This window comes from Sphingobium sp., assembly GCA_023266575.1.
Classification (GTDB): domain Bacteria; phylum Pseudomonadota; class Alphaproteobacteria; order Sphingomonadales; family Sphingomonadaceae; genus Sphingobium.
Genome location: JAHFPV010000009.1, coordinates 56,382 through 153,505, shown reverse-complemented (window position 1 = coordinate 153,505; position 97,124 = coordinate 56,382). Strand labels below are relative to the sequence as shown.

Genomic DNA, 97,124 nt, shown 5'->3' with positions numbered 1-97,124 from the left:
CTCGACTTCGGCTCTAACCCAGAAACCCACGGTCCCATCCGTCAGACCGTCTGGGGTGGCCACCCCAGACGGTCAACCCGAATGCAACTGCTCTCAGGTCAACCGCAAGATGCAAGAAACCAGCGCACTACGTTTCTCGACTTCGCTCGAAACGAACGGATGTTGGCGTTTCCCTCACCCACCACGGTGATAATCATATTCCATCGCCCGGCCTTGCTGCTTGGTCAGAATCGCGCCGATGATGGTGCCACCCGCGCGGCGCAAGCGGTCGAAGGCGGCGCGCAGGCCGCCATGGTGGTTGCGGCCCCATTCGACCACGAGCAGGCTGGCCTGCACCTTGCCCGCCAGCAATAGCGCGTCGGTTCCGCCCAGGATCGGCGGCGCGTCGATCAGCACCGTGTCATAGCGGTCGCGGACGGCCAGCAGCAGGGCTTCGAGCGCCGGGGTCGCCAGCAGTTCCGCCGGGTTGGGCGGCACCGCGCCGCAGGGGAGCAGGTCGACGCCCGTCGTGCTGGTCTCGAGGATGACCTGATCCGCGTTCGCCTGCCCGGTCAATAATGCGCTGATGCCGCGCCCGGCGGGCAGGCGGAACAGGCTGTGCTGGACCGGGCGACGCATATCGCCGTCGACCACCAGCACGCGCTTGCCCAGCCCCGCCAGCGCCAGTGCGAGGGCATGAAGTGTCAACGACTTGCCCTCCCCCTCCTGCGCGCTGGTGACGAGGATGGAGCGCGGCAGGCCACCCGCCGACGCCAGCAGCAGGGAGGAGGCGAGCGGCGAGAAGATGTCGACCGGCTGGGGCGCATCGCCGGTCACCGGCACCGCACCCAGCAGCGGCAGCCCGACCCGCTCCGCCAGCGTATCGGCGGAGGTGACGGCATCATCAAACATATGCCGGGCCGCGACCAGCAGCAGGCCCAGCGCGATCCCGCCGAGCGACGCCAGCAACAGCGTCACGCCGATGCGGGGCGAGAAGGGCCGGGTCGGCACGGCGGCGCGATCGAGCGGCTGAATGCGCCCTGCCTGAAATCCGGCCTGCGACGCCATGTCGCGATAGCGCTGGAGCAGGCTGTCATGCAGCATCCGGTAGGTATCGACCGAGCGTTCCAAGATGCCGGTCTGCACGTCGCGCCCGCGTTCGGCCTGCACCTGCCGTTCCAGATCGGCGATTTCGGCCGCGATCTGGGTTTCGCCATGCACCGCGACCTCATATTGTTCGCGCAGCGATGCGCGGATGGTGTTGGCCATCACCTCCGCCTGATCGTCCAGCGCAGCCAGGCGCGCGCGGGCTTCGCGCATGTCGGGATGGGCGTCCTTGCGAAACTGGCGTTCCTCGACAATGGCGGCGCGGGCTTCGGCGCGGCTGGCCATCAACGTTTGCATCGCGCCATTGCCCAGCACTTCGGGCAGGGTTTCGGCGCTCGCCCGGCGTGCGCCCTCCCAGCGTTTCTGCGCCGCGATACGATCCGCCAGCGCCTGCGCATGATAGGCGTTCAGCTGGGCGAGGCGGGCGGTGATGGTGCCTTCCGGTGGGGGTTGCGTGTCGCTTTCTTCGCCCGTCGTCGTGCTGGTACGGGCGGCATAGACCGCCAGATCGCGCTCCGCCCGTGCCAGATCGTTGCGCGCGCCGTCCAGTTCGCCGAGCAGAAAGCGGCGGGCCTGCACGCCCGATTCAAAGCCGCGTTTCAGGTCCGCGCGGATCAGGCTGTCGGCATAGCTGTTGGCGACGCGCGCCGACAGGACCGGGTCGGCGCTGACGAAGCTGATGCGCAGGACGCGGGACTTGCCGGGCAGATCGACTTCCAGATTGTCGCGCAGCAAGCGGATGACAGCGTCCTGTTCGACCTGCCGCTGGGTCAGGCTGCCCGCGCCTTCGGTGGGGCGGTGGCGGTCCATACCGGCAAAGAAAGTGGGCGTGCCGACCAGCGCAAGATCGCGTGCGACCTCTTCGGCCAGCGCACGGCTGCGCAGCACTTCCAACTCGGTCTGCATCAGCGATTCGATGTCGCCCGGCGCAACGCGCGGGGTGGCCTGCGCCCCTGCCCCGGCGGCGCCTGCGGGTATGTCCTGCACCTCGACCGAAGCCGTCGCGCGATAGTCGGGGGTGGACATGAGGATGAACAACGCGCCCGCCAGCAGGCATAGCGCCATGGTGACGAACAGGATGACGCGATGACGGCGCAGCACGGCCCAGCCGTGGCGCGTGGCGGCGGCGAAGCGGGCGGCGCGGCCTTCGTCCGATGCGATGGTCTCAGCCGCGCTCATCAATTCTTCCCGTCAAGCGCGATGAACCCAGCAGCCAGCGCGGGCGCGGCCAGCAGGGAGCCGCCGAGAATCGCCTTGGCCCGCGACAGGCCGACGATGATAGTATCACCGGGCAGGATTTCAGGATCGGCGGCCTTGCCCCGGCGGATCGCGGCAAGATCGAACATCGCCGCCTGCCGCTGGCCGTCTATCTGCCGCACGACAATGATCTGCGAGAGGCTGGCGAGGCGGGTTGGTCCCTTGGCCAGCGTCACCGCCTGGCTGAGCGTCAGCCGCCCGTCGAGCGGGAACAGGCCCGGCTCGCGCACTTCGCCGTCCACGGCGATGCGGCGACCGACGGCCTTTTTGACAAAGATCGTGACTTGCGGCGACACCAGATAGCGCTGGCCCAGCCGCGCGGCGATCAGATCGGCTGCATCGCCCGATGACAGGCCAGCGACCGGCACATCCCCGATCAGCGGCATCCGCACCATGCCCGCCGCGCTGACCTGCGCATCCTCCAGCGACAGGCCCGGCTCATGATAGACCTGGATGCGCAGCACATCGTCGGGGGAAAGGCGATAATCGGCACCGGTTGCGGGCGCTGCCGGGATGAGCGCATAGGCGGCGTCGCCGCGCGGTGCCTGCTCGACGCTGGCACAGGCCGACAGCAAGGCGCAGCCTGTCATCGCGGCATATATCTGCCTGATGGTCATCTGCACATCTGCCCCCTTATGGCCCACTTGAGGCCGGGGGGTAGCGGTGCGGCACGGCGATGGCAACCACAGGCGCGACGGGTCGCGCCCGATGGCCGATTGTCAGACGGCGAGGCGTCCCGGTGCCGGTTCGGCAATACGGCGCGGCTGGTCGGGCCAGATGCCGCGCGTGTCATAAACAGCCTTGCCGACACGTTCATCGACGGGGACAGATTTGAACATGTCATGATCGACAAGAATGACGAACACGCCGCATTGTTCCAGAGCCGTATCGAGATCGATCAGTTCCGCGCCGGTCCCGGCAAATTCCATCGGCAATGCGTGGGCATAGGGTTCGACCAGCTTGATCCGGCGACCATAGCGACGGGCGAGGCGCGCCGCGACCTTGACCGCCGGGCTTTCGCGGAAATCGTCGATATTCGCCTTGAAGGCGAGGCCAAGGCAGGCGACATTTTCGTTGGCGAAGGCGTCGATCATGTCGGATGCCTTGGCGACGACATAGTCGGTCTTGCCGTCATTCACTTCGCGCGCGGTGCGGATGATGCGGGCATTTTCCGGGTCGCCATGGACGATGAACCAGGGGTCGACCGCAATGCAATGGCCGCCGACGCCGGGGCCGGGCGACAGGATGTTGACGCGCGGATGGCGGTTCGCCAGCCGGATCACCTCCCACACGTCAATGTCCATATTCTCCGCGATCACCGAGAGTTCGTTGGCGAAGGCGATGTTGACGTCGCGGAAGCTGTTTTCGACCAGCTTGACCATCTCCGCCGCGCGGGCGGTCGTGGTGATGCACGCGCCGCGCACGAACTGGCGATAGAAGCCCAGCGCCTTGCGCGCGCAACGGGGCGTGATGCCGCCGATGCAGCGGTCATTGTCGATCAGCTCGACCAGGATACGACCGGGCAGAACCCGCTCCGGGCAATAGGCGATGGCGATATCGCCCTGCACGCCCTTGCCGGGCATTTTCAGGTCGGGGCGCATGGTGCCGATGACGTCGCGCATCGCTTCGGTCGTGCCGACCGGGGACGTGGATTCCAGGATCACCGTGTCGCCTGCCTTCAGGACCGGGGCGATGGTGCGGGCGGCTTTCAGGACATAGCTGATGTCGGGCGCGCGGTCTTCCGATACCGGGGTCGGCACGGCGATGATGAACACGTCGCTCTCCTCGACCTCCAGACTGGCGCGCAGATTGCCGCGCGCGACGACGCCCTGCACCAGCCCGTCAAGATCGACTTCCTCGATATGCACCCGGCCCGAATTGACGGTTTCCACGACATGGGCGGACACATCCACGCCCACCACCTGCGCACCGCCACGGGCGATCAGGGCTGCGGTCGGCAGGCCGATATAGCCAAGGCCGATGACGGAAACCTTCTGCTTGGTGTCGACGGGCATGGAGGGGCAGTCCTTATGAGGCTAAGATTTGCCCCAGTTTCTGCCCGAAAATGCTGAAGATTTCGGTAACGGTGGCACATATCAGAGTTGTGCGTTTAAGGTGGTGGTGCGACCATCTACCCAATGCCCGCAGCCATAAAGCAAAGGACGCTGCCATAAAAACGAAGTTCCCCCTCCTCGTCCTGCTCATTGGATTAAGCTGCATAGCTATCGCGGCGTTCAGCTTTCTTTCGGAGAGAGCAAGGCCATCAAGCTTCGTGTTAAAAGCCATCGATGGTTGCCCTGGCCTCCCCCCAAATGAAACGCCCACACCTTGGATAGCCAAGGACAAATGTGGCGCGTCTCCCTTGGCGCGACAGATCATGGCCTGCGGCGTCAAACAATATCGACTGGAAATGAACTCGGAAAATACGACGGCGATCATCCCACTGACACCCGACATCGAAAAAATCTCTGCCTGCCTGATGTTCCAAAAGCAAATACGAATATGGATCGCGAATGACGAACAACAGGGTTAGCGTCCTGCGATAACGCCAGCAATCCGCTCCGCCGCATGGCCATCGCCAAAAGGATTATGCGCCCGCGCCATGGCGTCATAGGCGTCCTCATCGTCCAGCAGCGCCAGCACCTCGCGCACGATCAACGCGCGGTCGGTCCCGACCAGTTTCGCCGTTCCAGCCTCCACCCCTTCGGGCCGTTCGGTGGTTTCGCGCATCACCAGCACCGGCTTGCCGAGCGAAGGGGCTTCTTCCTGCACACCGCCGCTGTCGGTCAGGACCAGGGTGCAGAGATCGAGCAGGCGGACGAAATGGGGGTAATCGAGCGGCTCGATCATCGCGACATTGGGCAGGTCGCCCAGCACGGCGTCCATGATCGGGCGGACATTGGGGTTGGGATGGACGGGGAAGATCACCGCAACGTCGGGGCGGGCCGCGACGTCGGCGATGGAACGGGCGATCGCCTCCATGCCGCCGCCGAAATTTTCGCGCCTATGGCTGGTGACGGCAATGATGCGCTTGCCAGCAAAGCGCGCGGCGAGATCGTCCAGGCCACTGGCAAGCGTTGGATCGGCCAGCACCCGGTCGCGGGTCGCGAGCAGCGCGTCGATCACGGTATTCCCGGTGATGTGGATGCCCGCCGCATCGCGGCTTTCGCGCAGCAGCGCGTCGGCAGCGGCTTGCGTGGGGGCGAAGTTCATGTCGGCAATACAGGCGACGACGCGGCGGTTCACCTCCTCGGGCCATGGATGGTGGATGTCACCGCTGCGCAGGCCCGCCTCGACATGGGCGACCGGGATCTTGCGATAATAGGCCGCAAGGCTCGCGACCATGGTGGTCAGCGTGTCGCCATGGACCACGATGCGATCGGGCTTTTCCGCGTCGAACGCCTTGCCCAGCTCGACGATCAGCTTGGCGGTCAGCCCGTCGAGCGTCTGGTTGGGGACCATGACGTCAAGGTCGACGTCAGGCACGATTCCGGCAATCTCCAGCACCTGATCCAGCAGCCCGCGATGCTGGGCCGTCACGATGACGCGGGTTTCCACGCCGGACCGCGCGCGAAGGGCGTGAATCACGGGGAACATCTTGATCGCTTCGGGGCGGGTGCCGAACACTATGGCGACCTTCATCGGGCAACCTTCATCATCAACCTTTCATGCTGCAAAGCGGTATCGCAGCCCGATGTGGCAGAGAAATGTAACCATCGCCTGAACGCGGGCCGCCCGACGATGGTTTTGCAACTGCTCGATGCTATGCTGGCGCATCAACACTTGCGCGGGTAATGCTCACTTTATGAAATGTGCGACGATCGAGGCGGGCTTTGCGCCCACGCGCTTTGGCGGTGTCGGCCGTTGATGTGGCCGTGGGACGAAGAGGCGCACGACAGCGCCCTGCCCCGCTGGCGTCACTGGCTGATGGCGGCGGCGATAGTGATCGTCCTCAGCGCCATCATGCCGATCCTCGCCGCCTTTTCCTGAAGCCTAAGCCTTGATCTTCCAGCCGCGCTTCAACAGCGTGTAGCAGAGCGCGCCAAGCCCGATATTGAGCGCCAGAAGCACGCTGCTGCCCACGATGATATTGGTGTCCGCCGCCGCGACGAAGCCATAGCGGAAGCCTGAAATGATATAGAAGAAGGGGTTGGCGTGGCTGATCGCCTGAAAGAAGGGCGGCAGCCGGTCGATCGAGTAGAAGGTGCCGGACAGCAGCGCGAGCGGGCCGATGAGGAAGTTGGTGACCGCGGCATTATGATCGAACTTGTCGGCCCAGATGGAGGTCAGCACGCCCAGAAAGGCGATGAAGCTGGTGCCGATCAGCGCGAACCACAGCACCGCCCACAGATGCGCCGGAGTGACATGAACGCCCGGCCACAGCGCCATCGCCGCCCATAGCGCCGAACCGACGAACAAGGCGCGCGTGACGGAGGAGGCGACCAGCGCGCCCAATAATTCGCCGACCGAAATCGGCGGCATCAGATAATCGACCAGCGTTCCCTGCACCTTGCCCACCATCAGCGGAAAACTCGCATTGGCGAAGCAGGCGTTGATCATGCCCATGATGATGAGGCCGGGGGCTACGAAATCGGCAAAGGGCACCGCCTGTCCGCGCAGCATCACGGTGCGGCCGCTCCCCCCCAGGGCGACGATGAAGATGACCAGGAACAGCAGGGTGGTGATCGCAGGGCCCCATACTGTCTGAAGCTGCACCTTCATGAAGCGGCGCACTTCCTTGAGGTAAAGCGCCCAGCTACCCGCCCAGTTGATGTTGCGAATCACCGGCACCCCCGGTTCGGGGAATGGCGGCAGGGCTGGGGCGGATGGGGCAATTTTGGGCTGGTCGTTCATGGATGGATCGACTATCGGCTGAGAGGATTTGCTGCAAGGGCGCTGTTCACACATTTGAACCTGCGCACCGGCTTCCCATATAGGGACGCAGCCAGATATTTTGAGGAGTGTTTCATTGTCCTGGACCGACGAGCGTATCGACCAGCTCAAGGGGATGTGGGAGCGCGGCCTGACCGCCAGCCAGATTGCCGAGGAACTGGGCGGCGTCAGCCGCAATGCGGTGATCGGCAAGGCCCATCGCCTTGGCCTGCAATCGCGTCCTTCGCCGGTCAAGGCCAATGACGCGCCCAAGAAAGCAGCCGTGCCACCGCGCAAGCCCGCAAGCACCGCTCCGGCGGTCGAGGCAGAGGCCGCGCCGCGTCCGGCCACGCCCGCGCCAGCGGCTGAAACCCCGGCCCCGGTCCGCGCCTTCACGCCCGCCGCTGCGCCCGCCGCGCCTGCGCCCGTCACTGACGAAGCACCGGTCGTCGCGCCCAAGCCGCAGCCGCGCATCGTGTCGGTCGGGCCGGGTGGTTTCCTGCGTCAGGGTCCGGGCGACCAGCAGGCACCGATCCCGCCTGCGCCGCCCCGCCGTCTGGTTCCGGCCAAGCCGAGCGCCGAGATTGCAGGCAAGACATCGCTGCTCGATCTGACCGAGCGGATCTGCAAATGGCCGATGGGGCATCCGGGTGAGCCGGACTTCCATTTCTGTGGCGAGCAGGTGAACCCCGGCTTCCCCTATTGCGTCGAACATTGCGGTCGCGCCTATCAGGCGCAACTGCCGCGCGGCACCCGCCGCCCGCCCCCGCCGCTGCCCTTTGGTGGCCCACGGGTTCGCTAAGCCTTTAGCACAGACGCAAAAAAGGGGCCGGTTCCTTCGCAGGAACCGTCCCCTTTTTTAATGCCTGAATCAGAAGCGGAAGCTGGTGGTCACCATAACGCTCTGCGTGTCGAACTTGTCGCCGCGATTGATGCTGGCGCCGCCCGACGGCGTGATGCGGAACGGGTTGGTGGCAGGCGCACTGCCCGCGCCGACATCGACGCGATAATCGCCGACATTATAGCGGGTCCACAAATAGCGGGCGCCGATCGAGAAATTGTCGGACACTTTCGCTTCGATACCGCCACCTGCGGTCCAGCCCCATGCATCTTCCTTGGCATCGACCTGCGTAAAGCTGTTCGCGCCATTGCTGGTGCCAAAGCTGTTCTTGACCTTCGCATAGGCCAGACCGCCGGTGATGTAGGGCATGATGCCGCCGGGCGTGGTGTAGCCCAGGCGCGCACGCAGATTGCCGTTCCAGTCGATCCGGCGCGTCATGGTGTAGAAGGCAGGCGTGGTCGAATATTCGCTCACGCTATCGCTGATATAGGCCTTGCCCGCTTCGGCGACGACACCGGCGACAATGCCGCCAAACTGCATGTCATAGCCGACATGGCCCATCCAGCCGATCGCATCCTTGTCGTCGTCGCAACCCTGAACCGGGGTAGAGCCACGCGCTGCGCCGCCGCAGGTGCCTGGCGAGAAAGCGTTGGCGCCGGTCGTCGTGCGAATGGTGTCATTGTACGTGCCGTCTGCGTTGGTGTCGAAGCGCAGATGTTCGCCCTGATCGCTCTTCTGCCAATTATAGCCAAACGACCCGCCGACATAAGGACCGGTCCAGTCGACCGTGCCGCTATCCTGCGCGAGGGCGGGCGCTGCCGCCAGAACGAGCGCCAGGGTGGCGCCAAGCGGCGCGATACGGTTGAAATGCATTGAAAAATCTCCTCGCCTGATCGGGTGTAAAAACCCAACTGCGATCCGCTAACGGCTTGAACGGCGCTTTTGTTTCACATCGCAATGCAACATTTTGTTGCTGTTGCCATTTCAGCACAGCGCTTGCGCGGATCGTCCGCCTGCCTATAGCTTGCAATCATGTCCGATGACCTGTTCGCCGCCCAGCCCACATCCTCCCCTGGCTATGATGCCTCCGCCATTGAAGTGCTCGAAGGACTGGAACCGGTCCGTCGTCGCCCCGGCATGTATATTGGCGGCACCGACGAACGTGCGCTGCACCATCTGGCGTCCGAAGTGCTGGACAATAGCATGGACGAGGCGGTCGCGGGCCATGCCACCCGGATCGAAGTGACGCTGGAGCCGGGCAACCGGCTGACCATCACCGACAATGGCCGCGGCATCCCGGTCGATCCGCACCCGAAATTCCCCGGCAAGTCCGCGCTGGAAGTCATCATGACCACGCTCCATTCCGGCGGCAAGTTCACCGACAAGGCCTATGCCACGTCGGGCGGCCTGCATGGCGTGGGGATCAGCGTGGTGAACGCGCTGTCGACCACCACCATGGTAGAAGTCGCCCGCAACAAGGAATTGTTCCGTCAGAGCTTTTCGCAGGGTCATCCGACCAGCGCGCTCGAAAAGGTCGGCGCGGCCCCCAACCGGCGCGGCACGTCGGTCAGCTTCGTTCCCGATACGGAGATTTTCGGCGAGCAGAAATTCAAGCCCGCGCGCCTCCACCGCCTGGCCCGGTCCAAGGCCTATCTGTTCGCGGGCGTCGAGATACGCTGGAAATGCGCGCCGGAACTGATCAGCGACGATACGCCAGCTGAAGCCGTGTTCCAGTTTCCCGGTGGCCTTGCCGATCATCTGAAGGAACAGGTCGGCGACCGCGAATGTGCGACCAGCGTTTTCTTTGCGGGCAATCAGGATTTTCCCGGCACCGCTGGCCGGGTCGAATGGGCGGTCGCCTGGCCGCTCTGGTCCGATGGCAGCTATAGCTGGTATTGCAACACCATCCCGACCCCCGATGGCGGCACCCATGAAGCGGGGCTGCGTACCGCTCTGGTCAAGGGTATCCGCGCCTTTGGCGACCTGATCGGCCAAAAGAAGGCCAAAGACATCACCGCCGACGACATCATGACGTCATCGGAAATCATGCTGTCCGTGTTCATTCGCGATCCGCAATTTCAGAGCCAGACCAAGGACCGGCTGACCAGTCCCGACGCGGCGCGGCTGGTGGAAAATGCGGTGCGGGACCATTTCGACCATTTCCTGACCGACCATATGGATCGCGGCAAGGCGCTGCTAGCCTATGTCATCGACCGGATGGACGAGCGGCTCAAGCGCAAGCAGGAAAAGGACGTCAAGCGCAAGACCGCGACCAGCGCGCGCAAGCTGCGCCTGCCCGGCAAGCTGACCGACTGTTCGACCGACAATCCCGAAGGCACCGAGATTTTCCTGGTCGAAGGCGATTCGGCGGGCGGCTCCGCCAAGCAGGCGCGCGATCGCAAGACCCAGGCGATCCTGCCCCTGCGCGGCAAGATTTTGAACGTCGCGTCGGCCAATAATGCCAAGATATTGGCCAATCAGGAAATTGCCGACATGATCCTGGCGCTGGGCTGCGGCACGCGCAAGGACTGCAACCCCGACAATCTGCGCTATGACCGCATCGTCATCATGACCGACGCAGACGTGGACGGCGCGCATATCGCGACGCTGCTGATGACCTTCTTCTTTCAGGAAATGCCGGAACTGGTGCGGCGCGGGCATCTCTATCTGGCGCAACCGCCGCTCTATCGCATCGTGGCTGGCGGCAAGAGCCTCTATGCCAAGGATGATGCGCATCGCGAGGAGCTGATGCGCAAGGAGTTCAAGGGCAAGAAGGTCGAGGTCAGCCGCTTCAAGGGGCTAGGCGAAATGAACCCGATGCAGCTGCGCGAAACCACCATGGACCCCAAGACCCGCAGCCTGATCCGCATCACCCTGCCCGCCGATGTCGAGGAACGCGCCAGCGTGCGCGATCTGGTCGACCGGCTGATGGGCACCAACCCGGCGCACCGCTTCGCCTTCATTCAGGAAAATGCCGCAGCGGTGGACGAGGAAGCGATCGACGCATGAGGGGCCGTTTAACCCCGATACGGATATAGCGTGTGCGGCTCTGGTCGATCCTCATCACCCTGTTTGTGATTTTCCTGCCGACCGGCAGCCTTGCCCAACCCACTGTCGCCTATCAGCAACGGGCATCGCAACTGCTCGACATGCTCAGCGCCCCTGTTGGCGAGGACGCCTATTTCTCCACCCTGTTCCTGGACGCCGTGCCGGTCGCGCAGTGGCGCGCGCTGGCGGCCGATCTGCGCAAGCAGCATGGCAAGCCGTTGGCGCGCGGAGCGGTGCAGGTGGAAAGCCCGACCACGGGCGTGGTGGAAATCCGCTATGAGCGGGCAACGATCGGCTTCACCCTCGTCGTAGCGCCGCAAGCGCCCCACCGCGTCATCGGCCTGCAACTGGTGGGCATAAAGCAAAACGATGACAGCATGGACCGGGTATTGGCCGACATCGCGGTCCTACCCGGTCAGGCAGCCCTTTCCATAGCCCGGCTGGACGAGGCAGGGCCGGTCTGGCTACATGGCCATCGGGCCGATGCGCTGATGGCCACCGGGTCATCGTTCAAACTCTATATCGTGGCGGAACTCGCCCGCGCCGTGGCGGCCGGAGAGCGGCGCTGGAGCGATGTGATCCCGCTATCGCACAAGAGCTTTTCGGGACGGCTGCTGACAAGCCCGGATGGTGCGCCGATGACACTGCACAGTCTGGCGCTGGCGATGATCGCGGAGAGCGACAATAGCGCGGCTGACACGCTGTTGCTGGCGCTGGGGCGGGCGCGGGTCGACGCGATGGTCGGGACGAGCGGCCATGCCCGCCCGGACGCGACACTGCCGCTGCTGACCACGGCGGAGGCGTTCGCGCTCAAAATGCCCGCCAATGCCGACCTTGCGCGCCGCTATGTCGCCGCGACGCCGGATGCGCGCCGCGCATTGATCGCAGCCGATGCCAAACGGCTGACGGCAGGTGCGGTGGATATCGGCACGGTTGCGGAAGTGCCGACCGCGATCGACAGCATCGAATGGTTCGCCACGCCGCGCGATATGGTCCATTTGCTCGACTGGCTGCGGCGAAACGGCGGCGATGCGCTGCCGATCCTGGCGGTCAATCCCGGCATCGCGCCTGCCGACGCGAAACGCTGGCGCTATCTGGGCTATAAGGGCGGATCGGAGCCGGGCGTGATCGCCATGAATTTTCTGGCGCAGGGGCGCGATGGCCGCTGGTTCGCGATCGCGGCCAGCTGGAACGACAGCGCCGCCCGCGTCGATGAAGCCCGCTTCGTGACGCTGCTGACCCGCGCGCTGAACCTGATCGCTCAATGAGACAGGGTTCAGCGCAGCGGATCAGTCATCATCATTCAATATGCGCAGGGCAGACCCGTCGGGATCGTCAAATTGCCCGGCGGTCAATGCCCAGAAGAAGGCACCAAGGCCGACAAGTCCCAGCAGCAGCGCAATGGGAATGAGGAGGGCAAGGCCGATCATCGCGCAGCCCGCCGCAACCGCAGGGCATTGGCAATGACGATCAACGACGAACTGGACATGGCCAGAGCAGCGACCAGCGGCGTGACCAGCCCGGCAATCGCCAGCGGCACCGCCAATATATTATAGCCCACGGCCAGCAGGAAATTCTGACGCACGACCGCCAGCGTCCGCCGGGACGCACGTACGGCAACCGCGACGGAGGCCAGGCTGTCGCCCAGAAACACGACATCGGCGGCCAATTGACTGACGTCACTGGCGGAAGATGGCGCCAGGCTGACATGCCCCGCCGCGAGCGCCGGACCATCATTCAGACCATCCCCCACCATCAGCACGCGATGCCCCTGCGCCTTGAGCCGCTCGATCATCGCCAGCTTGGCCTGCGGGCTCATATGGCCGGTCGCCAACATGCCCGTCGCGGCGGCGACATCGTGCAGTGCCTGGGGCCGGTCGCCGCTTGCAATGATCGGATCAAGGCCAAGAGCGCGCAGCTCCGCAGCCGTGGCAGCGGCATCGGGACGCAGCATGTCGGCAAAGGTCAGGAGACTATGGCGCTCACCGTCCCGATATTCCGTGGACAGGCTGGTCCAGTTGCCCGCCTGTTCCGGTCGGGCAAGCGAGACGGCCCTCCCCTGCCACCGCCCGGTTACGCCAACACCGGCTTCCTCTCGCAGGTCGGACAGCGTGGCCGCAACGACGCCCTGCCGTTGCAGCGCCTCGGCCAATGCGACGCTCAGCGGATGGCGGCTGGCGCGGGCCAGCGCCAGCACGACGGGCCGGGCATCGGACGGCAGCACATCCAGGTTCACCGGCATTGGCCGACCAAGCGTCAACGTGCCGGTCTTGTCGAAAATCGCGCGGTCGGCCTCTGCCAGCCGCTCCAGCGCGGAGCCGTCCTTGACCAATATGCCGCGCCGCATCAGCGCGCCGCACGCCACCACCTGCGCGGCAGGCACGGCGAGGCCAAGGGCGCAGGGACAGGTGATGAGCAGCACGGCGGTGGCGATCAGCAGCGCCTGATGCAGGCCAGCGCCCGCGATCATCCACCCCGCGAACGACAGGGCGGCCAGCAGATGCACGGCAGGCGCATATAGCCGCGCCGCCCGGTCGGCAATGCGGACATAGCGGGACTTGCCCTGCCCGGCGGCGTCCATCATCCGCGCTATATCGGCGATCAGCGTATCCGCACCCGCCGCGCGCACGACGACGCTGAGCGGCCCGTCCATATTGAGCGCACCCGCATGAACGCCGTCACCGACCCCGACGGCCATCGGCTGGCTCTCGCCAGTCAGGAAGGCAAGATCGACGCTGCTTTTGCCTTCGCGAATTTCGCCATCGGCGGCAAAGCGTTCGCCCGCAGCCACCTGCATCATCATGCCCGGCACCAGCGCCCGCGCGGCGACCCAGCGACGCTGGCCCGCTTCGATCACATAAGCGCCCGGCGCGGTCTGGCGCAGCAGCGCGGCAACGCCGTCGCGCGCCCGGCCCCGCATCATGGCGTCCAGGCATCGCCCGGCCAACAGGAAGGTCAGCAGCATCACCGCGCCGTCGAACCAGGCATGGGCGCCGCCGGTGATCGTCTCATACAGGCTCATGCCCGTTGCCAGCAGCACCCCGATGCTGATCGGCACGTCCATATTGGTCCGCCCGGCACGCAGCGCGGCGAAGGCGGAACGGAAGAAGGGCTGCCCGGCATAGGCGACGGTCGGCAGCGCGATCAGGGCGGACAACCAGTGGAACAGCTCACGGGTCGCGCCCATCGCCCCGGACCAGATCGATACCGACAGTAGCATGATGTTCATCGACGCAAAGCCCGCGACGGCCAGCGCGCGCAACAGTCGCTTGTCCTGCGCGCTCTCTACCTCGATCGTCGGATCGGCCAGGGGTTCGGCGGCAAAGCCGATGCCCGCTATGGCTGCGCGCAAATCCGGCACGGTCAGCGCCGGATCATGGGTGATGGAGACGCGCCGGGCCGAATAGTTGACGCGCGCGGCGTGGATGCCCGGCAGCATGGCCAGCCCGCGCTCGACCTTGGCGATGCAACCGGCGCAATGCATGTCCGGCACCGCGAATATGCTATGGGCCGTCTCCAGCACGACCGGATCGGGCGACAGGGTGACAGGCTCGCTCTGCATCATCCGTTCCTTTCCACAAAGCGCATGGCATGGCCGTCGGCCTGGACGGTCCAATGGATGATCCATCGCCCGGCGGGCAACGGGGTTGCCGCGCGCCACTGGCCGTCCGCCTGCACCTCAAAGCGCAAGGGGATGTCGGCAGCGCGCCCCAGCGGATGCTCGGCCGTCGCGGCAACCGACGTCGGGGTTGCGCTTGGCCCTTCCAAAGTCAGGACCAAATGGCGTCCGGCATCCAGCCGCGTTTGCTGCCGCCAGCCACGCGCATCCTGCCGCCGCGCCATGGCGAGCCATTCATTGAAACGCTGGCTCGCGACATAGCTATTGTCGACCACCGTCCCGCCAAAGCCCCCGATGGCGTAGCTGGCCATCAGGACATTCACCGCAATGACCACGGCAAAGAAGCCGACGAAAATCCCCGCGACATGACGACCGTTGAGGCGAAAACCGGTCATTATTGCAGCCTTTCAAAATGGGCGGGTTCACGGTCAGCGCCACCTTCGCGATCGGTGGCGCGGACAGTGAAAGCAAAGTCCTGACGCAGCGGGCCATGGGCTGGCGCGGCGAGGAAGAGGCGCAGTTTCGCCACGCTGTCGGGCGGGACGACCGTGTCGATTGCCGCCCGCGCATCGGCCCGGCCATCACGGTCGGTCCAGAGGCTGACCCCGGCCAGCCCCTCCACCGTGACCCGCATCGGCCGGGGTCGCGATTCCATGTTGCGCAGCTTGACCGTGAAGGCATTGCGGATCGTGCCGTCGGACAGGCGCATGGCGACAGGGTTGCGATCCTGCTGCGCGCTGATGTCCATGCGCGTGCGGGTGCCGAGCGCAAACAGCATCGCCGCGCCGACCGCGCTCCACAGCGTCAGATAGACGAGCGTGCGAACGTGGAGCAGCGACCGAAGGACGGGGCGTGGCGCGCGGCCCGCCTTTTCCGCATTGGCGTCATCCTCGGTACAATAGTCGATCAGGCCGCGTGGCCGCCCGACCTGTCCCATCACCTTGTCGCAGGCGTCGATGCAGAGCGCGCAGGTGATGCAGCCGATCTGCGGCCCTTGCCGAATGTCGATGCCGGTGGGACAGACCGCGACGCACTGGTCACAATCGATGCAATCGCCAAAGGCGTCGGGTTGCGCCTGCGCTTTCTTGAGGCTGCCGCGCCGTTCGCCGCGCCAATGCTTGTAGGTGACGACCAGCGATTTTTCATCGAGCATAGCGGTCTGGATGCGCGGCCAGGGGCACATATAGATGCACACCTGTTCGCGCATGAACCCGCCCAGGATGAAGGTCGTCGCAGTCAGGACGGCGACGGTGGCATAGGCGACACTCGCCGCGGTCCCGGTCCAGAACTGATGCTGGAGCGTCGGCGCATCGGCGAAATAGAATATCCACGCGCCGCCAGTGCCAAAGGCGATGACCAACCAGACGCTCCATTTGGCGACCCGCCGGGCGATCTTGCCCGCAGTCCAGGGCGCCCTGTCGAGCCGGATCTGCGCATTGCGGTCGCCATCCATCCACCGTTCGACATGCTGGTACAGGTCCGTCCACACCGTCTGTGGACAGGCATAACCGCACCAGGCCCGCCCGACCGCGGAGGTCACCAGGAACAGGCCGACCCCGGCCATGACCAGCAGCCCCGCGACATAGTAAAATTCATGCGGCCATATCTCGATCGCGAACATATAGAAGCGACGATGGGCGAGATCGATCAGCACAGCCTGATCGGGCGCATAGGGACCGCGATCCCAGCGTAGCCAGGGGGTGATCCAGTAGATGGCGAGCGTGACCGCCATCACCGCCCATTTCAGGCGACGGTAGAAACCATCGACCGCCTTGGGATAAACGCCCTTGCGCTTTTCGTAGAGGGACAGGGAGGCGGTGGTCATGGGAGGTCAGCCTGACGCCCGCCATCCCAAAACGGAGAGGGGTTAAGGACGCGCATCGCTCGCCTCGCCCGCAACATTGTCCACCGCCATCACCGGCGCAGCCTCACCCCCGCCCAGACTGTGAACATAGGCCGCGAGCATCCGCACCGTCGCTGCGTCAAGCCTGTCGCCCCAGCGTGGCATCACGCCCTGACGGCTGTTCCAGACGGTCTGGTGAAGGGAGTCCCCATCGCCACCATAGAGCCAGATGCCGTCGGTCAGGTTGGGCGCACCCAACTGGCGATTGCCCTTGCCCGCCGGGCCATGGCAGACCGCGCAATTGTCCGCAAAAAGCTGCGCGCCGCGCTGGGAGGCCGCGTCACCCCTTTGCTGGCCGCTGATCGTGCGGACATGAGCAACCACATCATCGACCTGCGCAGCCTGCAACAGCTGGTCGCGGCCAAAGGCTGGCATGATCGACAGGCGGGTTGCGGCATGATCGGGATTGCGGATGCCATCGACGATCGTCTTTTCGATGGTCGCCAGATCGCCGCCCCACAGCCAGTCGTCGTCGTTCAGGTTGGGATAGCCCTTCGATCCCGCAGCACCCGACCCATGGCACTGCACGCAATGGACCTTGAACGCGGCGCGGCCGCCATCGACCGCAGCCTGCATCAGGGCGGGCCTGGCCGGAAGCTGATCGATCGGGGTCGCCGCAATGGCGCGATGGATCGGTGCCACCTTCGCCGCCTGCGTCGCCATCTCCTTGGCCAGATCGCCACGGCTCGACCAGCCAAGCGCACCCTTGGTATAGCCCTCGATCAGCGGCCAGGCGGGATAGGCGATGACATAGCCCAGCGAAAACAGGATGCAGGCGTAGAATGTCCACAGCCACCAGCGCGGCAGTGGCGTATCCAGTTCCTCGATCCCGTCCCATTCATGCCCCATGGTGGGGGTGCCGGTCGGTTCGTCGATCTTGCTCTTGGTCGGGTCAGCCATGGTCGCCCCCCTTGGTTTCGCTGTCGGTAAAGATCATCGTGGCAGCATCGCCGCTGCGGCGGCGCGCGCCGGGCCGGAAATGCCAGCCGATGAGGACCAGATAGGTGAGGCCCATGAAAACCAGACCCCAGCTGTCGGCGAAATGGCGCATCGCGTCATAGCTCATCGCACCGTCTCCTGCGCGGCGGCGGCCTTGGTATCGACCAGCGTGCCGATCATCTGGAGATAGGCGACCAGCGCATCCATCTCGGTCAGCCTGTTCGGGTCACCGTCAAAATCGCGGACCTGCGCCTTGGGATAGCGCTTCACCAGCGCCGTGCTGTCCGCGCTGGGATCGGCCTGCGCCTTCAAATCCTCATTGGCGGCAGCGATCGCGGCCTTGTCATAGGGGACGCCGACCCGCGACAGGGCGGTCAGGTCGCCGCTCATGTCGCCTGCCTTCAATTCCCGCTCCGCCAGGAATGGATAGGTCGGCATGATCGATTCCGGCACGACCGCGCGGGGATCGACCAGATGCTGGACATGCCATTCATCCGAATAGCGCCCGCCCACACGGGCCAGGTCCGGCCCGGTGCGCTTGGACCCCCATTGGAAGGGGTGATCATACATGCTTTCGGCGGCCAGGCTGTAATGGCCATAGCGTTCGACTTCATCGCGGAACGGGCGGATCATCTGGCTATGGCAGTTGTAGCAGCCTTCGCGAATATAGATGTTGCGCCCGGCCAGTTCGAGCGGGGTGTAGGGGCGCATCCCCTCCACCTTCTCGATCGTGCTGTCGATCCAGAAGAGCGGCGCGATTTCCACGATGCCGCCAATGGCGACGACGATCAGCGACGCGATGCCCAGCAAAGAGACGTTACGCTCCAGTCGGCCATGATCGAAGAATTTGCGTTTTGTCTTGGTTTCCATGTCGGTTTCTCCGTCACGCGGCGTGCGGCTGGAGGGGACGATCCGCAGCAGGATCGAAGGCGGCGTCGCGCATCGGCTTTTCGTCCCGCCGGCGTCCGGCGATGGTCAGGCCGATATTGACCGCCATGATGATCGCACCGGCCAGATAGAGCAGGCCGCCCGCCGCGCGGATGACGTACATCGGGAACATGGCCTTCACGACTTCGGAGAAGGCGTAGACGAGGTAGCCGTCGCTGCCATATTCGCGCCACATCAGCCCCTGCATGATGCCCGCCGTCCACATCGCGGCGGCGTAAAGAACGATGCCGACGGTCGCCAACCAGAAGTGCCAGTTGACCATGCGCAGCGAATATAGGCGTTCCCGGCCCCACAGACGCGGCGTCATATAATAGAGGCAGGCGAAGGTGATCATGCCGTTCCAGCCCAAAGCCCCGCTATGGACATGGCCGATCGTCCAGTCGGTATAATGGGACAGGCTGTTGACCGCCTTGATCGACATCATCGGGCCTTCAAAGGTCGACATGCCGTAGAAGGCGAGCGCCATCACCATCATGCGGATGATCGGATCGGTGCGGATCTTGTCCCATGCGCCGTTCAGCGTCATCAGGCCGTTGATCATCCCGCCCCAGCTGGGCATCCACAGCATGATCGAAAACACCATGCCCAGCGTCTGCGCCCAGTCGGGCAGCGCGGTGTAATGCAGATGGTGCGGACCGGCCCAGATATAGAGGAAGATCAGCGACCAGAAATGGATGATCGACAGGCGATAGCTATAGACCGGGCGCTCGGCCTGCTTGGGGACGAAATAATACATCATCGCCAGGAAGCCGGCGGTCAGGAAGAAGCCGACCGCATTATGGCCATACCACCATTGGGTCAGCGCATCCTGCACCCCCGCAAAGGCGCTATAGCTTTTGGACCCCAGCAGGCTGACCGGCATCGACAGATTGTTGACGATGTGCAGCATGGCCACGGTGATGATGAAGGCGAGGTAAAACCAGTTGGCGACATAGATATGCGGTTCGGACCGCTTCAGGATCGTCCCGCCGAACACCAGCAGGTAACAGACCCACACCACCGTCAGCCACAGGTCGACATACCATTCCGGCTCGGCATATTCCTTGCCCTCGGTAATCCCCAGCAGATAGCCGGTGGCCGCCAGCACGATGAACATCTGGTATCCCCAGAACACGAACCGGGCCATCGTCGGGAAGGCGAGTCGTGCGCGGCAGGTGCGCTGCACGACATAGAAGCTGGTCGCGATCAGCGCATTGCCGCCAAAGGCGAAGATCACCGCCGACGTATGCAGCGGCCGCAACCGCCCGAAGCTGGTATATTCGATCCCCAGGTTCAGCGCCGGAAAGGCCAGCTGAAGCGCGATGTAGAGCCCGGCGAGAAATCCGGCCAGCCCCCAGAATATCGTCGCGATCACGCCCCAGCGGATCATGTCGTCATCATAGCGCCCCGGATCGGGCATTTTGAGCGCGCCACGCACGATCGCGCCATAATCGGCGCGATTGAGCGTGAGCGCCGCAAGCAGCAGTCCCGTCGCCGCGACGATCGTCATATGGACGGCAAAGCCGGTGTCCGCCGCCATGACGGCAGCAGCGGCTGCAAGCAGGGCCAGCGCGAACCATCCGCCCGCCTTGATGACCAATTGTTCCATGTTATCCCCCAGGAGATATGTTCGTCGCCGCGCCTGCACGGGCGGGCATCGACTGTCCTTGTCCTCTGTCAAAAGGGGGGATCGGGGTCTGTAGGGGAATGTCCCTAGCGAGTGATGGAAGCCGTTTGACCCGTTCGTCCCCCGCCTTCGCGGGGGCAGGCTCTGAGTAGCCATTGAGCGAAGTCGGAGTCGCAGACGACCGTAGGTCAAATGGCGTATCGAAGGATGCGTATGGACGCGATGCTTCGATACGAGCCTTCGACAAGCTCAGTCTCTACTCAGCACGAACGGATATTGTGGAACCCAAAATCATCGCGCTCTAACTGCGCCGATATGCATCGGTCAGGCCCCTTCGGCGCAGCAGGCCAGTTGGTCGCGGTCCAGAATATCGACCGTGCGCCGGTTCGGCAGCGCGATGATCCCGGCGCGCTTCATGTCGGTCATCTGGCGGCTGACCGTCTCGATCGTCAGGCCCAGCACATCGGCGACCTGCTGACGCGACAGGGGCAGGGCGAAGCTGTCGAGCGGCCCTGCGCCCTCCCCCGCCAGCCGGTGCGACATGTCGAGCAGGAAGGTCGCGATCTTTTCCCGCGCATTTTTGCGGCCCAGCAGCAGCATCCAGGCCCGCGCCCGATCGAGATCGTCCAGCGTGCGTTGCAGCAGGCGATGGCCCAATTCGGGATGGGTCCGGGCAAAGCCGTCGAAAGCGCCCCGCGTGAACAGGCACAGGCGCGCGTCGGTCAGCGCGGTGACGCTGTGCGGCGTGCTGCGGCCAAAGGGGCGGCCGATGAAATCGGATGGATAGACCACGCCGACAATCTGTTCGCGTCCGTCGCCGGTGGAGGCCGACAATTTGAGCGTGCCTTCGATGACATTGGCGACGATGGTGGCGTCGTCGCCTTCCCACATCACCGTTTGTCCGGCCTGCACCATGACCCGCCGACCAAGGCGATTGAGCGCGGCGCGCTCGTCATCCTCCAGCGTGCCGCAAATGGCGCGCGCGCGCACGTCGCATTGCTGGCAATAGCTGGCATCCTGGCAAGGAACCGGGGCGGCGGCGGGCGCGGTTTGCGCCAGATCAAAATGCATCATCATGATCGCTGCCTGACGCAGCGACAGGCGTGGGCCTATCCGTAATGTCCCTGATCGGGCGTCATTCCAGCCCGGCCTGAAACGCGATGCGCAGCGCTTCGGACAGGCTGCGCACGTCCAGTTTCTGCATCAGATTGGCGCGGTGAATTTCCACGGTGCGCGGCGAAATGCCCAGATCATAGGCGATCGACTTGTTGGGCAGCCCTTCGACCAGCCCGGCCAGCACCTCACGCTCCCGATCGGTCAGGATATTGAGGCGCGCCTGCGCCTCGTCGCGCCGGGCGCCCGCATCGCGGTGCATGGCGACCTGCGCATTGGCGGCGGCGATGGCGTCGAGCAGCGCCGCCTTCTCGAACGGCTTTTCGATGAAGTCGGTCGCGCCCGCCTTCATCGCGGCCACTGCCATGCCGACATCGCCATGGCCGGTCATGATGATGACGGGCAACAGGATGCCCCGCGCGCGCAATTCGCGCTGCACCTCCAGCCCGTCCATATCCGGCATCCGCACGTCCAGCAGGACGCAGCCCTGCTCCAGCGCGGCGGCATCCTTCAGGAACGGGATGCCGCCCGAAAAACTCTGCACCGCAAAGCCGCTGGTCTTGAGCATGAAGCTGAGCGATCGGCGGATCGCCTCATCATCATCGACGACATAGATGAGGGGTTGGGTCATGGCGTCAGTCCGCAGGGTCAAGGGTGAAGTGAAAGGCGACCCCGCCCCAACGCGACCGGCTCGTCCAGATGCGACCGCCATGCCCTTCGACGATGGTGCGGCTGATCGACAGGCCAACGCCCATGCCGGTGGGCTTGGTCGTGCTGAACGGGGTGAAGAGCGATCGTTCGGCGGCGGGATCAAGGCCGGGGCCGCTGTCGGCGATGATGATTTCCACCCGACCTTCCTCATCGGGGGCGGCTGAGAGATGCAGAATACGCATCGGCCGCCCGTCCATCGCTTCCACCGCATTGCGGACCAGGTTGATGATGACCTGCTGCACCTGCACCCGGTTGGCCATGATCCGGCCGACGCGCGGATCGACGGCGATATCCATGTCGATGCCCCGGCTGTCGATGCCGATAAAGGCCAGCGCGACCCCTTCCGACAACAAAGTGGCGACGGTTTCCGGCTGGCGGTCCGCCTCGCCCCGGCGGATGAATTCGCGCAGCGACCGGATGATTTCCCCCGCACGCAGCGCCTGGGTGGCGGCCTCGTCCATCGCTTCGCCCAGCAAGGCACGGTCGATCGCGCCCTCCTGCGCCAGCAGGTCGCGGCCTGCCTCCATATAATTGGCGATGGCAGTGAGCGGCTGGTTGAGTTCATGCGCCAGCGCGGCGGCCAGCGTCCCCATGGCGGTCACGCGCGACGCATGGCTGAGTTCTGCCTGCAAATCCTGCACCCGCCGCTCGGTCCGCTGCCGCTCGGTCAGGTCGCGGATGAAGCCGGTGAACAACGGTTCCCCCTGATCATGCACCTCGCCCACCGCCAGTTCGATCGGGAAGGTCGACCCGTCCCGCCGCCGCGCCGTGGTCAGGCGACCAATGCCGATGATCTTCTTTTCGCCCGTGTCGCGATAATGGGCCAGATAGCCGTCATGCCGATCCCGATCGGGCGAAGGCATCAGCATCGCCACATTCTCGCCCAGCACATCGGCTTCGCTATAGTGAAACATGCGCTGCGCCGCCGGGCTGAACGATATGATCCGCCCGCGCGCGTCGATGACGATCAAGGCGTCAGGCACCGTCGCCAGGATCGATCCCAGCAGCGCCTGTTCCAGGCTGTGCGCATCATCGCGCGGATCGACATCGTTGATCGCCATCGCCCATCACTGACCGGAAATCAGTGCGCCAGCAAGAGCGGAACCCGCGCTTCGCCGAGCAGATAACGGGTGACGCCGCCAAATATGGTCTCGCGCAGGCGGCTATGGCCAAAGGCTCCCATGGCAATCCAGTCCGCGCGCAACTCGTCCGCGGCGGCAGCCAGCGCCTCCTCGACCGTGCGGCCCTTGCGCGGCCATTCGTGGATTTCCGACGCGATGCCGTGACGGGAGAGATATTCGCTGGCATCGATCGGGGGGAAATCGCGCTTGGTCTTTTCCTCGACCGTGACGACATGCACCTCGCTGGCCAGCGCCAGCAACGGCCGGGCCGCGCACAACGCGACGGCGGCCTCATGCGATCCGTCCCACGCCACCATCGCCCGCCCCTGACAGGCAAAGCGCTGGCACCCCTGCGGCACGGCCAGGATCGGCGCACGGCTGCTGATCGCAAGGTCGGCGACGATCGGCAGCGGATCGCCAATCGCCCGGCGGCCCTGCGCCGGCAGGGTCACGACGATCGCATCGACCAGCCGGGACGCGGACAGCAGGCATTGCACGACATCGCCGTCACTGTGCCGCCAGTCCCACGTCACGCCCTCGCGCTGCATCCGCGCTTCGACCTTTTCCTTTTCTTGCGCCTCGGCGACGCGAATATTGTCGATGTCGCTGGGCAGCACATAGCTGCCGCCATACATATCCGCCGAAACATAATCGATTACCGGCGTGACCTGAAGGCAGCGGATATGCGCGCCGGTCGCGCGGGCAATGTCCAGCGCAACCTCCATCCTGCTCGTCTGGGCGCTATCCTCATGGATGTGCAGCAGGATGGTTTTCATGGGGTGAACTCCGGGCATAAGGGCATCAGGCGATTGCCTTCCTGATTATGCCGGAGCAGCCGCACCCTCCATCCGCAAATATCCCTATGCGCGCCCGGCAGCAGCGGCACGCGCCTTGCCCTGATCCAGCCCGTCAGATCAGATAGCCGATCTCATACAGACCCCAGCGCCGCCCGCCAAAGACCAGCGGCACGAACACGCTGCGCAGCGCGCGATAGCGGCCCTCGCCCAGATCCTGGCGATAGGTGAAGAGGAAGAAATCCCCCTCCCCGTCCAGCGCGCGACGGGTCTGGCTGTCCATGAACATCTGGCGATTGCGCGCATGTTCCATGTTCCAGCGCGGGTCGCCCGGCCGCTGGGGCTGGCTGCGCGTGCTGATATGGGTGGGAAGGTATCCGTTCATGTCGATCAGGCAGCAGCCGACGATTGCACTATCCTCGCTGGTACGCCGGTCCAGCGTCGGGCGCAGCAGCGCGTCGGCAAAGGCGGTGAAACGGGTCTGATATTGCGTAGGGTTGGACCCCTCGATCGCGCGATAGTCCGTGTCGAACAGGTCGGCCAGGCTCAGCTGATTGTCGGCAATCCCCTGCTGGATAAGCGCCATGACTTCATCCGCGCCCTCCTCCGCCAGCGCGATATAGCGGCTGTTGCGGGTGCGCTGCGGCCCGTGCGCGGCGGTATCGAGCATGGCGTTGGCCATCCCCTCCAGCCCTTCCAGCTGCCCGCGCGCTTCCTCGACCCGCGTCGCGCTTTCACTCGCCGACTGGCTGAACAGCGCCAGCCCCTGCCGCAGCGCTGCGACATCGCCATCCGCTTCGTCGGTGCAGGTCACGATCGCGTCGGACCGTTCGGCAAATTGCGTCACCAGCGACGCGATCTCCGCTATGCTCATCCGCAGCCGGTCGATATGCGTGCCAACATCCCGCCCCCGCACGATATTGGCCTCCACCCCGCCGATCAGCCGCCGTGCATCGCGATCCAGCTGGCCCAGCTTGTCGCCGACCGACGCCGCCGATTCGCCCGCCTGCCCCGCCAGCCGCCGGATTTCATCCGCGACCACGGCAAAGCCCTGCGTCGCCTCCCCGCCACGCGCCGCCTCGATGGCGGCATTGATGCCCAGCAGCCGCGTCTGTCGCGCGATCGCGCCCAGCTCGTCGGAAATATCGCCCACCGCCTCGATCACCGACAGGAACTGGCGCAAATGCCCCTCCAGTCCCGTGACATGCTCCACCAGTCCCGCCACTTCGCCCAGCGACAGTGTGATGACCTCATGCCCGTCGGCGATGATCCGCCCGGCCCGGCGCGCGGTCAGGCTCAATTCCTGCGCGGCGGCGACGCTTTCATTCTGGCTGCTGGCCAGCGTATTCATATTCGCCTGCAAATCGGACAGGCGCGCCGAATCCTGCTGGATGCGCCGGTTCAGCTCGCTCAGAAAGCCGGCCGTTTCGCTGCATTGCAACGCGATATCACCTGACCGTTCACCAAGGTCAGCCAGCAAGTCCCTGTTTTCCAAGCGTGCGCCCCAAATTTCTGGAAGAACGAATAGTGACGCATTAACCATGCACTGCAACACTTAATATTCCGACAAGCCATCAATCCGGCCGCTTGCATCGCACGCCGCGCTGCCCGACAAGGGCGGCCATGCTGCTCAATTTTCTCGATGCGCTCCGGGCCGCTGGCATCCCCGCCAGCATCAAGGAGCATCTGCTGCTGCTGGAAGCGCTGGACCGCGACGTCATCGAACGGCGGCCGGAGGATTTCTATTATCTCGCCCGCGCCACCTATGTGAAGGATGAAGGGCTGCTCGACCGTTTCGATCAGGTGTTCGGGCAAGTGTTCAAGGGTGTGCTGGGCAGTTCGGGTGTAGAGGCGGAGATACCGGAGGAATGGCTGCGGCTGGTCGCGGAAAAATATCTCAGTCCCGAAGAGATGGAGAAGATCAAGTCGCTGGGCGACTGGGACGAGATTATGGAGACGCTCAAGAAGCGACTGGAGGAGCAGCAGGGGCGGCATCAGGGCGGCAATAAATGGATCGGCACCGGCGGCACATCCCCCTTCGGCCATGGCGGCTATAATCCCGAAGGCGTCCGCATCGGCGGAGAGAGTAAACATAAGCGCGCGATCAAAGTGTGGGAAAAGCGCGACTTCGCCAATCTCGACAACACGAAGGAATTGGGCACCCGCAATATCAAGGTCGCGCTGCGCCGCCTGCGCCGTTTCGCGCGCGAAGGATCGGCGGAGGAACTGGACCTGGACGAAACCATCCGCGGCACGGCGCGGCAGGGCTGGCTCGACATTCGAATGCGCCCGGAACGGCATAATGCGGTCAAGCTGCTGCTGTTTCTGGATGTCGGCGGATCGATGGACCCGTTCGTCAAGCTGTGTGAGGAACTCTTCTCCGCAGCCACCAGCGAATTTAAGAATATGGAATTTTTCTACTTCCATAACTGCCTCTATGAAGGCGTGTGGAAGGATAATCGCCGCCGCTTTGCCGAACGCACCCCGACCTGGGACATCCTCCACAAATATGGCCATGACTATAAGGTGATCTTCGTCGGGGACGCGGCGATGAGTCCCTATGAGATCAGCCATCCGGGCGGATCGGTCGAACATATGAACGAGGAAGCAGGCGGGGTATGGCTGCAACGGGTGGCCCATACCTATCCCGCAACCGTGTGGCTCAACCCGACGCCGGAGGCGCATTGGGGCTATAGCCAGTCGACCCGCCTGATCCGCGAGGCGATGAATGACCGCATGTATCCGCTAACGATCGAGGGTATCGACGCGGCCATGCGGGAGCTGACCCGCAAGCGCTGATGACGGGCGTGGCGGCAGAGGCGCTGGCGCTGCTCCAGCGCGGCGACAGCGCGTCGGCGCGTGGGCTGATTGATGCCGGTTGCGCGCGGGGTGATGGCGACGCGCTGGCGATGCGGGCGCTCTGGCGCGTCGAAGGACGGCTGGTGCCGCGCGACCTGCCCGCCGCCCGCGCCGATCTGGCGGCTGCCAACACCATCAGCGCAGCACGGATTCTCGCCGGTTTTCTCGCTGCCGGCGTCGGCGGCGCGCGCGACTGGGCCGGGGCGCTGGCGATGCTCGACGACTGGGCAGCCCGCGATCCGATTGCCGCGCAACAGCGCGCCCTGATCGCAGCGATGGCGATCGACGCCAAAGGCGATCCGCTCGACCTGCCTGCGCCTCAGCCATTGTCCGACAGCCCGATGATCGTCGCCCTGCCCGGCCTGCTCACCGCGCCGGAATGTGACCTGCTCGCCACCCTGTCCGACCGGCGGTTGCGTCCGGCGCTGATCTTTCACGAAGGGCAAAAGCGCTTCGTCGCCGATCCTGTGCGCGATTCAGACGCGGCGGGGTTTCCGATCGTATCCGAATGGCCCGCCATCCACGCGATCAACCGCCGCCTGGCCGCCGCCAGCGGCACCGCCGTCGAACAGGGCGAGACGCTCCAGGTGCTGCGCTACCGCCCCGGCCAGCAATATCGCCCCCATCTCGACGCCGTGCCGGGCCTCACCAACCAGCGCAGCCTGACCCTGCTGGTCTATCTCAACGACGACTATAGCGGCGGCGAAACCCACTTCACCCGCCTCCCCCTCACCCATAGGGGCCGCAAGGGCGACGGGCTGCTGTTCGCCAACACCCTGCCCGACGACCGCCCCGACCCGATGAGCGAACATGCCGGACTACCCGTGCAATCCGGCACCAAGCTGATCGCCAGCCGCTGGATCAGACAGCGACCGCCCGAAGGCCCGAACGGCTTTGGCCAGCATGAGGCGACCTTGGCCTGACCCGGCTGTCCTACAGCAAACCAGCTTGCTATGATGCGCCACGCCCTTTGCGATAGGATCACGCCCACGCCATAAAATGTCGTATTTACCGGGAAATATGCGAAGTTAAGCCCGAAACAGCACTCCGCCCGTCATCGGCTCCGGCGCGCCCGTAGTGCCGGGAAAGCTGATCGGCAGCCCTTCCAGATGACGCACCGCCATATAGGCAAAACCCTGCGCCTCCAGCGCGTCGCCATCCCAGCCCAGCGCGTCCACAGCCCGAACCTCCACGCCGCATCGCGCCGCCAGCATCGCCATCAGCGTTTCATTATGCCGCCCGCCACCCGCGACATGCAGGCATAAAGGCCGCTCAGCCAGATGGTCGATGCCCCGCGCCACCGCTGCTGCTGAAAAGGCGGTCAGCGTCGCCGCGCCATCTTCGAGGCTCAACCCCTGCACCGCCTGGATCGTGAACGCTTCCCGGTCGATGCTCTTGGGCGGCGGCACCGCAAACCAGGGGTCGGCCAGCATCGCCGCCAGCCGCGCCTCATCGACGCGCCCTTGCGCGGCGCAAGCCCCGCCCGCGTCATAGGCCGCATCCCCATGCGCCTGCATCCAGTTGTCGATCAGTCCGCTCGCCATGCCGGTATCGAAAGCCGTCAGCGCCCCGTCCGATCCGATCGCGGTGACATTGGCGACCCCGCCCAGATTGAGGATCGCCACCGGCTTGTCCAGCCCGGCGGCCAGCGCGCGGTGATATACCGGCAGCAGCGGCGCGCCCTGCCCACCCGCCGCTACATCCGCGCTGCGCAGGTCGCCGACGACCGCTATGCCGAACGCCCCGGCCAGTGCCGCGCCGTCGCCAATCTGCCAGGTCCAGCGCCGGTCGGGCCTGTGCGCGACGGTATGGCCATGAAAGCCAATGACGCCGACATCCTCCGCCACATAGCCGCTGCGCCCCAGCAGGTCGGCCACCGCCTCGACATGCAATTCGGTGAGTTCCGCCTCGACCGACGCGATTAGCGGCTCGAACCCCGGCGCGTCCATCGCCATGGCGCGGGCGCAGGCTTCGGCCAGCCGCACCCGGAAGCCGTCATGATAGGCCTGCGCATGAAAAGCGACCGGCTTGACCTGCCCCTCACCGTCGGTCTCGATCAACGCCGCGTCGATCCCGTCGCGCGATGTTCCCGACATCAGGCCGATTGCCAGCATTTACAACTCTCCGCCTCTTTTACAGCCGCCCTCCCAATGCTACAGGCGCGCGCCATGAGCAACTATCAGTCCGACCTCCTGCGCCTGCTCGACACGCGCGGTTATATCCATGACGTCACCAATGCGGCGGGTCTCGACGCGCTGGCGCAGAAGGAGATCGTGCCCGGCTATATCGGGTTCGATCCGACCGCGCCGTCGCTCCATGTCGGCAGCCTGGTGCAGATCATGATGCTGCGGCGGATGCAGCAGGCGGGCCACAAGCCTATCGTTCTGATGGGCGGCGGCACCGGCAAGATCGGCGATCCCAGCTTCAAGGATGAAGCGCGCAAACTGCTGACCGACGATCTGATCACGTCCAACGTCGCCAGCATCAAGCGGGTGTTCGAGAAGTTCCTGACCTTTGGCGATGGCCCGACCGACGCGGTGATGGTCAACAATGCCGACTGGCTCGACAAACTGGAATATATCCCGTTCCTGCGTGACATTGGCCAGCATTTCTCGGTCAACCGGATGCTGAGCTTCGACAGCGTCAAGATGCGGCTGGAACGTGAACAGTCGCTCAGCTTCCTCGAATTTAATTACATGATCCTGCAAGCCTATGACTTTCTGGAACTGTCGCGCCGTTCGGCCTGCCGGTTGCAGATGGGCGGATCGGACCAGTGGGGCAATATCGTCAACGGCATCGAACTCTCGCGCCGGGTCGATGGCACGCAGGTTTATGGCCTGACCAGCCCGCTGATCACCACGGCAGACGGCGGCAAGATGGGCAAGACCATGAATGGCGCGGTCTGGCTGAACGCCGACGCGCTGCCGCCCTATGATTATTGGCAATTCTGGCGCAACACCCAGGATGCCGATGTCGGGCGCTTCATGCGGCTGTTCACCGACCTGCCGCTCGACGAGATCGCCCGGCTGGAAGCCTTGCAGGGCGCGGAGATCAACGAGGCGAAAAAGATACTGGCCGACGCCGCCACCGCCATGGCCCATGGCGCAGAGGCAGCCGCCGCCTCGGCGGAAACGGCCCGCAAAACCTTCGAGGAAGGCGCATCCGACGCCAACCTGCCGACCGTCAGCCTCGGCGCGGACGGGCTGACCGTGGTGCAGGCTAATGTCGCGCTCGGCTTCGCCACGTCGAACAAGGAAGCGCGGCGGAAATTGTCGGAAAATGCGATCCGCGTGAACGGCAATGTGGTGAACGATCCTGCCCTGACGCTAAAACCGGGCGACAAGGTGAGTTTCGGCGCGAAAAAGCATGGGATCGTGGTCGCCTGACGCAGAAAGAATGTTAGGGGGAAATTAACGCTTTCCCCTAGCAAAGCGTCCATCTTCGCCGCCCTAGGCTGCGGCTATGTCGTCGCTGTTCGCCAACCTCAATCATGTCATGCGTTCGCGCGATCCGGCAGTGGATCAGCGCCGGGCCACCCGTGATCTGGTCGATATGGTCAGCCATGTCACCGCGCGCGGCCGCACCCATGGCGTGCGGATCATCAACATTTCCGCGCTCGGTGCCATGTGCCGCACCGAAGGCGAATTGCTGATGGGCGAGCGGCTGACCCTCTGGCTGCCGATCCTGAAGGACCATCCCGCCGAAGTGCGCTGGGTCGAGGACGGGCGGCTGGGCATCGAATTTCTGAAACCCATCGCCCCGCGCACTTATGACGCGCTGATGGCCCTGGTCCCGCCGCGCCGTACGGCCTGGTAGCGGGTCGCTACCCGCCGCCCGCTGCCTCAGAAGCGATAACCGACCCCGGCGAGCAACTGATGGCTCGACAGCTTGTTCGGCAGATCACGATAACGATATTCGACGCGCGGCGTGATCCCGCTGGTCAACTCGGATTCAAAGCCCGCACCAACCAGCAGCCCCTCATCCCGCCGTTTGATCGGTATCGACAGGATTGTCGGCCCGGTAAACACAGTGCGGTTCTTCTCAGCCGCATAGCCACCCCGCGCATAGATCATCGAGCGAGGACCGACCAGAAAGCCCGCGCGTGCGGTGAAGGCGTAGCTCACCCCCTTGGGCTCAACGATATATTCCGTGCCAGCCCCGTCATCGGACCACAGGGTGCTGGAGCCATCCATCAACTCCGCCTGAATGCCAAGGCGCAGGCGATCGACGGGAATGTCATAACCGACAAATGCCCCATAGACGAAGTCGTCCCTGGCCTTGCTGAAATCGACGTTCCCGACAAAATATTCCACGGATCGGGATTGATAGCCTGCCTGCGCGCCGACGATCAGGCCGGACAGTGGCGGTTCCTGACTAAACGCCACCCCAGGGATGAGCAACGTGGCAAGCGCTAATGAAATCTTGATCATCTTATCCTCCCATTTTCCCGATGTGACGTCGCGGCGCTCAAGTAACCGTCCATCCATTGTGAAATTAGGTCGCAGGCTTTGGGAGGGCTTTGTTCGGTACACACAGCATCGCCTACCCACCGCGCAGCAAGCCAACCGCCGCATCCCGCTCGAACAGATAGAGGCAGGTTCGCGCTGCCTGTCCGCGCGGGCTGTCGAGGCCACCGTCGCGGTCGATCAGCAGATGGGCGTCATCGCGCGCCGCGTCCAGCAAGGACGCCAAATGCTCTGGCGTCGCGAGCTTCAACTGCTGCTCGCCCGACTGGCGCGTCCCCAGCACTTCGCCCGCGCCGCGCAGTTTCAGATCCTCCTCGGCAATGCGGAAGCCATCGTTCGTCTCGCGCATCAGCGCCAGCCGCGCCCGCGACGTTTCGCCTAGCGCATTGCCGCGCAGCAGCAGGCAGACCGACGGCTTGTCACCGCGACCGACCCGCCCGCGCAACTGGTGTAGCTGCGCCAGGCCGAAGCGGTCCGCCCCTTCGATGATGATCAGGCTGGAGTTTGGCACATCGACGCCGACCTCGATCACAGTGGTTGCGACCAATATCTGCGTCCGGTTGGCAGCGAACGCCTCCATCGCGGCGTCCTTGTCCGGCCCTTTCATCCGGCCATGGACCAGCCCGACCCGATCGCCAAAGCGCAGCTTCAACGATTCGGCGCGGGCCTCCGCCGCTGCCTGATCACTGGTCTCGCTCTCCTCGACCAGCGGACAGACCCAATAGGCTTGTCCGCCGCCCTCGACATGGCGGGCCAGCGCATCGACCACTTCGTCCAGCCGGGTCGCTGCCATCACCACGGTCTGGATCGGCTGGCGGCCGGGCGGCATCTCGTCCAGCTTGGACACCTCCATCTCGCCATAATATGTCAGGGTCAGTGTCCGGGGAATCGGCGTCGCGGTCATCACCAGCAGATGCGGCGCGCGCTCCGCCTTGTTCGCCAGCATCATCCGCTGGGCGACGCCGAAGCGATGCTGCTCGTCGATCACGGCAAGACCCAGATGCTTATACTGCACTGCCTCCTGAAAGATCGCGTGGGTGCCGACCAATATGTCGATGCTGCCATCGGCCAGCCCCATCAGCGTGGCCTCCCGCACCTTGCCCTTGTCGCGCCCGGTCAGGATGGCGATCTCCACCGGCAGGCCCGACGCCATTTTGCGCAGCGTCTCATAATGCTGCCGCGCCAATATTTCGGTCGGGGCCAGCATCGCGCCCTGCATCCCGGCCTCAACGGCGTTAAGCAACGCCATCAACGCCACCAAAGTCTTGCCCGATCCGACATCGCCCTGGAGCAGCCGCAGCATCGGCGTGGCCTGCGCCATGTCGCCTTCAATCTCGCCGAACGCCCGCCGCTGCGCCCCGGTCGGTGCGAAGGGCAGTTTGAGCATCGCCCGCAACCGCCCGTCGCGCGCGATCGGCACGCCGCGCCGCCGCCGCGACGATTGCCGCACCAGCATTAGTGCCAGCTGCCCCGCGAAAATCTCGTCATAGGCCAGCCGTTCGCGGACGATGGAGTCAGAGGGGTCGGCATGAATACGCGCCAGCGCCTCACGCCATGTCGGCCAGTCCTTGCGCGCCAGCAGGCTCGGTTCGATCCATTCGGGCAGGTCCGGCGCACGGGCCAGCGCCTGCCCCACCAGATCGCGCATCCGGTTGTTGGTCAGCCCTTCGGACAGGCCATAGACCGGTTCGCGCGCAGGGATGGTCGCGGCTTCCTCTGGCGGCAGCACATGGTCCGGGTGGACGATCTGGAGATTGTCGCCATAGGCCTCCAGCTTGCCCGACACGAATTTGGGTTCACCCAGCGGCAACAGCTTGCGCGGCCAGGCGCTGTTCCGGCCGAAATAGGTCAGCGACACATAATTGCCGTGCCTGTCGGTCGCATGGACGCGGAACGGCGCGCGGGCGCTGCCGCTGGCGCGATAGTCCACCGGCGTCAGGACGATGCCGATCACCCGGCCCGTATCCGCCATATCCAGCTCGTCGGTCAGGACGCGATCGACCCAGCTGACCGGCAGATGGAACGCCACATCGACCGCGCGCGCCAGCCCCAGCCGCTCCAGCGGACGGGCCAGCGCCGGTCCAATGCCCTTAAGGACAGAGATTTCGGCAAAGAGCGGATTGAGAATATCGGGTCGCATGTCTATCTGGCCAGCATCTACCCCAGCCGGGACGATGGCACAAACATCCGATCGGCTTTTTCGGCGTGTCCGCAAAAGGAACAAATTGTGAACGATGATCCCCAGATGCGCCGCCTGAAATTCCGCGCCTGGCACCGTGGCACGCGCGAATCCGATTATGCGGTCGGCGGATTCTTCGAGCGCTATCACATGGAATGGAACGCCGAGGAAATCGCCTGGTTCGAGCGGTTCATGGATGAACAGGATGCCGACATCATCGGCTGGGCGCTGGGCACCATCCCCGTGCCGGACGAATGGAAGGGGCCGATGATGGACAAGTTTTTGAAGCTCGATTTCGTGAAGATCGAGAACTGACCAGGTCGCCCCTCCCGCGGGCGGGAGGGGGTTAGGGGGTGGGCGTGCGCACCCCTGTTCCGCTGGCCCACCCCTAGCCCCTCCCGCAAGCGGGAGGGGAACGAGTAGTGAATATGACCGATCTCCAGAAAATCCTCCGCGCCAAAGCGCCGCTCACCCTGTCGGGCGTCCCCGCGGGGTTCCAGCCCTGGTTGCTGGCCGACATCGCCCGCGCTTCGCCGAGCCGCGCCGTGTTCGTCGCCTCCGACGAGCAACTGATGCGCGCGGTGGCGGAGACGGCGCATTATTTCGCGCCGGAGATCGAAATTATCGAAATCCCGGCCTGGGACTGCCTGCCCTATGACCGGGCCAGCCCGTCGCTGCGCACCGCGTCGGCGCGGCTTGCCGGGCTGTACGCCTTGCAGGCCAAACCGAGCGGCCCACAACTGGTCCTGACCACGCTCAACGCCCTGACCCAGCGTACCCTCACGCCGTTCCGCGTCCGGCAACTGGTGGCGAAACTCGCGCCCAAGGAGCGGATCGCGATCACGCGGTTGGCCGAAATGCTCCAGGCCAATGGCTATGTCCGCACCGATACCGTCCATGACCGGGGCGAGTTTGCGATTCGCGGCGGCATTGTCGATCTGTTTCCGGGCGGCGAGGAGCAGCCGCTCCGCCTCGACTTTTTCGGGGACGAGATCGAGACGGTCCGCCGCTTCGATCCCGGCGACCAGCGCACCACCGGCAGCGTCGATGGCTTCACCCTGCTCCCCGCGTCCGAAGCGTTGCTGGACGAGGATACGATCAAGCGCTTCCGCGGTCGCTATCGCGAGATGTTCGGCGCGACCGCGACCGGCGATCCGCTCTATCAGGCGGTGAGCGACGGGCGGCGCCTGTCGGGCATGGAACATTGGCTGCCCCTGTTCGAGGAAAAGCTGGTTCCGCTGTCCGACCATCTGGGCGAGGATGCCGTGATCATTCGCGACCATGGCGTCGTCGGCGCAGCCGATTCCCGGTTCGAGGCGATCCGCGATTATCACGCCAACCGGGTGCAGGCGAAATCGTCGGACCCCGGTGCCTATCGCCCGCTGAAACCCGATCTCCTCTATCTCGACGCCGCCGAATGGGACGCCATCGTCGCGCGCTGGCCGATGCACGTCGCGACCCCCTTTCATGAGCCGGACAGCGCCACCGTGCTGGACTTCGCGGTCGATGGCCCGCGCGATTTTGCGCCCGAACGCGCGCAGAACGCCAATGTCTATGAAGCGGTCGGCAAACATATCGGCACGCTGCAACGGTCAAAGAAAAAGGTCGTGATCGCCAGCTACTCCGCCGGCGCGCGCGAACGATTGTCGGGCCTGCTGGCCGATCATGGCGTCAAGCGGATGGCGGCGGCGGACAGCTGGCAGGAGGCGCTGGGGCTGGCCGCCGGTGGCAGCGTGGTGCTGACCGTCCTGCCGCTCGACCATGGTTTCACCGCGCCCGACGTCGCGGTGCTGACCGAACAGGATATGCTGGGCGACCGGCTGGTCCGCCGGGCCAAGCGCAAGAAGAGTGCGGACGCCTTCCTCGCGGAACTGGCAACGCTCTCGCCCGGCGATCTGGTCGTGCATATGGACCATGGCATCGGCCGCTATGAAGGGCTGACCCAAATCCCGGTCAGCAAGACAGCCCATGACTGCGTCGCCTTAAGCTATGCGGGCGGCGACAAATTGTTCGTGCCGGTCGAAAATCTCGAAGTCCTCTCCCGCTATGGCTCCGACAGCGACGGGGTCAGCCTCGACAAATTGGGCGGCGAAGCGTGGCAGCGGCGCAAGGCCAAGATGAAGGAGCGCATCCGCGAAATTGCGGGGGAATTGCTCAAGACCGCCGCCGAACGCGCGCTGCGCGCCGCCACCGTCGCCGAACCCGACAGTGCGGGCTATCCCGCCTTTGTCGATCGCTTCCCCTATCAGGAAACCGAGGACCAAGAGCGCGCCATCCTGGACGTGATCGAGGATCTGGGCGCAGGCAAGCCGATGGACCGGCTCGTCTGCGGCGATGTAGGCTTTGGCAAGACCGAGGTGGCGTTGCGCGCCGCCTTCGTCGCGGCGATGGCCGGGATGCAGGTCGTACTGATCTGCCCCACCACCCTGCTGGCACGCCAGCATCATATGCAGTTCGAGGAGCGCTTTCGCGGCTTCCCGGTCAATATCGGTCGCCTGTCCCGTCTGGTCCCCGACAAGGAGGCCAAGGCGGTCAAGGCGGGGCTGGCCGACGGCACGGTGGACATCGTCATCAGCACCCATGCGCTGCTGACCAAGGGCATAGAGTTCAAGCGCCTGGGCCTCGTCATCGTCGATGAAGAACAAAGGTTCGGCGTGACCCACAAGGAGCGGCTGAAGTCGCTGAAGACCGACGTGCATGTCCTGACACTGACGGCGACACCCATCCCGCGCACGCTGCAAATGGCGATGTCGGGGCTGCGCGAACTGTCGGTGATCCAGACCCCGCCGGTCGATCGCCTGGCGGTGCGCAGCTACACCATGCCTTGGGACGGGGTGGTGATCCGCGAGGCGCTGCTGCGCGAACATTATCGCGGCGGGCAGAGCTTCTTCGTCGTCCCCCGCATCGCCGACCTGACCGAGATTGAGGAATATCTGCGCACCGAAGTGCCGGAAATCAAGGCCATCGTCGCCCATGGCCAGATGAGCGCCACGCAGGTGGAAGAACGCATGTCGGCCTTTTACGACAAGCGCTACGATGTGCTGCTGTCCACCACCATCGTCGAAAGCGGGCTGGACATCCCCAGCGCCAACACCCTCATCATCCATCGCGCCGACCGCTTTGGCCTCGCCCAACTCTATCAGCTGCGCGGTCGCGTCGGCCGGTCCAAGACCCGCGCCTATGCCTATATGACGACACCCGCCAACCGCATCATCACCGAAACGGCGGAAAAGCGCCTGAAAGTGCTGTCCGATCTCGACACGCTGGGAGCTGGCTTCCAGCTGGCCAGCCATGATCTCGACATTCGCGGCGCGGGCAATCTGGTCGGTGACGAACAGTCGGGCCATATCCGTGAAGTCGGGTTCGAGCTTTACCAGTCGATGCTGGAAGAGGCGATCCTCGACGCCAAGGCGGGCGGCGCGGGACTTGAACCGCGCAGCGACAGCTTCTCGCCCCAGATCAGCGTCGATGCGCCGATCATGATCCCCGACGATTATGTGCCGGACCTCGACCTGCGCATGGGTCTCTACCGCCGCCTGAACGAGGTGGAGGACCGGCAGGGTCTGGAATCCTTCGCCGCCGAACTGATCGACCGTTTCGGCAAGCTGCCCGCGCCCACGCAAAACCTGCTCAAGATCATCGAGATCAAGCAGAATTGCGTGAAGGCCAACATCGCCAAGATCGACGTCGGGCAAAAGGGCGCGCTGGTCAGCTTCTTCGAGGATCGCTTCCCCAATCCCGCGGGTCTGGTCGCCTATATCCAGCGGCTCGACGGCGTGGCGCGGCTGCGGCCCGACAGCAAGGTTGTGGTCAACCGCAACTGGGCCGATTCCGCCGCTCGCCTGAACGGCGCGCTGCAATTGTCGAAGGGGCTGGCCAAGGCGGCGGGGTGATGCCTTGTCGTCCAACGAGCGATGGCTTAGGCTGAGGCGTCAACGGGGTGGGAGATGAAGATCATGGCTGTCGAACTGTTCGTGCTGGCCTGGAGCATGGTGCTGCTCCTGATCCACATCTTCGCCGCCGCCCATGTCAAGACGAAGCAATATGGCACCAACTGGAATATGGGCGCGCGCGATGAGACATTGCCGCCGCTCAATGCGGTGGCCGGTCGTCTGGCCCGCGCGCAGGCGAATTTTCAGGAAACCCTGCCCATCGCCATCGTTGCGCTGATCGGCGTCGTGGTGGCGGGTCGATCGAGCGAGATGACCATGCTCGGCGCCCATATCTGGCTGGGTGCGCGCATCCTCTATCTGCCCGTCTATGCCCTTGGTATCCCCAAAATCCGCACGCTGATCTTCCTCGTCAGCCTGGTCGGACTGGGCATGGTGTTGTGGCCGTTGCTGCGCCTGTAGAATATAATACCCGTTCGTCCTGAGTAGCCATTGAGCGAAGTCGGAGTCGCAGACGACCGTAGGTCAAATGGCATATCGAAGGACCAGGCGCTGCGCATAATGCTTCGATACGAGCCTTCGACAAGCTCAGTCTCTACTCAGCACGAACGGATGTTAGGCAAACTAAGGGCATTGCACTTCAGCCCGCCAGCACCAACGCGACCAAATCGGCGGACGACACCCCTGCCGATCGCAGGAAACCCTGATAATAATCGCATCCCTCGCGCGCCAGCAAATCAAGCTGTTGCTGCGTCTCCACCCCTTCCGCCACGACCTTCAGCCCCAGCGACTTGGCCATGTGGATGACCCCGCGCACGACGATCCGGTCGCGCGCGCTCCCGGCGATATCCTGCGCCAGCCCGCTGTCGATCTTGAGATAATCGAGCGGCAGGCTCTTGAGATAGGCGAGGCTGGAATAGCCGGTGCCGAAATCATCGATCGCGACCGCCAGCCCCTCCGACCGAAGCGCGGTCAGCAAAGCTGCGGCGGCATCGACATCCTCGATCAGCCCGCTTTCGGTGATCTCGACCGTCAGGCGGGATCGGGGAAAGCCGCTATTGTCCACGATCGCCAGCAACCCGCTCATGAAACCGGGCTGGGCAATGTCCGCCGCCGTCACATTGATCGACAGGCGCAACGCGGACAGCGCGCGGGGCCATGCCGCGGCCTGCCGCAACGCCTCCACCTGGATATGCGCGGACAACGGCAGCATATAGTCGGACCGTTCGGCGGTGGCGAACAATATGCCCGCGCCCAGCGGCCCATATTGCGGATGGTTCCAGCGCGCCAGCGCCTCCACACCGCTGATGACCTCCGAATCCACCGGATATTGCGGCTGGAACACGATGCCGATTTCGCCGCGATCGAGCGCCAAACGCAGATCGGTTTCCAGCTGGTCGGGATCGACCTGACGGCTGTGGCGATCAGTCGACAGTATGCGAATGCCCTCTCCGCCCGCCTGACGCGCATCCGCCAGCGCGGTGCCGGCACGACGCAGCAAATGGGTCGCGTCATCTTCGGGCCGCGCCTGGGCGATGCCGCAGCGGGCAATCAGACGGATAAGATGATCGCCCGCGCTGAACGGACGACCGATCGCCGCGATCAACTGCCGCGCCAGGAAGGTCGCGCGGTCGCTGCCCGCCACTTCGCCGGTCAGGCCGACCAGAAATTCGGTCCCGGTGATGCGCGCGACCATGGCGCCGGGCGCGACATCGTCGACCATCCGCTCGATTCGTCGGGCGATACGGCCGAGCAATGCGTCGCCGACGACCTGGCCATAGGCCGCGTTCATCCGCTCAAACTGGCTGATCGACAGCAATATGGCGGTGGTCGCCAGCCCGGTGCGCCGATCAAGCCAGTCGAGCGCCGCCTGTCGCGATCGCAATCCGGTCAGATAGTCGCGGCTCGCCAGATCACGCTCCTGCGCGTCGGACAACCACTCGACATCGGCCGCGACCACGCCATCCTCGACCCGCAGATGATGGACCAGCCGGTTGCCGGGCCGGTCGGGCAAGTCATGCGCCAGCGCGGCGGGACGCCCCGCCCGCATCATCGCCCTTAGCGCCGTCAGCACCGCGCGTCGCTCCGCCCGTGGCAGACGGCGGATCAGCGCCGCAGGATGAACCCGCGCCATCGGCAGATCGAGATGACGGGCGAGACTTTCGCTCAGTCGCAGCAGCGAATCGCTGCGCCCCAATTCCCAGTAGAGCGCGTCGCCGCGCCGAATCCGCTGGGCGCGCTGGCTGTGCGATGCGCCGCCGCCCAGTCGCTCCACAAGCCTCTGCGCCGAAGCCAGCGCCGCGCGCAACGATGCCTCGCTATAGGGCGCGGTCAGGAAATGGGTCGCGCCTGCTGCCAGCAAATCGGGAATGATCGCTTCATCCGCCTGATCCACCAGCACGATCAGCGCGCCGCCGCCTGCCTCCATCGCCGGGACCAGCGGGGCCAGCAGCTTCGCTTCTCCGCCACCTGCGCGCATGTCCACCAGCGCGACCTGCGCCTCGCTGCGCAGATAGCGCTGTGGTGCCTCCCGCGCGCGCCGTGCGCCGATCGCGCGCCAGCCAGCCGCCTGCGCGGCATGGCACAGCCCGTCCCGGTCGCCGGGCGACAGGATGAAAAGGCTGCGCTGTCCGTCTGCGGCCTGATCCGCGATCACTGATATGGTCCCCTGGGCGCGCGCATCCTGCCGCCTTAGCATCAACGGGTTACCGACGTCTTGCGTATCCCGCAACCGGGGTGCTTGCGCGGGGCAGGTCCATCCCCTAGCTAAGGGGCATGGCCATGGCGGACCCCTCACGCACGCAGATGACCGACGGCCTTGGCCGCCGGATCAGCTATTTGCGCATATCCGTGACCGACCGCTGCGACCTGCGCTGCCGCTATTGCATGGCGGAAAAGATGCAGTTCCTGCCCAAAAATCAGGTGCTGACGCTGGAGGAGATCGCGCTGCTGGCCGACCTATTCGTCGCGCGCGGCATTAACAAGATACGGCTAACCGGCGGCGAACCGCTGGTGCGGCGCGATATTGGCGATCTGGTGCGCCGGATCGGGCGCCATCTGGGCAATGGGCTGGACGAGCTGACGCTGACGACCAATGGCACGCGCCTGGCTGACCATGCCGACATGCTGGCCGATGCAGGGGTGCGGCGGATCAATGTGAGCCTCGACAGCCTTGATCCCGATCGTTTTGCCCATATCACCCGTGGCGGCGACATACAGACGGTGTTTGGCGGGCTGAAAGCCGCGCAGGCGGCGGGGCTGGCGATCAAGATCAACATGGTGGCGCTGAAAGGCGTCAATGACGATGAGATCCTGCCGATGCTGCGCTGGTGCGACGCGGAAGGCCTGGACCTGACGCTGATCGAGACGATGCCATTGGGCGAAACGGGTGACGACCGGACCGACCATTATCTGCCACTGAACCAGGTAGCCGACGATATCCGCGCGCTCCACGCCCTCACCCCGCTGCCCGACCGCACCGGTGGCCCCGCACGCTATCACAGCGTCGCGGGGATGACGGCGCGGCTTGGTCTCATTACCCCGCTCACCAATAATTTCTGCGCCGATTGCAACCGCATCCGCATGACGTGCGAGGGCAAGATTTTCATGTGCCTGGGCCATGAGGATCATGTCGATTTCAAGACGGCGCTGCGCGAAGGCGGCCTGCCAGCCGTCGAGCCGCTGATCGACCGCGCCCTGCGGCTGAAGCCTGCGCGCCACGACTTCCGCATCGGTGCCGGTGAAACCGCGCCTGCCACCCGTCGTCATATGAGCGTCACCGGCGGATGAGCGGCGAGATTCGGCGCGCGCTTGTCGTGTCCCCTACCCAGGCAGCCAAGGCCGCCGAGGAACGGTTGCGCGCCACCTACGACTTCGTGCCGGTCGATCAGGCCGAGATGATCATCGCGCTCGGCGGCGACGGCTATATGCTCCAGACGCTCCATTCTATGCTGGAAGCGCGGCGGATCGTTCCGGTGTTCGGCATGAACCTGGGCACGGTCGGCTTCCTGATGAACGAATGGCGGCTGGAGCGGCTGGAACAGCGGCTGGAAGCGGCCAAGATGTTCAAGGTCAATCCGCTGCGCATGATCGTCGATACGGTCGATGGCGAGCGTTTCTCCATCCCCGCCATCAACGAAGTGTCGCTGCTGCGCGAAACCCGCCAGACCGCCAAGCTGGAGGTGCAGGTCAATGGCCGCGTCGTCCTGCCCGAACTGGTGTGTGACGGCGTGCTGGTGGCGACGCCAGCCGGGTCCACCGCCTATAATCTGTCGGCCCATGGCCCCATATTGCCGTTGGGATCGGCGTTGGTCGCACTGACCCCGATCAGCCCGTTTCGTCCGCGTCGCTGGCGCGGCGCGATCCTGCCGGAAAACACCGTCATCCGCTTCACCGTGCTTGATCCGGTCAAGCGCCCGGTCAGCGCCGTGGCCGACCAGCGCGAAGTCCGCGACGTCGCCCAGGTGGAAATCAAGATCGACCGCGCGACCCCGCTGACCTTGTTGTTCGACCCCGAACATACGCTGGACGACCGCATCGCGGCCGAACAATTCATCGCCTGAACGGGGGCTTTAACGGGGCCAAAGCCCGGCCTGACGGGGAGCCAAAAAAATCATCAGATTAGCGCTTGCCAATTCTTAAAAGCCGCTGCTATAGGCGCGGCCTGCCCGGCGGAAGTCGGGCTGCTCCCCGATAGCTCAGCGGTAGAGCATTCGACTGTTAATCGAATGGCCGTAGGTTCGAATCCTACTCGGGGAGCCAGATTTTCCTGCCAGCGCGGCGATACTGCCGCCCGCAGGAAAGGCTCCAGACTTATCCGATAATATGCTTCAGTCGCCCTCGTCCGGCGGGCTGAACACCGACCAGCCGGTACGGCGGGCGAGTTCCTCCAGCGCCAGCGTGCCAAGGCAGCTATTGCCGCTGGCGTTCAGGCCCGGCGACCAGACCGCGATGGCAGCGCGGCCCGGCACGATCGCCAATATGCCCCCGCCCACGCCCGACTTGCCGGGGATGCCGACGCGGAAGGCGAAGTCGCCCGATGCGTCATAATGTCCGCAGGTGAGCATTAGCGCGTTGATGCGGCGCGCCCGGCGCGGAGAGATCACGCGCCCCCCGCCCGGATGCCGCCCGTCGAGCATCAGATAGCGTCCGGCCAGCGCCAGTTGCCGACAGCTCATCTCGATTGCGCATTGATGGAAGTAGCTGCCCAGCACCAGTTCGGCGGGGTGCCGCACATTGTTGAAGGCGCGCATATAGTTGGCGAGCGCCATGTTGCGAAAGCCCGTCGCGGTTTCCGACACGGCGACCGCTTCGTTGATGGTGATGCTGTCATCGCCAGCCAGATAGCGTACGAAGCGCAGCATCTCGCCAATGGCGACGCGCGGCTCATGCCCGCCCAGATTGACGTCGGCCACGACGATCGCGCCCGCATTGATGAAGGGATTGCGCGGGATGCCCTGCTCATGTTCCAGCTGGGTGATCGAATTGAACGCATTGCCCGACGGCTCGCGCCCCACCCGGTCCCACAACTGGTCGCCGACCTTGCCCAGCGCCAGGGTGAGCGCAAACACCTTGGACACCGACTGGATCGAAAAGCCGGTATCAGCGTCGCCCCCGGTCAGCACCCGGCCATCGGCGGTGACGATGGCGATGCCGAATTGCGCCGGATCGACGGTCGCGAGTTCGGGGATATAGGTCGCCACCTGCCCGCGATCCTCCATCGACGCCATGCTGGCAGTAATGTCGGCTATGACAGCTGGAAGATCGAGACTCATGCCTTTGCCCTAACCCTGTTGCGCAAAGCCGAAAGGCCGCATCGAACGATCATACAAACTGCATGACGCCTCGATACGGCCTTTCCAAACGCTCAATTCAAAGGAGGCGGAAATAGGCTCCGGGCAGGATCAGTCGTTCTGTTCATTCTCGCCCGACAGGTCGAGCGAATGGAGCGGCTGGACCGTGGAAATGGCGTGCTTATAGACCAGCTGGACCATGCCATCGCGCTCCAGCAACATGCAGAACAGGTCAAAAGCGGCGATTTCGCCCTGAAGCATCACGCCATTGACCAGGAACATGGTCACCGGGCTGCCGGATTTGCGGACGGCGGTCAGGAAGATTTCCTGCAACAGCTTGGCCTTGCCATTGCCGTCGCTCGCCTTGCGCAGGTCGGTCAGGTCCATCGACTGGGCGGGCATCACGGTGGAGATGGCGTGCTTGTACACCAGCTGGGACTGGCCATCGCGGCGCAGCAGCACGGAAAAATTGTCGAACCAGGTGATGATGCCTTGCAGCTTCACGCCCTTGACCAGAAACATGGTCACCGGGGTCTTGCTCTTGCGCAGGCTGTTCAGGAAAATGTCCTGAAGGTTGTTCACTTTATCGGCCATGGTCTCTGCCGGTCCTTTATTCTTGGCGGGACGTTACCCGCTCTTGCACCCCTGGGCAGGGTGTCTTGCCTGCCCCCGCTTGTCGGGGGCAGGGATAATCGTATCGCAATTGCGAAGGGGCGTCCATGGGGAATGGAGCGCCCCTGATCGCCATCCTATTCCTTGCCGTCGGTGATCCCCAGCAGCTTGAGTTTGCGGTGCAATGCGGACCGTTCCATGCCGATGAAGGTCGCCGTGCGCGAAATATTGCCCGAAAAACGGCGGATCTGGATGCGCAGATATTCCCGCTCGAAACTCTCCCGCGCCTCCCGCAGCGGCGCGCCCATGATCGCGGACTGGCCCATGCCCTCACCGCCGCCGCTACTGGTCAGTTCAGCGGGCAGCATGTCCAGCTCGATCCGGCCGATGCGATCACCCGGTGCCAAAATCATCGTGCGTTCGATGACATTGCGCAGCTGGCGGACATTACCGGGCCATTCATTGGCTTGCAGCGCCGCCATGGCGTCACTCGCCATATCTGGCGGCGGCACGCGGCGTTCGGCGGCGAAACGGGCGAGATAATGTTCGACCAGCGGGGGAATATCGTCGCGCCTTTCGGACAAGGGCGGGATGACCAGCGGCACGACGTTGAGCCGATAGAAAAGATCCTCGCGGAAGCGCCGTTCCTCAATCTCGGTCGACAGGTCGCGCGCGGTCGAGGAGATGACGCGGACATCGACCTTGACCTGGCGCTGGCCGCCGACGCGGGTGAAGCTCTGGTCGGTCAGGACGCGCAATATCTTGCCCTGCGTCGTGATCGGCATGTCGGCGACTTCGTCGATATAGAGGGTGCCGCCATGCGCCTGTTCCAGATAGCCGGGCCGCACCAGACCGCTCTGGTCCTCCAGACCGAAAAGTTCCTCCTCGACCCGATCCGGGTCCATGCGGGCGGCGGCGACGATGATGAAGGGGGAATCGGCGCGGCCGCTCCAGCTGTGCAGCATCCGCGCGGCGACTTCCTTGCCTACGCCCGCCGGGCCGGAAATGAGGACGCGGCTGCCAGTGCCGGCGACCTTCTTGATCGTGGCGCGCACACCATTGACCGCCGCCGATGTACCGGTCAGCTCATCATCCTGCCCGAACCGGGCACGCAGCACCTGATTTTCACGCCGCAGCCGTTCCGTTTCCGTCGCGCGCGATACCAGATGGATCAGCCGGTCGGCCTCGAACGGCTTTTCGATGAAGTCGGCGGCTCCCTTGCGGATCGCGGCGACGGCTGTGTCGATATTGCCATGGCCGGATATCATCAGCACGGGAATGGTCGGATCGCGCCGCTTGATCTCGTCCAGCAGCTCCAGGCCATCCATGCGCGATCCCTGCAACCAGACGTCGAGCAGGACGAGCGAAGGACGGCGCGAATCCAGCGCCTCTATCGCACTGTCGCTATTGGCGGCGGTGCGGGTCGTAAAGCCCTCATCTTCCAGCACACCCGCGACCAGATCGCGAATATCCTCTTCATCGTCGACTATCAGAATATCAAGCGCCATTGGCCGTCACTTTTCCTTTGGGCATGGCAATAACCTGCCCTTCTTCCAATTTTTCCAGCGCCGCCGCAGCAAAACGCAATGTTACCGATGCGCCGCCACCCTGCGCGTCATCGAAGCGAATTTCCCCCAGATGCTCCTCGACAATCTTCTTGACGATGGCGAGGCCCAGACCCGTCCCCTTGGTCCGCGTGGTCATATAAGGTTCCAATATTCGGTCCCGTTCCGGGGGCAGGCCGATGCCATCATCGCGGACGGTGATGACCAGATCGTCGCCCATCTGGGCAACCCGCATGGACACATGACCGCGCGGTTCGCCCTCTGCCGGTTCCGGCTTGGGTTCAATGGCTTCCACCGCATTTTTGACGATATTCGTCAAAGCCTGCCCCAATTGTCGCCGGTCGCAGACCAGTTCCAGATCTGGCGTGTCAGCCTGATAGTCAAAGCGGATATCGGGATGCGCGACCTCGTGCAGGAACAGTGCGTGGCGGGCAATGTCGCCCACCGTCTCGCGCCGGAACACAGGCTTTGGCATCCGCGCGAAGGAGGAGAATTCGTCGACGATGCGGCGCAGGTCGCCCACCTGTCGCACGATCGTGCCGGTCAGCCGGGTAAAGGTCGGTCGGTCGCTGGTGATTTCGTCGGCATAGCGGCGCTGGAGCCGTTCGGCGGCCAGCTGGATCGGGGTCAGCGGGTTCTTGATCTCATGCGCGATCCGGCGGGCGACATCGGACCAGGCGGCGCGGCGCTGATCCGACAATTGCTGAGTGATATCATCGAAGGTCAGAATATGGCCCGACGCATCGTCCGACACCTTGACCGCCAGCGTCCGCAGGTCGCCATGAGCGCGGACCTGCACGATGCCCGCGCTCTCATCCGATGCGATCAGGTCGGCCAGTTCGGTCGATACGTCGGTCAGCAGGCGGCCGACCGGATCGTCGCCCTCCTCCACCAAAATGGCGGCGGCGGAGCGGTTGAGCAACTGTATCACGCCCTTGCGATCCACAGACAGTACGCCAGCCGTCACGCCCGACAGAATCGCCTCGATAAAGGCGCGGCGTTCGTCCAGCTGGCTGTTGGCGGCGACCAGCGCACCGGTCTGCGCCTCCAGCCTTTGGGTCATGCGGTTGAAGGCGGAGGCGAGCGTACCAATCTCGTCACGGGCCAGCGGACTGGTCACGCGCGCCGACAGGTCGCCCGCGGTGATCCGCCGCGCCGCCGTCACCAGTTCGTTGACCGGGCGGACCATCCAGTCGGCAACGGCCAACGCGATATAGACGGCGATGCCGACCAGCAGCAGCGATCCCACAAACAGGGCGATGTTGAAGCGGAGCTGCAACGCCCGCGATTGCGCCGAAAACACATCATAATCGGCGATCACCTTCTGCGCGCGCTCAACATTGCTGAACGCCCATGACCCCGAATCGCGGGTGGCGTAGAGATAGATTTTCGATCCCGGATACAGCAAAGTCACCGCCTCGATCTGCTGCGGCTTGGCCTGGACGACGACATTTTCGCCCGCATTCAGCCGCTTGACCACAGCGGCGGTCAGCATTTGCGCGGCGGGGCGGTTTTCCGGATCGACCGTGGCGGCGGTGCGGGCGACGCCATCCTTGCCGACTTCAATGATGGCCGATCGGTTAAGCTTGCGGGTCACGACCTGATAGATGAAGCCCTCGGCAAAGCGCGGGCTGTTGACCTTCGACTGGGCCAGATAGTCGCGCAGATCGCTGGCCATGGTGACCGTCTCGTCGCCGACCTCGCGCAGATTCTGCTCATAATAGCCGCGCGCCAGATCGCTGGCATTCTGGAGCATCCCGCGCGCGCTGTCGGAAAACCAGAATTGCACGCCATATTGAAACAGCAGGGACGCGAAGATCACCACCAGCAGCATGGGGACGCTGGCGACGATCGAGAAGATGGCGACCAGCCGGACATGCAACTGACCATCGCTGCCGATGGCCGAAGCCGCGGCACGGCGCTTGGCGACCCGCCGCCCCAACAGCACCAGCAAGGCGATGGCAGGGACGAGATTCGCGACCAGCAGCAGCGCGACGATCGGCGGGGTCAGCAGCGCGTAGGACTGGCCACTACTGGATACGAGCCGGTAGGTCAGCACCGCCATGCCCACGAACAGCCCCAGCGTCACCGCTTCGACCAGGGCAGCCAGACGCCGTCGGCGCAGGAAAGGCGGCAGATGCTTCCGCCATGCCGGCACCCGCCGGGAAACTGTAGTCGCGCCGCTCATAGTGGCTTTGTTACAACAACCCCGTGCCCGATCAAACACAGTATTTGTCGTATCTGCAGTTACTGGTCGATGCAGACCGTCGGTTCGTCCCGCGTAGCGCTGATCTCAATCAATCGGCCAGGCGCAATTGCAGCGGGTCCAGCCCATAATCGGTCAGTTTCTTGCGCAGCGTATTGCGGTTGATGCCGAGCAGCCCGGCGGCGCGGATCTGGTTGCCATCGACAGTGGCCAGCACCTCCTGCAACAGGATCGGCTCGATAACCGCCAGCAGATCGTCATGCAGGTTGCGATTGGGCTGACCGATGCCAACGCCCAGTTGCCGCCGCGCCCAATCGCGCACGGCATGGGCCAGATGATCGGCGGGTGCGGCATAGTCGGCCGGGACCGCATCCATCGGCAGCATGTTGCGCAGGATTTCGCCGGTGATCACATTTTCACGGCTCAGCACGGCCAGGCGCTGCATCATATTCTGCAATTCGCGAACATTGCCGGGCCAGTGATAGACCATCAGCAACTGGGTCGCGTCGTCCGCCAGCGTCTTGCGCGGCAGCCCTTCCTGCGCAGCGCGTTCCAGAAAATGGCGGGCGAGCAAGATCACATCCTCGCGTCGTTCGCGCAGCGCAGGCAGGGCGATCGGCACGACATTCAGGCGATAATAAAGATCCTGCCGGAACCGGTTTTCCTCGATCAACTGGGGCAGATGCTTGTTGGTCGCGGCGATGATGCGGACATTGACCCGAACAGGTTTGGAGCCACCCACGGTGGTGACCTCGCCCGATTGCAGCACCCGCAGCAGACGGGTCTGCGCCTCCATCGGCATGTCGCCAATTTCGTCGAGGAAGAGTGTCCCGCCCTGCGCCTGCTCGAATTTACCGGCGGTGCGGGCATGGGCGCCGGTGAAGGCGCCCTTTTCATAACCAAACAGTTCTGCTTCGATCAGTTCGCGCGGAATGGCGGCCATGTTGATCGCCACAAATGGCTTGGTACGGCGCTGGCCCAAACTGTGGATCGCTTCGGCGACCAGTTCCTTGCCCGTGCCGGATTCGCCCAGCACCAGGATCGACAGGTCGTTGGACAGGACGCGGGCGATAGTACGATAGACTTCCTGCATCGCGGGCGAACGCCCGACCAGCGGCAGCCCGTCATGGGGCAGAGCGCCCTCCTCCACCTCTCCATTGGCCGCAAGCCTCGTGCCAAGCGCATCGGACACGGCGCGGGTCAGTTCGTTAAGGTCGAAGGGCTTGGGCAGATATTCAAACGCGCCCTTCTCGGTCGCGCGGATCGCGGTGTTCAGCGTGTTCTGCGCCGACAATATGATGACGCTCAGCGCCGGGCGGGCGGCGATGATGTCGGCCACCCCCTCCAGTCCGTCGCCATCGGGCAACATGACGTCGGTGATCAGCACGTCGGGCGTAAAACTGTCCATCAGCGCGGCACGCTCGCGGATCGACCCGGCGGTCTTGACCTTGTGCCCCTGCCGCCGCAGCGCTTCGCCCACCACCACGCAGATGGCGGGATCATCATCGACCACCAGCACGGTTCCCGTCGCGGCCATCACCCCATCCCCATCGGCAGCAATATGCGGAAGGTGGATTCGCCCGCCTCCGCATCGCGCGCATATTGTACAAATCCGTTCATGTCGCGGACCAGCTTGTCCACCAGCGCCAGCCCCAGCCCCTGCCCGTCGCGCTTGCCGGTGATGAAGGGATTGAAGAGATGGTCCAGAATATGTTCCGGCACACCCGGCCCATTGTCGACCACGACAATCTCGATCGGCAGCACCGCGCTGCCCTTGCCACCGCCGACCATGACGGACACGCCATGGCGGAAGGCGGTTTCGACGCGGATGCGGGGCTTGGCGACATGCTCCAATGCCTCCGCCGCATTTTTGAGCAGGTTGATCATCACCTGCACCAGCGCATCATCATTGATGTTGGCAAATGGCAGGGACGGGTCGTAACGCTTTATAATACGGACATGTTTGGCAAAGCCCGCTGCCGCAATATCGGCCGCCCTGTCGATCAGCGGATAGATATTGCCGGGGTGACATTCCAGCGTCCGATCGGTGGTGAAATCCTGCATCCGGTCGATCAGCGCGGCGATCCGATCCACCTCGTTACAGATCAGCTGGGTCAGCGCGGCATCGCGTCCGCCCTGCCCGCCTTCCAGCAACTGCGCCGCGCCGCGTATGCCCGACAGCGGATTTTTGATCTCATGCGCCAATATTGCCGCCGCGCCCATAGCGGAGCGTGCGCCGCCGGACGTGCCGCGATGACCGATCTTGCGCGCCTGGCTTTGCGCATGGAGCGACACGACCCGCCAGCCATCATGATCGACGATCGGCGCGATCATCAGGTCAACCTCCATTTCGGCGGTACGCCCGGCATGAACCTTGATGTCATAGGCCGCGATCGGCTTCTGGCTGTGCCAGATGTCGAAGCGCGCGCCTGCTTCGGCAATGCGGATGGTGCGCGCGACATCGCTGCCGACAATGGCGGAACGGGCCATGTTGAGCAGAGTTTCGGCCCGGACATTGGCTTCGGCAATGCTGTTGTCGGGCCGGACCACCAAAGTCGCCACCGGCAGCGCGGTCATCTGTTCGGGCAGCGACGGCCCGTCCTGCTGCATCCGTAGCGGCGGCACCAGCGGCAGCGTGCCGCTCATGCCGCCTGGCGCGCGTCCACCGCCTCGACCTCACCCGCAATCAGCGGTTCGTAGAAGCGAGCCAGCATGTCCAGCACCTTGTCCGCATCCGGCTCCTGATTGACCGCATGGCGGAACTCGGCCGATCCGGTCAGCCCTTTGGTGTACCAGCCGATATGCTTGCGGGCCATATTGACCCCGGTATAATTATCATAATGATCGAGCATTGCCTTATAATGCTCTATGATCACACGATATTGCTCTTCCAGCGACGGGTCCGGCACGCGTTCGCCCCGGTCCAGCCAGGCCATGACCTGACTGATCAGCCAGGGACGGCCATAGGCACCGCGCCCGATCATCACCCCGTCCGCACCGCTCTGTTCCAGCGCCATGTCGGCATCCTCGATCGAGCAGATGTCGCCATTGGCGATCACCGGCAACTTGACCGCATCCTTCACCGAGCGGATGAAGCCCCAGTCCGCCGACCCCTTATACATTTGGCACCGGGTGCGACCGTGAACAGTGATCAGCTTCGCGCCCAGATCTTCGGCAATATGCGCCAATTCGGGCGCATTGAGGCTGCTATGGTCCCAGCCCATCCGCATCTTAACGGTCACAGGCACATCCACCGCCTCGACCGTAGCCTTGATCAGCGCAGCCGCCAGCGGCAGATCGCGCATCAGCGCGCTGCCCGCGTCGCCATTGACCACCTTCTTGACCGGGCAGCCCATATTGATGTCGATGATAGCCGCGCCGCGATCCGCATTCAGCTTCGCCGCATCGGCCATTTCGGCCGGCGAGCAGCCTGCCAGCTGCATCGACACGGGTTCCTCCAGCGGATGCCAGGCGGCCTTTTGCAGCGACTGGCGCGTCTCGCGGATCATCGCGGCGGTCGCAATCATCTCGGTCACGTTGAGGCCGCAGCCATAGCGGCGCACCAGCGTGCGGAACGGCATGTCAGTGACGCCGGTCATCGGCGCCAGCACGACGGGCATGTCGATCGTCAGCGGACCGATGGAAATGGGGGAAAGCCTGCGCATGATACTCGAACGATACTGCCTAAAAAACAGGCAGCCCATAGCGGTTATTGGCCGGCGGGGCAAGCGAAGGGGTCTGGCGGGGGTGCGCCCAAGCGTCTATGCCCCGCGCCATGACTGACAACAGGCACAGAACGCTCGCCCTGCTGGTCGCCGCTGGCACCGGCAGCCGCGCGGGCGGCGACATTCCCAAGCAGTTCCGCACCGTTGGCGGCAAGGCGGTGATCGTTCATGCGGCGGACGCTCTGGCGGCGCATCAGGGCATTGACGCGATCCATCTGGTCATCGGTGCCGGGCAGGAGGCGCAGGTGCGCGCGCTGTTGGGAGATCGCGCGATTGCCGGGGTGACGCAGGGCGCGGACAGTCGGCGCGGATCGGTACGCGCGGGGCTGGAGGCGATTGCGGCGGCGGGTGGTGCCGACCGGGTGCTGATCCATGATGCGGCGCGGCCGTTTCTGCCGTGTGCGGTTGTCAATCGGTTGCTGGCAGCACTGGACGGTGCGCAGGGGGCGATCCCGGTGTTGCCGGTCGCCGACACGCTGGTGCGCGGTGCGGACGGAGCGATGGGCCAAGGCGTGGCGCGCGACGGCCTTTTCCGGGTACAAACGCCGCAGGCTTTCTGCTTCGATACGATCCTGGCGGCGCACCGTGGCTGGGACGAGGGCCGCGAAGCCACAGACGATGCGCAGATTTTGAAAGGTTGGGGCCATGACGTCATCTTGGTTGCAGGCGACGAGGGACTGGAAAAATTGACCTACCACCAAGATTTTGCCCGTGCCGAGGCCAGGCTGGCGAGCGCCCGCACGGTGCGCGTCGGCATGGGCTATGACGTCCATCGCCTCGCCCCGGATGAGGAATTGTGGCTGGGCGGCGTGCTGGTCCCCCATGATCGCGGCCTGGCCGGGCATAGCGATGCCGACGTGGCGCTGCACGCTATCGTCGATGCGCTGCTGGGCGCGCTGGCAGAGGGCGACATTGGCAGCCATTTCCCGCCGTCCGATGCGCAATGGCGTGGCGCTTCGTCCGACCGTTTTCTGGCCTATGCGGGTGATCGGGTCGCGGCGCGCGGCGGGACGATCGACCATGTCGACCTGACCATCATCTGCGAAGCGCCCAAGATCGGCCCGCATCGCGACGCCATGCGGACGCGGATCGCCGAGATACTCAGCCTGCCGATCGACCGGGTCAGCGTTAAGGCGACCACCACCGAGCGGCTGGGCTTTGCAGGGCGGCGCGAAGGTATTGCGGCACAAGCGGTTGCCACCCTCTCCCTTCCCGCGCTATCCTGATCCCATGCCAGACAGCATCCTCCCCACCATCCTGGTCGAACTTGCCGACCGGGTCATCATCGCCAATCGCCGCGCCGGGCGGACCATCGCCGTCGCCGAAAGCTGCACCGGGGGGCTGGTGTCCGCCGCCCTCACCGAAATCGCGGGCTCATCCGACGTGTTCGAGGCCGGATTCGTCACTTATTCCAATGATATGAAGGCGGAACTTCTGAAAGTTTCGCATGATGTGCTGGAAACCTTCGGCGCGGTGTCCATCGCCACCGCCTGGGCCATGGCGCAGGGCGCGCTGCTCAAAAGCCATGCCCATGTCGCCGTCGCCATCACCGGGATCGCAGGGCCAGGTGGCGGGACCGAGCAAAAGCCGGTCGGCACCGTCGTATTCGCCCGCGCCGAACGCGGGGCAAGTCCCGACAAGATCGTCGCGGACATGCGGCATTTCGACAATGATGGCCGGGGCGGCGTGCGGCTTCAGGCGGCGCTTTGCGCGCTCGAACTGCTGCTGCCCGATTCGCCCGGCGCATAAAGCTGCCCAGCGCGGGTTTCGAACGCGCCGATCATCTTGCGCAGCGCCTTGTCGAACATCTGGCCCGCCAGCATCTCGAACAGGCGATTCTTGAAGGCGAACTCGACCTCAAAATCCACCAGTACCCCGCCCTGCCCGTCATCACGGAAGTGCCACTCATTGTGCAGATGCTTCAACGGGCCATCGAGATAATCGACCCGGACATGGTCGGGCCGATGCTTGTGGACGCGGGAAGTGAAGCTTTCCTTGATCCCCTTGAACCCCACGATCATGTCGGCGACCATTTCCGAGTCGCTGTTCGACCGCACCCGGATCGCACTGATCCAGGGCAAAAATTCGGGGTAGCGCGCGACATCCGCCACCAGATCGAACATCTGGGTCGGGCTGTAGGGCAGATGCCGGGTCTCTTCATGCCGGTGCATGATTTACCGGGCAGCCTTGGCCAGCTTCGCCTCACGCGCGGCGCGCATTTCGGCGAAATCCGCGCCCGCATGATAGCTTGACCGGGTGAGCGGACTGGACGCCACCTGCAGGAAGCCCTTGGCCCGCGCGATCGCGGCATAGGCGTTGAACGCGGCCGGGGTGACGAACTCGATCACCTTGGCGTGCTTGGGCGTGGGCTGGAGATATTGGCCCATGGTCAGGAAATCGATGTCGGCCGACCGCATGTCATCCATCACCTGATGCACTTCAAGCCGCTCTTCGCCCAGCCCCAGCATGATGCCGGACTTGGTGAAGATGGACGGGTCGAGCCGCTTGACCGACTCCAGCAACCGCAGCGAGGCATAATAGCGCGCGCCGGGGCGGATGGTCGGATAGAGACGGGGCACCGTCTCCAGATTATGATTATAGACGTCGGGTCGCGCCGTGACGATCATCTCGACCGCGCGTTCATGCTTGTTGCGGAAGTCCGGCGTCAGGATTTCGATCGTCGTGTTCGGCGTCGTCCGGCGCAGCGCCTCGATCACCTTGACGAATTGCGATGCGCCGCCATCGGGCAGATCGTCACGATCGACCGAGGTGATGACGATATGTTCCAGCCCCATTTCGGCGCAGGCATCGGCCAGATTTTGCGGCTCGTTGACATCGACCTTGCGCGGCATCCCGGTCTTGACGTTACAGAACGCACAGGCCCGCGTGCAGACGTCGCCCAGGATCATCACCGTCGCGTGCTTCTTGGTCCAGCATTCGCCGATATTCGGGCAGGCCGCTTCCTCACACACCGTGTTCAGCCCCTTGTCGCGCATCAGTTTGCGCGTCTCATGATAGGCCGGGCTGGTCGGTGCCTTGACGCGAATCCAGTCGGGTTTGCGCGCGCGCTCCGGCTTGACAGGGTCACCGGGCATGGGGATCGGGGCGATGTCGTTCATCCGCCCCAGATAGCGATCCAGCGCTCCAGTTGCCAGTCCCCATATGGCCATACTTGCCAGCATCCTTATTGTGCGGCACAGACCGGCGCATGGCTGATTTTTCCAACATGATCGAAGGCTATCGCCGCTTCCGCCAAACCGGCTGGACTCAGCAGCGGGCGCGATGGGACGAACTGAGCGAAGGGCAAAGCCCCAGGGTGATGATCATCGCCTGTTCCGACAGCCGGGTCGATCCCGCGCAGATTTTCGACACCAACCCCGGCGAGATTTTCGTCGTCCGCAATGTCGCAGCTTTGGTGCCGCCGTTCGAGACGACACCGGGTCATCATGGCGTATCGGCGGCGCTGGAATTTGCCGTGCAGGTGCTTCAGGTCAGCGAAATCATCGTCATGGGCCACGGCAAATGCGGGGGTTGCAAGGCGGCGCTCAGTCATGATCTGAAGGATGCAGAGCCCGGCGAAGGCGGTTTCATCCATAGCTGGATCGAGTTGCTCGACCCGGCGCGCGACACGGTGATTGCGCGCTATGGCGACGACCGCAGCCGGGACGTCGAACGGGCGATGGAGCAGGAAAGCGTCAAGGTGAGCCTGGCAAACCTGCGCACCTTCCCCTGCGTCCGGTCCAAGGAGCGCAAGGGCGAGTTGAAACTGATCGGCGCTTTCTTTGCCATTTCGGACGGCCAACTGCATGTCATGGATGAGCAGAGCGGCATCTTCACGCCTGCCTGAAAGGACATAGCATGACGTCACTGGACGGGCCGAGCGGCAATATCGCCCTGCTGATCGATGCCGACAATGCGTCGGCGGCCCATTTCGATCCGGTGATGACGGTGCTGGCGGAGCTGGGTACGGTCAATATCCGCCGCGCCTACGGCAATTGGAGCAAGGCGACGCTCAAGACCTGGGCCGCGCTGTCGATCGCGCAGGCGATCGAACCGCAGCAGCAGTTCGACCTGACCAAGGGCAAGAACGCAACCGACATGAAAATGACGATCGACGCCATGGATCTGATGGCGAGCGGGCGGGTCAGCGGCTTTGGCCTGATGTCGAGCGACAGCGATTTCACCCCGCTCGTCACCCGCATTCGGCAACAAGGCATCCCGGTCTATGGCTTTGGCCGGATGAATTCGCCCGAGGGTTTCCGCCGCGCCTGTACCCGCTTCATTGACGTGGTGGCGCTGGCCGCGGCCGAAGAGCCGATCGTCAGCAAGGCACCAGCCCCGGCGCGCGCGCCCAAGGCTGACGAAACCAAAGCCGCGCCCGCAAAAGCCGCGCCTCCCGCGTCTGCGCCCGCTCCAGCACCCGCCCCCGTCGTCAAGAAAGCCGTGGATGCCGAAGTCATCAAGCTGCTGATCGACGCCTATGATTCGGTCAAACGCGACGAGCGCGGCTTTGTGCGGCTGGGGTCGGTGGGCCAGCTTGCGGGCAACCGCTCCAGCTTCGACGTGCGCAACTATGGCTATAAGCGGCTGTCCGACCTGGTGCAGGCCATCCCCAACTTCATCACCGAATCGCGCGAGGGCGGTCAGGTGTGGATCAAGCGGGTGAATTGAGGCTCGATGATCCCTCTCCCTCGAGGGAGAGGGCTGCGCAGACTTGGCAGCTTGCTGCCTAGTCGAAGCCGGGAGAGGGTTTACCGCGCCAACGATAGCGCACTTCCCCTCATCCAACTTCGCCTAGCCTCACTGCGTTCGGTAAGGCTGCGTATCCTTCTCCCCCAAGGGAGAAGGCAGGACCCGCTATCCATCGCCGCCAACGCAACTTGCATAAAAAAAGGCCGATCCTGTGAAGGACCGGCCTGTAAAGTTTAGGAGAGGATGCCTGAAAGGCACCGCACTCTTCAAATATTAGCGCTAATATCGCAAGTGCGAAAAACAGCCGGGCAGTTGCAACTTTTGCAACCGCCCGGCTGAAGCATCAGATCAGCGGGTCAGCTTCTTATACGCCAACCGGGTCGGCCGATCGGCCGCATCGCCCAGGCGGCGGCGCTTATCTTCTTCATAAGCCTCGAAATTACCCTCGAACCATTCGACATGGCTGTCACCCTCGAACGCCAGGATGTGGGTGGCGAGGCGATCGAGGAAGAAACGGTCATGGCTGATGACCACGGCGCAGCCAGCGAAATTTTCGATCGCTTCTTCCAGCGCACCCAGCGTTTCGACGTCCAGATCGTTGGTCGGTTCGTCGAGCAGCAGAACGTTGCCGCCCTTTTTCAGCATCTTGGCGATATGGACGCGGTTGCGTTCACCGCCCGACAGCTTGCCGACATTCTTCTGCTGGTCCTGCCCCTTGAAATTGAAGGCGCCGACATAGGCCCGCGTCGACATGTCATGGCCATTGACCTTCACATAATCGAGGCCGTCGGACACTTCTTCCCAGACATTCTTGCTGTCATCCAGATGATCGCGGCTCTGGTCGACAAAGCCCAGGCGCACGGTCGTGCCGATGTCGATCTCGCCCGAATCGGGCTTTTCCTGGCCGGTGATCAGCTTGAACAGGGTCGATTTACCCGCACCGTTCGGGCCGATCACACCGACAATGCCGCCCGGTGGCAGCAGGAAGGACAGATCCTCGAACAGCAGCTTGTCGCCAAAGGCCTTGCTGATGTTCTTGAACTCGATCACCTTGCCACCCAGCCGTTCCGGCACCTGGATGACGATCTGTGCCTTGCCGGGTGAGCGGTTGTTCTGGCCAGCGACCAGTTCCTCGAACTTCTTGATACGCGCCTTGGACTTGGTCTGGCGGCCCTTGGTCCCGGCCCGGATCCATTCCAGCTCGTCATTGATCGCCTTCTGGCGGCCGGACGCTTCGCGGTCCTCCTGCTCCAGACGCTTGGCCTTCTTCTCCAGATAAGTGGAGTAATTGCCTTCGTACGGAAAATATTTGCCGCGATCGAGTTCGAGTATCCAGCCCACGACATTGTCGAGGAAATAGCGGTCATGGGTGATCATCAGGACCGACCCGGCATATTCCTTCAGATGATTTTCCAGCCAGGTAACGCTTTCGGCATCCAGATGGTTGGTCGGTTCGTCGAGCAGGAGGATGTCGGGCTTCTGGATGAGCAGGCGGGTCAGCGCGATGCGGCGCTTTTCACCACCCGACAGATTTTCGACCGACCAGTCGGACGGCGGGCAGCGCAGTGCCTCCATCGCGATTTCCAGCTGATTGTCGAGCGTCCAGCCATCGACCGCGTCGATCTGCTCCTGCAACGTACCCATTTCTTCCATCAGCGCGTCGAAATCGACGTCCTCCGGCGGATCGGCCATGATGTTGCTGATCTCGTTGAAGCGATCCATCTTGTCTGCGGTCTCGCGCGCGCCGTCCTTGACGTTTTCCAGCACGGTTTTGGTCGGGTCGAGCTGCGGCTCCTGCGCCAGATAGCCGACCGTGATGTTCTCGCCCGGCCAGGCTTCGCCGGTGAAATCGGTGTCGATACCGGCCATGATCTTGATCAGGGTCGATTTACCGGCACCGTTCGGGCCTACGATGCCGATCTTAGACCCGCGATAAAATTGCAGGTTTATGTTGCTCAGCACCGGCTTGGCAGCGCCGGGGAAGCTCTTGGTCATGTTCTTCATGACATAGGCATATTGCGAGGAGGCGGACATGTTCGGGCAGCTCCAACGGTAGGATAAGAGGATTTGGCGCGGAGTTAGCGGAGGCGGGACGCATTGGCAAATGGGCGATGGCTCGCTACGCTCTCACCCATGCAGAAAATTCGATCGGGCACGCTTGCCGCCCTCCTCCTTGGCAGCCTCCTCACCCCCGCCCTCTCCCATGCCGCCCCGGCAGACAGCGCCGCGATTCGCGACGCTGCGCTCAAGGATGATGTCGCATGGGATTTCACCGAAGGGCTGACCACCGAAGTCGGCCCGCGTCCGGCCGGCACGCCGCAGGAAGCGCGGGCGCGCGACTGGGCGGTGGCAAAGCTCAAGGCGCTGGGGTTCAGCAATGTGCGCGCGGAACCCTATACGATGCCGGTATGGGTGCGCGGCCGGGATGAAGCGAAGATACTCTCCCCCTTCCCCCAAAATCTGGTGCTGGCGGCGCTCGGCAATAGCGGATCGACCCCGGACAAGGGGATAGAGGGCGACGTCGTCTATTTCCCGACCATCGCCGATCTGGAAGCCGCGCCCGCCGCCAGCGTGAAGGGCAAGATCGTCTTCGTCAGCCACGATATGGCAGCGACGCAGGACGGTTCCTCCTATGGCTATTTTGGCGCGGCGCGGCGGCAGGGACCGAGCATCGCATCGAAAAAGGGCGCGATCGCCATATTGATCCGCTCGATCGGGACCGATCACCACCGCCTGCCCCATACCGGGGTGCAGATGTGGGCCGATGGCGTGACGCCGATTCCCGCCGCCGCGCTTTCGGTCCCCGATGCCGAGCAACTGGCGCGGGTGATCGCGCGCGGACAGCCGGTGAAGCTCCACCTGACGCTGACCTCGAAAATGCTCAAGGACCAACCATCGGGCAATGTGATCGCGGAAATAACCGGCACTGATCCTGGCGCTGGCATTGTCGTCGCCGCCTGCCATCTCGACAGTTGGGACCAGGGCACAGGCGCGATTGATGACGCGACCGGCTGCGGCATCGCGGCGGCAGCGGCGTTGCAGGTGGCGAAGGCCGGCCAGCCCCGTCGCACCATCCGCGTTTTGATGGCTGGCGCGGAAGAAGTCGGCGGTGACGGTGCGCGCGCCTATTATAAGGCGCATGGCGCGGAGAAACATGCGCTGGCGATCGAATCGGATTTTGGCGGCGATCGCGTCTGGCGCATCGATTTCAAATTGCCGCAGGGGCATGAGGCGCTTGCCGCGCGCATCGCAGCGGCCCTTGCGCCGCTGGGCATCGGGGCCAGCAAGCAGGAAGCGGGTGGCGGGGCCGACATTGCGCCGCTGGTGAAAGCCGGTGTGCCGGTGATCGACCTGCAACAGGATGGCACCCGCTATTTTGATCTGCATCACACGCCCGACGATACGCTGGACAAGGTCGACCCGGCGCAGTTGCGACAGAATGTCGCCGCCTGGGCGGTAACGCTGAACCTGATCGCCCATGCATCAGAAACATTGGGCGTTAACTGAACTTTTATAGTAGACAACGCCCTGTCGCGTGATTCCTTCGTTTCACCGGCGCAGAAAAGCATTGATTTGTGCAACGCACACGTTAATGCGGGTCGCTCGCGTAGGGTCACATCGTAACGTGCCTGACGCGGCATAATGCTATGGGAGCCGTACACAATGAAGAAGATCGCTGCTGTTTTCGCTTCGGCCAGCCTGATGGCCCTCGCCGCTTGCGGTGAGAAGCCGGCCAACGAAACCGCGAACGCTTCGAACGCCGTCGTGGAAAACGTTGTTGAAAACGCCGTGAACGCTGCTGAAAATGCAACGAACGCTGCTGACAACGCCGCGAACGCTGCGAACAACGCTGCGAACGCGATGTAATCTTCGCATTAGCGAGATTTCCGAAGGGCGGGCCGTATCCACGGCCCGCCCTTTTTGTTTGTGCCCAAGGGATCGGGAACATCTCCATCTGCCCATCGGTTGATTCTGAACCGCAGCAGGAGAAAATATCATGGGCAAGGGACTGCTATTATGGCTGATCGGCGTGCCGATCCCCATCATTCTGCTACTTTGGCTCTTCTTTCACTGATCGCCGATTGACGGGACGCGCGATAGGCCGCTAAGGCGCGAGGCGTCGGGGAGTAGCGCAGTCTGGTAGCGCGCCTGCTTTGGGAGCAGGATGTCGCAGGTTCGAATCCTGTCTCCCCGACCACTTCATATAAATCGCTAATGAAAATCGCGTGATCCAGGCAATATCCGCACGTTGCGCGGATAGCCATGGGTGCGGACGCGCGACATGACCGGGTGAACGGCCTTGTCGCCCGGTCCTGCTTCAATCACCGTAGCATGATCTTCTGACAGGCGATCGAGTTCAGCGGTGCGATCCACGATGCGATCAGCCATCAGGTGCAATACATCGACCGGCCCCTCCCGCACCCGCTGCACCACGCCATGCGCCTCCATCAGCCGCGCGGCCATGACCGGCAGGCGATAGCGGTCCAGCATCCTGGCCCAGAGCAGGATATTGACGATGCCGGTCTCATCTTCCAGCGTCGCGAAGATCGCATTGCCCTTGCCCGGTCGCTGCCGCACCAGCACTACCCCCGCCACTTTGGCCCGCGCGCCATTTTTCACGCTGTTCATCTGCTCGCTGGTCAGCAGCCCTTCGGCCGCGAAAAGCGGGCGCAGGAAAGTCATGGGATGCTGTTTGAGCGACAGGCGGATCAGCTGATAATCCGCCGCTACCGCTTCGGACAAGGGCATGGGCGGCAGCGCGGCGTCGGCTTCCTCCCCCAATTCGCGCGCGCGGGCGGCGGCGAATAGCGGCAGTTCGCCTGCTGGCATCCGCCGCACGTCCCAGGCCGCATCGCGCCGTTCGCGCCCGATCGAGCGGCAGGCGTCGGCATCGGCCAGCAAATGCAGCGCGCGGGCAGGCAGCCGCACCCGCCGCCCCAGTTCCTCGATCGTGGCGAAAGGACCGGATGCCGCGCGATCCGCCGCAATCGCCTCTCCCCATGCCTCGCGAAACCCGTCAATCTGGCGAAAGCCCAGCCGCAGCGCAAACGCCCCGTCCTTGCGGTGGCGCGGGACGATGTCGCCCCAGCGGCGATTGGCCGGGGTCCAATGCTTGCCCGCATCAGGATCGTCCACCGTGATCGGCTCCAGCCCATTGTCCCAGCCGCTGGCATTGACGTCGATGCCGCGCACCATGACGCCATGTTCGATCGCGTCGCGCACGATCTGCGCTGGGGCGTAGAAGCCCATCGGCTGCGCATTTAGCAGGGCGGCGGCGAACACGGCAGGCTGGTAGCATTTCAGCCAGGCCGACACATAGACCAGCCGGGCAAAGGAGATGGCGTGGCTTTCGGGAAAGCCATAGCTGCCAAAGCCCTTGATCTGGTCGTAGCAGCGCTGGGCGAAGGCGCGTTCATAGCCGCGCCGCACCATGCCGCCGACCATCTGCTCCTCAAACTCGCCGATCGTGCCGACATTGCGGAACGTCGCCATCGCCCGGCGCAATTGATTGGCGCGCGCAGGCGAAAATTCGGCCGCCGTAATCGCCAGATTCATCGCCTGTTCCTGAAACAGGGGGACGCCGTAGGTGTGGCCCAGCACGTCATGCAATTCGTCGGCGGGATAGGCTGGTGAAGGCGAAGGAAAGGACCAGCTTTTGGGCTTGCCATCGCGCGCCTCGGCCCGGCGGGCGAGATAGGGGTGGACCATATCCCCCTCGATCGGGCCGGGCCGCACGATCGCCACCTGCACCGCCAGATCATAAAATTTGCGCGGGCGCAGACGGGGCAGCATGTTGATCTGGGCGCGGCTTTCCACCTGGAACACGCCCACACTGTCGCCCCGGCACAGCATGTCATAGACCGGCGCTTCCTCCCCCGGCACCGACGCCAGCGTCATATCGCCCAGGCCATGGTCGCGCATCAGCGCAAACCCCTTGCGGATGCAACTGAGCATCCCCAGCGCCAGCACGTCGACCTTCATCAGGCCAAGCGCGTCGATATCATCCTTGTCCCACTCCAAAAATGTGCGATCCGCCATCGCCGCATGATGGATCGGCACCGTCTCATCCAGCCGGTCCTGCGTCAGCACGAATCCGCCGACATGCTGCGACAGATGGCGCGGGAAGGTCAGCAGCCGATCGACCAGTTCCTTCAACTGCATGACCAGCGGATTGCCCACGTCCAGCCCGGCGTCGCGGAAGCGCCGCTCCTCCATGCCGCTGGCATGGCTGCCCCATACTGTGCTGCCGATCCGCGCGGTCACATCCTCCGACAGGCCCAGCACCTTGCCGACCTCCCGCACCGTGCTGCGCGGGCGATAATGGATGACGGTCGCAGCGATAGCTGCGCGTTCGCGGCCATAACGGGCGTAGATATGCTGGATCACCTCCTCGCGCCGCTCATGCTCGAAATCGACATCGATATCGGGTGGCTCGTCGCGATCCTCCGAAATGAAGCGGGAGAAGAGCAGGTTATGCTTGGTCGGGTCGACCGAAGTGATGCCCAGATAATAGCAGACCGCCGAATTGGCCGCCGACCCGCGGCCCTGGCACAGGATCGGCGGATCAAGGCTGCGGGCGAACTGCACCGCTTCATAGACGGTCAGGAAATAATAGGCATAGTTGCGGCTGCGGATCAGCGCGAATTCCGTCGCCAGCATCGCATGGACCTTGTCCGGCACGCCATCGGGATAGGCCTCGCCAGCCAGCCGCAGCACTTCATGCTCCAGCCAGTCCTGCGCCGTCCACCCCTCCGGCACCGGTTCATGGGGATATTCATATTTAAGGTCCGACAGATCGAACGCGATCCGGTCCAGCACATCGCGCCACGCACCCACTGCCTGCGGCCAGTCGCGGAACAGCCGCGCCATTTCGCGCGCGGGTTTCAGGTGCCGCTCGGCATTGGCCTCCAGCCGTCGCCCCGCCTCGCGCAGGGTCACGCCATGGCGGATGCAGGTGACGACATCGTGCAACGGCCGATCTTCTGGCATCGCATAGAGCGCGTCGCAGGTGGCGAGCAAAGGCAGGCCCAGCCGCTGCGCCATCGCCGCCAGCCGGGCAAGGCGGCGGCGATCCGGCCCGGCGCGCGGCATGGTGACGCCGATCCACATCCCGCCCGGCACCGACTGCGCCAATGTCGCCAGCAGCGCTTCGTCCGCCTCCCCCGCCATGACGATCAGGACCATGTCCTGCGCATGGTCGATCAGGTCTGACAGGCGCAGGTCGCAATCGCCCTTTTGCACCGTGTCTTTGAGATTACCGACGCTCAGCAGCCGGGTCAGCCGTCCCCAGCCATGGCGATTGATGGGGTAGGCGATCATGTCCGGCGTCCCGTCGGCAAAACAGAGCCGCGCCCCGGTGACGAGACGAAAAGCCTGTGCCAGCGGCAATGCCTGCGCCGCAAGATGGCGGCGTTCAGCAGCCGACTGCGCGGTTTCGCCAGTGCGGATGCCCTGATCGTCGGCATCCTCCGCCAGCATCTTGCGTACCGATCTAAGCGCACTCCACGCCCGCACCACCCCGGCGACCGTATTGCGATCGGCTATGCCGATGCCCGCATGGCCCAGCGCCAGCGCCTGCCCCACCATATCAGCCGGGTGGGACGCGCCGCGTAGGAAACTATAATTGGTCGCCGCCACCAGTTCGGCGAAATCCGGCGCAGGCGATGGGGTTGCCGGTCGCCGCGCCCGCAACGCCGCATCCAGGGCGATGGGCCGACGCCCCTCCCCCTCCGGCCCAGGATCACGCCCCCGGCTCATGCGAACAGTCCATGCATATACCAGCGCGGCATCGGCTTGTCCGGCTCGAAGAAGCCCAGCCGGAAGATCCAGAAACGACGCCCGCGCCGGTCCTCCACCCTATAATAGTCGCGGATATGGTCGGGCGCATCACCCAGCAGATAGCGGATATCGACCTCGCCCGGATCGCTGCCGGGCCGGGGCAGTTCGATCGACACGGGTCGCCTGCGCCACCATTCCCCCGCGATCCGCTCTGGCCCCTCGAACCGGGCGACTTCGTGCAGCGCCCGCCGCCAGCGGAAGCGACGGGGCGGGCCGTCGGGGACTTCGGCGCCCAATACCTCGATCGGCTGGGGCGGATCGAACAGATGGATGGGGCGCAGCGGCGGCTCCCCCGATTGCGGCGTCGCCCACAGGTCGGACGGCGGGGCATCGAGCGCGGGCAGCGCAAATTCGGCCTGTTCGGGCATATGGCTGTCGCGCGCGCCAAAGCGGCGGACGCGGTTGCGCCCCAGCCGGGTGCTCAATCGCTCGACCAGCGCGGTCACCGCTGCCTCGCCGGTCGCGCCGCCCTCCAGCCGCAATTGCGACGCGCCCAGCGGCTCGGTCAGCGGCACGTTCAGGCGCAGCAGGTCGAAACCGAAACCGGGGTCGATCGGATCGTTGAGGCTGTCGATCCGTTCCCGGATCAACCGCATCAGCGCGGTGACATCGCGCATCGGCGCGCCGGTTTCCACGGTCAGGCGGCGCACCAGCCCGTCGCTGCGGAAAAACAGCGCCTCGAACCGGCGGCCGCCATGGCCCCTGTGTTCCAATATCTCTGCCGCCTCGCCCGCCAGTTCGGCCAGGATCGTCATCATGGTTTCGGTGCGCGCGACCGGTTCGGCAAAGCGCCGCTCGACGCCCAGCGGCGGGACGACCCGGCGCGGGGTCAGCGCGCTGTCCGCCTCCCCCACGATCCGGCGGATCGCCATCACTGCGCCCGCGCCGAAACGGGCGGCGATGGACGACATCGGGCGACGCGCGACGTCGCCAATGGTTTTCAGCCCCGCGCGGCGCAGCGCCAGCGTCGCCTCTTCATCCAGTTCCAGCGCCGCGACGGGCAGGCGGCGGATCGCGCTATCCTCGTCGCACGCAGCGCCTGCCACATAGCGCGCCAGCGCCCGCGCGCCCTCCGGCGTCCCGGCAAAGGCCAGCCGCACCGCTACGCCCAGCCGCGCCAGCCGCCGTTCCAAATCAGCCGCCAACCCCGCCTCGCCACCAAAGAGATGATCGCACCCGCTTGTGTCGAGGATCAGCCCGTCGGGCGGATCGAACGCCACGGTCGGCGTGTAACGAGTGCAGCCATCGGCCAGCCGCTCCAGCCAATCCTGATCCTCATGCGGCACATGGTCGAACAGGTCGAGGTCCGGCACGCGGGCGCGGGCGTCGGCCATCGACAGGCCGGGCGACAGGCCCAGCGCCGCCGCGGCCTCATCCACCGCCGCCAGCCGCAGCGCGCCGCGGACCTTCTCGACAAAGGCGCGGGGCCGCTCATCCTGCCCGGCGCACAAATGGGGCCGGGTCAGGCGCAACCGCTCCGCCGGGAGCCAGGGGAAGAACAGGGCGAGATAGCGGCGATGCCGGGGCGCCGGCGTCGCGATCGTCATGCTCTCCTCCTCCCCAAACCCTTCCATTAGCGCCTCGTCCATCTGTGGCAGGACGTCTGAAACATAGTCGGTCACGGTCCCACTCCATGCGCCATGGCCCGGCCGGGGGACCGGCGCGCCGACGCAGCAATTCGATTTGAAACAAGGATGCGCCCGGCGCGTCCGCCTCCAGCGCGATCGAGGGCGACGCACTGACCCGCCAGCGTGTATCGGCAGCGCTCGGCGCAGAATCGGCGGCGATCCGCAACAGAAACAGGGTGACGCCCGATGCTTCGGCGGCCAGCATCAGGCGGCGGCTGGCGGTCAGGTCCAGCCCGCGCATCGCGCCCCAGCCTTCGACCAGCACCGCGCCCAGCCCAGCGCAGCGCGCTGCCTCCGCCGCTGCATGGAGCAGGGCAGCCTCATCGGGGGCCAGCACCAGCAGCATATTGGCGGGATCGATGCCCAGTTCGACAAGCCCGGTGGCGTGCAATTGCCCAACCCGCTTCTGCATCGCTTCGGTGCGCAGCCACAGGAAAGGCCGCCCTTCTCCCGCGCGCAGGCTGAACAGGGCAGCAACGCCCGCGCCGCTGCTGGCATCTTCCGCATCGGCGAAGAGTTCATGCAGCCGCCCGCGCGCCAGCCCGCCACCCAGCGCCGCATCGACCCCGTCATGCCCCAGCGCAAACAGCGCCGCAGGCGCAGTCGCGCGGCGTGGCTCCAGCTGTTGCAGGCTCTCCCTCAACCGGGCAAGAACAGGGGACGAATCACGCATATGTTCACTATATGTTCTATCGTTCCTTTGCGCCAGTCGTCAGTATAGGAAGCGAACGCAATACCAGCCCGGCACCGCCGCCAGCGCCAGAAACGTGCCGAGCGGCACCCGCGCCGTCGCTTCTTTTGCCCGGCCCGTCACCAGCATGACGCAAAGCCCCGCCATCGCCGCGATCAGCAGGATGAAGGGCAAGGCCTGCCAGCCAAACCAGGTGCCGAGCGCGCCCAGCAACTTCGCGTCGCCCAGCCCCAGCCCCTCACGCCCCCGCACCGCGCGATAGGCCAGCGCAATCGCCAGCAGACTGCCATAGCCCAGCGCCCCGCCGATGATCCGGTCGATCAGCTCCACATCGGTCGCCCACAGGCCCAGCGTCAGCCCCATAAAGGCAAGCGGCAGCGTCAGTGCATCGGGCAGCCAATAATGCCGCCAGTCCAGCACCGCCAGCGTCAGCAGCAGCCAGCCGAGCAAGGCCCAGCCAATCCCGCCCAGATCCGGCATCGCGCCGATCGCCAGCGCGCCGATGATCGCGCAGCTCAGTTCCACCCGCCCATGCAGCGGATCGATCGCCGCGCCGCACGTCCGGCAACGGCCATGTTGCAAGAGGGCGCTGAGCAACGGGATCAGATCAAGCGGCGTCAGCGTCCGGCCACAGCCATCGCAGGCCGACCGACCCCGCGCCACCCCCCGCCCCTGCGGCCAGCGCAGGATCAGGGTGGCGAGGAAACTGCCGAAAATCGCGCCGACCACCCCGCCCAGCAGCGTCGCCAAGATCACAATGTGCCTTCGACCTTCAGCACCTGCGCATTGCCCACGGTCGCAAAGCCCGCCTGCCCCAGCGATGCCGCCAGCGTGGGATCGGCGGTTTCGACCCGCATCGTGGCGCTATAACGGCCCGACCGCCAGATGCGCAGCGCGATCGTTTCCATGCCCGATTGGCTGGCGAGCGGCAGCGACAGGGCGTCGCCATCGCAGGCGATAGCGCCCGAAAAGCCCTGCGACAGGTTCAGCCCCGGAAACTGCCCGGCCATCCGCGCCCGCACTCGTCCTTCGGCATGACCGCACCGGTCGCCGGTAAAATAGGCGGACACATCCTCCAACTGGAGGCTGGCGATCGGCAGCGGCGCGAAGGTGCGGCCTAATGGCACCGCGCCGCTCACATCATCCACCCCGATCCGCCCGAACCCGACGGTCAGCGCGCCGGATATGTCGTCGGCCAGCCCCTTGGTCCGGGCAATGTCGAACCGCGCCCGGCCTGTCAGCAACGCAAGCGGGGAGAGGCCCGCGCGGACGCTGCCCATCGGCATATCGCCCAACATCAGCTGGTCGATCCGCCCGCTCCACACCGTGCCACGCACGTCCCGCGCGGCCACGCCCAGCCGCTCCAGCCCAGCCAGCCCCAACGCGACCCGCATCGGCAAAAAGAGGAGCAGGCCGAGCAGCACGATCACCAGCAACGTAATTCGCATCCGGCGCGAGAGGATAAGGCCCATCATTGCCCCGCTCCCCGCACCAGCACCGCCTGCACCGACAGGCTGCCAGCGGTCGGCGCAGGCCGCGCACTCATCGTATCGACCCGCACCCCCTGCGCCTCCAGCGTGGCAATCCAGGAGAAAAGCGCGACCGGCCGGATCGAGGCGATGGCGATCTCCATCCGGTCCGGTCCCTGCGCCTGCACCCGTTCCAGCGTCAGCCCGGCTTCACCCGCGCCCTGCCCAACCAGCTGGTCGAGCGGCGCGGACGGGCCGCCTTCCACCGCACGGGGCAGCGCTTTCAACTGCCGCACCGCCGCGCGCACCGCCGCGTTGCGATCCGTCGCCTCCAGCAACGTATCGCGTGCCGACCGCTGCGCCCGGTCGAGCGGCATCGCCACCCCGAACCAGAGGATCACGCCTGCCAGCAGGGCGAACATCACACCCAGCATCACCTGCTCGCGGGGCGATCGTTCCGCCCAGAGTGCCTGCATCCGTTCCATCATGACCGCACCGTAATCTCTGCCAGCGTCCGCCCGCCCGGCTCCTGCGCGGGTGTCGCCGTGATCGTGAAGCCCGCCGCCTGAAGCTCGAGCAGCACGATGTTGATGTCATCCGCCTTCGCTGCCGCCAGCGTCGCGCGCAGCATTCCGTCCGGGTCGCGCGACAGGCTGGTCAGCGCCACGCCGGGCGCATCCTGCATCGCTGCCATCAGCGCCGCGACCGGCGCGGTAAAGGCCCGACCGCCAGCACCCCGCGCGGCAAGCTGCTGCTCCATCGCGCCAAGCGCTTGGCGCGCATCGCTTGCGCCGGGCACAACCTGCTGCGCCAGCGCCAGGCTCTCCGCGTCAAGCCGACTGGCCTCACGATAGCTTTTGACGATGCCGACCAGCGCAATCAGCAGCGCGGTTAGCAGGATCAGCCCGCTCCACAACGCCACCCGTTTCAGCGCACGCTGATCGACCTGCCGCCGCACCCGCTTGGCAAAATCCCCCTGCCGCAGGTCGATGGGCGGGGCGTCCAGCGCGGCGATCGCCCGTCCCTCGATCACGCCTGGCGGCACATCGACAACCGGCGCGTCGCCGATCAGCGTGGGCAAGGCCATGTCCCCGGTCAGCGCCATGTCCGCGCCCCGGAGCACCGTCACGCCACCAATGACGCCGCACGTAAAACCAGTCTCCGGCTCCGGCAGCAACAAAGGCGCTGGCACGATCATGTCGGGGTCCAGCCCATGATGCTGCGCCCAGAGCAGCCAATGCTGCATGTCGCCGCGCGCCGCCAGTGCCACGACATGGGGGCGGGCCGGGTCATCCTGCGCATCGGTCACCGCAAACAGCTGATCGGCAGGCAGGATTGCCTCCGCCAGCGCCGCCAGCCGCGCTGCCGCCCGCGCCTGCCGCACCGGCAAGTCGGGATGCAGCGTCCAGTGCAACGCCACCAGAGCCGCAGGCGGCACCAGCAACACCCGCGCCTCTTCAGGCAAAGCCGCTATACCACACGCCGCCAGCCAGTTCGCGCCCTCGCCCGACTGCACCAGCGCGCCATCGACCACCCGCATCCAGTGCGGCGGCGCATCCGCCACTTCGGGCAGAAAGACGATCAGGGCGTCGCGCGCGCTCATGCCCCTGCGCCCCAGCTGCGCCGCACCACCGTCGCCGGGCTTTCCCGCGCGTCGATCAGCGACCGCTCCATCAGCTGCGTTCCCCCGACAGTCACTGCCACGTCCACTCCGAAAAACCCCGTCGTCAATTTGACCTGCTCGGCCACCTCGGTCATCGGCGACAGGCCGGCGAGCGAGGGCAAGGCCCAGAATTGCACCGTGCTGCCGTAGCCATCCACGGGCCGCTGCGCCAGCAATTGCCGCGCCTGCGCGACGCTCAATTGCCCCGGCAGCAGCATCGCGAAGAGCGGCGCCTGTTCGGGCAGCAGCGTATTGATGTTGATCGGCGACAAATCCGTGACCGGCAGCGCGCAGACCCAGGGCCGCACCGTCGCATAGACGGCAGGTGTGATCCCGTTCACCGCACGCAATTCGCTGGCGTCGATCATCAGGCGATTGGCGGCGCGATAGGGCCGCTGCGTCTGCCCGTAAACCGCATCCTCCGCCCCGCCCGGCTGCGGATCGCCATCGCTGTCGATCCAGTCGGCCAGCCCCGCCGCCGCGCCCTGCGCCTGCCGCGCATCGACACCCAGCGCCACCAACAGCCCCTGAAATTGCGATACGCCGATAGGCCGCACTTTCAGGCTCGCCTCGCTCTCGCCACTCGCCACGCTGTTGAGGTTGAAGCAATTGCCGCCATCGGTGACCCGCGCCGTCGCGGTGCCGCCCGGCACCGGAATGCTCTGCGGCGCGCCCAGCCAGCCGCCGGCCAGCGTGATCTTCGCCGGATTGGCCGCGACCAGATCGCCGATCCGCAAGCGCGCGACCGCCGTGGCGGCATCGGCATAGGCGCGCGCCTGATCGATCGCGCCACCATTGCCGGTCATCCGCGTGGCCAGCGCCACCCGCTCCAGCGCGGTCGCGGCGACTACAGCCATCACCGCCACCAGCAGCAGCACGGTCAGCAGCGCCGCGCCCCGTTCATTGGGTTTGCGCGAATCAGACACCGGGGGCGCCTTCGATGATCGGCTTTTCGACCGGGCCGGGCGCAACCAGAAAGCGCAAAGTCACGGGCGGCTCGCCAGTGCGGGTGAGCGTCATCTCCACCGCACGGGGCAGCAGGTCAGGCTGGGTCGGGGTCCAGTCGTCGCGCCATTTGCCCGCCGCATCGCGGAATTTCAGCGCGACCGCCTCGACATCCTCCAGCAACGCCGCAGGCTCATCCCCCGCCGCGCCATCCAGCTGCGCATAGGTCCGCCGCTCCAGCCGTCCCTGCCGCACCCAATATTCCACCTTTTGCAGCGATGGCCGGGGCAGGTCGCCCAGATTGTCCCAGCCGCCGCGCACAAATTGCATCACCGGCTGATCCTCGCTTTCGTGGTGCGCCCAAAAGGCCGGTGCCAGCGTGCCGCTCTCGGTACGGGTGATGCGCGGCACCGCCTGTCCCAGATCGCCCGCCAGCGCCCCGCCCGCCCGCTGCACCGCCGCCATATCGTCCAGCCGCGCCTTGACCTGCGCCTGCGCCGACACGCTGTTGCCCAGCAGGAGAACACCGGCGCTGGCCAGCATCGCAAAGATCATCAGGGCGACGAGCAGTTCGATCAGCGTGAATCCATCGTCACCCTTGGTCTTATCACCCCCATATCCGTTCGTTTCGAGCGAAGTCGAGAAACGGCCAGCACTGTGCCAGACGTTTCTCGACACGCTCGAAACGAACGGATGTCGGTTGAGGCGCGCCACCATCACTCCACCACCCGCACAAAGCTCAGCACCACCGACGACGCGCCCGGCTGGCCATCGACAGTCAGGTCGACCTGCAACAGCCGCTGGTCGTCGGTAGGCTTGACAGTCCGGCTCCAGTGCCAGCGCCGCCCGCCATTCTCGACCTCGCCCGCTTCCTCGCCAACCGAAGGCGGCACGGGGTTGCTCTGCACATCGACCATCAGATTGCGCGCGACGATCTGGCCCAGCGCCTTGCTGTCCAGATCAGCCGCCGTGCGCAGCGTCACCCCCTGCAACCGCACCAGCGCCAGCGCCGCCAGACTGAACACCGCCAGCGCGACCAGCATTTCCAAAAGAGTGAAGCCCTGTTGGGCGGAACGCATCAAAGGCGTGAAGCCGCGCTCATTGGCACTTGAGCGTGTCCCCGCGCAGGCGGGGACCCAGTTCAGGTCGCGGGACTGGGTTCCCGCCTGCGCGGGGACACGTTGGAGACGGCCTCTACCCACCGACCATGACCTTCCCCGCCATGTCAACCGTTACCGACACCCGCTCGCCCTCGCGCGCCAGCGTCACGGTCAGCGGGTCGGTCGGCAGGCCGGTGCCGTCGAACGCAATCTGCTGCCGCCCATCCTTGCCGACCAGCGCGCGGGTGCCGCCTTTCCAGTTGGCGGTGACGAAGGGCTTGTCCTCCAACGCCACCCATTGCCCGCCATCGCGGCGCTGAAAGCCATAGCCGGAGGCTGACACCCACAGCCCCATCGGGGCGGCGGTAACGACCGCTTCGTCGCGCGCGGCGGCAACGCGCGCGGCGAAGCGGTCGGCATCCTCGATCACGCGCCCGCGCGGATCGGGGATGGCCAGCACCACGGCAGCCGAAATGAAACCGATGATCGTCAGGACGACCATCAGCTCAACCAGCGTGAAGCCGCGCTCATTGGCACTTGAGCGCGTCCCCGCGAAGGCGGGGACCCAGGTTTGCGGACGCTGAGCGCGGAACCCTAGACTCCGGTTTTCGCCAGAGAACGGCTCACGGGGGTTACAGTTCGCTGGAATAGATATCCGCATTTTCACTCTCGCCGCCGGGCTGGCCATCCGCACCCAGCGAACTGATGTCGAACGCGCCCTTGCGCCCCGGCACGGTATAGACATAGGCGCGGCCCCACGGATCGTCGGGCAGCTTCTTGATATAGCCGCCACGCCGGTAACGCTGCGGCTGCGCCAGTGATGCGGGTGGATTGAGCAGCGCCTGCAACCCGTCCGACCCAGCCGGATAGGTCAGATTGTCGAGCCGATACTGCTCCAGCGCCTGTTCGATCGTCGCGATATCCGCCTTCGCCTTCTCTACCCGCGCGGTGTCGGTGGCCGGGATGACGTTGATCGCCACGATCGTCGCCAACAGGCCGATGATGACGATGACGACCATCAGCTCCACGAGGGTGAAGCCATGTTCGGCGGAACGCCTGACGGACCCAAATCCCTCTTCCCCGTTCGTCCTGAGCCTGTCGAAGGACTGTTCTTTTCTTCTGAAGAAAGGCAGGGCTTCGACAAGCTCAGCCCGAACGGATTTTAGTGTAACCATATTCAACTCCTAAGCCCCGGTCAGGCTTTGCAGCTGCAAGATCGGCAGCAGGATGGACAGGATGATGACGGCGACGATCGCGCCCATCATAATGATGATGATCGGTTCGAGCATGGCGAGCGCGGTGGAGGTGAAGGCGTCGAATTCGCGTTCCAGATATTCCGCTGCCCGCTCCAGCATCGTGTCGAGCCGCCCGGCGCTTTCGCCGCTCGCTGCCAGATAGACCAGCAAGGGCGGAAAAACTCCGGACCGCCGGAGCGCCGCCGACAGGCTGCCGCCGCCACGAATAGCCTCGACAATGTCATCCGACGCGCGCCGCAGCACCCGGTTGTGCACCGTGTTGGCGGTCAGCGTCAGCCCCTCCAGCAAGGGCAGGCGGCTTGCCACCATGGTCGAGAGCGTCCGCGCCATCCGCGCGGCGTGCAGATCACGGATCAGCTTGCCCAGCACCGGCAGACCCAGCAGCATCGCGTCGAAGCGATAATGGAAGCGCTCATTCTTCATCGCCCGCCAGAAGCCGACGCCAGCCAGTATGATCAGGATCAACAGCAGCCACCACCAGCCCGCCAGAAAAGCCGACAGTCCCATCACCATCCGGGTCAGCAGCGGCAATTCCTGCCCGACCGTGTCGAATTGCTCGACCACCTTGGGCACGACGAAGATCATCAGCGCCGCGACCACCAGCACCGCGAAACTGGCCAGCACCGACGGATAGGCAATCGCGGTCAGCACCTTGGACCGCATCAGCGCCTGCCGCTCCATCAGGTCGGACAGGCGCTCCATGATCGCGGGCAGGCTGCCCGAACTTTCGCCAGCGGAGATCATCGCGCGATAGAGTGGCGGAAAACTTTTCGGCTCCACGCCCAGCGCATCGGCCAGTCGCCGCCCTTCCATCACGCCGCCATGCACCTTGCCGACAATGAGCCGGACATGGTCCTGCTCGCTCTGCCGCCCGATGGTGCGCAGCGATTCCTCCAGCGGGCTGACCTGGGTCAGCGTCGCCAGCTGGCGGGTGAACAGGGTCAGTTCCTTGGGGCTGAGGCGCGGCGTGCGCAGCGACAGGCCTGTCCGCTTGCGCGCCACCTCGACCGCGCCGGCGCTGAGTTCGACAATGAACAGCTTGCGCGCGTCGAGCTTCGCCCGCGCATCCTCCAGCGTTTCGGCCTTCAGCGCGCCTTTCCGTTCCTTGCCCGCCGGGTCGATCGCGACATAGTCAAACTCAGCCATCGACGATGGTTTCCGCCTCGACGCTGTCGCGCCGCGACACGCGGATCGCTTCTTCCGCCGTCGTCTGCCCGTCGCGCACCAGCGCCCGCGCCGCCGATCCCAGATTGGGGGCGTTGAGGAAAGCGTGCCGCGCGATCAGCGATTCATCGCCGCCGTCGTTGATGAGACGGCGGATCGTGTCGTCGACCCGGATCGCCTCGAACACGCCGATCCGCCCCTTGTAGCCGGTGCCGCCACATTCGCCGCAACCCTTGGCGCGATAGATGATAGTGCCGGGATCGAAACCCAGCAAAGCGCTTGCCGACTTGTCCGCCTGCACTGGTTCGCGGCAATGCTGGCACAGCCGCCGCACCAGCCGCTGGGCGATGACGGCGCGCAGGGTGGAGGCGAGCAGGAAGGGTTCGACCCGCATGTCGCGCATCCGCGTGATCGCGCCAACTGCGTCATTGGTGTGAACCGTGGACAGCACCAGATGCCCGGTCAGCGATGCCTGCACCGCAATCTCCGCCGTCTCGCGATCGCGAATTTCGCCGACCATCACGACGTCGGGGTCCTGCCGCAGGATCGCGCGCAGCCCGGCGGCGAAGGTCAGCCCGACCTTGGCATTCACCTGCGTCTGGCCCACGCCCTCCATCGCATATTCGACCGGGTCCTCGACGGTCAGGATATTGCGGCTGCCATCGTTCAACTGCCGCAAACCGGCATAGAGCGTCGTCGTCTTGCCCGAACCGGTCGGCCCGGTGACCAGGATGATGCCATTGGGTTCGCTCAACCCCTCGCGGAAAATCCGGTCCGGCACCCCGTTCATGCCCAGCAGGTCGAGCGTGATCCCGGCATTTTCCTTGTCCAGGATACGCAGCACCACCCGCTCGCCTGCCCGGCTCGGCAGGGTCGATACGCGCACGTCGAGCAATTTGCCGCCCAGCGTCAGGCCGATCCGCCCGTCCTGCGGCACCCGTCGTTCGGCAATGTCGAGCCGCGCCATCACCTTGACGCGGCTGACCACCACCGGCGCGACATGGGGCGGCATCCGCAGCGTTTCGCGCAGCACCCCGTCGATCCGCATCCGGACGACCAGGCCCGTTTCATAGGGTTCGATATGAATGTCCGACACACCCTGCCGGGCGGCTTCGGCGATGATGCCGTTGATCAGCCGGATCGCAGGCGCGTCATCGGCGCTGTCTAGCAGATCGTCGGCGGTCGGGATATCGGCCGCCAACATGTCCAGCTCGTCCGCGCCCATGTCGATCGACCCGGCCATGGCCGCCGCGCTGCCATCCATCGCATAATGGTTGGACAGATGCCGGTCGAAATCGGCCGGATCGACAAAGCTGACATCGAAACTGCGCGCGAGATGGCGGCGGACTTCGAGCAGGATGCGCGGATCGCTGCCTTCACGCACCGCGATGGCCAGGCGCTCGCCCTCCTGCGGCAGCAGCACGACGCCATGCTTGCGCGCGAAGCTGTAGGGGATGTCGATGGCGCGTGGAGATGGAGCCGCCGAAACATCTGCGGACGCGGATGTGTGTTCGCTCATACAAAACTCCGTTCTGGCTGAGCGAAGTCGAAGCCTCCTGCTGAACGAAGTGAAGCAATGCCTTCGCTCCGCTCAGGCGAGGGCTTCGACAAGCTCAGCCCGAACGGGAGGAAAGGAGGGTGCATCACTTGCGTTCTCCGCTCGGCGCTATTTCGACCGGCCGCACCACGCCGCTCGACTGGCGCACGGTCGGTTCTATCACCTGTGGCGCGTTGGGCGGCACATCAGGCTGCACCACCGCATCGCCCGGCTGGGCGGCGACCGGCGGGGTTGCGCCCATATAGTCGCGGACCAGCTCGTCGATCGTCGGCTCCATGTCGGGATTGCGCTGCAACTGCATGTTGCGGACATAGCCGTAGCGCTGCTGGGTCAGCTTCTGCGCATCCTCCTTCGAGCGGAGGATGGTCGGACGGATGAACACCATCAAATTGGTCTTGGTCCGGCTGCGGCTGCGTGACTTGAACAGTTCGCCAAGGCCCGGAATGTCGCTGAGCAACGGGATGCGCTCAATCGTCTTGCGCTCATTATCGTCCAGCAGTCCGCCCAGCGCCAGTATCTCGCCATCATCGACCGTGACCGTCGTTTCGATCTCGCGCTTGTTGATGATGAGGTCGCTGCTGGAGTTGCTGACCGGTCCGGCCACGCTCGACACTTCCTGCCGCAGGAACAGCTTGATCGCGCCGCCGGTGTTGATCTGGGGCTTCACCTCCAGCTTGATGCCGACATCCTGTCGCTGGACGGTGCGGAACTGGTTGTCGAAATTCTGGGAGAGCGCCTCGCCCGTGGTCACCGGCACCTGTTGCCCGACCAGGATCGACGCCTTCTGATTGTCCAGCGTCATCACCGAGGGGGTGGAGAGAAGATTGCTTTCCGTATCGGACTTCACCGCATTGATGATCGCGCCGAAAATCCCGTTCTTGCCGATGCTGCCGCCAAGGCCTGCAATCGCCCCGGTAGCGCTGGTCAGGCTGTTGATCGCCGATTGCTGGAGCGTGCTGGCGAGATCGCCGCTATTTTGCACTTCGGTTGTGGTGCGCGTGCCATCAGGGGCGACCACGGTTGTCGTGGTGGTGCCGAGCTGCGTCGCGCCATAGGCACCCGCCAGCGTCAGCAGATTGGGCGAAGCGTTGCTGTAATTGGTCGCGGCAAAGCCGGTCGATGTGCTGCCGATCAGGAATTGCACGCCCAGCTTTTTGGCCGCTGCATCGCTGATTTCGACAATGATCGCCTCGACCAGCACCTGTTCGCGCCGCGTGTCGATCTGGCGGATGGTTTCGCCCAGCATCCGCTGCACGTCGCTATTGGCGGCAACGATGATCGCGTTCGCGCCCTCATAGCGGGTCACGATCGCCGGGCCGCGCGTCGAAATGCCGCTGCCACTGGACGAGGAGGATGCCGCCGCAACCGGAGGCGCCGCCGCGCTCGCGGGGGCCGCGCCGCCCGCCGCCGGGGTGGAGGCAGTGACCGGCTGGCTGGTCGATTGCCCGACCAGCTGCTGCAACACCGGCAGCAATTTTTCCGCGTCCGCATGTTCCAGCCAATAGACCCGGATTTCGGTGCCACTGGCGGCCTGCTGGTCCAGTTGCCGCGCCATCGCGACAAGGCGCGCGACAGTGTTGGCGTCCCCACGGATCGCGACGGCATTGCTGCTGTCGATCGGCACCACGGTCGCTGCCGACGGCGAAGCATTCTCGCCCCCGCCGCTGCTTACCACCAGCGCCTGAAGCGATGTCGCAATCTCCCGCGCACCGGCATTTTTCAGCATGACCATCTGCGTCGACGACACATCGCGATCGACCCGTGCGATCACCTGCCGGATGCGGGCGATATTGTCGGCATAGTCGGCCACGACCACGCTATTGCCGGCGCGATTGGCGGTCACCGACCCGTCCTTGCTGACCAGCGGGCGCAGCGTTTCCAGCGCGCTTGCGGCATCGATGGAGCGCAGGCGGAATACTTCGGTCACGAAACTGTTGCGATTGGCCGCGCGGCCCACGCTGCTGGGCTGCCCGGCTGCGCCATCGGCGGGCTGGATGCGATAGGCGCCGCCGGGCGCTGGCACGGCGACGAGGCCATTGGCGCGCAGCGTGGACAAAACGATCTCGAAATATTCAGACCGCGACAAGGGCCGGTCGGTCACGACCGACACTTTCCCCTGCACCCGATTGTCGATGATGAAGGTGCGCCCCGTCACCCGCGCGGCATCCTGAATGAAGGCGCGAATATCGGCGTCGCGGACGTTCAGCGTCTGCTGCGCCATGCCCGGCGCGGCCAGAACCAGCGCAAGCGCGGCGGAAAGGGGGAGGAAATATCTGGTCATTGGCCTTGCACTATAAGGTTCACCGAAGCGACGGCCGCGCCGCGCTCCACGGTCAGGGACAGGCGCGCGCCGGGCGCGATCTGATTTTGTACGGACTGGAGGTCGCCCACCGGCTGGCCGTTAATCTGGCTGATAATGTCGCCGGGCCGGAAACCGGCACTGGCAAAGCCCGGTCCCTTAGCGCTGACCGCCAGCCCGGTCACCCGGCCATTCTGCATCCGGGGCGCAAAACCAATGTCGCGTTTCAGGCTGTCGGCGGTCGGGCCAGCCGATGGCGGCGGCGATACGGGCGGCGGTGCCTGTGTTTCGCCGCCTTCCGGGGCAGCCGTGGGCGCTGGCGTCGACTGGTCGAGGAATATCTGCTCTTCGGCCCCGCCCCGGTCGATCGTCACATGATCGAACGCCACCGATTTCAGCACCACGCCGGGCAGGATTTCATCCCCCACGGCAAAACTGCTCTGCACCCCGTCGGGCGCAGCGATGATTGCAGATCCCAGCCCGGAACCTTCGTTCAACCGGATGCCATAGAGGGTCAGCGCCAGCGATGTGACGACGCCATTGCCCGCCGTCTGTGGCGCGCCGGTGCGAAAGAAGGGATCGAAGCTGGCGAACAAAGCCTGCCGTGCGGCCGGGGTCAGCAATTGCGCCTGCCGCCCTTCCCATGGACCGAAACTGCCCACCGGCGTCACGACCACCCAGGCCAGCCGCACCAGTTGCAGCGCCAGCAGGGCGATCAGCCCCTTTTCCAGCAGCGCCAGCCCGTCAATCGACCGACCCCGCAACCTGTTGGCGATCGCCACCCGCATCTGCCTTGCTTGCCCCTTTGTGATGGGCCGCTGCTAAGCACTTCCTCTTACGGCTGGATGACAGTGATGTGACTGATTTGTGACAGGCGAAATTCCGCCGTCATGGCGCTTGCATTTCCGGGCCTGGCCAGTAGCAGAATCGCCCTCTCAGGCCTTGTTTATGAGTGTCATGCCCGATCATCCCGCCGCCGCAGATGCCGACCCGGTCTGGATCGCCAGCCATCCCCGCGTCCAGCGTGTCCCCAGCCGTGACCTCAGCCTGTTCATCCGGCGCGATTTCCTTGTCGCGGACGAATGTGCCGCGCTGATCGAGCGCATCAAGGCGGATCGCCGTCCCTCCACCATCGCGGACGCCAATGGCGATGGCTATTTTCGCACCAGCGAAACCTGCGACCTCGATCATGCCGACCCGTTCGTCGCCATGATCGACGCCAAGCTCGCCGCCTTTGCCGGGATCGACCCCGCTTATGGCGAACCGATCCAGGGCCAGCGCTATGATGTGGGGCAGGAGTTCAAGGCCCATACCGACTATTTCGACCCCAAGGGCGCGGACTATGCGAAATATTGCGCGGTCGCGGGCAACCGCACCTGGACGCTGATGGTCTATCTGGACGCGCCAAAGGCAGGCGGCGCAACCCGCTTTCCCCAGATCGGCAAGACCGTCCAGCCGGAAACCGGCAAGCTGCTCGCGTGGAACAACCGGATCGCGCCGGGTCAGCCCAACCCCGCGAGCCTCCACCACGGCATGAAGGTCCGCGCCGGGGTGAAGCATGTCATCACCAAATGGTATCGCGAAAGGCCATGGGGATAATATCTTCAAGGCACGGCAAACAATCCATAGCCTGGCATTATATGTCGCGCATCATTCGCTATTTGACTCGCAACGCCCGACCATTACCCCTGTCCAGACAGCAGGAAGCATAATGGTGAATGCGGTTCCGCTGAGATAGAATCAGTAGGGATCGCTATGTCGCAAATCACCCGTCGCGAACTGACATTGGCGGGTCTGGCGTCGATCGTCATGGCCGCATCCGGCAGGACGATCGCGCAGGCATCGGCAATGGGGACAGATTCTGCCCTCTGGTACGTCAATCCTGAACTGCGCCCTGCCGCGCTGCGGATGCAGGCCGAAGCGAAGATGTTTCCGCCCGTCTCGTCGGAAACGCTCCCTTCCATGCGCAACCGCCAATGGGATACACGCGCGCCATTGCCGGACGTGCCTTACGCCAAAAAATCGATAGCAGGGCTTGGGAAAGCCCCGGATGTCGCCATCTATGTCGTCAATGCCCGGCCCGGAACGTCGCGACCGGCCATTCTCCATACCCATGGTGGCGGCTTTATCACCGGCTCCCCCAGTGGCGACCTTATCAATCTTCAGGCAATCGCTCAGGCGCTTGATGCCGTCATCGTCTCGGTCGATTATCGTCTGGCCCCCGAAACCCGTTACGACGGGTCGATCGATGACAATTATGCCGCGCTTCTGTGGTTGAGCCGCAATAGTGCCGCACTGGGTGCCGACCCCCGACGCATTGCCGTGATGGGGGAAAGCGCTGGTGGCGGACATGCCGCGTTACTCGCGCTGACGGCCAGAGACAGGGGGGAGGTTCCGCTGGCCTTCCAATGCCTGACCTACCCCATGCTGGACGATCGCACCGGCACGTCGCGGCAGGTGCCCGCGCATGTGGGAACCCTGGTCTGGACCGCCGCATCGAATAAATTTGGCTGGCAGTCCTTCCTGGGTCGGGCACCTGGCGGGGCCACTGCCCCTGGCGGCGGCGTGCCGGCGCGTATGTCCGACCTGTCCAACTTACCACCCTGCTGGATCGGCGTAGGGTCTATCGACCTGTTTGTGCAGGAAGATATGGATTATGCCCGTCGCCTGATCGACAGCGGCAATCTGTGTGAATTGCTGGTCGTGCCAGGCGCTTTTCACGGTTTCGAGATGATCGCGCCAGACACAGGCTTAGCGCAGAGTTTCAAAACTGCCCGACTGAACGCGCTGAAGCGCGGTCTGGCTATCCCAAATTAAACGGGGCCGCGCGAACGCGGCCCCGTTGATATCAGAAGGCCACCGTCATCGACGCGGCGATGGTCGTGCCGACCTTGTAGCGGTTATAATAGACGCGGTTGCCGTCCTGTTCCTGGAACTCCTGGAACTTGCGGCCCAATATGTTGCGCGCCTCGAACTTGACTTCGCTGTTGATGCCGCCGGGCAGCTTGACCGCCTGCCGCGCAACGAAGTCGAGCTGTACGCCCGGCCGTTCCTTGATGTCGGGCTGCAGGTTCGGGCCACGGCTGGTGACGCGGTCGCTGGCATAGGTCAGCAACAATGTCTGCTGTGACAAAGTGTCGGTATCTTCCAGACCCAGTTGCAGGTTGACCAGATGGTCCGACTGCCCCGTCAGCGGCACGCCATTGAGGAAGAAGTCGGACGCCGCCGGTGGCTCGCCAGTGGTGTAGGTATAGGGGATGGTTGTGTCACCTGCCCCGACCTTCAGCTTCGACTGGGTGTAGGTATAGTTGCCGATCAGCGCGATCCGGCGGCTAACGAAAAAGTTCGAGTCCGAAAACCCGTCCAGCGGCACATATTTCTGCACTTCCACTTCCGCGCCGTACAGCGTCGCTTCGGGCGCATTGGCGAAGCTGGTCGTGACATTATAGGTGTCGGTGATGGTCGTGTAGGTCTCGATCGGATTTTCGATCTTCTTGTAGAAGGCCGCTGCCGTGATCCGCTCGTCCTTGCCCATATACCATTCCGCCCGGATGTCCGCATTCCACAACTGGCTGTCCTGAAGGAACGGGTTGCCGCGGAAGAAACGGTTGGATTCGGTGTCGAGATAGGGCTGGGCGATCAGTTCGCGGAATTGCGGGCGGGCAATCGTCTTGGACCCGCTGGCGCGCAGTTGCAGACCCTTGGCCGCTTCGAGCGTGAAGGTCACGGCTGGCAGCCAGTAATCCTTGCGGATTTCGTTGAACGGGGTCAGCCCGGTGCTGTACACATCGACGCCCGTCACCGACATTTCGCCCTTTTCGTAGCGAACGCCGGCATTGACGGAAAGACCCGCAAACAGGTCCGCCTGCACCTGGGCATAGCCCGCATGGGTGCGCAGCGCCGCGTCGTATACCGGATAATTGCCCGAAAATTCGAGCAGGCCGATATCATAGAGCTGGATCGTCGCGTCCGACAGCAGATAGTCGGGGCGCAATTGCTGCACCGGCACCGGCAGGTTGACGGCATCGAAATGCAGCTCATAGCGCGACGAACGGCGCTTGGTGTCGTTGAAGGCATAGCCCGCCGTCAGCGAGAAGCCCGGCGCGATCTTATAGCTCCAGTCGGCGCCGGCGAACCACAAATCTTCGTTGAGGTCGCTGAACGTGGCCGACGCATCGCCGCGCTGGCGATTGAGCGCATTGACGAAACGGTCGCCAACCGGATCGGTCGCCAGGTCGCGATTGGTGCGCACATAGACAAATTCGCGCTCATAAGGGGCTTCGCGCTGCGAATTGGCAAAGCCGCCACGCACGTCGAGGCTCAACGCATCGGAAAATTTGAACTCCCCGACCAGCTGTGTGTCGATCAACTGCCGCTCATACCAGGCGGTATTCTGCTGCAGGAAATCGGCATCCTGAATGGTGCCGTCATTGCGGCCCACCGCCAGCGCGCTGCGCTTGGTGGTGTCGCGGATGTAGAGGTTGGTCCAGCGCAGCTTCTGGTCGCCCAGTTCCAGCCCGACGCCCAGCAGGCCGTTGACCGTGATCTCATTATCGGTGCTGACCTGCTGGTAGCTTTTGCCAGCCCCTGCCCCGACATCGAGCGATGCCTGTTGCAGATTGTCGCGGGTGCGCCACTTGTTGCTGTAGGATGCCGTGGCGATCACGCCCAGCCGTCCATCGCTGCCGACATCGACCGCCGTACCCGCGTTGATCGAGCCGGAGAAGTTGAACGGCAGGCTGTTGGTCCGCTGCACGACCGAAGTGGCAGAGTTCAGGAACTGCATTGCAATCGCCTGCTGGTCGGTCCGGCCGATATTGGCGAACGGAACACCGCTGCCGATCGCCTGCTTGAGCAGCGGCGGCACGTCGCGCGAACTGTCGTCAAAACCGGTCCAGTCGGACTTGGAGCCATAATGGGTATAGCCCAATTGCCCCGACGTTTCGGTATTGGCCGAACTGCCAAAGCCGATTTCCAGATAGCTTTCGGCGGGAATCGCCTTGGTCGTCAGATTGATGACGCCGCCGCCAAATTCGCCGGGGAAGTTGGCCGAGAAGGTCTTTTGCACCAGCGTCGATGCGATCACGCTGGTCGGGAACAGATCAAGCGGAACAACGCGCTTCAAGGGTTCGGGGCTTGGCAGCGGCGACCCGTTGAGCAGCGCGAGCGAATAGCGATCGCCCAGGCCGCGGACATAGACATAGCCGCCGGACACGACCGACAGGCCGGTGACGCGCTGGAGCGACCCGGCAATATCGCCCTCGCCCGTGCGTTTGATGTCGGCGGCGGACAGGACGTTCACGACCTGCGGGGCGGCCTGCGACACGTTGGTGGTGCGGCGACCGGTGACGACGATGTCCGCGCCGGGGATCGACACGTCGACATTGCCGGCATCGGAATCGGCCTGTTCGGCGGCGGTTGGCGTGCCGGATGTAACGGCACCGCCAGCGTCCGCGCCGGTCGTGGCGGCCGGGTCGGTTTGCGCCATGGCACCAGGTGCGACCAGGGCGGATGAAATCAGGAGCAGGCGCGCCAGGCTGAGCGGCTTCGACATGCTAGGGGTCCCCCTTTGGGAATTGCAGTGCAAAGAAGGCGGGGAAGCGCGACAGCACGCTCCCCCGCCCCTGTTGAGGTCGTGGGTCCGATCAGGTCGTCGGGATCGCCGTGCAGTCCTTGCTGGTGGTGCCGAAGTTGGCGGTCACCGAATTGCAGGTCCAGCCGGCATACCAGGTGTCGCTGCTGTCCTTGACCGCACCGATATAGTTGGTGGTGGTGAAGGCAGCATCAATCGTCTTGGGGTCAACCGCGGTGCGCGCGGTTTCGGTCGCACCGTTGATGAAGAGGCTGGTCAGCGACGGGGTGTAGCTGATCGTGCTGTTGGCACCCGCTTCGAAGATCGACTGGACGGCTGCGGCGTCAACGCCACGGCTGCCCTTATATGGCGTGCTGTTGCACTGCATCACGACCGAGATATAGCGCGGCTTGCCGGCATCCTGCAGCGCCGTATCGGCGTCGCGGGTCGTGGTCGTGCTGTCGATGCGCAGGCAGCTGTTGGTCGGCGACACGATGATGCCGTTCACCAGCGCCAGGTCCGCACCACCGCGCAGCAGCATGGCCGCGCCATTGCTGCCCGTGGTCGAACGCTGGATATAGGTGAAGTTGGCCATCTTCAGATATTGGCGGGGCAGAGCGTCCTCACCATTATTGGCCGCCGAACCACCGTTGGAGTCGGTTTCGAGGAAACCGTCGCCAATGTCGTTGTTCGCGCGCTGGGCGCTGATGACATATTGCACGGTGCCGCGATAGCCGACGTCGGAGTCGAAATTGTCGTCCTCGTTGCCGGTCAGCACCAGGTAACGATAGTTGGAGCTGCCGCCAAAGGCTTCGATGCCATCGTCCGAGCTGTTGTGGACCTGGATATGGTCGATCACCGTGCCGGTGCCGACGCCCGACGGGGTCAGGCCCTGCAATTCGCTGCCGCCCGCAAGAGCAAAGCCCGAATAGCGGATCTGGACATAGGACATGCGACCCGAACTGTCGGCATCGTTCGCGCCACCATAAAGCGCGCCGCTGCTGCCTTCGGTATCACGCTCGCACGCCGTGGTGCCGGGCGCTGCGGCCGGGGCCAGACAGTCGGTGATCTTCGCACGGCCAAGCAGCACGACGCCGCCCCACTGGCCCGACGACTGGTCGGTCGCGGTGCCCAGCACATTTTCACGGCTGGTGAAAACGATCGGCTGCGAAGCGGTGCCGACAGCGTTGATCTTGTTGCCACGATTGACCGCCAGATAGGCGTTACCGGTAGCGGCGAAGATGGTGACGCCCGGATCGATCGTCAGCGTGACGTCGGTGTTGGTGCTCGCAGCACCCTGGTCAGTGCCGACATCGACGCGGCCGGGCAGCGAATAGATGACGCCTGCGACCTTGGCGATCGCGGTCGAGCTGGTGAAGCGCGTCGGGAAACCGCAGTTGCGCCACGTATTGCCACCATCGGAAATGGTGCCCAGGTCCGAAAGCTGCGCGGAACCGGCAATGGTCGGGCAGTTGGCGGCCGGGGTCACGCCGGTCGGCGTGGGGGTCGGCGTGGGCGTGGGGGTTGGCGTCGGGGTCGGCGCGGGGATGACAATGGTGCCCTCGCCCGGCGAAGCGATGTCGTCAGCGCCGCAGGCGCTCAGGCCTATACAGGCGCAGCTCGCCATCAGGATCGTGTGGATACGGTTAATCTTGGCCATGTCGTCTCCGCTCCGGTGGACACCGGGTTTGTTGCTATGCGGAGCGCAGGGGATATGATTCGGACAACGCCCCCTGTCGCCCTCCGAAGGGGCAGTTAGGGACGTCCGGTGACAGGCTTGTTCTGTTTTGGTGACGAAATGGCGTCACTAAAATTACAGTTTAGTGACTTACGTTATGGTTTGATGACAAGGGCGCCATTTCGCATGGCTCCCCGCCATAATCGCTTGAAATAAAGCGCTTCGATCAGCGCGAGGCATAAACCGGCGTCAGGCGACTCATCGCCCGCCGCGCCACGTCGCGCGACGACTGTTCGCTGCCATCGGCCAGTACCAGGGTCATTTCGGGCGAGAAGCGCGCGGACTTATAGGCCGAATACGCGTCAACCACACGACCCATGCCTGCATAGGCGTTGCCAAGGTTGATGAGGCGCGCGGGATCATTGGCGCTGTCTGGCCACACAGCCTTGAGCCGCTTGGCGGCCTTTTCAAAATGACCCGCCGTCAGGTCGCGCGCAGCCAGACCGCCATCGGGAACGCCGACAACGATCACATCCTCCGAAGCGCCTTGCGCCATGGCGGGGGTGACGCACGCCAGAGCAAAACCGGCGATAAGGGCGACCTTCAGCATCATATTTTCTCCAGCAAAACTTTCTGACTATAGCGATGATTATTTCACTATGATGACAGTAGCGCAATAGCGGTTCGGTCGCTGAAAAAGGATTTTGTTTTCTGTTAAAACAGATAGTTATGATTTTTTCTTCATACTGTCATAAAATTGTAATTGAAAAGACAGTCGGAGTCGATACCGATTCGCCCAGCAGGATTTTGTACTGAAATGCGCCCTCGGTGCATCAGCACCGGCCATCGTCATGCGCTCCTCCACGCATGTCGAGACAGGTTCGCCGCGCCAGGCGATTGATCAAGCGACGCCAGCGATGCAGGATAACAAAAATGAAGAAGGTCCGGGAGGTTCTGTTGCCCGGCCCTCCCGGAGGCCGCTGAATTCCCTTCTGTTGCCCGGTGGGTTCAACCGCGCTATTTTAGAGTGAGGTCAGGCCGTTAGGCCCTCATTCACGCTGCAATGGCGAGTGCTTCGTTATCGTTGGCACTTATGAGTTTTGCACAGTTTAACGGCTTACACGGGCCGGGTAAAAATATCGCCTTTGAACACACGTCGATCCTAGTTCGGCCCCGTCAGACATCCCGTCCGGCATGTCTGCCAACCGGGATATGTGGTGGAACCGCCGGGTACTGCCCCCGGGTCCGCTGCGTCTATTATACGACACACTTTATCACCATAGCCGGGCGAACCCGGCCCGACCCATATGGGCGTAAAGTTGCGCCTTTTCAAGCCGCCGCATAAGGGAAAGCCCATGTGTATCGTGACAATGGCATGGGCGGCCCATCCGCGCTGGCATCTGGTGCTGGCGGGCAATCGCGACGAACATCATGTTCGCCCCTCCGCCGCGCTGGCGCAATGGGATGACCGGCCCGGCGTCATCGCGGGGCGTGACCTGCAATCGGGCGGCACATGGGCAGGCGTGTCCGATACCGGCCGCATGGCCGTGGTTACCAACCAGCGCGGCTATGGCATGGCGCATCCCGACCGCGCCTCTCGCGGCGCGCTGGTGACGGATATGCTGACGGGCGATGGAGCTTATGCCGCGCCGACGCTGGCGGCGCTCGACGATTTCAACCCGTTCAGCCTGATCGCGGTGGACCGTCACCGCGCCCGACTGCTGACCAACCGCCCCCAGCCTGACGCGATCGACCTGCCCCCCGGCATTATCGGCCTGTCCAACGGCCCGTTCGATACGCCCTGGCCCAAAACACAGCAGCTGAACGCGATGCTGGCCGACTGGTTGGCGACGGGGCAGGATGATCCGGCGCTGCTGTTCACCGCGCTACGCACCGAAACCCTGCCCGACGACACAGCGCCGGACGCCGAGCCATCCCCCATCTTCATCCGCGATGCCATCTACGGCACCCGATGCAGCACGATCATCACGATCGACTACGCAGGACAGGGCATGATCGCCGAACGCCGCTATGACGCGGGCGGACAGCTGACCGGCGAAACCCGGATAGAGTTCGCCTGGCCTCTCTAGCGCAGCACCGAACGCGGCTGGCGCGCCAGATGGAGCGAGGACCGGACTACCGGCGACTCGATCAGTTTGTTTTTCATCAGGTCGCGCATCCGGTCGGCCCCATCGGGGTTCAGCATCACCACGCGGGTGCCGCCCGATGTCAGCGCTTCAATGGTCGATACGGCCAGCGCGTGCTTGGTGCAGAGCGCCTGCACATCGGCCAGCGGCGCATTGATGTTGATCGCGCGGCTCATGCGGCGCGGCTCGCGACAGCGATGATGGAAAGACGGATGATATGGTCCAAGAGAAAGCGCCTTGCTGGCAAGCGGGAGCGCTGGGCGTCTCTCGGTCACGCGAATGCTTGCGGGCAGGGTTCGCGTCGATGGACCGGCCCTAGCAGAGGCATGTGTCCCCGTCGCGACATTTATGGCGCAGCCCGCTTCCCCTTGCCGCCCTGCCTCTCTATAGCCCTGATCCCATGATCCTCGTCATCGACAATTATGACAGCTTCACCTGGAACCTGGTCCATTATCTGATGGAACTGGGCGCACGGGTGGAGGTCGTCCGCAACGACGCCATTTCAGCGGGCCAGGCGCTGTCCAGTGGAGCAAAGGCCTTTCTGCTCTCGCCCGGTCCCTGCACCCCCAATGAAGCGGGCGTCAGCCTCGATCTCGTCGCCGCCTGTGCCGACGCTGGCGCGCCCTTGCTGGGCGTATGCCTCGGCCATCAGGCGATCGGCCAGCATTTCGGCGGCAAGGTCGTGCGCGGCGGCCTGATGCATGGCAAGACATCGCCCGTCACCCATGACGGCACAGGCCTGTTCGCCGGTATCCCCTCCCCCTTCACCGCCACCCGCTATCACTCGCTGATTGTCGAGGATATTCCTGACAGTCTTGTCGTCAACGCGACCAGCGAGGACGGATCGGTCATGGGCTTCCGCCACGCGACCCTGCCCATCCATTCGGTCCAGTTCCACCCCGAAAGCATCGCCACCGAACATGGCCATGACATGCTGGCCAATTTCATGAAGATTGCGGGCATGAAGGTGAAGGCGCGCGAGGCAGCCTGACCGCTCTGTCCTATCGCATCACACCCGGCTAGGATGCGTTGCCGACTTTGCAAAAGTTACGACAATAGGAAATCTTATGTCTCATTTGCCGGGAAAAGTGCGAAGTTAAGCGCCAGCGCCCCCTCGACTCACCGCCCCGCTGATGATTAAGGCAAGCGCGATGACCAGCCTGCCCGATCCTTCCCAACCCCTCGATGCGCAGGCCGCCGCCCGCGCCTTCGACCTGCTGTTCGACGCCGACCTGCGCGAAGCCGACATCGCCGCCTTCCTTGTCGCCATGGCCCGGCGCGGCGAGACAGCGATCGAGATTGCCGCCGCCGCCCGCGCCATGCGCGCCCGGATGATCCCGGTCACGGCCCCCGCAGGCGCGATCGACGTGTGCGGCACCGGGGGCGACGGGCACCACACCCTCAACGTTTCGACCGCCGTGTCGCTGGTCGTCGCCGCTGCTGGCGTACCCGTCGCCAAACATGGCAACCGCGCGGCATCGTCCAAGGCAGGCGCCGCCGACACATTGGAAGCGCTCGGTCTCAACCTCGACCGCGCAGCCGCCAGCGCTGAAAAGACGCTGGCGGAGATCGGCATCTGTTTCCTGTTCGCGCAAAATTACCACCCCGCGCTCAAGCGGCTCGGCCCGATCCGCAAGGCGATCGGCGAGCGCACCATCTTCAACCTGATGGGTCCGCTCGCCAATCCCGCGGGCGTGCGCCGTCAGCTCGTCGGCATCGCCCGCCCCGCCTATGTCCCCATCTACGCGCAGGCGCTGGCCGAACTGGGCGTCGATCGCGCGATGATCGTGTCAGGGGACGAGGGGCTGGACGAATTGTCGCTGGCGGGCGGCAACGATATCGCCGAAGTCGCAGGCCATGGCGTCGTTGCGATGCGCCGCCTGTCTGCTGCCGATCTGGGCCTTGCCACCCACCCGGTCGATGCGATCCGCGGGGGCGATGCGGCCCATAATGCCGCTGCCCTGCGCGCGCTGCTGCAAGGCGAACCGGGTCCCTATCGCGATGCGGTGCTGCTCAATGCCGCCGCTGCCCTTGTCGTGGCCGATGCGGTGGCCGATCTTAAGGAAGGCGTAGAAGAAGCGGCTGAGACGATCGACCGTGGCCTTGCCAACGCCCTGCTCAATTGCTGGATTGCCTATCAATGACCAACAAGCTGATCGAAATTTGCGATTTCAAGCGCGAGGATGTCGCCCGGCGCAAGACCATAACGTCGCTGTCGTCGCTCCACGCCCGCGCCAGCGAACAGACGCCCCCGCGCGGCTTTCGCAAGGCGCTGGATGACGCTGCCCTCTCCGGCTTCGGCCTGATCGCGGAGATCAAGAAGGCCAGCCCGTCCAAAGGCCTGATCCGCGCCGATTTCGATCCGCCCGCCCATGCCCAGGCCTACGCCGCGGGCGGCGCGGCCTGCCTGTCGGTGCTGACCGACGAACCCTATTTTCAGGGCCATGACGATTATCTGATGGCCGCCCGCTCAGCCTGCGCCATCCCGGTGCTGCGCAAGGATTTCATCGTCGATCCCTGGCAGATCCTCGAAAGCCGTTCGCTCGGCGCCGACGCCATCCTGATCATCGTCGCCGCACTGGACGACGGACAGATGGCGGAGATTGAGGACGCGGCGCTCGGCCTGGGCATGGATGCGCTGATCGAAGTGCATGACGAAGCCGAAATGGAACGCGCGCTCAAATTGCGATCGCGCCTGATCGGCGTGAACAACCGCGACCTGCGCGACTTCTCCGTGGACTTCGCGCGCACCTATGAACTGGTGGGCAAGGCACCGGCGGGCTACACCTTCGTTGCCGAAAGCGGCCTCACCAGCCATGCCGACCTGACCGCCATGGCCGATCATGGTGTGCGCTGCTTCCTGGTCGGCGAAACGCTGATGCGGCAGGCCGATGTCGAGGCGGCGACGCTCAACCTGCTGACCGGCGCGTGACCGGCCTCACCCATCTCGACGCCGACGGTGCGGCGCGCATGGTCGATGTGTCGGCCAAGGCGGTGACCGCGCGCGAAGCGATTGCCAGTGGCCGGATCGACATGATCGCGGACGCCGCCGCCGCGATCGCGCAGGGGTTGGTCAAGAAGGGTGACGTGCTGGCGGTCGCGCGGGTCGCTGGCATCATGGCGGCCAAGCGCACCGCCGACCTGATCCCGCTCTGCCACCCGATCGCGTTGAGCGCCGTCAACATCGACTTTGATCTGGACGAAAGCGGAGTCACCGTCACCGCCACCGCCCGCACCGCTGGCCAGACCGGGGTGGAGATGGAGGCGCTGACCGCTGCCTCGGTCGCGTTGCTCACCGTCTACGACATGGCCAAGGCGCTCGATAAGGGCATGATTATCGGCAATGTCCGCCTGATCGCCAAGAGCGGCGGCAAGTCAGGCGACTGGCGCGCGGCATGAGCCTGCTGCCCGTCGCCGAAGCACAGGCGCGCCTGTTTGCGCTCGCGTCGCGATTACCGGCGGAGGAAGCACCCGTTGCCGCCTGCACCGGGCGCTGGCTGGCAAGCGATGTGCTGGCGCTGCGCAACCAGCCCTGGGCCGATCTGTCCGCGATGGACGGTTATGCCGTGCGCGCCGCAGAGTGGCCCGGACCATGGCGGGTCACTGGCGAAAGCGCGGCGGGCGGCTGTGTCCCTGCCCCGCTGGCCCCAGGAGAGGCGTGCCGCATCTTCACCGGCGCTCCACTGCCCGCTGGAGCCGACACGATCCTGATCCAGGAAAATGCGACCCGCGATGGCGATCGACTGGCGGCCAGCGACGATCCTTTGCCGGTTGGCCGCAACGTCCGCCCGGCGGCATCGGACTTCGCCCTGAACGATCGGTTGCTGGCGGCAGGAACTGCCCTCACCCCTGCCCGCATCGCGCTGGCCGTTCTGGGTGGCCATGGCGCGCTTCCCGTGGGGCGGCGGCCCAAGGTCGCGCTGATCTCCACCGGCAACGAACTCGTCCCGCCCGGCGCACCGACCCCGGCGGGCAGCCTGCCCTCCTCCAACGCAGCAATGCTGGGGGCGATGCTGGCCGCCCTGCCGTGCAACGTCATCGACCTGGGCATCGTCCCCGACGATCTCGACGCCATGACGGCGGCGCTACAACAGGCCACATCGGCGGACATCATCGTCTCTACCGGCGGCGCATCGGTCGGCGATCATGACATGGTCCGCCCGGCCTTTGCGCAGGCTGGCGGCGCGCTCGATTTCTGGAAGATCAAGATGCGGCCCGGCAAGCCGCTGATGGCCGGAACCTTGGGAGACGCCGTATTTCTGGGCCTGCCCGGCAATCCGGTATCGGCGTTCGCCACCGCGACCCTGTTCCTGCTGCCGCTGGTGCGCCATCGCGCCGGATCGACGGCCCCGCTCCCGCGCATGACGCAGGCGCGCCTGGCCGCACCGCTGCCCGCCACGGGTGATCGCGACGATTATCTGCGCGCCTATCGGGGTGAGGCTGGCATCGTCTCGGTCACGTCACAGGACAGCGCCGCCACCGCCGCCATGGCAATGGCCGACTGCCTGATCCTGCGACCGGCCGACTCACCTTCTGCGGCCACGGGCGACATGGTCAGCATCCTGCCACTGATGGACTGAAGGTTCAGTTCTACTGCCGTTGACGCGGTGGATTGGCGACAAGAACGACCGCGCGTTGCTCGCTTGACTCGCCTCCTTCCGTTTCCTATGTGTTCCTTATACGTTCCATGGAGGACCGCAGGCATGTTGACCCTCAAGCAGCAGGAATTGCTGAGTTTCATCCAGACCCGGCTGGAGGAAGGCGGTGTGTCCCCTTCTTTCGAGGAGATGAAGGATGCGCTCGACCTGCGATCCAAGTCCGGCATCCACCGGCTGATCAACGCGCTGGAAGAACGCGGCTTCATCCGCCGCCTGCCCAACCGCGCCCGCGCGCTGGAGGTGCTGAAGCTCCCCGACGCCATGCATCGCGCGCCTGCACCGGTCGCCCCGGCCAAGCCGCAACTGGCCCCCAGCCTGCCCGTCGCTGCCAATGACGTGATCGAAATCCCGCTGCACGGCCGCATCGCCGCCGGTGTCCCGATCGAGGCGATGGAGGGACAGAATATGTTGTCCGTCCCTGCCGCCTTGCTGGGGGCAGGCGACCATTATGCGCTGGAAGTGTCGGGCGATTCGATGATGGAAGCGGGCATCCTCGACGGCGACTTCGCGCTGATCCAGCGCACCGACACCGCTCGCGAAGGCCAGATCGTCGTCGCCCTGATCGATGACGCAGAAGCCACGCTCAAATATTTCCGCCGCGAAGGGCAGCGCGTCCGGCTCGATCCCGCCAACAGCGCCTATGAACCGCAACTCTATGATTCGCGGCAGGTGCGGATACAGGGCAAGCTGGCAGGACTGCTGCGTCGCTATAATTGAGGTGCAGGAGGGCGGCGGCGCGGCGTGGCGATCCAGGGATGGGCATCGCCTGCCGCCCGCACCGTGCTAACCCGCGCATCGTCCAGGTCGATGGCAATGCCGCCGGTTCGCGCGAGGAGCCGCCGGTCGATCTTCAACCAGCGCGGGCGGCACCAAGTGGGCAGTCCGCGATCCGCAATAACAATATCGGCGGCGGCACATTCCCGGCTGAACAAAGCCCGTTCGACCAGCATGTCGCTGCGAGTGGCCAACACATGCCAGCGCCGCCCGCCCGCCTGCATCCCGACAGCACATAAATCCTTGGAACAGCGCGCCTGCGGCAGGTCCGCCATCGCGTCTAGCGGACCGTCATAGCCTGCACTCTCCGCCAGCGTATCGCGCACATAATCGCCCGCCCCCGCGCGCAACAACGCCATCCCGCCGCCTGCCGTCCGCACCGCGACATGGCGTCCATCGCCTGTCACCAATATGTCGGGCGGTGACAGCAACAACACGCCCATCACGCCGATCGCCACCGTTCCAAGCCCCAGCCAACGCCACCCGCTACGCCACAACAGGCACCACAGCAGCCCGCCGATCATCAGCGCGAACAGCCAGGATGGCACCGCCGGCGTCAGCATCGTCGCCATCGGACTGGCCGCCACGCCATGCGCGATCAACAGCACCAGGTTCAGCGCCTGTGCCGTCATCCACCAGAGAGGCGCGCCCAGACCCACAAGATCGAACAGCAACGCCAGTGCCTCCAGCGGCATGACGACAAAGGTGGTCAGCGGGATCGCAACCAGATTGGCGAACGCCCCCAGCATCCCGGCTTTATGAAAATGGAACAGCGCGATCGGCATCAGCACCAGCTCGACCGCAATGCCGGTCATCAGCGTAGCGCCCAACACCCGCCCCGCCTTGCGCACCATATTCTCGTCCCGCGCGCTGGCAAAAGCGCGAAAGCGCGGATGCTCGGCCAGCGCGACCAGCGCGGTGACCGCGGCAAAGCTCATCTGGAAACTCGGCCCCGTCACCGCTTCGGGCCAGAAAGCCAGCACGATCAGCGCCCCCACCGCCACCAGCCGCAGCGTGATCGCGTCGCGTCCCAGCGCCAGCCCGCCCAGCACCAGCAGCGCCGCGATACAGGAACGCAGCGTCGGCACCTCCGCCCCGGTCAGCAGCGTGTAGCCGATCCCCGCCAGCGCGCCGCCCGCCGCCGCGATCAGCATCAGCGGCCAGTCCAGCGCCGCCCGCTGACTGAGCGCCATCACCCGCATCAGCAGGAAAATCACCGCGCCGATCAGCGCGGTCACATGCAACCCGCTGATCGACAGCAGGTGCGCCAACCCACTGCGCCGCATAGCCTCCGCATCCGCCTCCGCAATCGCGCCCTGATCCCCGGTCGCCAGCGCGACAGCGATCCCCTGAGCCGGGCCATCGACCTGCTCGCGAATATGCGCGAACAGGCGCACCCGCAGCGGTGGCGGGGCGGTCGATGGTTGCAGAACCTCCACCGGACGCAGCGCCTTGCCAGTCGCGCCAATCCCCTGAAAATAGGCGCGCGCGGCAAAATCATAGCCTCCCGGCACGCTGGGCGGCGCGGGCGGCATCAATCGCGCACGAAAGCGGATCACCGCCTCCTCGCCCAATCCCGCCGGAACGTCCGCCTCGGCTATGTTGACCCGGATCACGCCCGGCAGGCCCGGCGCATCCACCGGACGCAGCATAGCCCGCACCATCTTTTGCGCGGGAACGGGCCGAACCGCCATCACCTCGCCCGTCACCACGGTAAAGACGGCCCGCGCCAGCGGCGGCTGCCCCAGCAGCACCGCCTTCCCCCAGATCAGCGCGCAACCGATACAGGCCAGCATCCCGCCCGCCACGATCATCCGCCGCAACCGTGCGCCGTCTGGCAGCAGCACCCCAACGCACGCCAGCGCCAGCGCACCGCAACAAAAGGCCAGCCACCCCATCCGGTCGGGTAATAGGAACCAGGCAGTGATGCCGATCCCCAGCCCGATCGGCGCCCATAATGGCACCTGCTCGCGCTCCACCTCCAGCCAGCTTTCCACCTTGGCAAACGCACCGCGCGGCCACGCCGCAGCCCCCCGCCAAAGGGAGGTTTGTCGTGGCTCAAAAGCCATGCTAGGGGGCGACGCATTCATGGAACAGGCAGGACGAATGTCAGCGAATATGACGGCAAGTGCAACGGGAATGAGCAAGCCGGTGGTGACCCGTTTCGCGCCATCGCCGACCGGGTTCCTGCATATCGGCGGCGCCCGCACCGCCCTGTTCAATTGGCTGTTCGCCCGTCACCATGGCGGCAAATTCCTGCTGCGGATCGAGGATACCGACCGCGCCCGTTCCACCGATGAAGCGGTTGCCGCGATTTTCGACGGGCTGGACTGGCTCGGCCTGAGCGGCGATGAACCGGCCGTTTTCCAGTTCGCTCGCACCCCCCGCCATGCCGAAGTCGCCAATGCGATGCTGGCGAACGGCCATGCCTATAAATGCTATGCGACCCCGGAAGAGCTGGCCGAACTGCGCGAACAGCAGCGCGCCGCCAAGCAGCCGATGCGCTATGATGGCCGTTGGCGCGACCGCTCGCCTGACGAAGCGCCCGAAGGCGCGCCCTTTGTCATCCGCCTGAAAGCCCCGCGCGAAGGCGAAACGGTGATCGAGGATGCAGTCCAGGGCCGCGTCGTCGTGCAGAATGCCGAACTGGACGACATGATCCTGCTGCGCTCGGACGGCACGCCCACCTATATGCTGGCCGTCGTGGTCGATGATAACGACATGGGCGTCACCCATGTCATTCGCGGTGACGATCATCTCAACAACGCCTTCCGCCAGCTATGCATCATAAGAGCGATGGAGTGGGAAGAGCCGGTCTATGCCCATATCCCGCTGATCCACGGATCGGATGGCGCGAAACTGTCCAAGCGCCATGGCGCACTCGGCGTCGACGCCTATCGCGACGATATGGGGATGCTGCCCGAAGCGGTGCTGAACTATCTGCTGCGGCTGGGCTGGGGCCATGGTGATGAGGAGATAATTCCCATCGCGCGCGCCATCGAGCTGTTCGATATCAGCGGCGTCGGCCGATCGCCTTCGCGTTTCGACATCAAAAAGCTGGAAAATCTCAACGGCCATTATCTGCGCGAAGCGGACGACTCACGCCTCGCCGCGCTGGTCGCCCCGCGTGTCGCAGCACGTCTGGACCGCGCCCTGCCAGAAACTGGCCTCTCCTTGCTGACGGCCGCCATGCCATCGCTCAAGCCCCGCGCCAAAACGCTTAACGAAATTGCCGAGGGCGCCGAATTTCTGTTCAAAAATTGCCCGCTGGATTTTGACGAAAAGGCATTGGCTCTGCTAGACGACTCGGCGCGCGCGCTGCTGGGCAAGACAGCCGACGCTTTGCGGCCAGTCCAATCATGGACGGTCGAGGCGATCGAGGACGCAATTCGCCGCGTGGCAGAGGATGCTGGCCTGGGGCTGGGCAAGGTGGCGCAGCCGCTCCGGACGGCACTCACCGGGCGCACCGTCTCGCCGGGTATTTTTGATGTCCTCTTCCTGCTGGGGAAAGAGGGGAGCTTGGAACGGTTGACCGATGTTGGGCACGCATCGGTTGGCTGATGGCATACAAGGAGAACAATATGTCGGATAACAAAGCCACTTTGACCGTCGGGGGAGAGACCAAGGACTATGCCGTCATGGACGGTTCGGTCGGCCCGCAGGTCATCGATGTGCGCAAGCTGTACGCCAATACCGGCATGTTCACCTATGATCCGGGCTTTACCTCGACGGCCAGCTGCGAATCCGGCCTGACCTATATCGACGGTGACGAAGGCGTATTGCTGCATCGCGGCTATCCGATCGGCCAGTTGGCCGAAGAATCCAGCTTCATGGAAGTCAGCTACCTGCTGCTGAACGGCGAACTGCCGTCCAAGGCTGAACTGGACGAATTCACCCGCACGATTACGCGCCATACGATGGTCAATGAACAACTCACGACCTTCTATCGCGGCTTCCGTCGTGACGCGCATCCCATGGCGATCATGTGCGGTGTCGTTGGCGCGCTGTCGGCCTTCTATCATGACTCGACCGACATCAACGATCCGGTGCAGCGCAGGATCGCCAGCCACCGCCTGATCGCCAAGATGCCGACGATCGCGGCGATGGCGTATAAATATTCGGTGGGCCAGCCCTTCGTCTATCCGCGTAACGACTTGTCCTACACCGCCAATTTCCTGCGCATGACCTTCTCGGTCCCGGCAGAGGAATATGTCCCCGATCCGGTGATCGTGGACGCCATGGACAAGATCTTCATCCTCCATGCCGACCATGAACAGAATGCATCGACATCTACCGTGCGTCTGGCGGGTTCGTCCGGGGCAAATCCCTTCGCGTGCATCGCGGCGGGCATCGCTTGCCTGTGGGGTCCGGCCCATGGCGGCGCGAACGAAGCCGCGCTCAACATGCTGCGCGAAATTGGCACGGTCGATCGTATTCCCGAATATATCGCCCGCGCCAAGAATAAGGACGATCCGTTCCGCCTGATGGGCTTTGGCCATCGCGTCTATAAAAATTACGATCCCCGCGCGACCGTCATGCAAAAGACCGCCGAGGACGTGCTCAAGACTATGGGCGTGACCGACCCCGTGTTTGACGTCGCGCGTGAACTGGAAAAGATTGCGCTTAGCGATCCCTATTTCATCGAAAAGAAGCTGTTTCCCAACGTCGACTTCTATTCGGGCGTGATCCTGTCGGCCATCGGCTTCCCGACCGAAATGTTCACCGTTCTCTTCGCCCTTGCCCGCACCGTCGGCTGGGTCGCGCAGTGGAACGAAATGATTTCGGACCCAGCGCAGAAAATCGGTCGCCCGCGCCAGCTCTACACCGGCCCGACCCAGC

Annotated in this window: 84 protein-coding genes, 2 tRNA genes, 1 other RNA gene and 1 pseudogene (1 of these 88 only partly in view); 33 read left to right on the top strand and 55 right to left on the bottom strand. The window is 64.6% G+C overall.

The annotated features are described in order from the left end of the window. Positions 1-174 precede the first annotated feature (174 nt). The 3 genes from Q0D44_RS10915 to wecC all read right to left on the bottom strand — a co-directional run bounded on the left by Q0D44_RS10915 (position 175) and on the right by wecC (position 4,358). Entirely contained in the window at positions 175-2,265 is a 2,091-nt protein-coding gene (locus tag Q0D44_RS10915; RefSeq protein ID WP_294136499.1) for a polysaccharide biosynthesis tyrosine autokinase, read from the bottom strand. Continuing rightward, positions 2,265-2,960, bottom strand: a complete 696-nt coding sequence (locus tag Q0D44_RS10910) for a polysaccharide biosynthesis/export family protein (RefSeq protein ID WP_294136510.1) — start codon at positions 2,958-2,960, stop codon at positions 2,265-2,267. Before Q0D44_RS10910 ends, Q0D44_RS10915 begins: the two co-directional genes overlap by 1 nt. 102 nt (positions 2,961-3,062) lie before the next feature. Further along, positions 3,063-4,358 (bottom strand): UDP-N-acetyl-D-mannosamine dehydrogenase, encoded by a 1,296-nt coding sequence (wecC, locus tag Q0D44_RS10905; protein ID WP_294136498.1) that lies wholly within the window; start codon positions 4,356-4,358, stop codon positions 3,063-3,065. A 50-nt stretch (positions 4,359-4,408) separates the two neighbouring features. Here wecC and Q0D44_RS10900 point away from each other — a divergent pair, with 50 nt between their 5' ends. Next, positions 4,409-4,876, top strand: a complete 468-nt coding sequence (locus tag Q0D44_RS10900; protein ID WP_294136497.1) for a hypothetical protein — start codon at positions 4,409-4,411, stop codon at positions 4,874-4,876. Here Q0D44_RS10900 and wecB read toward each other — a convergent pair. Then, the gene (gene wecB / locus Q0D44_RS10895; protein WP_294136496.1) at positions 4,873-5,985 is read right to left on the bottom strand and encodes a UDP-N-acetylglucosamine 2-epimerase (non-hydrolyzing); all 1,113 of its coding nucleotides are present in this window, start codon (positions 5,983-5,985) and stop codon (positions 4,873-4,875) included. The genes Q0D44_RS10900 and wecB overlap by 4 nt on opposite strands. Before the next feature lie 222 nt (positions 5,986-6,207). Between wecB and Q0D44_RS10890 the strand changes: the two genes are divergently transcribed. Continuing rightward, positions 6,208-6,333 carry a hypothetical protein gene (locus tag Q0D44_RS10890; RefSeq protein WP_294136511.1) on the top strand — a complete coding sequence of 42 codons (126 nt, stop codon included), beginning with the start codon at positions 6,208-6,210 and terminating at the stop codon, positions 6,331-6,333. A gap of 3 nt (positions 6,334-6,336) precedes the next feature. On the opposite strand, the gene Q0D44_RS10885 is transcribed toward Q0D44_RS10890, so the two are convergent. Next, entirely contained in the window at positions 6,337-7,197 is an 861-nt protein-coding gene (locus Q0D44_RS10885; RefSeq protein WP_294136495.1) for an ABC transporter permease, read from the bottom strand. A gap of 115 nt (positions 7,198-7,312) precedes the next feature. Between Q0D44_RS10885 and Q0D44_RS10880 the strand changes: the two genes are divergently transcribed. After that, a complete protein-coding gene (locus Q0D44_RS10880) occupies positions 7,313-8,017 on the top strand; it encodes a GcrA family cell cycle regulator (RefSeq protein WP_294136494.1) in 705 nt (234 codons plus the stop codon). A 69-nt stretch (positions 8,018-8,086) separates the two neighbouring features. Here Q0D44_RS10880 and Q0D44_RS10875 read toward each other — a convergent pair whose 3' ends face one another. Next, a complete protein-coding gene (locus tag Q0D44_RS10875) occupies positions 8,087-8,929 on the bottom strand; it encodes an outer membrane beta-barrel protein (RefSeq protein WP_294136493.1) in 843 nt (280 codons plus the stop codon). 159 nt (positions 8,930-9,088) lie between these two features. Here Q0D44_RS10875 and parE point away from each other — a divergent pair, with 159 nt between their 5' ends. Both parE and Q0D44_RS10865 read left to right on the top strand, forming a co-directional pair. Then, positions 9,089-11,065, top strand: coding sequence for a DNA topoisomerase IV subunit B (gene parE / locus Q0D44_RS10870; RefSeq protein WP_294136491.1), 1,977 nt, complete (start codon positions 9,089-9,091; stop codon positions 11,063-11,065). Positions 11,066-11,097: 32 nt separating this feature from the next. Next, on the top strand, positions 11,098-12,372 hold the full coding sequence (locus tag Q0D44_RS10865) for a serine hydrolase (protein WP_294136489.1): 1,275 nt from the start codon (positions 11,098-11,100) through the stop codon (positions 12,370-12,372). Between the two features lie 21 nt (positions 12,373-12,393). Here Q0D44_RS10865 and ccoS read toward each other — a convergent pair whose 3' ends face one another. From ccoS to Q0D44_RS10800, 13 genes are all read right to left on the bottom strand, one after another. Beyond that, complete coding sequence (gene ccoS / locus Q0D44_RS10860; RefSeq protein ID WP_006959946.1) at positions 12,394-12,534, bottom strand: cbb3-type cytochrome oxidase assembly protein CcoS; 141 nt, start codon at positions 12,532-12,534, stop codon at positions 12,394-12,396. After that, a complete protein-coding gene (locus tag Q0D44_RS10855) occupies positions 12,531-14,666 on the bottom strand; it encodes a heavy metal translocating P-type ATPase (protein ID WP_294136509.1) in 2,136 nt (711 codons plus the stop codon). Before Q0D44_RS10855 ends, ccoS begins: the two co-directional genes overlap by 4 nt. Next, the gene (locus tag Q0D44_RS10850; RefSeq protein ID WP_294136487.1) at positions 14,666-15,118 is read right to left on the bottom strand and encodes a FixH family protein; all 453 of its coding nucleotides are present in this window, start codon (positions 15,116-15,118) and stop codon (positions 14,666-14,668) included. Before Q0D44_RS10850 ends, Q0D44_RS10855 begins: the two co-directional genes overlap by 1 nt. Beyond that, entirely contained in the window at positions 15,118-16,548 is a 1,431-nt protein-coding gene (gene ccoG / locus Q0D44_RS10845; RefSeq protein ID WP_294136485.1) for a cytochrome c oxidase accessory protein CcoG, read from the bottom strand. The genes Q0D44_RS10850 and ccoG overlap by 1 nt, the downstream gene beginning before the upstream one ends. Before the next feature lie 42 nt (positions 16,549-16,590). Then, on the bottom strand, positions 16,591-17,526 hold the full coding sequence (gene ccoP / locus Q0D44_RS10840; protein ID WP_294136483.1) for a cytochrome-c oxidase, cbb3-type subunit III: 936 nt from the start codon (positions 17,524-17,526) through the stop codon (positions 16,591-16,593). Next, complete coding sequence (locus Q0D44_RS10835; RefSeq protein ID WP_294136481.1) at positions 17,519-17,692, bottom strand: cbb3-type cytochrome c oxidase subunit 3; 174 nt, start codon at positions 17,690-17,692, stop codon at positions 17,519-17,521. The genes ccoP and Q0D44_RS10835 overlap by 8 nt, the downstream gene beginning before the upstream one ends. Next, positions 17,689-18,435 (bottom strand): cytochrome-c oxidase, cbb3-type subunit II, encoded by a 747-nt coding sequence (gene ccoO, locus Q0D44_RS10830; protein ID WP_294136480.1) that lies wholly within the window; start codon positions 18,433-18,435, stop codon positions 17,689-17,691. The genes Q0D44_RS10835 and ccoO overlap by 4 nt, the downstream gene beginning before the upstream one ends. A gap of 13 nt (positions 18,436-18,448) precedes the next feature. Further along, positions 18,449-20,101, bottom strand: a complete 1,653-nt coding sequence (ccoN, locus tag Q0D44_RS10825; RefSeq protein ID WP_294136479.1) for a cytochrome-c oxidase, cbb3-type subunit I — start codon at positions 20,099-20,101, stop codon at positions 18,449-18,451. Positions 20,102-20,443: 342 nt separating this feature from the next. Then, positions 20,444-21,196, bottom strand: coding sequence for a Crp/Fnr family transcriptional regulator (locus Q0D44_RS10820; protein ID WP_294136477.1), 753 nt, complete (start codon positions 21,194-21,196; stop codon positions 20,444-20,446). 58 nt (positions 21,197-21,254) lie between these two features. Next, positions 21,255-21,863, bottom strand: a complete 609-nt coding sequence (fixJ, locus tag Q0D44_RS10815; RefSeq protein WP_294136475.1) for a response regulator FixJ — start codon at positions 21,861-21,863, stop codon at positions 21,255-21,257. Between the two features lie 4 nt (positions 21,864-21,867). Next, on the bottom strand, positions 21,868-23,004 hold the full coding sequence (locus Q0D44_RS10810) for a PAS domain S-box protein (protein ID WP_294136473.1): 1,137 nt from the start codon (positions 23,002-23,004) through the stop codon (positions 21,868-21,870). A gap of 20 nt (positions 23,005-23,024) precedes the next feature. Next, positions 23,025-23,840, bottom strand: coding sequence for a universal stress protein (locus Q0D44_RS10805; RefSeq protein WP_294136471.1), 816 nt, complete (start codon positions 23,838-23,840; stop codon positions 23,025-23,027). Positions 23,841-23,973: 133 nt separating this feature from the next. Then, positions 23,974-25,338, bottom strand: coding sequence for a methyl-accepting chemotaxis protein (locus tag Q0D44_RS10800; protein ID WP_294136508.1), 1,365 nt, complete (start codon positions 25,336-25,338; stop codon positions 23,974-23,976). Positions 25,339-25,481: 143 nt separating this feature from the next. Between Q0D44_RS10800 and Q0D44_RS10795 the strand changes: the two genes are divergently transcribed. Then, on the top strand, positions 25,482-26,657 hold the full coding sequence (locus tag Q0D44_RS10795; RefSeq protein WP_294136469.1) for a VWA domain-containing protein: 1,176 nt from the start codon (positions 25,482-25,484) through the stop codon (positions 26,655-26,657). Further along, a complete protein-coding gene (locus Q0D44_RS10790; protein ID WP_294136445.1) occupies positions 26,657-27,640 on the top strand; it encodes a 2OG-Fe(II) oxygenase in 984 nt (327 codons plus the stop codon). The genes Q0D44_RS10795 and Q0D44_RS10790 overlap by 1 nt, the downstream gene beginning before the upstream one ends. A 105-nt stretch (positions 27,641-27,745) precedes the next feature. Here the strand turns inward: Q0D44_RS10790 and Q0D44_RS10785 are convergent, their stop codons facing one another. Beyond that, positions 27,746-28,831 carry an anhydro-N-acetylmuramic acid kinase gene (locus Q0D44_RS10785; RefSeq protein ID WP_294136440.1) on the bottom strand — a complete coding sequence of 362 codons (1,086 nt, stop codon included), beginning with the start codon at positions 28,829-28,831 and terminating at the stop codon, positions 27,746-27,748. 54 nt (positions 28,832-28,885) lie between these two features. Here Q0D44_RS10785 and tyrS point away from each other — a divergent pair, with 54 nt between their 5' ends. Next, complete coding sequence (gene tyrS, locus Q0D44_RS10780) at positions 28,886-30,103, top strand: tyrosine--tRNA ligase (protein WP_294136438.1); 1,218 nt, start codon at positions 28,886-28,888, stop codon at positions 30,101-30,103. A 76-nt stretch (positions 30,104-30,179) separates the two neighbouring features. Next, positions 30,180-30,533 (top strand): PilZ domain-containing protein, encoded by a 354-nt coding sequence (locus tag Q0D44_RS10775; protein WP_294136437.1) that lies wholly within the window; start codon positions 30,180-30,182, stop codon positions 30,531-30,533. A gap of 26 nt (positions 30,534-30,559) precedes the next feature. Here Q0D44_RS10775 and Q0D44_RS10770 read toward each other — a convergent pair whose 3' ends face one another. Together Q0D44_RS10770 and recG are read right to left on the bottom strand one after the other, a co-directional pair. Next, positions 30,560-31,147, bottom strand: coding sequence for a porin family protein (locus Q0D44_RS10770; RefSeq protein WP_294136436.1), 588 nt, complete (start codon positions 31,145-31,147; stop codon positions 30,560-30,562). 112 nt (positions 31,148-31,259) lie between these two features. Then, positions 31,260-33,323 carry an ATP-dependent DNA helicase RecG gene (gene recG / locus Q0D44_RS10765; RefSeq protein WP_294136434.1) on the bottom strand — a complete coding sequence of 688 codons (2,064 nt, stop codon included), beginning with the start codon at positions 33,321-33,323 and terminating at the stop codon, positions 31,260-31,262. Positions 33,324-33,410: 87 nt separating this feature from the next. On the opposite strand from recG, the gene Q0D44_RS10760 reads away from it, so the two are divergent. The 3 genes from Q0D44_RS10760 to Q0D44_RS10750 all read left to right on the top strand — a co-directional run bounded on the left by Q0D44_RS10760 (position 33,411) and on the right by Q0D44_RS10750 (position 37,714). Continuing rightward, on the top strand, positions 33,411-33,677 hold the full coding sequence (locus Q0D44_RS10760) for a succinate dehydrogenase assembly factor 2 (RefSeq protein WP_294136432.1): 267 nt from the start codon (positions 33,411-33,413) through the stop codon (positions 33,675-33,677). A 113-nt stretch (positions 33,678-33,790) separates the two neighbouring features. Continuing rightward, positions 33,791-37,255 (top strand): transcription-repair coupling factor, encoded by a 3,465-nt coding sequence (mfd, locus tag Q0D44_RS10755; RefSeq protein WP_294136507.1) that lies wholly within the window; start codon positions 33,791-33,793, stop codon positions 37,253-37,255. Positions 37,256-37,318: 63 nt separating this feature from the next. After that, entirely contained in the window at positions 37,319-37,714 is a 396-nt protein-coding gene (locus tag Q0D44_RS10750; protein ID WP_294136431.1) for an MAPEG family protein, read from the top strand. A 178-nt stretch (positions 37,715-37,892) separates the two neighbouring features. Here the strand turns inward: Q0D44_RS10750 and Q0D44_RS10745 are convergent, their stop codons facing one another. Further along, the gene (locus Q0D44_RS10745) at positions 37,893-39,950 is read right to left on the bottom strand and encodes a bifunctional diguanylate cyclase/phosphodiesterase (protein WP_294136506.1); all 2,058 of its coding nucleotides are present in this window, start codon (positions 39,948-39,950) and stop codon (positions 37,893-37,895) included. Positions 39,951-40,027: 77 nt separating this feature from the next. Here Q0D44_RS10745 and moaA point away from each other — a divergent pair, with 77 nt between their 5' ends. The 3 genes from moaA (at position 40,028) to Q0D44_RS10730 (ending at position 42,013) form a co-directional block, all read left to right on the top strand. Continuing rightward, positions 40,028-41,041, top strand: a complete 1,014-nt coding sequence (moaA, locus tag Q0D44_RS10740) for a GTP 3',8-cyclase MoaA (protein ID WP_294136430.1) — start codon at positions 40,028-40,030, stop codon at positions 41,039-41,041. After that, the gene (locus Q0D44_RS10735; protein WP_294136428.1) at positions 41,038-41,814 is read left to right on the top strand and encodes an NAD kinase; all 777 of its coding nucleotides are present in this window, start codon (positions 41,038-41,040) and stop codon (positions 41,812-41,814) included. Before moaA ends, Q0D44_RS10735 begins: the two co-directional genes overlap by 4 nt. A gap of 124 nt (positions 41,815-41,938) precedes the next feature. Beyond that, a tRNA-Asn gene (locus Q0D44_RS10730) sits at positions 41,939-42,013 on the top strand. 68 nt (positions 42,014-42,081) lie between these two features. Here the strand turns inward: Q0D44_RS10730 and Q0D44_RS10725 are convergent. The 7 genes from Q0D44_RS10725 to dusB form a co-directional block, all read right to left on the bottom strand. Beyond that, the gene (locus Q0D44_RS10725) at positions 42,082-43,026 is read right to left on the bottom strand and encodes a glutaminase (RefSeq protein WP_294136426.1); all 945 of its coding nucleotides are present in this window, start codon (positions 43,024-43,026) and stop codon (positions 42,082-42,084) included. A 129-nt stretch (positions 43,027-43,155) separates the two neighbouring features. Further along, the gene (gene hfq / locus Q0D44_RS10720; RefSeq protein ID WP_294136424.1) at positions 43,156-43,638 is read right to left on the bottom strand and encodes an RNA chaperone Hfq; all 483 of its coding nucleotides are present in this window, start codon (positions 43,636-43,638) and stop codon (positions 43,156-43,158) included. 155 nt (positions 43,639-43,793) lie between these two features. Next, positions 43,794-45,164 (bottom strand): sigma-54 dependent transcriptional regulator, encoded by a 1,371-nt coding sequence (locus tag Q0D44_RS10715; RefSeq protein ID WP_006960543.1) that lies wholly within the window; start codon positions 45,162-45,164, stop codon positions 43,794-43,796. Beyond that, complete coding sequence (locus Q0D44_RS10710) at positions 45,154-47,409, bottom strand: ATP-binding protein (RefSeq protein ID WP_294136420.1); 2,256 nt, start codon at positions 47,407-47,409, stop codon at positions 45,154-45,156. The genes Q0D44_RS10715 and Q0D44_RS10710 overlap by 11 nt, the downstream gene beginning before the upstream one ends. 109 nt (positions 47,410-47,518) lie before the next feature. Next, positions 47,519-48,964: a nitrogen regulation protein NR(I) gene (gene ntrC / locus Q0D44_RS10705; RefSeq protein WP_294136418.1), complete on the bottom strand. Its 1,446-nt coding sequence runs from the start codon at positions 48,962-48,964 to the stop codon at positions 47,519-47,521. Continuing rightward, positions 48,964-50,073, bottom strand: a complete 1,110-nt coding sequence (locus Q0D44_RS10700; RefSeq protein WP_294136417.1) for an ATP-binding protein — start codon at positions 50,071-50,073, stop codon at positions 48,964-48,966. The genes ntrC and Q0D44_RS10700 overlap by 1 nt, the downstream gene beginning before the upstream one ends. After that, a complete protein-coding gene (gene dusB / locus Q0D44_RS10695; RefSeq protein WP_294136415.1) occupies positions 50,070-51,092 on the bottom strand; it encodes a tRNA dihydrouridine synthase DusB in 1,023 nt (340 codons plus the stop codon). The genes Q0D44_RS10700 and dusB overlap by 4 nt, the downstream gene beginning before the upstream one ends. A gap of 98 nt (positions 51,093-51,190) precedes the next feature. Here dusB and Q0D44_RS10690 point away from each other — a divergent pair, with 98 nt between their 5' ends. Further along, positions 51,191-52,378: a bifunctional 2-C-methyl-D-erythritol 4-phosphate cytidylyltransferase/2-C-methyl-D-erythritol 2,4-cyclodiphosphate synthase gene (locus Q0D44_RS10690; protein ID WP_294136413.1), complete on the top strand. Its 1,188-nt coding sequence runs from the start codon at positions 51,191-51,193 to the stop codon at positions 52,376-52,378. Between the two features lie 4 nt (positions 52,379-52,382). After that, on the top strand, positions 52,383-52,901 hold the full coding sequence (locus Q0D44_RS10685) for a CinA family protein (RefSeq protein ID WP_217672197.1): 519 nt from the start codon (positions 52,383-52,385) through the stop codon (positions 52,899-52,901). Here the strand turns inward: Q0D44_RS10685 and Q0D44_RS10680 are convergent. Continuing rightward, positions 52,847-53,323, bottom strand: a complete 477-nt coding sequence (locus Q0D44_RS10680) for a type II toxin-antitoxin system RatA family toxin (protein WP_294136409.1) — start codon at positions 53,321-53,323, stop codon at positions 52,847-52,849. The two genes, Q0D44_RS10685 and Q0D44_RS10680, sit on opposite strands and share 55 nt — an antisense overlap. Positions 53,324-53,326: 3 nt before the next feature. After that, on the bottom strand, positions 53,327-54,322 hold the full coding sequence (gene lipA, locus Q0D44_RS10675) for a lipoyl synthase (RefSeq protein ID WP_294136407.1): 996 nt from the start codon (positions 54,320-54,322) through the stop codon (positions 53,327-53,329). A 38-nt stretch (positions 54,323-54,360) separates the two neighbouring features. Here lipA and Q0D44_RS10670 point away from each other — a divergent pair, with 38 nt between their 5' ends. Further along, a complete protein-coding gene (locus Q0D44_RS10670; RefSeq protein ID WP_294136404.1) occupies positions 54,361-54,999 on the top strand; it encodes a carbonic anhydrase in 639 nt (212 codons plus the stop codon). A gap of 11 nt (positions 55,000-55,010) precedes the next feature. Further along, on the top strand, positions 55,011-55,823 hold the full coding sequence (locus Q0D44_RS10665) for an NYN domain-containing protein (protein ID WP_294136402.1): 813 nt from the start codon (positions 55,011-55,013) through the stop codon (positions 55,821-55,823). A gap of 369 nt (positions 55,824-56,192) precedes the next feature. Here Q0D44_RS10665 and ettA read toward each other — a convergent pair whose 3' ends face one another. Further along, positions 56,193-57,878, bottom strand: coding sequence for an energy-dependent translational throttle protein EttA (ettA, locus tag Q0D44_RS10660; RefSeq protein ID WP_294136401.1), 1,686 nt, complete (start codon positions 57,876-57,878; stop codon positions 56,193-56,195). Positions 57,879-57,977: 99 nt separating this feature from the next. Between ettA and Q0D44_RS10655 the strand changes: the two genes are divergently transcribed. The 3 genes from Q0D44_RS10655 to Q0D44_RS10645 all read left to right on the top strand — a co-directional run bounded on the left by Q0D44_RS10655 (position 57,978) and on the right by Q0D44_RS10645 (position 60,042). Next, positions 57,978-59,351: a M20/M25/M40 family metallo-hydrolase gene (locus tag Q0D44_RS10655; protein WP_294136400.1), complete on the top strand. Its 1,374-nt coding sequence runs from the start codon at positions 57,978-57,980 to the stop codon at positions 59,349-59,351. A 156-nt stretch (positions 59,352-59,507) separates the two neighbouring features. Then, positions 59,508-59,711 (top strand): hypothetical protein, encoded by a 204-nt coding sequence (locus Q0D44_RS10650; RefSeq protein WP_119743806.1) that lies wholly within the window; start codon positions 59,508-59,510, stop codon positions 59,709-59,711. 254 nt (positions 59,712-59,965) lie between these two features. Next, positions 59,966-60,042, top strand: a tRNA-Pro gene (locus tag Q0D44_RS10645). Positions 60,043-60,056: 14 nt separating this feature from the next. Here Q0D44_RS10645 and Q0D44_RS10640 read toward each other — a convergent pair. The 16 genes and pseudogenes from Q0D44_RS10640 to Q0D44_RS10565 form a co-directional block, all read right to left on the bottom strand. Then, entirely contained in the window at positions 60,057-63,602 is a 3,546-nt protein-coding gene (locus tag Q0D44_RS10640; RefSeq protein ID WP_294136398.1) for an error-prone DNA polymerase, read from the bottom strand. Further along, complete coding sequence (locus tag Q0D44_RS10635) at positions 63,599-65,230, bottom strand: DNA polymerase Y family protein (protein ID WP_294136396.1); 1,632 nt, start codon at positions 65,228-65,230, stop codon at positions 63,599-63,601. Before Q0D44_RS10635 ends, Q0D44_RS10640 begins: the two co-directional genes overlap by 4 nt. Next, positions 65,115-65,984, bottom strand: a complete 870-nt coding sequence (locus Q0D44_RS10630; protein WP_294136394.1) for a hypothetical protein — start codon at positions 65,982-65,984, stop codon at positions 65,115-65,117. Before Q0D44_RS10630 ends, Q0D44_RS10635 begins: the two co-directional genes overlap by 116 nt. Before the next feature lie 39 nt (positions 65,985-66,023). After that, positions 66,024-66,761, bottom strand: coding sequence for an A24 family peptidase (locus Q0D44_RS10625; RefSeq protein WP_294136505.1), 738 nt, complete (start codon positions 66,759-66,761; stop codon positions 66,024-66,026). Beyond that, positions 66,755-67,477: a type II secretion system protein N gene (locus tag Q0D44_RS10620; protein ID WP_294136393.1), complete on the bottom strand. Its 723-nt coding sequence runs from the start codon at positions 67,475-67,477 to the stop codon at positions 66,755-66,757. The genes Q0D44_RS10625 and Q0D44_RS10620 overlap by 7 nt, the downstream gene beginning before the upstream one ends. Continuing rightward, positions 67,474-67,959 carry a type II secretion system protein M gene (locus Q0D44_RS10615; RefSeq protein WP_294136392.1) on the bottom strand — a complete coding sequence of 162 codons (486 nt, stop codon included), beginning with the start codon at positions 67,957-67,959 and terminating at the stop codon, positions 67,474-67,476. The genes Q0D44_RS10620 and Q0D44_RS10615 overlap by 4 nt, the downstream gene beginning before the upstream one ends. After that, a complete protein-coding gene (gene gspL, locus Q0D44_RS10610) occupies positions 67,956-69,074 on the bottom strand; it encodes a type II secretion system protein GspL (protein ID WP_294136390.1) in 1,119 nt (372 codons plus the stop codon). Before gspL ends, Q0D44_RS10615 begins: the two co-directional genes overlap by 4 nt. Next, the gene (gspK, locus tag Q0D44_RS10605) at positions 69,071-70,060 is read right to left on the bottom strand and encodes a type II secretion system minor pseudopilin GspK (protein WP_294136388.1); all 990 of its coding nucleotides are present in this window, start codon (positions 70,058-70,060) and stop codon (positions 69,071-69,073) included. Before gspK ends, gspL begins: the two co-directional genes overlap by 4 nt. Continuing rightward, positions 70,053-70,796, bottom strand: a complete 744-nt coding sequence (gene gspJ / locus Q0D44_RS10600; protein WP_294136504.1) for a type II secretion system minor pseudopilin GspJ — start codon at positions 70,794-70,796, stop codon at positions 70,053-70,055. Before gspJ ends, gspK begins: the two co-directional genes overlap by 8 nt. Continuing rightward, positions 70,796-71,158 carry a type II secretion system minor pseudopilin GspI gene (gspI, locus tag Q0D44_RS10595; RefSeq protein ID WP_294136386.1) on the bottom strand — a complete coding sequence of 121 codons (363 nt, stop codon included), beginning with the start codon at positions 71,156-71,158 and terminating at the stop codon, positions 70,796-70,798. The genes gspJ and gspI overlap by 1 nt, the downstream gene beginning before the upstream one ends. Positions 71,159-71,273: 115 nt before the next feature. Beyond that, positions 71,274-71,702 (bottom strand): annotated as a pseudogene (locus tag Q0D44_RS10590) (GspH/FimT family pseudopilin); the annotation flags it as partial. A 109-nt stretch (positions 71,703-71,811) separates the two neighbouring features. Further along, positions 71,812-72,354 carry a type II secretion system major pseudopilin GspG gene (gspG, locus tag Q0D44_RS10585; RefSeq protein ID WP_217672182.1) on the bottom strand — a complete coding sequence of 181 codons (543 nt, stop codon included), beginning with the start codon at positions 72,352-72,354 and terminating at the stop codon, positions 71,812-71,814. 9 nt (positions 72,355-72,363) lie between these two features. Beyond that, the gene (gene gspF, locus Q0D44_RS10580) at positions 72,364-73,581 is read right to left on the bottom strand and encodes a type II secretion system inner membrane protein GspF (RefSeq protein ID WP_294136383.1); all 1,218 of its coding nucleotides are present in this window, start codon (positions 73,579-73,581) and stop codon (positions 72,364-72,366) included. Beyond that, entirely contained in the window at positions 73,574-75,118 is a 1,545-nt protein-coding gene (gene gspE / locus Q0D44_RS10575; RefSeq protein WP_294136381.1) for a type II secretion system ATPase GspE, read from the bottom strand. The genes gspF and gspE overlap by 8 nt, the downstream gene beginning before the upstream one ends. Before the next feature lie 124 nt (positions 75,119-75,242). Then, positions 75,243-77,438, bottom strand: a complete 2,196-nt coding sequence (gspD, locus tag Q0D44_RS10570; RefSeq protein ID WP_294136378.1) for a type II secretion system secretin GspD — start codon at positions 77,436-77,438, stop codon at positions 75,243-75,245. Beyond that, on the bottom strand, positions 77,435-78,244 hold the full coding sequence (locus tag Q0D44_RS10565) for a type II secretion system protein N (protein ID WP_294136375.1): 810 nt from the start codon (positions 78,242-78,244) through the stop codon (positions 77,435-77,437). The genes gspD and Q0D44_RS10565 overlap by 4 nt, the downstream gene beginning before the upstream one ends. Before the next feature lie 169 nt (positions 78,245-78,413). Here Q0D44_RS10565 and Q0D44_RS10560 point away from each other — a divergent pair, with 169 nt between their 5' ends. Together Q0D44_RS10560 and Q0D44_RS10555 are read left to right on the top strand one after the other, a co-directional pair. Next, positions 78,414-79,055 carry a 2OG-Fe(II) oxygenase gene (locus tag Q0D44_RS10560; RefSeq protein ID WP_294136503.1) on the top strand — a complete coding sequence of 214 codons (642 nt, stop codon included), beginning with the start codon at positions 78,414-78,416 and terminating at the stop codon, positions 79,053-79,055. A 156-nt stretch (positions 79,056-79,211) separates the two neighbouring features. Then, the gene (locus Q0D44_RS10555; protein WP_294136373.1) at positions 79,212-80,273 is read left to right on the top strand and encodes an alpha/beta hydrolase; all 1,062 of its coding nucleotides are present in this window, start codon (positions 79,212-79,214) and stop codon (positions 80,271-80,273) included. Positions 80,274-80,304: 31 nt separating this feature from the next. On the opposite strand, the gene Q0D44_RS10550 is transcribed toward Q0D44_RS10555, so the two are convergent. The 4 genes from Q0D44_RS10550 to ssrA all read right to left on the bottom strand — a co-directional run bounded on the left by Q0D44_RS10550 (position 80,305) and on the right by ssrA (position 86,043). After that, a complete protein-coding gene (locus Q0D44_RS10550; protein ID WP_294136371.1) occupies positions 80,305-83,010 on the bottom strand; it encodes a TonB-dependent receptor in 2,706 nt (901 codons plus the stop codon). Between the two features lie 91 nt (positions 83,011-83,101). Next, positions 83,102-84,688 carry a hypothetical protein gene (locus Q0D44_RS10545; RefSeq protein WP_217672176.1) on the bottom strand — a complete coding sequence of 529 codons (1,587 nt, stop codon included), beginning with the start codon at positions 84,686-84,688 and terminating at the stop codon, positions 83,102-83,104. Between the two features lie 244 nt (positions 84,689-84,932). After that, the gene (locus tag Q0D44_RS10540) at positions 84,933-85,319 is read right to left on the bottom strand and encodes a tetratricopeptide repeat protein (RefSeq protein WP_294136368.1); all 387 of its coding nucleotides are present in this window, start codon (positions 85,317-85,319) and stop codon (positions 84,933-84,935) included. Between the two features lie 368 nt (positions 85,320-85,687). Continuing rightward, positions 85,688-86,043, bottom strand: a transfer-messenger RNA (tmRNA) gene (gene ssrA, locus Q0D44_RS10535). Between the two features lie 18 nt (positions 86,044-86,061). On the opposite strand from ssrA, the gene Q0D44_RS10530 reads away from it, so the two are divergent. Beyond that, a complete protein-coding gene (locus Q0D44_RS10530) occupies positions 86,062-86,796 on the top strand; it encodes an NRDE family protein (protein ID WP_294136366.1) in 735 nt (244 codons plus the stop codon). Here the strand turns inward: Q0D44_RS10530 and Q0D44_RS10525 are convergent. Further along, entirely contained in the window at positions 86,793-87,029 is a 237-nt protein-coding gene (locus Q0D44_RS10525; RefSeq protein WP_294136363.1) for a hypothetical protein, read from the bottom strand. The two genes, Q0D44_RS10530 and Q0D44_RS10525, sit on opposite strands and share 4 nt — an antisense overlap. 224 nt (positions 87,030-87,253) lie before the next feature. On the opposite strand from Q0D44_RS10525, the gene Q0D44_RS10520 reads away from it, so the two are divergent. The 6 genes from Q0D44_RS10520 to lexA all read left to right on the top strand — a co-directional run bounded on the left by Q0D44_RS10520 (position 87,254) and on the right by lexA (position 92,228). After that, positions 87,254-87,844 carry an aminodeoxychorismate/anthranilate synthase component II gene (locus tag Q0D44_RS10520; protein WP_294136362.1) on the top strand — a complete coding sequence of 197 codons (591 nt, stop codon included), beginning with the start codon at positions 87,254-87,256 and terminating at the stop codon, positions 87,842-87,844. A gap of 160 nt (positions 87,845-88,004) precedes the next feature. Further along, positions 88,005-88,997 carry an anthranilate phosphoribosyltransferase gene (trpD, locus tag Q0D44_RS10515; protein ID WP_294136361.1) on the top strand — a complete coding sequence of 331 codons (993 nt, stop codon included), beginning with the start codon at positions 88,005-88,007 and terminating at the stop codon, positions 88,995-88,997. Beyond that, a complete protein-coding gene (gene trpC, locus Q0D44_RS10510) occupies positions 88,994-89,785 on the top strand; it encodes an indole-3-glycerol phosphate synthase TrpC (RefSeq protein ID WP_294136360.1) in 792 nt (263 codons plus the stop codon). Before trpD ends, trpC begins: the two co-directional genes overlap by 4 nt. Beyond that, complete coding sequence (gene moaC, locus Q0D44_RS10505) at positions 89,782-90,252, top strand: cyclic pyranopterin monophosphate synthase MoaC (RefSeq protein WP_294136358.1); 471 nt, start codon at positions 89,782-89,784, stop codon at positions 90,250-90,252. Before trpC ends, moaC begins: the two co-directional genes overlap by 4 nt. Continuing rightward, complete coding sequence (locus Q0D44_RS10500) at positions 90,249-91,433, top strand: molybdopterin molybdotransferase MoeA (RefSeq protein ID WP_294136356.1); 1,185 nt, start codon at positions 90,249-90,251, stop codon at positions 91,431-91,433. Before moaC ends, Q0D44_RS10500 begins: the two co-directional genes overlap by 4 nt. Before the next feature lie 123 nt (positions 91,434-91,556). Beyond that, on the top strand, positions 91,557-92,228 hold the full coding sequence (lexA, locus tag Q0D44_RS10495) for a transcriptional repressor LexA (RefSeq protein ID WP_119743830.1): 672 nt from the start codon (positions 91,557-91,559) through the stop codon (positions 92,226-92,228). Here lexA and Q0D44_RS10490 read toward each other — a convergent pair. Beyond that, positions 92,219-94,354 (bottom strand): ComEC/Rec2 family competence protein, encoded by a 2,136-nt coding sequence (locus tag Q0D44_RS10490; protein WP_294136347.1) that lies wholly within the window; start codon positions 94,352-94,354, stop codon positions 92,219-92,221. The two genes, lexA and Q0D44_RS10490, sit on opposite strands and share 10 nt — an antisense overlap. Positions 94,355-94,424: 70 nt before the next feature. Between Q0D44_RS10490 and gltX the strand changes: the two genes are divergently transcribed. Both gltX and Q0D44_RS10480 read left to right on the top strand, forming a co-directional pair. Further along, the gene (gene gltX, locus Q0D44_RS10485; RefSeq protein ID WP_294136343.1) at positions 94,425-95,846 is read left to right on the top strand and encodes a glutamate--tRNA ligase; all 1,422 of its coding nucleotides are present in this window, start codon (positions 94,425-94,427) and stop codon (positions 95,844-95,846) included. 20 nt (positions 95,847-95,866) lie between these two features. Then, positions 95,867-97,124, top strand: partial view of a citrate synthase gene (locus tag Q0D44_RS10480; RefSeq protein WP_294136341.1) — the 5' portion only. The gene runs 29 nt beyond the window's last position; the window shows 1,258 of its 1,287 coding nt (coding positions 1-1,258); it begins with the start codon at positions 95,867-95,869; the stop codon falls past the right edge of the window.

Coding starts and splice junctions, on each gene's coding strand:
- Q0D44_RS10915 (WP_294136499.1), bottom strand. CDS start 2,265: ATGAGCGCGGCTGAGACCATCGCATCGGACGAAGGCCGCGCCGCCCGC.
- Q0D44_RS10910 (WP_294136510.1), bottom strand. CDS start 2,960: ATGACCATCAGGCAGATATATGCCGCGATGACAGGCTGCGCCTTGCTG.
- wecC (WP_294136498.1), bottom strand. CDS start 4,358: ATGCCCGTCGACACCAAGCAGAAGGTTTCCGTCATCGGCCTTGGCTAT.
- Q0D44_RS10900 (WP_294136497.1), top strand. CDS start 4,409: ATGCTGAAGATTTCGGTAACGGTGGCACATATCAGAGTTGTGCGTTTA.
- wecB (WP_294136496.1), bottom strand. CDS start 5,985: ATGAAGGTCGCCATAGTGTTCGGCACCCGCCCCGAAGCGATCAAGATG.
- Q0D44_RS10885 (WP_294136495.1), bottom strand. CDS start 7,197: ATGAACGACCAGCCCAAAATTGCCCCATCCGCCCCAGCCCTGCCGCCA.
- Q0D44_RS10875 (WP_294136493.1), bottom strand. CDS start 8,929: ATGCATTTCAACCGTATCGCGCCGCTTGGCGCCACCCTGGCGCTCGTT.
- parE (WP_294136491.1), top strand. CDS start 9,089: ATGTCCGATGACCTGTTCGCCGCCCAGCCCACATCCTCCCCTGGCTAT.
- ccoS (WP_006959946.1), bottom strand. CDS start 12,534: ATGATCGGCCTTGCCCTCCTCATTCCCATTGCGCTGCTGCTGGGACTT.
- Q0D44_RS10855 (WP_294136509.1), bottom strand. CDS start 14,666: ATGCAGAGCGAGCCTGTCACCCTGTCGCCCGATCCGGTCGTGCTGGAG.
- Q0D44_RS10850 (WP_294136487.1), bottom strand. CDS start 15,118: ATGACCGGTTTTCGCCTCAACGGTCGTCATGTCGCGGGGATTTTCGTC.
- ccoG (WP_294136485.1), bottom strand. CDS start 16,548: ATGACCACCGCCTCCCTGTCCCTCTACGAAAAGCGCAAGGGCGTTTAT.
- ccoP (WP_294136483.1), bottom strand. CDS start 17,526: ATGGCTGACCCGACCAAGAGCAAGATCGACGAACCGACCGGCACCCCC.
- Q0D44_RS10835 (WP_294136481.1), bottom strand. CDS start 17,692: ATGAGCTATGACGCGATGCGCCATTTCGCCGACAGCTGGGGTCTGGTT.
- ccoO (WP_294136480.1), bottom strand. CDS start 18,435: ATGGAAACCAAGACAAAACGCAAATTCTTCGATCATGGCCGACTGGAG.
- ccoN (WP_294136479.1), bottom strand. CDS start 20,101: ATGGAACAATTGGTCATCAAGGCGGGCGGATGGTTCGCGCTGGCCCTG.
- Q0D44_RS10820 (WP_294136477.1), bottom strand. CDS start 21,196: ATGATGATGCATTTTGATCTGGCGCAAACCGCGCCCGCCGCCGCCCCG.
- fixJ (WP_294136475.1), bottom strand. CDS start 21,863: ATGACCCAACCCCTCATCTATGTCGTCGATGATGATGAGGCGATCCGC.
- Q0D44_RS10810 (WP_294136473.1), bottom strand. CDS start 23,004: ATGGCGATCAACGATGTCGATCCGCGCGATGATGCGCACAGCCTGGAA.
- Q0D44_RS10805 (WP_294136471.1), bottom strand. CDS start 23,840: ATGAAAACCATCCTGCTGCACATCCATGAGGATAGCGCCCAGACGAGC.
- Q0D44_RS10795 (WP_294136469.1), top strand. CDS start 25,482: ATGCTGCTCAATTTTCTCGATGCGCTCCGGGCCGCTGGCATCCCCGCC.
- Q0D44_RS10790 (WP_294136445.1), top strand. CDS start 26,657: ATGACGGGCGTGGCGGCAGAGGCGCTGGCGCTGCTCCAGCGCGGCGAC.
- Q0D44_RS10785 (WP_294136440.1), bottom strand. CDS start 28,831: ATGCTGGCAATCGGCCTGATGTCGGGAACATCGCGCGACGGGATCGAC.
- tyrS (WP_294136438.1), top strand. CDS start 28,886: ATGAGCAACTATCAGTCCGACCTCCTGCGCCTGCTCGACACGCGCGGT.
- Q0D44_RS10775 (WP_294136437.1), top strand. CDS start 30,180: ATGTCGTCGCTGTTCGCCAACCTCAATCATGTCATGCGTTCGCGCGAT.
- Q0D44_RS10770 (WP_294136436.1), bottom strand. CDS start 31,147: ATGATCAAGATTTCATTAGCGCTTGCCACGTTGCTCATCCCTGGGGTG.
- recG (WP_294136434.1), bottom strand. CDS start 33,323: ATGCGACCCGATATTCTCAATCCGCTCTTTGCCGAAATCTCTGTCCTT.
- mfd (WP_294136507.1), top strand. CDS start 33,791: ATGACCGATCTCCAGAAAATCCTCCGCGCCAAAGCGCCGCTCACCCTG.
- Q0D44_RS10750 (WP_294136431.1), top strand. CDS start 37,319: ATGGCTGTCGAACTGTTCGTGCTGGCCTGGAGCATGGTGCTGCTCCTG.
- Q0D44_RS10745 (WP_294136506.1), bottom strand. CDS start 39,950: ATGCTAAGGCGGCAGGATGCGCGCGCCCAGGGGACCATATCAGTGATC.
- moaA (WP_294136430.1), top strand. CDS start 40,028: ATGGCCATGGCGGACCCCTCACGCACGCAGATGACCGACGGCCTTGGC.
- Q0D44_RS10735 (WP_294136428.1), top strand. CDS start 41,038: ATGAGCGGCGAGATTCGGCGCGCGCTTGTCGTGTCCCCTACCCAGGCA.
- Q0D44_RS10725 (WP_294136426.1), bottom strand. CDS start 43,026: ATGAGTCTCGATCTTCCAGCTGTCATAGCCGACATTACTGCCAGCATG.
- hfq (WP_294136424.1), bottom strand. CDS start 43,638: ATGGCCGATAAAGTGAACAACCTTCAGGACATTTTCCTGAACAGCCTG.
- Q0D44_RS10715 (WP_006960543.1), bottom strand. CDS start 45,164: ATGGCGCTTGATATTCTGATAGTCGACGATGAAGAGGATATTCGCGAT.
- Q0D44_RS10710 (WP_294136420.1), bottom strand. CDS start 47,409: ATGAGCGGCGCGACTACAGTTTCCCGGCGGGTGCCGGCATGGCGGAAG.
- ntrC (WP_294136418.1), bottom strand. CDS start 48,964: ATGGCCGCGACGGGAACCGTGCTGGTGGTCGATGATGATCCCGCCATC.
- Q0D44_RS10700 (WP_294136417.1), bottom strand. CDS start 50,073: ATGAGCGGCACGCTGCCGCTGGTGCCGCCGCTACGGATGCAGCAGGAC.
- dusB (WP_294136415.1), bottom strand. CDS start 51,092: ATGCGCAGGCTTTCCCCCATTTCCATCGGTCCGCTGACGATCGACATG.
- Q0D44_RS10690 (WP_294136413.1), top strand. CDS start 51,191: ATGCCCCGCGCCATGACTGACAACAGGCACAGAACGCTCGCCCTGCTG.
- Q0D44_RS10685 (WP_217672197.1), top strand. CDS start 52,383: ATGCCAGACAGCATCCTCCCCACCATCCTGGTCGAACTTGCCGACCGG.
- Q0D44_RS10680 (WP_294136409.1), bottom strand. CDS start 53,323: ATGCACCGGCATGAAGAGACCCGGCATCTGCCCTACAGCCCGACCCAG.
- lipA (WP_294136407.1), bottom strand. CDS start 54,322: ATGGCCATATGGGGACTGGCAACTGGAGCGCTGGATCGCTATCTGGGG.
- Q0D44_RS10670 (WP_294136404.1), top strand. CDS start 54,361: ATGGCTGATTTTTCCAACATGATCGAAGGCTATCGCCGCTTCCGCCAA.
- Q0D44_RS10665 (WP_294136402.1), top strand. CDS start 55,011: ATGACGTCACTGGACGGGCCGAGCGGCAATATCGCCCTGCTGATCGAT.
- ettA (WP_294136401.1), bottom strand. CDS start 57,878: ATGTCCGCCTCCTCGCAATATGCCTATGTCATGAAGAACATGACCAAG.
- Q0D44_RS10655 (WP_294136400.1), top strand. CDS start 57,978: ATGCAGAAAATTCGATCGGGCACGCTTGCCGCCCTCCTCCTTGGCAGC.
- Q0D44_RS10650 (WP_119743806.1), top strand. CDS start 59,508: ATGAAGAAGATCGCTGCTGTTTTCGCTTCGGCCAGCCTGATGGCCCTC.
- Q0D44_RS10640 (WP_294136398.1), bottom strand. CDS start 63,602: ATGAGCCGGGGGCGTGATCCTGGGCCGGAGGGGGAGGGGCGTCGGCCC.
- Q0D44_RS10635 (WP_294136396.1), bottom strand. CDS start 65,230: ATGACGATCGCGACGCCGGCGCCCCGGCATCGCCGCTATCTCGCCCTG.
- Q0D44_RS10630 (WP_294136394.1), bottom strand. CDS start 65,984: ATGCGTGATTCGTCCCCTGTTCTTGCCCGGTTGAGGGAGAGCCTGCAA.
- Q0D44_RS10620 (WP_294136393.1), bottom strand. CDS start 67,477: ATGATGGGCCTTATCCTCTCGCGCCGGATGCGAATTACGTTGCTGGTG.
- Q0D44_RS10615 (WP_294136392.1), bottom strand. CDS start 67,959: ATGATGGAACGGATGCAGGCACTCTGGGCGGAACGATCGCCCCGCGAG.
- gspL (WP_294136390.1), bottom strand. CDS start 69,074: ATGAGCGCGCGCGACGCCCTGATCGTCTTTCTGCCCGAAGTGGCGGAT.
- gspJ (WP_294136504.1), bottom strand. CDS start 70,796: ATGGTGGCGCGCCTCAACCGACATCCGTTCGTTTCGAGCGTGTCGAGA.
- gspI (WP_294136386.1), bottom strand. CDS start 71,158: ATGCGTTCCGCCCAACAGGGCTTCACTCTTTTGGAAATGCTGGTCGCG.
- gspG (WP_217672182.1), bottom strand. CDS start 72,354: ATGGTTACACTAAAATCCGTTCGGGCTGAGCTTGTCGAAGCCCTGCCT.
- gspF (WP_294136383.1), bottom strand. CDS start 73,581: ATGGCTGAGTTTGACTATGTCGCGATCGACCCGGCGGGCAAGGAACGG.
- gspE (WP_294136381.1), bottom strand. CDS start 75,118: ATGAGCGAACACACATCCGCGTCCGCAGATGTTTCGGCGGCTCCATCT.
- gspD (WP_294136378.1), bottom strand. CDS start 77,438: ATGACCAGATATTTCCTCCCCCTTTCCGCCGCGCTTGCGCTGGTTCTG.
- Q0D44_RS10565 (WP_294136375.1), bottom strand. CDS start 78,244: ATGCGGGTGGCGATCGCCAACAGGTTGCGGGGTCGGTCGATTGACGGG.
- Q0D44_RS10560 (WP_294136503.1), top strand. CDS start 78,414: ATGCCCGATCATCCCGCCGCCGCAGATGCCGACCCGGTCTGGATCGCC.
- Q0D44_RS10555 (WP_294136373.1), top strand. CDS start 79,212: ATGTCGCAAATCACCCGTCGCGAACTGACATTGGCGGGTCTGGCGTCG.
- Q0D44_RS10550 (WP_294136371.1), bottom strand. CDS start 83,010: ATGTCGAAGCCGCTCAGCCTGGCGCGCCTGCTCCTGATTTCATCCGCC.
- Q0D44_RS10545 (WP_217672176.1), bottom strand. CDS start 84,688: ATGGCCAAGATTAACCGTATCCACACGATCCTGATGGCGAGCTGCGCC.
- Q0D44_RS10540 (WP_294136368.1), bottom strand. CDS start 85,319: ATGATGCTGAAGGTCGCCCTTATCGCCGGTTTTGCTCTGGCGTGCGTC.
- Q0D44_RS10530 (WP_294136366.1), top strand. CDS start 86,062: ATGTGTATCGTGACAATGGCATGGGCGGCCCATCCGCGCTGGCATCTG.
- Q0D44_RS10525 (WP_294136363.1), bottom strand. CDS start 87,029: ATGAGCCGCGCGATCAACATCAATGCGCCGCTGGCCGATGTGCAGGCG.
- Q0D44_RS10520 (WP_294136362.1), top strand. CDS start 87,254: ATGATCCTCGTCATCGACAATTATGACAGCTTCACCTGGAACCTGGTC.
- trpD (WP_294136361.1), top strand. CDS start 88,005: ATGACCAGCCTGCCCGATCCTTCCCAACCCCTCGATGCGCAGGCCGCC.
- trpC (WP_294136360.1), top strand. CDS start 88,994: ATGACCAACAAGCTGATCGAAATTTGCGATTTCAAGCGCGAGGATGTC.
- Q0D44_RS10500 (WP_294136356.1), top strand. CDS start 90,249: ATGAGCCTGCTGCCCGTCGCCGAAGCACAGGCGCGCCTGTTTGCGCTC.
- lexA (WP_119743830.1), top strand. CDS start 91,557: ATGTTGACCCTCAAGCAGCAGGAATTGCTGAGTTTCATCCAGACCCGG.
- Q0D44_RS10490 (WP_294136347.1), bottom strand. CDS start 94,354: ATGGCTTTTGAGCCACGACAAACCTCCCTTTGGCGGGGGGCTGCGGCG.
- gltX (WP_294136343.1), top strand. CDS start 94,425: ATGAGCAAGCCGGTGGTGACCCGTTTCGCGCCATCGCCGACCGGGTTC.